This window comes from Polycladomyces subterraneus (assembly GCF_030433435.1).
In the GTDB taxonomy this organism is placed as follows: Bacteria; Bacillota; Bacilli; order Thermoactinomycetales; family JIR-001; genus Polycladomyces; species Polycladomyces subterraneus.
This window is the reverse complement of the sequence record NZ_JANRHH010000036.1, coordinates 57672-173014: the sequence shown is the minus strand read 5'-3', so window position 1 is coordinate 173014 and position 115343 is coordinate 57672. Positions and strand designations below refer to the sequence as shown.

General features: G+C 53.0%; 125 protein-coding genes, 5 tRNA genes, 1 pseudogene, 1 riboswitch and 1 other annotated feature (2 of these 133 cut by a window edge). Of the genes and pseudogenes, 20 read left to right on the top strand and 111 right to left on the bottom strand.

Translation table 11 applies throughout. The features are described 5' to 3' along the window. From NWF35_RS10055 to NWF35_RS09970, 18 genes are all read right to left on the bottom strand, one after another. Positions 1–423: the 5' portion of a DUF2487 family protein gene (locus tag NWF35_RS10055; RefSeq protein WP_301238919.1), read on the bottom strand. Its footprint begins 39 nt before the window's first position; only the first 423 of its 462 coding nucleotides appear in the window; the start codon lies at positions 421–423; the stop codon falls past the left edge of the window. Positions 424–477: 54 nt separating this feature from the next. Beyond that, positions 478–1029 carry a ReoY family proteolytic degradation factor gene (locus NWF35_RS10050; RefSeq protein ID WP_301238918.1) on the bottom strand — a complete coding sequence of 184 codons (552 nt, stop codon included), beginning with the start codon at positions 1027–1029 and terminating at the stop codon, positions 478–480. 95 nt (positions 1030–1124) lie between these two features. Beyond that, positions 1125–2255 carry a hypothetical protein gene (locus tag NWF35_RS10045; RefSeq protein WP_301238917.1) on the bottom strand — a complete coding sequence of 377 codons (1131 nt, stop codon included), beginning with the start codon at positions 2253–2255 and terminating at the stop codon, positions 1125–1127. A 1043-nt stretch (positions 2256–3298) separates the two neighbouring features. Then, the gene (locus NWF35_RS10040) at positions 3299–3823 is read right to left on the bottom strand and encodes a hypothetical protein (RefSeq protein WP_301238916.1); all 525 of its coding nucleotides are present in this window, start codon (positions 3821–3823) and stop codon (positions 3299–3301) included. 387 nt (positions 3824–4210) lie between these two features. Further along, a complete protein-coding gene (aroA, locus tag NWF35_RS10035) occupies positions 4211–5491 on the bottom strand; it encodes a 3-phosphoshikimate 1-carboxyvinyltransferase (protein WP_435873874.1) in 1281 nt (426 codons plus the stop codon). Positions 5492–5519: 28 nt separating this feature from the next. Next, positions 5520–6620, bottom strand: coding sequence for a prephenate dehydrogenase (locus NWF35_RS10030; protein ID WP_301238914.1), 1101 nt, complete (start codon positions 6618–6620; stop codon positions 5520–5522). Further along, positions 6617–7720: a histidinol-phosphate transaminase gene (hisC, locus tag NWF35_RS10025; RefSeq protein ID WP_301238913.1), complete on the bottom strand. Its 1104-nt coding sequence runs from the start codon at positions 7718–7720 to the stop codon at positions 6617–6619. Before hisC ends, NWF35_RS10030 begins: the two co-directional genes overlap by 4 nt. 35 nt (positions 7721–7755) lie before the next feature. Beyond that, the gene (gene trpA, locus NWF35_RS10020; RefSeq protein ID WP_301238912.1) at positions 7756–8556 is read right to left on the bottom strand and encodes a tryptophan synthase subunit alpha; all 801 of its coding nucleotides are present in this window, start codon (positions 8554–8556) and stop codon (positions 7756–7758) included. Beyond that, on the bottom strand, positions 8553–9764 hold the full coding sequence (gene trpB, locus NWF35_RS10015; RefSeq protein WP_301238911.1) for a tryptophan synthase subunit beta: 1212 nt from the start codon (positions 9762–9764) through the stop codon (positions 8553–8555). Before trpB ends, trpA begins: the two co-directional genes overlap by 4 nt. Continuing rightward, a complete protein-coding gene (locus tag NWF35_RS10010) occupies positions 9730–10392 on the bottom strand; it encodes a phosphoribosylanthranilate isomerase (RefSeq protein WP_301238910.1) in 663 nt (220 codons plus the stop codon). Before NWF35_RS10010 ends, trpB begins: the two co-directional genes overlap by 35 nt. Then, positions 10377–11174: an indole-3-glycerol phosphate synthase TrpC gene (gene trpC, locus NWF35_RS10005; protein WP_301238909.1), complete on the bottom strand. Its 798-nt coding sequence runs from the start codon at positions 11172–11174 to the stop codon at positions 10377–10379. Before trpC ends, NWF35_RS10010 begins: the two co-directional genes overlap by 16 nt. After that, a complete protein-coding gene (gene trpD, locus NWF35_RS10000) occupies positions 11164–12189 on the bottom strand; it encodes an anthranilate phosphoribosyltransferase (RefSeq protein ID WP_301238908.1) in 1026 nt (341 codons plus the stop codon). Before trpD ends, trpC begins: the two co-directional genes overlap by 11 nt. Before the next feature lie 187 nt (positions 12190–12376). Beyond that, positions 12377–12796, bottom strand: coding sequence for a chorismate mutase (gene aroH / locus NWF35_RS09995; RefSeq protein WP_301238907.1), 420 nt, complete (start codon positions 12794–12796; stop codon positions 12377–12379). 1 nt (position 12797) lies between these two features. Continuing rightward, positions 12798–13889: a 3-dehydroquinate synthase gene (gene aroB / locus NWF35_RS09990; RefSeq protein WP_301238906.1), complete on the bottom strand. Its 1092-nt coding sequence runs from the start codon at positions 13887–13889 to the stop codon at positions 12798–12800. Between the two features lie 2 nt (positions 13890–13891). Further along, positions 13892–15052: a chorismate synthase gene (gene aroC / locus NWF35_RS09985; protein ID WP_301238905.1), complete on the bottom strand. Its 1161-nt coding sequence runs from the start codon at positions 15050–15052 to the stop codon at positions 13892–13894. 339 nt (positions 15053–15391) lie between these two features. Beyond that, positions 15392–16102, bottom strand: coding sequence for a pirin family protein (locus tag NWF35_RS09980; protein WP_301238904.1), 711 nt, complete (start codon positions 16100–16102; stop codon positions 15392–15394). 11 nt (positions 16103–16113) lie between these two features. Next, positions 16114–16890: a DODA-type extradiol aromatic ring-opening family dioxygenase gene (locus NWF35_RS09975; RefSeq protein ID WP_301238903.1), complete on the bottom strand. Its 777-nt coding sequence runs from the start codon at positions 16888–16890 to the stop codon at positions 16114–16116. Positions 16891–16903: 13 nt separating this feature from the next. Continuing rightward, positions 16904–17293 carry a DoxX family protein gene (locus tag NWF35_RS09970; protein WP_301238902.1) on the bottom strand — a complete coding sequence of 130 codons (390 nt, stop codon included), beginning with the start codon at positions 17291–17293 and terminating at the stop codon, positions 16904–16906. 127 nt (positions 17294–17420) lie between these two features. Here NWF35_RS09970 and NWF35_RS09965 point away from each other — a divergent pair, with 127 nt between their 5' ends. Then, positions 17421–17747 (top strand): winged helix-turn-helix transcriptional regulator, encoded by a 327-nt coding sequence (locus NWF35_RS09965; protein WP_435873871.1) that lies wholly within the window; start codon positions 17421–17423, stop codon positions 17745–17747. 78 nt (positions 17748–17825) lie between these two features. On the opposite strand, the gene ndk is transcribed toward NWF35_RS09965, so the two are convergent. From ndk to NWF35_RS09885, 16 genes are all read right to left on the bottom strand, one after another. Then, complete coding sequence (ndk, locus tag NWF35_RS09960; RefSeq protein ID WP_301238900.1) at positions 17826–18272, bottom strand: nucleoside-diphosphate kinase; 447 nt, start codon at positions 18270–18272, stop codon at positions 17826–17828. A gap of 151 nt (positions 18273–18423) precedes the next feature. After that, positions 18424–19395 (bottom strand): polyprenyl synthetase family protein, encoded by a 972-nt coding sequence (locus tag NWF35_RS09955; RefSeq protein ID WP_301238899.1) that lies wholly within the window; start codon positions 19393–19395, stop codon positions 18424–18426. Between the two features lie 5 nt (positions 19396–19400). Further along, a complete protein-coding gene (locus NWF35_RS09950) occupies positions 19401–20255 on the bottom strand; it encodes a menaquinone biosynthetic enzyme MqnA/MqnD family protein (protein WP_301238898.1) in 855 nt (284 codons plus the stop codon). Beyond that, positions 20252–20851: a UbiX family flavin prenyltransferase gene (locus tag NWF35_RS09945; protein ID WP_301238897.1), complete on the bottom strand. Its 600-nt coding sequence runs from the start codon at positions 20849–20851 to the stop codon at positions 20252–20254. The genes NWF35_RS09950 and NWF35_RS09945 overlap by 4 nt, the downstream gene beginning before the upstream one ends. Further along, the gene (locus tag NWF35_RS09940) at positions 20848–21720 is read right to left on the bottom strand and encodes a UbiA-like polyprenyltransferase (RefSeq protein ID WP_301238896.1); all 873 of its coding nucleotides are present in this window, start codon (positions 21718–21720) and stop codon (positions 20848–20850) included. Before NWF35_RS09940 ends, NWF35_RS09945 begins: the two co-directional genes overlap by 4 nt. A gap of 22 nt (positions 21721–21742) precedes the next feature. After that, positions 21743–22480, bottom strand: a complete 738-nt coding sequence (locus NWF35_RS09935) for a demethylmenaquinone methyltransferase (RefSeq protein ID WP_301238895.1) — start codon at positions 22478–22480, stop codon at positions 21743–21745. A 4-nt stretch (positions 22481–22484) separates the two neighbouring features. Continuing rightward, complete coding sequence (locus NWF35_RS09930; protein WP_301238894.1) at positions 22485–23237, bottom strand: heptaprenyl diphosphate synthase component 1; 753 nt, start codon at positions 23235–23237, stop codon at positions 22485–22487. Between the two features lie 105 nt (positions 23238–23342). Beyond that, the gene (locus tag NWF35_RS09925) at positions 23343–23828 is read right to left on the bottom strand and encodes a hypothetical protein (protein WP_301238893.1); all 486 of its coding nucleotides are present in this window, start codon (positions 23826–23828) and stop codon (positions 23343–23345) included. Positions 23829–23898: 70 nt separating this feature from the next. Next, a complete protein-coding gene (mtrB, locus tag NWF35_RS09920; protein ID WP_301238892.1) occupies positions 23899–24120 on the bottom strand; it encodes a trp RNA-binding attenuation protein MtrB in 222 nt (73 codons plus the stop codon). A 115-nt stretch (positions 24121–24235) separates the two neighbouring features. Continuing rightward, positions 24236–24312, bottom strand: a tRNA-Pro gene (locus NWF35_RS09915). Positions 24313–24404: 92 nt separating this feature from the next. Then, positions 24405–24971 carry a GTP cyclohydrolase I FolE gene (gene folE / locus NWF35_RS09910; protein ID WP_301238891.1) on the bottom strand — a complete coding sequence of 189 codons (567 nt, stop codon included), beginning with the start codon at positions 24969–24971 and terminating at the stop codon, positions 24405–24407. 177 nt (positions 24972–25148) lie between these two features. Further along, a complete protein-coding gene (locus tag NWF35_RS09905) occupies positions 25149–25424 on the bottom strand; it encodes an HU family DNA-binding protein (RefSeq protein WP_205494954.1) in 276 nt (91 codons plus the stop codon). 211 nt (positions 25425–25635) lie between these two features. Beyond that, positions 25636–27114, bottom strand: coding sequence for a stage IV sporulation protein A (spoIVA, locus tag NWF35_RS09900; RefSeq protein ID WP_301238890.1), 1479 nt, complete (start codon positions 27112–27114; stop codon positions 25636–25638). Positions 27115–27635: 521 nt separating this feature from the next. Then, positions 27636–27782: a hypothetical protein gene (locus NWF35_RS09895; protein WP_301238889.1), complete on the bottom strand. Its 147-nt coding sequence runs from the start codon at positions 27780–27782 to the stop codon at positions 27636–27638. 167 nt (positions 27783–27949) lie between these two features. Then, positions 27950–28669, bottom strand: a complete 720-nt coding sequence (locus tag NWF35_RS09890) for a YphF family lipoprotein (RefSeq protein WP_301238888.1) — start codon at positions 28667–28669, stop codon at positions 27950–27952. 14 nt (positions 28670–28683) lie between these two features. Next, on the bottom strand, positions 28684–28842 hold the full coding sequence (locus NWF35_RS09885; protein ID WP_301238887.1) for a hypothetical protein: 159 nt from the start codon (positions 28840–28842) through the stop codon (positions 28684–28686). Between the two features lie 138 nt (positions 28843–28980). On the opposite strand from NWF35_RS09885, the gene NWF35_RS09880 reads away from it, so the two are divergent. Then, on the top strand, positions 28981–29532 hold the full coding sequence (locus NWF35_RS09880; protein WP_301238886.1) for a hypothetical protein: 552 nt from the start codon (positions 28981–28983) through the stop codon (positions 29530–29532). A 158-nt stretch (positions 29533–29690) separates the two neighbouring features. On the opposite strand, the gene NWF35_RS09875 is transcribed toward NWF35_RS09880, so the two are convergent. From NWF35_RS09875 to NWF35_RS09800, 16 genes and pseudogenes are all read right to left on the bottom strand, one after another. Beyond that, positions 29691–30719 carry an NAD(P)H-dependent glycerol-3-phosphate dehydrogenase gene (locus NWF35_RS09875; protein WP_301238885.1) on the bottom strand — a complete coding sequence of 343 codons (1029 nt, stop codon included), beginning with the start codon at positions 30717–30719 and terminating at the stop codon, positions 29691–29693. Positions 30720–30743: 24 nt separating this feature from the next. After that, the gene (gene plsY, locus NWF35_RS09870; RefSeq protein ID WP_301238884.1) at positions 30744–31337 is read right to left on the bottom strand and encodes a glycerol-3-phosphate 1-O-acyltransferase PlsY; all 594 of its coding nucleotides are present in this window, start codon (positions 31335–31337) and stop codon (positions 30744–30746) included. A 37-nt stretch (positions 31338–31374) separates the two neighbouring features. Next, a complete protein-coding gene (der, locus tag NWF35_RS09865) occupies positions 31375–32691 on the bottom strand; it encodes a ribosome biogenesis GTPase Der (RefSeq protein ID WP_301238883.1) in 1317 nt (438 codons plus the stop codon). A 205-nt stretch (positions 32692–32896) separates the two neighbouring features. Beyond that, positions 32897–33373: a DUF3189 family protein gene (locus NWF35_RS09860; RefSeq protein WP_301238882.1), complete on the bottom strand. Its 477-nt coding sequence runs from the start codon at positions 33371–33373 to the stop codon at positions 32897–32899. Further along, positions 33370–33759, bottom strand: a complete 390-nt coding sequence (locus NWF35_RS09855; RefSeq protein WP_301238881.1) for a hypothetical protein — start codon at positions 33757–33759, stop codon at positions 33370–33372. The genes NWF35_RS09860 and NWF35_RS09855 overlap by 4 nt, the downstream gene beginning before the upstream one ends. Further along, entirely contained in the window at positions 33756–33956 is a 201-nt protein-coding gene (locus NWF35_RS09850) for a capping complex subunit for YIEGIA (RefSeq protein ID WP_301238880.1), read from the bottom strand. The genes NWF35_RS09855 and NWF35_RS09850 overlap by 4 nt, the downstream gene beginning before the upstream one ends. Then, the gene (locus NWF35_RS09845; RefSeq protein ID WP_301238934.1) at positions 33953–34891 is read right to left on the bottom strand and encodes a YIEGIA family protein; all 939 of its coding nucleotides are present in this window, start codon (positions 34889–34891) and stop codon (positions 33953–33955) included. Before NWF35_RS09845 ends, NWF35_RS09850 begins: the two co-directional genes overlap by 4 nt. Positions 34892–34915: 24 nt before the next feature. Beyond that, positions 34916–35533, bottom strand: a complete 618-nt coding sequence (locus NWF35_RS09840; RefSeq protein ID WP_301238879.1) for a YphA family membrane protein — start codon at positions 35531–35533, stop codon at positions 34916–34918. A gap of 134 nt (positions 35534–35667) precedes the next feature. Then, entirely contained in the window at positions 35668–36822 is a 1155-nt protein-coding gene (gene rpsA, locus NWF35_RS09835; protein WP_301238878.1) for a 30S ribosomal protein S1, read from the bottom strand. A 253-nt stretch (positions 36823–37075) separates the two neighbouring features. Further along, positions 37076–37324 (bottom strand): hypothetical protein, encoded by a 249-nt coding sequence (locus tag NWF35_RS09830; protein ID WP_301238877.1) that lies wholly within the window; start codon positions 37322–37324, stop codon positions 37076–37078. Next, complete coding sequence (locus NWF35_RS09825) at positions 37321–37914, bottom strand: lysophospholipid acyltransferase family protein (protein WP_301238876.1); 594 nt, start codon at positions 37912–37914, stop codon at positions 37321–37323. The genes NWF35_RS09830 and NWF35_RS09825 overlap by 4 nt, the downstream gene beginning before the upstream one ends. A 1-nt stretch (position 37915) precedes the next feature. Continuing rightward, complete coding sequence (gene cmk / locus NWF35_RS09820) at positions 37916–38584, bottom strand: (d)CMP kinase (protein WP_301238875.1); 669 nt, start codon at positions 38582–38584, stop codon at positions 37916–37918. A 541-nt stretch (positions 38585–39125) separates the two neighbouring features. Further along, positions 39126–40475: a germination protein YpeB gene (gene ypeB / locus NWF35_RS09815; RefSeq protein ID WP_301238874.1), complete on the bottom strand. Its 1350-nt coding sequence runs from the start codon at positions 40473–40475 to the stop codon at positions 39126–39128. An 18-nt stretch (positions 40476–40493) separates the two neighbouring features. Then, a pseudogene (locus NWF35_RS09810) lies at positions 40494–40850 on the bottom strand (cell wall hydrolase); the annotation flags it as partial. Positions 40851–41344: 494 nt separating this feature from the next. Next, positions 41345–42325, bottom strand: coding sequence for a YpdA family putative bacillithiol disulfide reductase (locus NWF35_RS09805; protein WP_301238873.1), 981 nt, complete (start codon positions 42323–42325; stop codon positions 41345–41347). Positions 42326–42399: 74 nt separating this feature from the next. Continuing rightward, positions 42400–43683 carry a Glu/Leu/Phe/Val family dehydrogenase gene (locus tag NWF35_RS09800; RefSeq protein ID WP_301238872.1) on the bottom strand — a complete coding sequence of 428 codons (1284 nt, stop codon included), beginning with the start codon at positions 43681–43683 and terminating at the stop codon, positions 42400–42402. A 212-nt stretch (positions 43684–43895) separates the two neighbouring features. Between NWF35_RS09800 and NWF35_RS09795 the strand changes: the two genes are divergently transcribed. Further along, complete coding sequence (locus tag NWF35_RS09795) at positions 43896–44621, top strand: PIG-L deacetylase family protein (protein WP_301238871.1); 726 nt, start codon at positions 43896–43898, stop codon at positions 44619–44621. Between the two features lie 93 nt (positions 44622–44714). Here the strand turns inward: NWF35_RS09795 and NWF35_RS09790 are convergent, their stop codons facing one another. The 7 genes from NWF35_RS09790 to NWF35_RS09760 all read right to left on the bottom strand — a co-directional run bounded on the left by NWF35_RS09790 (position 44715) and on the right by NWF35_RS09760 (position 46954). Continuing rightward, complete coding sequence (locus NWF35_RS09790) at positions 44715–45302, bottom strand: genetic competence negative regulator (RefSeq protein ID WP_301238870.1); 588 nt, start codon at positions 45300–45302, stop codon at positions 44715–44717. 203 nt (positions 45303–45505) lie between these two features. Next, positions 45506–45579: transfer RNA gene (locus NWF35_RS09785), tRNA-Cys, on the bottom strand. 6 nt (positions 45580–45585) lie between these two features. Next, positions 45586–45659, bottom strand: a tRNA-Trp gene (locus NWF35_RS09780). 6 nt (positions 45660–45665) lie between these two features. Then, positions 45666–45742, bottom strand: a tRNA-Met gene (locus NWF35_RS09775). A 5-nt stretch (positions 45743–45747) separates the two neighbouring features. Further along, positions 45748–45840, bottom strand: a tRNA-Ser gene (locus tag NWF35_RS09770). A 49-nt stretch (positions 45841–45889) separates the two neighbouring features. Further along, a complete protein-coding gene (locus NWF35_RS09765) occupies positions 45890–46333 on the bottom strand; it encodes a hypothetical protein (RefSeq protein ID WP_301238869.1) in 444 nt (147 codons plus the stop codon). Between the two features lie 60 nt (positions 46334–46393). Then, positions 46394–46954: a CPBP family intramembrane glutamic endopeptidase gene (locus NWF35_RS09760; protein ID WP_301238868.1), complete on the bottom strand. Its 561-nt coding sequence runs from the start codon at positions 46952–46954 to the stop codon at positions 46394–46396. Between the two features lie 163 nt (positions 46955–47117). Between NWF35_RS09760 and NWF35_RS09755 the strand changes: the two genes are divergently transcribed. Further along, positions 47118–47327 carry a ferredoxin gene (locus NWF35_RS09755; protein ID WP_089968348.1) on the top strand — a complete coding sequence of 70 codons (210 nt, stop codon included), beginning with the start codon at positions 47118–47120 and terminating at the stop codon, positions 47325–47327. Between the two features lie 44 nt (positions 47328–47371). Here the strand turns inward: NWF35_RS09755 and NWF35_RS09750 are convergent, their stop codons facing one another. After that, positions 47372–47701: a rhodanese-like domain-containing protein gene (locus NWF35_RS09750; RefSeq protein WP_301238867.1), complete on the bottom strand. Its 330-nt coding sequence runs from the start codon at positions 47699–47701 to the stop codon at positions 47372–47374. A gap of 169 nt (positions 47702–47870) precedes the next feature. Between NWF35_RS09750 and NWF35_RS09745 the strand changes: the two genes are divergently transcribed. Beyond that, positions 47871–48368 carry an inorganic diphosphatase gene (locus tag NWF35_RS09745; RefSeq protein ID WP_301238866.1) on the top strand — a complete coding sequence of 166 codons (498 nt, stop codon included), beginning with the start codon at positions 47871–47873 and terminating at the stop codon, positions 48366–48368. A gap of 48 nt (positions 48369–48416) precedes the next feature. Here NWF35_RS09745 and moaA read toward each other — a convergent pair whose 3' ends face one another. From moaA to NWF35_RS09685, 12 genes are all read right to left on the bottom strand, one after another. Further along, positions 48417–49430, bottom strand: a complete 1014-nt coding sequence (gene moaA / locus NWF35_RS09740; protein WP_301238865.1) for a GTP 3',8-cyclase MoaA — start codon at positions 49428–49430, stop codon at positions 48417–48419. A 304-nt stretch (positions 49431–49734) separates the two neighbouring features. After that, positions 49735–50469: a nucleotidyltransferase family protein gene (locus tag NWF35_RS09735; protein ID WP_301238864.1), complete on the bottom strand. Its 735-nt coding sequence runs from the start codon at positions 50467–50469 to the stop codon at positions 49735–49737. Between the two features lie 51 nt (positions 50470–50520). Then, entirely contained in the window at positions 50521–51360 is an 840-nt protein-coding gene (locus NWF35_RS09730; protein WP_301238863.1) for an XdhC family protein, read from the bottom strand. After that, entirely contained in the window at positions 51357–51770 is a 414-nt protein-coding gene (locus NWF35_RS09725) for an XdhC family protein (protein ID WP_301238862.1), read from the bottom strand. The genes NWF35_RS09730 and NWF35_RS09725 overlap by 4 nt, the downstream gene beginning before the upstream one ends. Positions 51771–51905: 135 nt before the next feature. Then, complete coding sequence (locus NWF35_RS09720) at positions 51906–53069, bottom strand: vWA domain-containing protein (RefSeq protein ID WP_301238861.1); 1164 nt, start codon at positions 53067–53069, stop codon at positions 51906–51908. Next, positions 53057–53923 carry an AAA family ATPase gene (locus NWF35_RS09715; protein WP_338048336.1) on the bottom strand — a complete coding sequence of 289 codons (867 nt, stop codon included), beginning with the start codon at positions 53921–53923 and terminating at the stop codon, positions 53057–53059. Before NWF35_RS09715 ends, NWF35_RS09720 begins: the two co-directional genes overlap by 13 nt. 30 nt (positions 53924–53953) lie before the next feature. After that, on the bottom strand, positions 53954–54454 hold the full coding sequence (locus tag NWF35_RS09710; RefSeq protein WP_301238860.1) for an SRPBCC family protein: 501 nt from the start codon (positions 54452–54454) through the stop codon (positions 53954–53956). Between the two features lie 36 nt (positions 54455–54490). Beyond that, complete coding sequence (locus NWF35_RS09705; RefSeq protein ID WP_301238859.1) at positions 54491–55498, bottom strand: XdhC family protein; 1008 nt, start codon at positions 55496–55498, stop codon at positions 54491–54493. 193 nt (positions 55499–55691) lie between these two features. Continuing rightward, the gene (locus NWF35_RS09700) at positions 55692–58043 is read right to left on the bottom strand and encodes an aerobic carbon-monoxide dehydrogenase large subunit (protein WP_301238858.1); all 2352 of its coding nucleotides are present in this window, start codon (positions 58041–58043) and stop codon (positions 55692–55694) included. Continuing rightward, entirely contained in the window at positions 58024–58539 is a 516-nt protein-coding gene (locus tag NWF35_RS09695) for a (2Fe-2S)-binding protein (RefSeq protein WP_301238857.1), read from the bottom strand. The genes NWF35_RS09700 and NWF35_RS09695 overlap by 20 nt, the downstream gene beginning before the upstream one ends. Then, positions 58536–59420, bottom strand: coding sequence for an FAD binding domain-containing protein (locus NWF35_RS09690; RefSeq protein ID WP_301238856.1), 885 nt, complete (start codon positions 59418–59420; stop codon positions 58536–58538). Before NWF35_RS09690 ends, NWF35_RS09695 begins: the two co-directional genes overlap by 4 nt. 472 nt (positions 59421–59892) lie before the next feature. Further along, complete coding sequence (locus tag NWF35_RS09685) at positions 59893–61179, bottom strand: MFS transporter (protein ID WP_301238855.1); 1287 nt, start codon at positions 61177–61179, stop codon at positions 59893–59895. Positions 61180–61275: 96 nt separating this feature from the next. Here NWF35_RS09685 and NWF35_RS09680 point away from each other — a divergent pair, with 96 nt between their 5' ends. Continuing rightward, entirely contained in the window at positions 61276–61848 is a 573-nt protein-coding gene (locus NWF35_RS09680) for a CGNR zinc finger domain-containing protein (RefSeq protein ID WP_301238854.1), read from the top strand. Further along, positions 61841–62449 carry a GNAT family N-acetyltransferase gene (locus tag NWF35_RS09675; protein ID WP_301238853.1) on the top strand — a complete coding sequence of 203 codons (609 nt, stop codon included), beginning with the start codon at positions 61841–61843 and terminating at the stop codon, positions 62447–62449. The genes NWF35_RS09680 and NWF35_RS09675 overlap by 8 nt, the downstream gene beginning before the upstream one ends. Before the next feature lie 272 nt (positions 62450–62721). Here NWF35_RS09675 and NWF35_RS09670 read toward each other — a convergent pair whose 3' ends face one another. Next, positions 62722–64863: an ATP-dependent helicase gene (locus tag NWF35_RS09670; RefSeq protein WP_301238852.1), complete on the bottom strand. Its 2142-nt coding sequence runs from the start codon at positions 64861–64863 to the stop codon at positions 62722–62724. Between the two features lie 243 nt (positions 64864–65106). Further along, positions 65107–65345: a binding site (T-box leader), on the top strand. 70 nt (positions 65346–65415) lie between these two features. Here NWF35_RS09670 and NWF35_RS09665 point away from each other — a divergent pair. The 3 genes from NWF35_RS09665 (at position 65416) to NWF35_RS09655 (ending at position 69141) form a co-directional block, all read left to right on the top strand. Further along, positions 65416–66594: a pyridoxal-phosphate-dependent aminotransferase family protein gene (locus tag NWF35_RS09665; protein ID WP_301238851.1), complete on the top strand. Its 1179-nt coding sequence runs from the start codon at positions 65416–65418 to the stop codon at positions 66592–66594. Beyond that, the gene (gene serA / locus NWF35_RS09660; protein WP_301238850.1) at positions 66560–68140 is read left to right on the top strand and encodes a phosphoglycerate dehydrogenase; all 1581 of its coding nucleotides are present in this window, start codon (positions 66560–66562) and stop codon (positions 68138–68140) included. Before NWF35_RS09665 ends, serA begins: the two co-directional genes overlap by 35 nt. A gap of 299 nt (positions 68141–68439) precedes the next feature. Continuing rightward, complete coding sequence (locus tag NWF35_RS09655; RefSeq protein WP_301238849.1) at positions 68440–69141, top strand: SDR family oxidoreductase; 702 nt, start codon at positions 68440–68442, stop codon at positions 69139–69141. 14 nt (positions 69142–69155) lie between these two features. Here NWF35_RS09655 and NWF35_RS09650 read toward each other — a convergent pair whose 3' ends face one another. The 5 genes from NWF35_RS09650 to NWF35_RS09630 all read right to left on the bottom strand — a co-directional run bounded on the left by NWF35_RS09650 (position 69156) and on the right by NWF35_RS09630 (position 75367). Continuing rightward, positions 69156–70997, bottom strand: a complete 1842-nt coding sequence (locus NWF35_RS09650; protein ID WP_435873870.1) for an ATP-binding protein — start codon at positions 70995–70997, stop codon at positions 69156–69158. Further along, positions 70994–71710, bottom strand: a complete 717-nt coding sequence (locus NWF35_RS09645; RefSeq protein ID WP_301238848.1) for a response regulator transcription factor — start codon at positions 71708–71710, stop codon at positions 70994–70996. Before NWF35_RS09645 ends, NWF35_RS09650 begins: the two co-directional genes overlap by 4 nt. A gap of 40 nt (positions 71711–71750) precedes the next feature. Next, positions 71751–72962 (bottom strand): c-type cytochrome biogenesis protein CcsB, encoded by a 1212-nt coding sequence (gene ccsB, locus NWF35_RS09640; protein ID WP_301238847.1) that lies wholly within the window; start codon positions 72960–72962, stop codon positions 71751–71753. A 5-nt stretch (positions 72963–72967) separates the two neighbouring features. Continuing rightward, positions 72968–74554, bottom strand: coding sequence for a cytochrome c biogenesis ResB family protein (locus NWF35_RS09635; RefSeq protein ID WP_301238846.1), 1587 nt, complete (start codon positions 74552–74554; stop codon positions 72968–72970). 96 nt (positions 74555–74650) lie between these two features. Beyond that, the gene (locus NWF35_RS09630; RefSeq protein WP_301238845.1) at positions 74651–75367 is read right to left on the bottom strand and encodes a pseudouridine synthase; all 717 of its coding nucleotides are present in this window, start codon (positions 75365–75367) and stop codon (positions 74651–74653) included. A 347-nt stretch (positions 75368–75714) separates the two neighbouring features. On the opposite strand from NWF35_RS09630, the gene NWF35_RS09625 reads away from it, so the two are divergent. Genes NWF35_RS09625 through panD form a run of 3 tightly spaced genes read left to right on the top strand, consistent with a single transcriptional unit; the run spans position 75715 to position 77712 of the window. Next, positions 75715–76467 carry a YheC/YheD family protein gene (locus tag NWF35_RS09625; RefSeq protein WP_301238844.1) on the top strand — a complete coding sequence of 251 codons (753 nt, stop codon included), beginning with the start codon at positions 75715–75717 and terminating at the stop codon, positions 76465–76467. Between the two features lie 59 nt (positions 76468–76526). Continuing rightward, a complete protein-coding gene (locus tag NWF35_RS09620; protein WP_301238932.1) occupies positions 76527–77324 on the top strand; it encodes a YheC/YheD family protein in 798 nt (265 codons plus the stop codon). Between the two features lies 1 nt (position 77325). Continuing rightward, positions 77326–77712, top strand: a complete 387-nt coding sequence (gene panD / locus NWF35_RS09615; RefSeq protein ID WP_301238843.1) for an aspartate 1-decarboxylase — start codon at positions 77326–77328, stop codon at positions 77710–77712. Positions 77713–78105: 393 nt separating this feature from the next. Here panD and NWF35_RS09610 read toward each other — a convergent pair whose 3' ends face one another. From NWF35_RS09610 to NWF35_RS09580, 7 genes are all read right to left on the bottom strand, one after another. Next, positions 78106–78639, bottom strand: a complete 534-nt coding sequence (locus NWF35_RS09610) for a spore maturation protein (protein WP_301238842.1) — start codon at positions 78637–78639, stop codon at positions 78106–78108. Between the two features lie 36 nt (positions 78640–78675). Next, on the bottom strand, positions 78676–79269 hold the full coding sequence (locus NWF35_RS09605) for a nucleoside recognition domain-containing protein (RefSeq protein WP_301238841.1): 594 nt from the start codon (positions 79267–79269) through the stop codon (positions 78676–78678). Beyond that, positions 79262–80407, bottom strand: a complete 1146-nt coding sequence (locus tag NWF35_RS09600) for a D-alanyl-D-alanine carboxypeptidase family protein (RefSeq protein ID WP_301238840.1) — start codon at positions 80405–80407, stop codon at positions 79262–79264. Before NWF35_RS09600 ends, NWF35_RS09605 begins: the two co-directional genes overlap by 8 nt. A 112-nt stretch (positions 80408–80519) precedes the next feature. Then, on the bottom strand, positions 80520–80987 hold the full coding sequence (gene ytfJ, locus NWF35_RS09595) for a GerW family sporulation protein (RefSeq protein WP_301238839.1): 468 nt from the start codon (positions 80985–80987) through the stop codon (positions 80520–80522). Then, entirely contained in the window at positions 80980–81630 is a 651-nt protein-coding gene (locus NWF35_RS09590) for a DUF2953 domain-containing protein (RefSeq protein WP_301238838.1), read from the bottom strand. The genes ytfJ and NWF35_RS09590 overlap by 8 nt, the downstream gene beginning before the upstream one ends. 346 nt (positions 81631–81976) lie before the next feature. Continuing rightward, a complete protein-coding gene (locus NWF35_RS09585) occupies positions 81977–82600 on the bottom strand; it encodes a YheC/YheD family protein (protein ID WP_301238837.1) in 624 nt (207 codons plus the stop codon). 32 nt (positions 82601–82632) lie between these two features. Next, a complete protein-coding gene (locus tag NWF35_RS09580; RefSeq protein WP_301238836.1) occupies positions 82633–83433 on the bottom strand; it encodes a YheC/YheD family protein in 801 nt (266 codons plus the stop codon). Between the two features lie 234 nt (positions 83434–83667). On the opposite strand from NWF35_RS09580, the gene NWF35_RS09575 reads away from it, so the two are divergent. The 5 genes from NWF35_RS09575 to NWF35_RS09555 all read left to right on the top strand — a co-directional run bounded on the left by NWF35_RS09575 (position 83668) and on the right by NWF35_RS09555 (position 89568). After that, on the top strand, positions 83668–84939 hold the full coding sequence (locus NWF35_RS09575; RefSeq protein ID WP_363321598.1) for a CotS family spore coat protein: 1272 nt from the start codon (positions 83668–83670) through the stop codon (positions 84937–84939). Positions 84940–84996: 57 nt separating this feature from the next. Next, on the top strand, positions 84997–86079 hold the full coding sequence (locus NWF35_RS09570) for a glycosyltransferase family 4 protein (RefSeq protein WP_363321606.1): 1083 nt from the start codon (positions 84997–84999) through the stop codon (positions 86077–86079). Between the two features lie 203 nt (positions 86080–86282). Next, on the top strand, positions 86283–87326 hold the full coding sequence (locus NWF35_RS09565) for a glucose-1-phosphate thymidylyltransferase (protein ID WP_301238835.1): 1044 nt from the start codon (positions 86283–86285) through the stop codon (positions 87324–87326). After that, positions 87323–88276, top strand: a complete 954-nt coding sequence (locus NWF35_RS09560) for an NAD-dependent epimerase/dehydratase family protein (protein WP_301238834.1) — start codon at positions 87323–87325, stop codon at positions 88274–88276. Before NWF35_RS09565 ends, NWF35_RS09560 begins: the two co-directional genes overlap by 4 nt. Further along, positions 88273–89568: a UDP-glucose dehydrogenase family protein gene (locus tag NWF35_RS09555; protein ID WP_301238833.1), complete on the top strand. Its 1296-nt coding sequence runs from the start codon at positions 88273–88275 to the stop codon at positions 89566–89568. The genes NWF35_RS09560 and NWF35_RS09555 overlap by 4 nt, the downstream gene beginning before the upstream one ends. Before the next feature lie 326 nt (positions 89569–89894). Here NWF35_RS09555 and arsC read toward each other — a convergent pair whose 3' ends face one another. From arsC to NWF35_RS09505, 10 genes are all read right to left on the bottom strand, one after another. Further along, positions 89895–90326 (bottom strand): arsenate reductase (thioredoxin), encoded by a 432-nt coding sequence (gene arsC, locus NWF35_RS09550; RefSeq protein WP_301238832.1) that lies wholly within the window; start codon positions 90324–90326, stop codon positions 89895–89897. Next, on the bottom strand, positions 90316–90492 hold the full coding sequence (locus tag NWF35_RS09545; protein ID WP_301238831.1) for a hypothetical protein: 177 nt from the start codon (positions 90490–90492) through the stop codon (positions 90316–90318). Before NWF35_RS09545 ends, arsC begins: the two co-directional genes overlap by 11 nt. 16 nt (positions 90493–90508) lie before the next feature. After that, positions 90509–90835 carry an ArsR/SmtB family transcription factor gene (locus NWF35_RS09540; protein WP_301238830.1) on the bottom strand — a complete coding sequence of 109 codons (327 nt, stop codon included), beginning with the start codon at positions 90833–90835 and terminating at the stop codon, positions 90509–90511. Between the two features lie 88 nt (positions 90836–90923). Beyond that, on the bottom strand, positions 90924–91559 hold the full coding sequence (scpB, locus tag NWF35_RS09535; protein ID WP_301238829.1) for an SMC-Scp complex subunit ScpB: 636 nt from the start codon (positions 91557–91559) through the stop codon (positions 90924–90926). Beyond that, positions 91528–92319, bottom strand: a complete 792-nt coding sequence (locus NWF35_RS09530; protein ID WP_301238828.1) for a segregation and condensation protein A — start codon at positions 92317–92319, stop codon at positions 91528–91530. Before NWF35_RS09530 ends, scpB begins: the two co-directional genes overlap by 32 nt. A 27-nt stretch (positions 92320–92346) precedes the next feature. Continuing rightward, positions 92347–92817, bottom strand: a complete 471-nt coding sequence (gene ribH / locus NWF35_RS09525; protein ID WP_301238827.1) for a 6,7-dimethyl-8-ribityllumazine synthase — start codon at positions 92815–92817, stop codon at positions 92347–92349. 23 nt (positions 92818–92840) lie between these two features. Further along, a complete protein-coding gene (locus tag NWF35_RS09520) occupies positions 92841–94040 on the bottom strand; it encodes a bifunctional 3,4-dihydroxy-2-butanone-4-phosphate synthase/GTP cyclohydrolase II (protein ID WP_301238826.1) in 1200 nt (399 codons plus the stop codon). A 41-nt stretch (positions 94041–94081) separates the two neighbouring features. Beyond that, positions 94082–94723 carry a riboflavin synthase gene (gene ribE / locus NWF35_RS09515; protein WP_301238825.1) on the bottom strand — a complete coding sequence of 214 codons (642 nt, stop codon included), beginning with the start codon at positions 94721–94723 and terminating at the stop codon, positions 94082–94084. A 13-nt stretch (positions 94724–94736) separates the two neighbouring features. Further along, positions 94737–95834: a bifunctional diaminohydroxyphosphoribosylaminopyrimidine deaminase/5-amino-6-(5-phosphoribosylamino)uracil reductase RibD gene (gene ribD / locus NWF35_RS09510; RefSeq protein WP_301238824.1), complete on the bottom strand. Its 1098-nt coding sequence runs from the start codon at positions 95832–95834 to the stop codon at positions 94737–94739. Between the two features lie 176 nt (positions 95835–96010). Next, positions 96011–96150, bottom strand: a riboswitch (FMN riboswitch). A 71-nt stretch (positions 96151–96221) separates the two neighbouring features. Next, a complete protein-coding gene (locus NWF35_RS09505; RefSeq protein WP_301238823.1) occupies positions 96222–97154 on the bottom strand; it encodes a COX15/CtaA family protein in 933 nt (310 codons plus the stop codon). A 201-nt stretch (positions 97155–97355) separates the two neighbouring features. On the opposite strand from NWF35_RS09505, the gene NWF35_RS09500 reads away from it, so the two are divergent. Then, positions 97356–98954, top strand: a complete 1599-nt coding sequence (locus NWF35_RS09500; RefSeq protein WP_301238822.1) for a PucR family transcriptional regulator — start codon at positions 97356–97358, stop codon at positions 98952–98954. A 299-nt stretch (positions 98955–99253) separates the two neighbouring features. Here the strand turns inward: NWF35_RS09500 and ald (NWF35_RS09495) are convergent, their stop codons facing one another. Further along, complete coding sequence (ald, locus tag NWF35_RS09495; RefSeq protein WP_301238821.1) at positions 99254–100369, bottom strand: alanine dehydrogenase; 1116 nt, start codon at positions 100367–100369, stop codon at positions 99254–99256. A gap of 314 nt (positions 100370–100683) precedes the next feature. Here ald (NWF35_RS09495) and NWF35_RS09490 point away from each other — a divergent pair, with 314 nt between their 5' ends. Next, positions 100684–101193 carry a GNAT family N-acetyltransferase gene (locus NWF35_RS09490; RefSeq protein ID WP_301238820.1) on the top strand — a complete coding sequence of 170 codons (510 nt, stop codon included), beginning with the start codon at positions 100684–100686 and terminating at the stop codon, positions 101191–101193. A gap of 423 nt (positions 101194–101616) precedes the next feature. Here NWF35_RS09490 and NWF35_RS09485 read toward each other — a convergent pair whose 3' ends face one another. The 17 genes from NWF35_RS09485 to ald (NWF35_RS09405) all read right to left on the bottom strand — a co-directional run. Continuing rightward, positions 101617–101865: a hypothetical protein gene (locus tag NWF35_RS09485; protein WP_301238819.1), complete on the bottom strand. Its 249-nt coding sequence runs from the start codon at positions 101863–101865 to the stop codon at positions 101617–101619. A 216-nt stretch (positions 101866–102081) separates the two neighbouring features. After that, the gene (gene lysA / locus NWF35_RS09480) at positions 102082–103425 is read right to left on the bottom strand and encodes a diaminopimelate decarboxylase (protein ID WP_301238818.1); all 1344 of its coding nucleotides are present in this window, start codon (positions 103423–103425) and stop codon (positions 102082–102084) included. Between the two features lie 208 nt (positions 103426–103633). Then, positions 103634–104221 carry a stage V sporulation protein SpoVABEA gene (spoVAEA, locus tag NWF35_RS09475; RefSeq protein WP_301238817.1) on the bottom strand — a complete coding sequence of 196 codons (588 nt, stop codon included), beginning with the start codon at positions 104219–104221 and terminating at the stop codon, positions 103634–103636. Positions 104222–104226: 5 nt separating this feature from the next. After that, positions 104227–104580 carry a stage V sporulation protein AE gene (gene spoVAE, locus NWF35_RS09470; protein ID WP_301238816.1) on the bottom strand — a complete coding sequence of 118 codons (354 nt, stop codon included), beginning with the start codon at positions 104578–104580 and terminating at the stop codon, positions 104227–104229. A 15-nt stretch (positions 104581–104595) separates the two neighbouring features. Further along, a complete protein-coding gene (locus tag NWF35_RS09465; RefSeq protein ID WP_301238815.1) occupies positions 104596–105018 on the bottom strand; it encodes a stage V sporulation protein AB in 423 nt (140 codons plus the stop codon). After that, a complete protein-coding gene (locus NWF35_RS09460) occupies positions 105015–105614 on the bottom strand; it encodes a stage V sporulation protein AA (protein ID WP_301238931.1) in 600 nt (199 codons plus the stop codon). Before NWF35_RS09460 ends, NWF35_RS09465 begins: the two co-directional genes overlap by 4 nt. Before the next feature lie 331 nt (positions 105615–105945). Continuing rightward, positions 105946–106713, bottom strand: a complete 768-nt coding sequence (sigF, locus tag NWF35_RS09455; protein WP_301238814.1) for an RNA polymerase sporulation sigma factor SigF — start codon at positions 106711–106713, stop codon at positions 105946–105948. A 9-nt stretch (positions 106714–106722) separates the two neighbouring features. Further along, positions 106723–107178 (bottom strand): anti-sigma F factor, encoded by a 456-nt coding sequence (gene spoIIAB / locus NWF35_RS09450; RefSeq protein WP_301238813.1) that lies wholly within the window; start codon positions 107176–107178, stop codon positions 106723–106725. Continuing rightward, positions 107175–107528: an anti-sigma F factor antagonist gene (spoIIAA, locus tag NWF35_RS09445; protein ID WP_301238812.1), complete on the bottom strand. Its 354-nt coding sequence runs from the start codon at positions 107526–107528 to the stop codon at positions 107175–107177. Before spoIIAA ends, spoIIAB begins: the two co-directional genes overlap by 4 nt. Positions 107529–107652: 124 nt before the next feature. Next, the gene (locus NWF35_RS09440) at positions 107653–108837 is read right to left on the bottom strand and encodes a D-alanyl-D-alanine carboxypeptidase family protein (RefSeq protein WP_301238811.1); all 1185 of its coding nucleotides are present in this window, start codon (positions 108835–108837) and stop codon (positions 107653–107655) included. 74 nt (positions 108838–108911) lie between these two features. After that, positions 108912–109904 carry a phosphotransferase gene (locus tag NWF35_RS09435; RefSeq protein ID WP_301238810.1) on the bottom strand — a complete coding sequence of 331 codons (993 nt, stop codon included), beginning with the start codon at positions 109902–109904 and terminating at the stop codon, positions 108912–108914. A gap of 122 nt (positions 109905–110026) precedes the next feature. Next, positions 110027–111352 (bottom strand): pyrimidine-nucleoside phosphorylase, encoded by a 1326-nt coding sequence (locus NWF35_RS09430; RefSeq protein WP_301238809.1) that lies wholly within the window; start codon positions 111350–111352, stop codon positions 110027–110029. Next, the gene (locus NWF35_RS09425; RefSeq protein ID WP_301238808.1) at positions 111352–112179 is read right to left on the bottom strand and encodes a purine-nucleoside phosphorylase; all 828 of its coding nucleotides are present in this window, start codon (positions 112177–112179) and stop codon (positions 111352–111354) included. The genes NWF35_RS09430 and NWF35_RS09425 overlap by 1 nt, the downstream gene beginning before the upstream one ends. A gap of 19 nt (positions 112180–112198) precedes the next feature. Next, positions 112199–113011: a purine-nucleoside phosphorylase gene (locus NWF35_RS09420; protein ID WP_435873873.1), complete on the bottom strand. Its 813-nt coding sequence runs from the start codon at positions 113009–113011 to the stop codon at positions 112199–112201. Positions 113012–113039: 28 nt separating this feature from the next. Then, a complete protein-coding gene (gene deoB, locus NWF35_RS09415; protein ID WP_301238806.1) occupies positions 113040–114230 on the bottom strand; it encodes a phosphopentomutase in 1191 nt (396 codons plus the stop codon). A gap of 70 nt (positions 114231–114300) precedes the next feature. Continuing rightward, entirely contained in the window at positions 114301–114540 is a 240-nt protein-coding gene (locus NWF35_RS09410) for a DUF4227 family protein (RefSeq protein WP_301238805.1), read from the bottom strand. A gap of 61 nt (positions 114541–114601) precedes the next feature. Continuing rightward, positions 114602–115343 carry the 3' portion of an alanine dehydrogenase gene (gene ald / locus NWF35_RS09405; RefSeq protein ID WP_301238804.1) on the bottom strand. The gene runs 392 nt beyond the window's last position, so only the last 742 of its 1134 coding nucleotides appear in the window; its start codon lies beyond the right edge, outside the window — the gene reads right to left on this strand; it ends in the stop codon at positions 114602–114604.

Here is a 115343-nt window from a genome sequence, read left to right as displayed (position 1 = left end):
CTCCTGCAATCGTTCCGCTTCTGCTTGAATGTCTTGATCCGACACCAACTGGTGCACGGCTACTCCAGCCACCAACAGCGTGAGGAGATCAGGACTTTGAATCTCTTCCCATTCTTCAGCAAGATCATCCGGTACGAGCAGGATCAGATGGTGAAACAAGGAATCACCCAGCTGTGAAAGAACACTCTCCACATAAGCTTGGAATGCCTTAGGACTGGCGCCGCTGTACGGAATCGGCGGCAAAAGCAGCACCCGCCCCGTCAACGACTGCTCCAGACGATCCGCCACCACACCGATTCCTAGTGCCTCTTCCAGCTTTGGTTGTTTCTCCTCAAACCGAACCCGAAAGACCGGAAGGAGCAGCGTATCCAAAAAAGGAGCATACCGCCCCCATTCGGTCGCATCCAATTGACTCCACTTCATCGATTTCCCTCCAAATAAAAAATCGCTCGGCTTCCGCCGAGCATTATATCGAAGTTAGCGATTGAATTCCAGCAGGTTCTTCCATTCTTCTGTCAGCTGTAAAAACGCCGCTTTATTTCCTTCGGCCAACGCCTGATCAATTTGACGATAAAGGTGTTTCTTTTGAAATTCCTGTACCGCTTTATCGAGGATCATCTCCGCCATCAGACTCAACAAGGGTTCTTGAACCAAGTCTGGTTTTTCCATGGGATTTCCCTCCAATACAGCGGCATATTCGGGACAAGTCGCCCTGCCTTTGAAGCTCAGTCCGATGTAGATTTCTTCATCGGGACAGGAACGGATATCATAAAACGCCGTTTCGACGTCGGTATGCACCCTCCGATTCTTTTGGAACCGAAACGCGGGCATTTGGGAACATTTTGTGGAGATCAACAACGTCTTGGGCAAACCGCGCAAATTATCGACAAAATGAACCCGTTGGAGCAATCGCTCTTCCGAGGATAGATAGCAAAGCAACCAGGAAGCCTCCCGTTTTTGGAGCTCATAGTGGGTCAAAAACCACTCGATGAACTCCTTTTTCTCGGATGCCGTCACGCAGTCGCTCATCGTTCATCCCCCCATCCCGCGATTGAAAATTGAGATATCTTGTTATTTTATTTATTCCATGGGAACCGGTAAGTTTCCTTCCGGCCAAGCGAAAATTACCGAGTAGAAGAGGGACGAAAAAAATCCTTCTCAATCTCCTGTTCACCCAAGCTGGAACCTTGTTGCAAAAAGCGACGACCCAACGGTGTCGAACGAACCAGCCGACCACCACCGGAGGTTTCGCCCAAGCTCACCAGCCCCAAATGCAGCATCATTTTCAACAGACGGTGAAATAATTGTTCTCTCGTCTCATAGTAGTAATCGCGTACCCACCCTTCCAGAGCAACGAGCAGATCGGAAGATGACATCCAACGGTCGCCTGCCAGTAGATCGACCCACCGGATCAACACTGGCAAATAAGGTAACGGGTGTCGATACAAACGAATCCAAAAGCGGATCATCTCCGGTGCTTCATCAGTACATTCAGTAATTATTTTCCCTGCACCCGTTTCCGTTAAACGGAGGTAACCGTCCATTTCTTCGGCGATATATCCCTGATAATACGCATAATCGTAAATCAGGGAAAAACGGTCCGGATATTGATGATAGCGACGTCCGAAACCGAACCGGTACCCTTTTTTCATAATCGGTTCTTCGCAGACCGCAAATTGTGCCAGCAAATGTCGTTGCTGTTGCCGGTAAATCGCGCCGTCAGACGTCAATTGGACGATATGTTGGGAAACAAAGGACAAAAACCGGTTCAGATCTTGTTGGATCAATCCTTGTTCATCTCGGTAGACCGTCGGTTCCGGTTGATCGCTGGATAGCGACTGCCGTTTCAGTTCCGCCATTACGCGCATCACGCGCTGACGAAAATCGAGTGGCACCCGATATAAATGGCGGGAATCGGACGTAAATCCGGGAAACAACCAACCAGACCGCAACCCTTTGCCCACCAATTCACGCGGTTTCCCCTCAGTTTTTCCCCACGCCATCCTCTCTTTGCTCAACAGATCTTCCATGGTGTACACTTCTCGAGAATCCAGGCAGAGCAACTGCAAAAAACGCCGCTCCTCCTCTTCCATCCCGCGTACCAGCGTGTTCAAAACGGAAGAACGCCCCAAATAACGAAGTAATGAACTGATTAGATGATGTTTGGAATGAGCATCACCTTCCACCCCATAATGCTCCTGCATACGACGCAATTGTTCGATGTCCGCGTAAGTCAGCAAATCCGCCAGGTTCATCGCGACCCCCTCCATCCCAACTTTTTCCTATTGCTTATGATGGACGAAATCGGTGAAACTTACTCCTCCGATTCTTGTGAAGACGATGTTTCGTCACGCATGGACAGCGTGAGGATCTAGAGCGAGGCGGTTTGTAACGCAAACTTGTTTATAATATTGAAAATCAAAGAAATCGTACGAAGAAACATGCGCAATTTCGCAGTATGGACGCGAGGTATTTCCTAAAATCTAGTTTCAGCCGCCATCATTTAATAAAAAACCGATTCCCGTGACGATAAGACAGGAATCGGCATACTCCAAATCGGGCTCCTCCATTTTACTTTGAGTCAACCTAAAGCCTCCCTATCGACCTTTACATAAACTGATCCTTCCATCCATTTGATCATGGCCTAGCATCAATATATACTGACCACCGATACAGGAGGGGGCACACCATGTTTCCCGAAGATAACGCCGACAAGGTGGACTACTATCTGGACCATCAAGAACCGATGGTCATGGTTACGGATCTATGTGGACTTATTCAAGCACATGCAATTCGACATATAAGGTGCAGTAACCAGGATTACACCAGCCGCATTCGCCGTAGCCGGGAGAATTTTTTTTTGACCACACTGGGACTCATGTCTCGCTATTTTTCCAACTGACCAATTTTGCTGGTTTAGGGGTCTTGTCCATCTCCCGGATTGCAGGAAGCTCAGTTCTCAATACGACCGTAAGCCTTGTTGACACCGGTCAATGCGAATTTTTGTTCCTCGGGCTCCGATATCCTGTCTCCGTGTCCGGTTGACCAAGCATTATAGAGCCTCTATTCGAAAGCGAAGAAATTCGTTCGTGGGCCATTTCCTTTCAGCCGATACGTACTTTGCCTTCGTCCTACGCTCCAGGCCTAGGGGTCCTGATGAAGCGATCCGGGAAAGCGAACGGACCACTTATCAGATACTGCCTCGACCAGCTTGTCAACAACCCAGCCCTCAAAAAGAAAGGTGTTAACGGGATATACTTCACCGCTGATAACAGCTTCTCTGGTAATCCCCCTTCTGCTACATGCGCTTTGACCAGGAACGGTTTTCCTTATTCGCCGAGAAAGAGTTGATTGCCATCGGGAACCTCGCGGGTTTTGGTTCCACTTCCGTATCACGTACTCTCAAAACCCGCCCGATCGTCAACAAGCCAATACACACCAGCCACGTTTCCAGGGAGGAAAGGCGAATACTCGGCAGGAAGAGATGCACCCCGTCCCCCAATAAACCAGTCCAACTTTCGCGGAGGGGCGCTGTCCAAGGCAAAACAGGAACAAAAAAGACGGCATGCGACAATGTTCCCATCCCCCATACCGAAGCCAACGACAAACCGTATGCTTGGTTGGAAACGGAGCCCAACCCCACGTATACCATCGCGGTCACCACGGCAACGGCAATATGCGTACCGATCAGCATATTGGAGGCCGAATCGCCCGAACCGAACCACTGCCATATGAGAAAGGGAAACACCCATTTTTTCAACAAAAGCAGCATACCGATGACAAAGGCCGCTTCCATCACCCACATATGCGGTTTCTCTTTCATCCAACTCCCTCCCCTGCCACAGATGTATGAAAAATGGGACAAAAAAAGAACCGCCTTGCGGCGGCAGGCACAGAACGTGCACCAATGGATAGGAGTGGAGAGAAACCATACTGTACTTTCATTATAGCCATACCATATAGGCAGGTCAACAGGTAATTCCTAATTTTCTGTTTTCTAATACGAGTGAGTCAATAGTAATGAACCGCCAGCAACGGAGAGATTTGGGGAGAGAAATGATCTTACAAGGGAAGGATGCGCCCCCAGCCCGCTTCCGAATCGTCTCTCTCGTATTGGGGAAGAGAAGGGTGACCTTTTTCCCACAAGCGACCTTGAAAGGAAAAAAGGTACACCCGAATCTGCAAGTCCCCGGATCAATCCCTTTGCCCGTCACGCTCCCAATTGTTCCAGCAGTTCGGCAAAACCAGGGAAAGACACATCGATGGCCGCCGCATTTTGCACGGCCACTTCGTCGGATGCCGCCAGACCGGCAATCGCCATCGCCATACCAACGCGGTGATCACCGTGGCTGTCACAAACGCCGCCTTTTAAACGGGTCGGACCGTGGATGATCAGACCATCGTCCGTCTCCTCCACTTGGGCGCCCAATTTGCGCAACTCCGTCGCCGTGGTGGCGATACGGTTCGTTTCCTTCACCTTCAGTTCGGCTGCATCCTTGATGACCGTCGTCCCTTCCGCCTGGGTAGCCACTACAGCCAACACCGGGATTTCGTCAATCAAGCGCGGGATGAGATCTCCCCCCACTTCCACGGCACGCAGACCGTCCGCCGACACCGTCACATCCCCGACAGGTTCACCGCACCATTCCCCTTTCGGTTCCACCATCACTTCGGCGCCCATCATACGGAACACATCCAAGATACCGGTTCGGGTCGGATTGAGCCCCACATCCCGCACCGTCACACGACTGCCCGGCACCATCAGCGCTGCCGACCAAATGAACGCCGCTGACGAAACATCACCGGGTACACGGACGAATTGACCTGTCAACGATTGACCACCCTTGACAGCCACCCGACCGGACTCAGTTTCCAGTTCCACACCGAAAGCCTGGAGCATCCGCTCCGTATGATCCCTGGAGACAGCCGGTTCACGCACCACCGTCGTTCCTTCCGCCTGTAGACCAGCCAGCAGGAGACACGATTTTACCTGAGCACTGGCCACCTGGCTCACATGCTCTATTCCCATCAAGCGCCCCCCACGAACAGCGAGCGGTGTAAACGAACCACCCTCCCGGCCGTCGATGAACGCTCCCATCTCCCGCAACGGTTGCACCACGCGTCCCATCGGACGGCGTGCGATGGAATCATCCCCGGCCACGGCGGAAAAAAAGGGGCGTCCAGCCAAAATGCCGAGCATGAGGCGGATGGTCGTACCGGAATTACCCACATCCAACCACTGGGACGGTTCACGCAATCCTTCCCATCCCTTCCCTTTGATCAGTACCGTCGTGGGGGTCTCCCGTTCGATCTCTACGCCCAGCCGACGGAAACACGCGATGGTGCTGAGACAGTCTGCTCCCGGCAAAAAGCCTTCCACCCGCGTTATCCCCTGCGCGATGGCACCAAACATCACCCCGCGATGGCTGATCGACTTATCCCCAGGCACCCGGACCGATTGATGAAACGGCCGTTTAGGGGTGGATCGGATGATGTCCATGGTTCTCTCCCTCCCGCACTTATTCGATCACCGTATAATTGGCCTGTTTGAGCACCGCCACCGCTTGTGTCAAATCATCTTCGGTGCGGAACGACAATCGGAGTATGCCGGCTTCTTCCTCACGGTTTTCCATCACACCGATGTTACTCAAGTTGATGCCGTTTTTCCCCAGCAGTGTTGCCACTTCCCCGATCATTCCCGGACGGTCGGGGACGTTGACGTAGCATTCGTATGCTCGCAGCAGGATGCCTTTTTTCCTGTCGGGCAATTGCTCGCGCAGACGTCTCGCCCGGTCGAACAAGGCCTCCACTTCCTGCGCGTCACCCGCTTCAATCGCCCGGCGGAATCGCTGCATCTCCTCCAACCAGTCGTCCATCAACGAAAGTACCATACGGCGGTTGCTCATCAAAATATCCCGCCACATCACAGGGTGACTGGCGGCAATGCGCGTCAAATCCCGGAAACCGCCCGCCGCCAACCGGTGGAACCACTCGTTCTCCTCATTGTAACGCCCCACCTGGTTAACCAAACCGGCCGCGATCACATGCGGCAAATGGCTGATCGCCCCCACCACCCGGTCATGATGATCCGGATCCATGATGACCAACTGGGCGCGGGTGGCCACCTGCAACAAACGGCTCAACCGTTGCATATCCACCAATGACGTTTCCGGCGTTGGCGTCAATATGTAATACGCATTTTCAAATAGCAACGGATCGGCCGCTTCCACGCCGGAGCGGTGAGAACCCGCCATCGGATGCCCACCGATGAAAGTGACACCGATCCGGCTCAGCTCCTGACCGCGCCGGACGATCTCCCCTTTGGTACTGCCAACATCCGAAATGATGCATCCCGGTTTAAGCGGCATCTCCCGCAATTGTCCCATCAAACGGGAAATCAGCCCGACAGGAACCGCCAAAAACAGAAAATCGGCGTCTTTAACCGCTTCCGCCAAATCCGTGGTTCCTTCATCAATGACGCCGGAGGCGCAGGCCAATTCCAACGACCGTTCGGAAATGTCACAGCCGCAAACCGTGTACTCCGTCCGCTCCTTGATGCACAAAGCAAGGGACCCGCCGATCAGACCGATCCCGATGACTGTCACTTTCCCTTGATTCAACGGGCTTCGTTCCTTTGCCTGCCCAGACAGACGGCCAATGCGTCCAAAAAGCGGGCGTTTTGTTCAGGTGAACCGACTGTGACCCGGATGTGCGTCGGATAGCCGAGCGCCTGTCCGGAACGGACAATAATACCTTGTTTCAAAAGCGATTGAAACACTTCGTCAGCCGGCTTTCCCGTATCCAACAACACAAAATTGCCGTGGGAAGGGAAATGGGACAATCCCCATTCATGCAACTGGCGACTGATCGTCTCCACTCCTTCACGGTTAAGACGGCGACAGCGCTCCACGAACGCCTGGTCCGCCAATGCAGCACGGGCAGCCCGTTGCGCCAGACGATTGACATTGAACGGTTCGCGAACGCGGTTCAGCTCCGTCACGACATCCGGGTGACCGATGCCGTAACCGATGCGGAAAGCGGCCAACCCGTAGATCTTGGAAAACGTACGCAGAATAAACAACTGCGGATAGCGATCCAAAAGAGAAATTGTATCCGGGTAGGAAGGATCAGTCACATATTCGTAATAGGCCTCATCCACCACGACCAGCACATGATCCGGCATCCGGTCGAGAAAACGAACTAACGCGTCCTGATCTACAATCGTTCCCGTCGGATTGTTGGGATTGCAGATCCACACGATGCGCGTCCGTTCGTTCACAGCTGATGCCATCGCTTCAAAATCATGCGTACCGTCAACCAACGGTACTTCCACCGGTGTGGCGCCCTCCATCCGTGTCAATGTCTCGTAACGCGGAAACGTCCGATCCGCCATCACCGACTCACACCCCGGCTCCAGGTAAGCACGGGCCAACATCTGGACGACTTCGTCCGAACCGTTTCCGAAAATCAAGCGCGCTTCGTCAATGCCGAGATGATGGGCCAGCTCCTTACGCAAATCGGGAGCCGCCCCTTCGGGGTACATGGCAAAAAATTCCCGTTCGGCGGCCAGCGATTCCCACACCGCCGGCGAACAACCGAACGGATTTTCATTGGAAGCCAGCTTGATCACTTCTGTTAATCCCAGTTCCCGTTTTACTTCTTCAAGCGGTTTGCCTGGCTGGTACACAGGCAAACCGCGAATGGCTGCTTTCGGTTTCATCCCAAGGTTTCCTCCCCGCCGTTTTTCTCTCTATCTTACTCTGTTTTGAGCTCCCTGACAAATGCGCGGATCTCGGCGAGCGCTTGTTCCCGTTTGGCAGGATGTTGCAAGGCATCTCGACGTTCGCCGATCAAACGCACCAACGCGCTGCCCACCACGACGGCATCGGCATGGCGGGAGAAACGGCGGACGTGTTCCGGTCGCGAAATCCCGAACCCGATCACGGTGGGAACCGGACTAACTCGCCGGACTTCTTCCAAAAACGCGTCCACATCCCTGGAAAATCCGTCCCGCACCCCTGTCGTTCCCAGAGAAGAGACGCAATAGACGAATCCCTGCCCCTGCTCGGCGATCATACGGACCCGTTCCCGCGACGTCGGTGCCACCAGTGGGATCACATCCAATCCGTGATCGGCGCAGGCAGTACGCAATGCTTCGTTTTCCTCCACCGGCAGGTCAGGAACGATCACCCCATCGATCCCCGCCTCACGGGCCGCTTTCGCAAACCGTTCAAAACCCATCTGTATCAAGGGATTCACATACGAGAACAAAACCAATGGAACGCGCACGCCCGATTCGCGCGCCGTTTTGGCCAACGCCAGCACACGGGACAGATTCATCCCATGAGTCAACGCCCGAGTGGCCGCTTCCTGAATCACCGGACCATCGGCCAATGGATCGGAATACGGTACACCCAATTCAACCACAGCCACCCCTTCTTCGTCCAACAAGCGGAGCAAATCCAGGGTCGTGTCCGGGTCGGGATCTCCCGCTACCAAAAAAGGAATCAGTCTGACCTCCGACGGTTTCCGCAACGCTTGTTCGATGACCGTCATCGCCGTTTCGCCTCCTCCGCCCGAATCGTCTCCACATCCTTATCCCCGCGCCCCGACAGGCAGATCAACACCGTCTGCTCCCGCGGCAACGTACGAGCCAGGCGAACTGCCTCCGCCACCGCATGTGCCGACTCCAGCGCGGGCAGGATGCCTTCCGTCCGGCAGAGTAAGCGAACCGCGTCCAACGCTTCTTCGTCGGTGACTGAAGTGTAGCGAACCCGTCCGGTCTCTTTCAGATGGGCGTGCTCCGGTCCCACACCGGGATAATCCAGACCTGCGGAGATCGAGTGAGCCGGTATCACTTGACCATGTTCATCCTGCAACAAATAGCTGAACGAACCATGCAACACACCCGGTTTCCCCTGGGATAGCGTCGCCGCATGCTGACCGGTGGACAGGCCGTGACCGGCCGCTTCCACCCCGTGCAGTTGCACTTCCCGATCCGCCAAAAACGCTGCAAACATGCCGATCGCGTTGCTTCCGCCACCGACGCAGGCCACCACATGGTCGGGAAGGCGGTGTTCGCGATACAAAAACTGCGACCGCGCTTCATCACCGATCACCCGCTGGAAGGTGCGCACCATCTCCGGGTACGGATGCGGACCCACCACCGAACCGATCATGTAAAACGTGTCTTCCACGTGTGTCACCCAATGACGGATCGCCTCACTGGTGGCATCCTTGAGCGTCCGGGTCCCTGACCGGACCGGCACCACTTCCGCCCCCAACAACTCCATGCGGAACACGTTTAACTGTTGTCGGCGGACATCTTCTTCTCCCATGAATACCTTGCATTCCATCCCCAACAGGGCGGCTACCGTCGCTGATGCCACACCGTGTTGACCGGCTCCTGTCTCGGCAATCAATTTCTTTTTCCCCATCCGTTTTGCCAAGAGTGCTTGTCCCAAGGTGTTGTTGATCTTGTGCGCGCCAGTGTGGTTCAAATCCTCCCGTTTTAAAAACAGCCGAGCGCCGCCCACGTATTCCGTCAACCGCTGGGCGTACGTCAGCGGTGTGGGACGGCCTGAGTACTCTTCCAATAGCGTCCGCAACTCCTCGTGAAATGCGGGATCGGCGATCGCTTCCCGAAACGCCGTTTCCAGCTCGTTCAGCGCATACATCAACGTCTCAGGAACAAAACGACCGCCGAACCGGCCGTATCTGCCGTTTTGATCAACTTGGGTTGCCAATGGAAGTTCGGTTTTCAACGGCTCTCACCCTTTCCACAAACGCCTGGATTTTTTCGAGGTCTTTCCTACCGTTCGTTTCCACACCGCTGGATACGTCCACCCCGTCGGGTCGATATGCGGTAACCAATCGGCCGACATTTTCCGGCGTCAAACCACCCGCTACCCATACGGCACACGGTGCTTCCCGCCATCCGCTTCGGATTTCGGGAATCAGCTCCCAGGAAAACGGCCGTCCTGACCCGCCGCCAGCGGAATCAAACAGTGCCGTATCAATCCACTGTGCATAGGCATCCGGGTCGGGTAAGGGACCATCTGAATCAACGGAGAACGCCTTGATCACGTCCACACCGCATCTTTCCTTGATCTGGCGACAATATGCCGGAGATTCATCACCGTGCAACTGGACGGCAGAAAACGGATACCGCTTCAACCACCGTTCTGCTTCTGGAAGTGAAGCGTTTTGCAACACAGCCACCGCTTTGACGGACGGAGGAAGCGCAGCCAACAAACGGGGTAACCGAGATTCCGGTACAGTACGCCGACGCCCCGGAACCAGGATGACACCAGCCGCATCCACATCCAAGCCGTGAAGTGTCTCAGCATCTACTTCCGTTTGCAAGCCGCAAATTTTCACCGATATTCGCACGAGATCGCCCCCGTCAGCAATGCACGTACCGCCGATTCCGGATCATCCTGCCGCATCAGGGATTCCCCCACCAGCATGCCGTCTACACCGTAAGCCGCCGCCCTCACCACATCTTGCGGTGAAGCGATGCCGCTTTCGGTGATGACCGGGATCGAGTCGGGCAGCAAGGGACGTAACCGTTCCGTGGTCGTCAAGTCTGTCACAAACGTGTGCAGATCCCGGTTGTTGATCCCCAATACATCCGGCTTTGCTGCCAGCGCCCGGTCCAGTTCCTCTTCCCGGTGTACCTCTATCAACACTTCCAATCCCAGTTCGTGCGCTCTGCGGGACAACGAGACTATGCGCTCCTCATCCAATATGGCTGCGATCAGGAGAATGGCATCCGCCCCGATCAGCCTACTTTCCACCACTTGACTTTCATCCAGCAAAAAATCCTTCCGCAGCACCGGGAGGTTAACCGTTTGCTTAACCGCGGTCAGGTAATCCGCCCGGCCACGGAAGAACGTCTCATCGGTCAGCACAGAGATCGCGGACGCGCCGCCCCGTTCGTAACTCACTGCGATTTGAACGGGATCGACCGTTTCCCGGATCGTACCCTTCGACGGCGAAGCTGGCTTCACCTCCGCGATCAAAGCCGGGACACCTTCCGTCCGCTTCATTGCCTGCGCCAACGATCGAGCGGGCGGCATAGATCCGGCCCGTCTCGCATCTTCCGATGTCAGGCTGCTTTTCAACCGCTGTACTTCTTCCCGTTTCACTGATACGATTTTGTCAAGAAACACGCGAGCACACCTCCACCGAAAACCGAACCATCTCCTCCAACTGACGCAGCGCCGCTCCTTCGTCGATCGCCCGGGCAGCCATCCACACGCCTTCGGCCAGACTGTCCACCCGATCCGCCACCCACAACACCGCTCCGGCGTTGGCCAACACAATGTCCCGTGGCGCCCCCGGTTCGCCTGTGAACACCCGACGGATCAAAGCAGCACTGGTTTGTGCGTCTCCACCTGCCACCTCGGACAGCGGTGAAGGGGTCAGCCCCATCTCCTCGGGTGTGATGGTATACGTGCGTACACGGCCGTTTCGCAACTCGCTCACCCGTGTTGGGCTGGAGACGGAGATTTCGTCCAATCCGTCCGTCCCAGCCACCACCATGGCCCGTTCAATGCCCAACATCAGCAATACGTGGGCGACCGTTTCCGTCAAATCAGGGTCGTATACGCCGACCAACTGGCGACGAACCCCGGCCGGATTGGCCAGCGGGCCCAGCAGATTGAAACAAGTGCGAAATCCGAGGGCTTTTCTCGCCGGCATCACATGTTTCATCGCCTGATGATACAGCGGTGCGTACAGAAAACAGATCCCCGTCTGTTCCAACATGGCGCGTGCATCATCAGGTGTGGTGGAAATCTGTACGCCCAACGCTTCCAGCACATCGGCACTGCCGCTTTTGGATGAGAAGGCCCGGTTTCCGTGTTTGGCCACCTTCACCCCGCATGCGGATGCGAGAATCGCGGCGGCGGTGGAAATATTGAACGTACGGCCGCCATCGCCGCCCGTTCCGCATGTGTCCACGGCGTCGGTAGCAGGTTTCTCCCAGCGCAGGGCACGACTGCGAAGACTCTCCGCCATTCCGGCCAACTCTTCGGCCGTTTCCCCCTTCATGCGCAAAGCGGTCAGCAAACCGGCCACTTGCGCCGGCTCCCACAGACCGCTCATCAATTCATCCATCACATGACGAGCTTCGTCACGTGACAAATCATTTCCTTCCACAACGCGGGTCAACAAAGCAGGCATCGGTATCCCTCCGGTCGATGATGTGCGGACTGAAGAGACGACCGGCAGGAAGAGAACAGAGAAGCAACGGGAGGATCATTGAGGAAAGAAAAACGACCAAAGCAGAGGCGCTTTGGTCGGAGTAGTCCGTTTCGTTTTCACTCCGCTCCGCTCTGCTATGCTCTTCCCGTCTCGTCTCCATCTCGGCTCAACTCGGCTTACTCATCACTGTATCGGAGAATCCGTCAGGTGTCAATGACTCATTTTTCGTCAAATCCGGCCGCAGCGATTGGGCATCGCGCAAATATACGTGTTCGATCTCCTCTTGGTCCCGATTCGTGTTGATCAGCATCAACAGACGGATGCAGCGTGGCAGGCTTCCCGGTACTGGAATCTCGTTGGCGCACAGCAAGGGGACCATCTCCCATCCCGGCATGGACCGGATCGCCTGTGCTGGAAACGTCGCATTCAAATCAGTCGTCACTGTGAAGAACACGCAAGCAATATCCTCCGGCGTCGCCTGATTGCGCCGGATCATCTCCCGCAACAGTTCTTCCGTCGCGGACAATATCGATTCCGCTTCATTTTTTTCCACCGTGGTTGCGCCGCGAATGCCTCGCACCTTCATCTTATTCCTCCTTCAATCGCCGCAACGCTTCGCGAATCACACGCTCCTCGACTCCTTTTTTCACTTCCACCGTGCCAATACCCTTGGGCAGAACAAACACATATTCCCCTTGCCGCGCTTTTTTGTCCCTGCGCATCAGGGTGAGCAATTCCTCATCGGAGAGCGGCTCATCCAATGTGACGGGCAGACCGTACAGCGCGAGCAAACGTCGGGTGAACCCGGACACGTCACGTGCCGTCCCCAACAGCTCTCCCAAGATTGCTTCTCCCACCATTCCGATCGCCACCGCCTCGCCATGCGTCCAACGGCGGTAACCTGTCGCCGCCTCCAACGCATGACCGATAGTATGACCGTAGTTCAAAATGGCGCGCAGACCAGATTCGCGTTCGTCCCGGGCCACCACTTGCGCTTTGATGGCGCATCCGCGCACGATCGCTTCCGTCAACAGCGACGGGTCCCTCCGCATGAGTGTTTCATGATGTTGCTCCAGCCACATCGCGAAATCTGTGTCGGCGATCAATGCGTGTTTGATCACCTCGGCAAAGCCGGACACCAGCTCCCGTCCAGGCAAAGTGGCGAGCGTATCCACGTCGAACAACACCAATTCGGGCTGATGAAACGCACCGATCATATTTTTTCCCAGCGGATGGTTGACCCCCGTTTTCCCGCCCACACTGCTGTCGTGAGCCAACAGCGTCGTGGGGAGTTGTACGAACCGGATGCCGCGCATGTAAACGGCCGCCAAAAAGCCAGCCAAATCCCCGATCACCCCGCCGCCGAGCGCCAACACGACGCTGTCACGATCCATGCCGAAGCGAATCGCATCTTCCACGAGACGGGACAATTGATCCAAGCTTTTGGAAGCCTCACCAGCCGGTACCACGCTCATCCGAACCTGATAACCGGCTGACTCCAACGGTGTCAGCACGCGTTTGCCGTAATGCGGCGCCACACTGGAATCAGTCACGACCAACAGTGAATGTGCGGGCGTGATGTGACGCTGTTGAAGCCAACGGGGTAAATCCGCATACAAACCGGAACCGACCACGATGGGATAGGACCGATCGCCCAACGCCACTTCCAACGTGCGCATGATCAGAATTTCGCCGCCCTTTCCTTGTACCGCTTCAGATCATCCAGCAATTCATCCATCGTATCGCTTGAAAATTTCTCAGTCAATGCCCGGGCCACTTCCCATGCCACGACATTTTCTGCCACGACACAGGCGGCAGGCACAGCACAGCTGTCGGAACGCTCGATACTAGCCAAAAAGGCTTCCTTGGTATCGATGTCCACGCTCCTGAGCGGTTTGTACAGCGTCGGGATCGGTTTCATCACGCCACGTACCACGATCGGCTCACCCGTCGTCATTCCGCCCTCGAATCCACCAAGGCGATTGGTGCGGCGGTAATATCCGCGGGATTCATCCCACATGATCTCGTCATGAACTTGAGAGCCTTTCAACCGGGCCGCTTCAAACCCGATTCCGATCTCCACGCCCTTGAACGCCTGGATGCTGACAATCGCCTGAGCGATCCGCGCATCCAGCTTCCGATCCCAATGCACGTGCGATCCCAAACCGACCGGCACGCCCTCGACGACCACTTCCACGATACCGCCCAGGGTATCCCCTTCCTTTTTCGCTTCATCAATCAGGCGCATCATTTCCTTTTCCGCCTCCGGGTCAAGACAGCGAACGGGGGAAGCCTCGGCACGCGCTGCACATTCTTCCAGCGGCAAGTCCACCGGTCGAGCCGTCACTCCGCCGATGCTCACCACATGACCGGCGATGCGAATGCCGCACGTCTCCAACAGCTGGCGGGCCACCGCTCCCGCGGCCACCCGGGCTGCCGTTTCCCTCGCACTGGAACGTTCCAACACATCACGAATATCCCGATGATTGTATTTGATCGCGCCGTTGAGATCTGCATGACCGGGGCGCGGCCGGGAGATTCGTCGTTTTTCCGCCTCTTCCGGCACGGGATCAAAGCTCATGATTTTACGCCAATGCTGGAAGTCCTTATTTTCGATCACCAGCGTGACCGGCGCTCCGGTCGTTTGTCCGAACCGCACACCCGAGAGAACCTGGACTTGGTCGGACTCGATTTGCATCCGGCGTCCGCGTCCGTATCCTTTTTGGCGCCGGGCCAGCTGTTCGTCCACCTTTTCTTTGGAGAACGGCATGCGGCTCGGCAATCCTTCGATAATCACCGTCAATTGGGGACCGTGCGATTCCCCCGCCGTCAAATACCTCATCGCGATCTTCCTCTCCACTTTCGCGCTTTTTAGCTTCTAATTGCTAAAGGATATTGGTTGCTTGTTATGATACCATACGATGAACCACCTGAAAACGTCTTACCTGTTCCCATCATTGTACAAGAGAAGACGGAAGCTCTCAATGCATAAAAAAATCGGTGTCTCTTGACACCGGAGAGATAATGGACAATCCTTCTACGAAAATGCTTTATTTTCATTCAGACGGAAAATTCGGTCCTTTACCTGAAAAAGTGGCCGTTTTCCCTTTCGCACCGCCGGAAAACGACCACCCACTTTTTAAGGGAGCGGGTCCGTATTCCCCGTCTTTTCTCCGTACTCTTAATCCAAGGGCGCCAAATCCATCAGCATGAAATGCGCATCTTCCTCAGCCTCGATCTCGATGCGGGAGAGATCGGTGATACGGGCAGTATCTCCCGCTTTCAATGTATGTTTGCTGCTCAACTTTACGCGTCCTTTTATCAGAAACAGATACATGAAGCGTCCGTCTTCCTGTTCATGCCTTAATGAACGCCCCGCATCCAACTGCGACAGATACACCGTGACATCCTGATGAATCGACAGTGCGCCATCCCGAGGCGTACCGGAGACAACCGGAAGCAACCGGTTATGTTGCGCTTCTCTGGGGAATGATGTTTGTTCCCAGGAAGGGGTCAGACCCCTGCGTTCAGGATAAAACCAGATTTGCAGAAAATGGACCGGTCGTTCTTGGGAGTGATTGTACTCCGAATGGAAAATGCCGGTTCCCGCTGTCATCCGTTGTATCTCACCGGCTCGGAGCAACCCTTGGTTACCCATACTGTCTCGGTGCTCCAACACTCCGTCGATCACATAGCTGATGATTTCCATGTCCGCGTGGGGATGCATACCGAAACCTTTTCCCGGCTGCACGATGTCGTCGTTAAACACACGAAGCGGTCCGAAATTGAGATGGTTAGGGTCGTAATACTCAGCAAACGAGAAACTGTGCCGTGTCTTTAACCAACCGTGGTCGGCCGTATATCTTTCTTCAGATGGAATAATACGAATCATGGCCCCTCACCTCAATTAAACTGTAGAATCAAATGGCTCAATGAACCGTACTGATAACTTTGATGGTACACCCGAGCCGTACGGCTGTCATCGCCGGCCCCCATCGCTATAAACAGCGGCAAAAAGTGTTCGGCATCAGGTGTGGCCCGGAGGGCATACGGTGCCAAGCGTTGGTAATCGAAAAGCGAAACAGTGTCCCATTCCAGGATACGGTCGATCAGCCAATCATCGAATTCCTTTGCCCATTCATCAGTATGATCTTGCTCATAAAAGTTCATATAACGGAAATTGTGAACCGTTGCGCCACTGGCGATGATCAGGATGTTGCGCTTTTTCAGGGAGGAAAGGGCCGCCCCGATCCGGTACTGCTCCTCAGGGGATAGAGAAGGATTGACGGAAGCCGCAATCACCGGGATGTCCGCTGCCGGGTACATATGGCGCAAAATCACCCACACCCCGTGATCCAGCCCCCGATGTGCATTCAGCACTGCCTCAATCCCGTGGTCCCGTAGCAGCTTCTGCACCTCTTGGGCGACGTTGACCGATCCTTTAGCCGGATAGGTGATCTCATACAGTTCTCTTGGAAAACCGCCAAAATCGTGGATGGTATCCTGGACCTCATCCGTGGCCGTGAATGTCAGCGTCCCGCTCACCCAATGGGCGGAAAATACGAGGATCGCCTCAGGTTGATCCAGTTGTTCCCCTAGCCGTCGCAAGTCCCGGGTGTATGAGATGTCCTGCACGGCGAGGAGCGGCGATCCGTGAGCGATGAACATAGAAGGGGTCAATCTTCTCTCCCCCTTAACCGATCAAAACGTAGGAACCGGGACCGATCAGGGCCACTCCAATTGCCACCGCAATCAAGACCACATTGTACTCGATTCCACCGTCGGTGATCCAGTAACCATTTTTCCCGTGCACTTTGAAGATGGCTACCAACATGGTCAGCACGATCAGCGCTGCTCCCAAGGCAGTTCCTACTCCAGCCGCAAACAGTGCCCCGCCGATCAACTCAGAAAGACCGGCCAGCAACGCCATCCACCAACCGGGACGCAACCCGATCGATTCCATCCAACCGGCCGTTCCTTTCAACCCATGGCCGCCGAACCAACCGAACAATTTTTGCACACCATGACCCATAAACGTCAAGCCTACCACCAATCGAATGATCAACAGTCCCAGATTGATCATACCCCATCACTCTCCTTTTGTTTATTGCTATATTTTTATCAGTTATTTACTTTGCATCTGTATCATACGATGATAACTTACTTTTGTCAAGTAACTATGATAAAATAAAATCCAGGAGGTGATGGCGATGCATCCACATCCTCTTTGTCCCAAATTCGAAGCCGCATTTGAACTACTGGGAAAACGGTGGACCGGATTGATCATTCGAGTACTGATGGACGGTCCCCGACGGTTTCGGGATATCTCCGACAGCATTCCTCAAATGAGCGATAAAATGCTGTCCGAACGTTTCAAGGAATTGGAAGCCGCTGGGGTGTTAAAACGCAATATTTATCCAGAAAAACCCGTGCGGATCGAATATGCGCTTACCGAAAAGGGAAAAGCACTGCGACCGGTGATGGATGCTGTCCAAGCATGGGCCGAAGAATGGGTGGATTCGGAAGGGGAAAATTGAGGATCCGAAGAGGTCAACGATCGGAGAGGCGAGCGGCCGGATAACCATTTCAGCCCGGAGTGAACTCCGGGCTGTTGTTTATCCGATCCATTTATTGATGGTTTTATCGTAGTTGATCAGTTCCTGTTCACCAAACCAGAGATTAATTTCCCGTTCCGCGCTCTCCGGGGAATCAGAACCGTGGATGATGTTCATCCCCACACTGATGCCGAAATCACCGCGAATGGTACCGGGCGCAGCGTCGGCTGGATTGGTTTTGCCCATCATTTGCCGGGCTCCTGCGATCACGTTTTGTCCTTGCCACACCATGGCGAACACCGGACCGGACGTGATGAAATCCACCAATTCACCGAAGAACGGCTTTTCTTTGTGCTCGGCATAATGCTTTTCAGCCAGCTCCTGGGAAACCGTCATCAGTTTCGCCGCCACGAGCTGATACCCTTTTTTCTCGAATCGCGACACAATTTCGCCGATGAGTCCACGTTGCACCCCATCCGGCTTGACCATCACAAACGTTTTTTCCATGGTTTCGCCTCCATGCTATGTAAATCGCCATTGAAAGGGCTACCACACGGTAGCCCAACGGAATTGTATCAGATTTGGACGGTCAAAAGCAAACATGTTATCAGAAACTTAACAGACAAGCGTTCCGGCATAGGAGAAGGGGAGACAGATCCTAATACGTGCGTGTACCGACAAACCTGGCAATCATACGCAACGATTCTCGCGCGCTGCACGGCGGCAAGACATCCACCATTGACAGCGCCTTCTCCAAATATCGTTCTGCTAGATTGAGCGAAAACGGGATCCCCTCAGCATGACGGACGCGGGCCAACACCTCGTCCAGCGACACCTCTTCGCCACGCGAACGCAAATACGCCAAAATCCGTTCACGGTCCTCCCTTTTTCCGAACTGCAACGTATGAATGACCGGCAACGTCACATTTCCCTGACGCAAATCGCTCCCTGCCGGCTTGCCGAGTTGCTGTTCGTTCCCGATCAAATCCAACACGTCGTCAGTAATCTGAAACGCCATGCCCACATAATATCCGTATCGGTATAACACCCGCACAATCTCCTCGGAGGCGTTGCTTGCCAGTGCCCCCAATTGGCAGCTGATCGCCATCAAGAGCGCCGTTTTCCGCTTGATTCGGTGCAGATAACGAAGCAAATGCTGACCGGGGTTGTAGAAATCACGGATCTGTTCGATCTCTCCCCGACACATCTGCACGATCGCACGGGACAAAATATGGTGAATCCTCGGCTGACCGATTTGGGAGACCACTTCCAATGCGCGGGCAAAAATGAAATCCCCGGTGTACATGGCTACACGATTGTCCCATTGAGCCTTCACCGTTTTTCTACCCCGCCGGGTCTCCGCATCGTCGATCACATCATCATGCACCAGTGTGGCCATGTGAATCAGCTCCAGAGGGACGGCGATTCTTTTCAAACGCTCCAGATCATACTGGCCGAACCGCCCTGACAACAATACAAAAACAGGTCGGAGCCGTTTCCCCCCTGCATGGAGCAAGTGGCCGGCCGACGCCGCCAGTTGGCTGTCCCGTGATGCGACCGTTGCAGACAGTTCCTGCTCAATCGATTCTAAATCACTTTTCAGGTCCTCATATATATCCTGGAGTCTCATGACATTCACCTTGGTTCGCCCGTACTTGTGCCCGCAGGCAAATCCAACACCTCAATCCGCACATTCGGTGATAACAGCCCGATCTCGTCGGCACGGCGATAATATGCTTCCAGCCCTTCCAGTTGAGGCTGGCGCAAATCATAACACAATCCGTTGTAATAGTTCCGCCAGAACGCCTCATCGCCACCCAATTGACGCTGCGCCTCGCGGATGACCGGTGTGGGATCGAGGCGGCTCCGTTCTTTGCTGGCAAAGAAACGTTCATATACCGCATACAACTCATCGGGCCGCTCTTCCACCACTTCTCTGCGCACCGCCCAAACTGCAAACACCATGTCCAATCCGGTCCGCTGGTACCATTCCCAACCCAGATCCAACACACGGTATCCCGGATTTTCCCACTGTGCCCGAATGGCATCGTCACCGATCAACAGGGCCGCATCCGCTTGTTCCATCATATCGCTGAGCGAAGGCGGCAAGGTGACGTATTCGGGATTTCCCCGCTCAAATCCATTGAGCAGTACCTTGAGCAACGCCACTGACGAAGCCGACGTGTTGGTAAGCGCGATTTTGGCCGAACGCAGATCGGACAAAGCCGCATCACGCGTAAACAAAAAAATGGAACCGACCCGTCCCCTGGCACTGACTGATAAATCCGGCAAAAGGACGTAGTTCGGATACTGATCGGCATAAGCGAAAGAAGAAATGGGCCCCATATCGATCTCCCCGGCGGCCATGAGCCGGTTCAGTTGGGACGGCACCATGGGCACAAGCTCCACAGGTAGCCCATCCGCATCAAAATAATGATAAAGTGGTAAAACGTTCGTAAACGCGATTCGACCGATCCGCAGAGGTCTCATCGCCTACCCTCCCATCGTCGATACAATTGGTGCGGAACCGACATCTGATCCAGCGCCTTACCGGCCACAAACCGCACGATGTCGTCCAATGTTTCGGGACGGTGGTAGAAAGCCGGCATCGCCGGAACGATTTTGACGCCGATTCTGGAGAGACGTAACATATTTTCCAAGTGAATAGGAGACAACGGGGTCTCGCGTGGTACCAATACAAGCGGACGCCCTTCCTTGATCATCACATCCGCCGCCCGCTCCAGGAGGTTGGTGGACAATCCGGCAGCCAGCTTCGCCAGGGTCCCCATCGAACAGGGGATCACTACCATCGCGTCCACCGGATAGGAACCCGAGGCGATCGAAGCCCCGATATCCTTGATCGGATGATGGACTAGCCTTCCGGGCAAGTTCCGCCACCTATCACGAAAAACCCCCTCCCGGGCGGACACGTCCCAATCGTGCTCTTCCTTCAGTACCCGCCAGGCGGCTTCCGTCACCACCAGATGGACTTCGTGTCCTTGGCGAAGCAATTCTTCCAACAAACACAATGCATAGGGGGCGCCGCTCGCCCCCGTCATGCCCACCACAAAACGTTTGGCACTCATCTAAGTATCACATCCACAATCGCAAAGAGAAACACAATCACGCTCAATACGCCATTCATCGTGAAAAAGGCCGTGTTCAGACGGGATAAATCGTCGGGTGACACAATGCGGTGCTCATAATACAGAATCGCCAATGCGATCAATACCCCGACTCCGTACCACGCACTGAGCGGTGTGATCTGGATCAGCAGAATGAGGCCGATGGCGGTTCCAATGTGCATCCATGCCGAATAGCGGAGTGCACGGGCCAAACCGAATCGTGCCGGGATGGAAAATAACCCTTCCTGACGATCGAAATCGATGTCCTGACACGCATAGATGACATCAAACCCTGCTGTCCACAACGCTACCGTCGCAAACAACAACCAGGCCGTCCCGTCCAGTTGCCCGGTGGCAGCCACCCATCCGCCCATGGGTGCCAAACCGAGCGCCGCACCCAGCACCAAATGACACGCCCAGGTAAACCGCTTGGTGTAGGAGTAAACGGTCAACACCAACACGGCGATTGGCATCAGCTTGACGGCCAATGGGTTCAATTGCCAGGCAGCCACAAACAGCAAGAGGAATGAGACGAGTACAAACACCCACACTGCCGGGACTGAAATTTTACCTGATGGAATTTCCCGCTGTGCCGTCCGTGGGTTTTTCGCGTCGATATGGCGGTCGATCAATCGGTTGAGCGCCATCGCTGCACTGCGCGCACCTACCATGGCTAAGGTGATCCAACCGACCTCACGCCAGGTGGGCAAACTGCCCTCCACCATCACATTACCCAATAAGGCACCCAGATAGGCGAATGGCAAAGCGAACACGGTATGTTCAAACTTGATCATATTAAGGATGATCCTGATCTTTTGCCACCATTGCATCCTACATCGACCTTTCTATCTCTCATGCGTCCCGTTTCTTGATACCGATGTGCACCGCCGCAATCCCGCCAGTCAACGGATAGACGCGCACCGATTCAAATACACCTTCTTCTTCCATGATGCGTGCCAATTCCTTGTAATCGGGAAATTGAACCAATGATTCCGGCAACCAGCGGTATTGCTCGTACCGTCCTGCCAACCATTTGCCCAGCCAGGGTAGAATCCGTCGAAAGTAGAGATAGTACACCGCGCGAAACGGTGCCCAGGTCGGCTTGGATAATTCCAGTGAAACCACCTGACCACCCGGTTTGACCACACGGGCCATTTCACGCAACACATGACGGTAATCCGGCACGTTGCGCAAGGCAAAGCCGATCGTCGCGTGGTCGAAGGTGTTGTCCGCAAACGGCAATGCCATCGCGTTGCCGTGAATCAAGCGGATTTGCCGGTCAAGTCCCCTTTCGCCAATTTTTCTTTCCGCCACTTTCAGCATATTTTGGCTGAAATCCAGCCCCACGATCTCTCCCGTCCCCGACGCCTCCGCGAGCGCGATTGCCCAGTCGCATGTCCCGCAACAGACGTCGATGGCGGTATCGCCCGGCTTGACTGCCATCATCTTCATGGTGAATTTGCGCCAAGCCTTGTGACGCCTGAAACTGAGGATCGTGTTCATCTGATCATAGCGATGGGCAATACTTTCAAAGACACTGTGGACAAACTGCTCTTTCGACCGAAACATTTGGTCCTGATCCACCGTCATGATTTCACCCTTCCCGGAGTAGCGGCTCTCCCAATACCGAAGCAAATCTGCGCTGGATCGCCTCCGCCCATTCTTGGTGCGCTACCGACTGCTTTGCTCCCTCCAACCAGGATTGGATCTCCTCCAACAGGACGGTCGGAACCGATTCGTCAACCGACCACGGAAATGTCTCTTTCACGCGGGGCGAGACGAGATAATCGAGCGCCATCAACCGCTCCGCCAGTGGGCGCCATGGATGGCCCCATCTGTTTTCTACATGAAAAAAATCGGCCAACGCCGCAAGCAATTCGCCCCGGATTCGCCGAATCAAAGGAAGCCACACCGAGGATGACGTTCGTGTATCACCGCGCAACGCATACAAACGCATTTTCGCTTCGTTGATGCGGCAGGTTGCCTGGGCTAAACATGCTACGGCTTCCACTTCTCCCTGCTCGCTCAATAAACGGTAAAACTGACTGGAATAATAATCACCCGCCAACACTGTGAGTTGACGTATGCGCATTTGCTCTTCCGTTTGCGGCTTGTCCAGAGAGACCGTTTCGTGAATGTCCAAGGCCATCTGCAACAAAGCAGTCGCCGTACACAGCCGGCGAATCCGCGATATGGGCAGTTCATGCGACTTCAACATCATATAAAGTACCTGCACAAAAAAAGATGGCACATGAGGTCGGCCAAGACAGCGCTTGACAAACGGGTTTTCTGCATATTGAGCGACTTCTTCCACGATGAATTCCCATTCGGTATGTACGGACGTCATGTCGCGCCCCCCACCTACAGACAGATCAATGACACGTGATGCTTCTCGTCCAGTATACCATAATTTTGGCGAAGCGACACGAATCTCCTCTTCCTGAACGGTTTATCAGTATCGTTTCACCTCAAAAAAACGTTCCAGATATTGCAGGTACGACCGTCCGGACTCCTGATGCACCACGGGGCTCTCACGCAGATCCACCCGTGTTGCCCGTACCGTCATCAGCAGTTCTGGCGTGGCCGGAGATGCATTATATACCGTCAGACGCACCGATGCCACATTGTCCGTCTGCGTGAGTGTACGCTGAATCAAGAGATATATCTCCCGGTACCGCTCATTTGTCAAACGGGTGGTCGACAAATCCAGCGATAAATTGTTGCGCTCCCACTCCACGTGGTGAAGCCGCATCTCCATCGGTTGACGGGATAAAAAATCGACCAACGTTCCTTCCGTCAAATGAATCGGCTGTTCCACCTGAAATACGGGAAGCGAACCGCTACCACGCTTTGACATCACCGGCGCCAATGACAACAATACGGCCAGCATCACGGACAAAAACACCGACGCAAGCAACGCCCGGGCCAATCGCTTCATGGCCCTTCCCCCTTTCCCCGTCCTAAAGACCATTGTATCGGAACGGTGGGGAAATCATGCCTTCCTGTGTTCACTCATCCGTGTCGATCGTTCCATATCGCGTCAAAATCGTCGCCTTGCCGCGAACCTTGATTGCCGAAGTGTGTTCCGTAAATTGCGCGATCATCACTTCTCCTTTGTCCAGCTTTTCCGAGTGATGAAACCGTGTATCCTTGCCCCTTGTCAACCCGATTACATTGACCCCGTTTTCTCTCGCCTTGATCACGATATAATCGCTTGTAATCGGTTCCATCCCCATCGCCTCCTCTATTGATCAATCACACTATGCCTCATTCGCCGACGCCCTGTCAATGGAGAATCGAGAATAAAAGAAAAAGACCCTCCGACCGTTTACGGAGAGTCTGGTTTGGTCGGGCTAGCCGGATTTGAACCGACGACCTCTTGCGCCCCATGCAAGCGCGCTACCAAGCTGCGCCATAGCCCGACATCGTTCCAAGATATATCCTGACGCAGAAGCGACAGTTATAAATATATCTCGGAACTGTGTTTCTGTCAAGGGTTGTCGGGCAAATTTTTTTATCGAATCCCGATCAGACTCAGCGCCTCCGCACGGGCCGCAGCATTTTCGGCGAATATACCGCGAACGGCCGATGTGACGGTTTTGGAGCCTGGCTTTTTCACGCCCCGCATCGTCATGCACATGTGTTCGGCCTCCAACACGACAATCACTCCGTGAGGATCCAGTTTATCCATGATCGCATCTGCTACGGTAGCGGTAATGCGCTCCTGCAATTGCGGACGCCGCGCAACAGCCTCCACCGCCCGCGCCAATTTGCTGAGACCGGTCACACGTCCGCCACGGGGAATGTATCCGACATGTGCTTTTCCGTAAAAGGGAACCAAATGGTGTTCGCACATAGAGAAAAACGGAATATCCTTCACCAAAACCAACTCTTCATGCTCTTCGCTAAATATGACTGAAAAATATTCGCCAGGATCCTGATCCAATCCAGCAAACACTTCCTCATACATTCGAGCCACACGAGCCGGTGTATCCCTCAGACCTTCCCGATCCGGATCCTCTCCGATCGCCTCCAGGATCATCCGCACCGCGGTCTGAATCTTTTCGTGATCCACTCGCATATTTCATTTCGCCTCCACATAGTCTGTCCGTTTGACACTGATTCCTATCCCGACTGTCACTGGAGCAAATCATCAAAACGTCCTCGCCATTATACCATATAATAAAAAGGCCCGGGATACGGGCCTTGACGTTCATATGTACCCCCACAGGCCGTGACCTGTGATTAGTACTTTTCATTACTTGTTCACTTCGTCCTTAAGCGCTTTGCCCGGTTTGAAAGCCGGAACCTTGCTGGCCGGAATCGTGATTTCTTTTCCGGTTTGCGGGTTGCGCCCTTTGCGGGCAGCGCGTTCGCGTACTTCGAAGTTGCCAAACCCGATCAGTTGCACTTTCTCACCGTTTTTCAGCGCTTCGGTGATGGCTTCCAACACGGCTTCAACGGATTGGGTGGCATCTTTCTTCGTCATTTGGGTTTTTTCCGCCACTTTGGCGATCAATTCCGTTTTGTTCACAACCCTCACCTCCTCTCTCAAGACCCCCTTCGCTTCACCGCCTACCGCACCTTCCAATGCTGGAAAGTAGGCGATCCTAAGGCGGTCGTGAGGGACAAACCTATAGTAATACAGACAGTGGGGAGAATTCAAGGGGATTCGCGTGTATCTTTGCGAAAAACAAAGCAAAAAAAGCACTCCGAATGAGCGCTTTTTCAAAATGAATCCATTTTTATAAGATGATGGCGATCAGTCCGCCCGAACCTTCGTTGATGATCCGCTCCAATGTCTCTTGTAGTTTGTACCGGGCGTTTTCCGGCATCATCGACAATTTGGCTTGAATCCCTTCCCGCACGATCGAATTGAGCGATCGGCCGAAAATGTCCGATTCCCAAATTCTCAGGGGATCCTGCTCAAAGTCACGCATCAGGTAGTTGACCAGTTCTTCGCTTTGCCTTTCCGATCCGATGATCGGGGCAAACTCGGAATGCACGTTCACCTTGATCATATGAATGGACGGTGCTGTTGCCTTGAGCCGGACCCCGAACCGAGAACCCTGTTTGATCAGCTCCGGCTCATCCAACGTCATTTCGTCCAGCGTCGGCGCAGCTACCCCGTAACCGGTCGTCCGGACCATCTTCAGCGCTTCAGCTACCTTGTCATATTCCTTTTTGGCCCGCGTGAACTCCACCATCAACTCCAACAGGTGATCCTTGCCACGGATTTCGACCCCGACCACCTCGGTCAGGATTTGATCGTATAATTCATCGGGCGCGTACAGATCGATCTCAGCAATTCCTTGACCCATGTCCATACCGGAGAGAGCGGCCCGGTCGATGAAGTCGTACTCTGCAAATTGGTCCACCACAGCATCGACATCGCGCAGACGACGGATATCCTTCACCGTTTCACGGACAGAATTCTCAAATTCTTGGCGCAACCAGTGGTCCTCATCCAGCACCATCACCCAGCTCGGCAGGTTGACATTTACCTCATGAACCGGAAACTCGAAGAGCACTTCTTTCATCACTAGCAGAATCTCTTCTTCACCCATGTTGGCCACCGACAGCGCCATTACGGGAATGTCGTATTTCTCGCTCAGCTGCTGTCGGAGCGCCTGCGTTTGTTCCGAGTAGGGGCGGTTCGAATTGAGCACCATGATGAACGGCTTGCCGACTTCTTTCAGCTCTTCGACCACCCTCTCCTCCACTTCTTCATACGCATAGCGGGGGATGTCGGTAATGCTGCCGTCCGTCGTCACCACCACGCCCAACGTGGAATGCTCTTGGATCACCTTGCGCGTGCCGACTTCGGCCGCTTCCTGGAAAGGAACGGGATCGTCAAACCAAGGGGTGTTGATCATGCGTGGACCGTTTTCATCCTCATATCCCTTGGCCCCTTCGATCGCGTAGCCGACGCAGTCCACTAAACGGACATTGATGTCTAATCCTTCGCTGACATGAATGTTGACCGCCTGATTGGGCACGAACTTTGGCTCGATCGTCGTAATTGTCTTGCCCGCCCCGCTGTGCGGCAGCTCATCTGTCGCCCGTATGCGGTCGGATTCTTCGCTGATGTTAGGTATCACCACTTGCTCCATAAACCGTTTGATAAACGTCGACTTCCCGGTGCGCACCGCACCGACCACCCCGAGGTAAATATCCCCTCCCGTTCGTTCCGCAATATCTTTGAAGATATCGATTTTTTTCACGAGAACCCCTCCTTCAATGGTTCCGTTACCATGATCAACGGATTGTCGCCGGTGCGAAAAGGGCGCTCCCCTCCCCTCCGCTGTTCCCGTACGATTTTTGGACACTATAAATATATGAGGTCATTTTCCCTTTATGATATCGGTCAAAAAAAAAGAGCCGCTTTTTGCGGCTGAGATCGCTTACAAGTGGTTGAACTTCCATGATTTCGAGCGCGTGTCTGGTAAATCCGTGAGGGAGCTAATGCTTTCCAGGTGAGCGAAGACCCGAAAAGTTCAGAAATGAAATCGCGGGTAACTTCCTCTAAAGAGAAGCGTACTTTTGACCGCGTCATGCGCTCCGGATCGGGGCGGCCATGACTTTCTCCTTGAGGGCACAGCGATGCGGGAAAGCATTTGGACCATCATCACCAGACACGCTCTAGAGAGAGGGTCCGAGTTTCCCATTGTTGTGTGGAGCTTCAGACGGGAAATCGGAGCCCTCGGACATTGCCATCAACCTGAACCGTATTTTGCGGCTGTGATCACCAACGGAACGGCGTTTGGGGAGTACGGTCGTCGTCTTTATCTTGTAGTTTGGTGCGAAACCCAACCACTTTCACCGACGCTGACAGCCTTCCCAGCAGAAAAGCGGCCAACACCAATACCACGGTCAACGCATTTGTCTCCATCCGCCTCAGTCCTTTGCAATTAAAATCAGATCTGTTTGCTTTCACATGTATGAATACCGAGGGACAAATATGCTTACCGTGACCACCCCAGGCCATAACCAGGAACGTCTACATCGGAAAACGTTACCGCCTGATAGATTGGGTTAGACACACCTTAGCCAACGAATTTACCGGACACGCTCCAAGACCGGCTCCCCTTTTTCCAACCGCATCGGTGGTGTATGTGCCGGAAGGAACAACGACTGTTTTTCCAACCAGCCTACCATGTCGGTCCCTTCGGGGAGACGCTTTGTAGACCGCTGCAGGTATTGCATCACATCCATTCGGTAATCCACGTACAGCCGCCCTTTGTCGTCAATCAGCAATGGAAGCTGCAATTGGGGATGGTATGGACTGGGAATCATCACCGGGTCCGTCTTCAACACCCGGTAATCGATCGTATAGAATCCGTTGCCTACCGAGGAGGCGAATGGCCATTTCCCGTTTTTCTCATGATAAACCTGTATGGCTGGCTGAAACTCCCGCAGCTTCTCCGTCACCCGCAAATCATACAGACGGATCGCCAACTTCTTGTCCACCACCGTCAGCACATAAAGGAAATCTCCACCCTGCTCAAACGCACTGGGCGGAATTTGGCTGATATAGCCTTGCAGTTTGGAAAAATCGATGATGTATTTCCCATACAGAAATGGTTCTTGCGGTGCGCTTTCCTTGATGGGCAACCGATTCCCCTCGTTTTTTCGATATGCATCCACCGCCGCCTGCACCGTCGCCACATGCTGAGGTATATGTGCGACATCCTGACGCAGATTCTGCGGATACATGCACCCCGTCATCATGAACAGGAAGATGATTAATACACCGATCCACCCGATCTGCCGTTTCATCGTCCATCCTCCTCTTACAAAAACGAACGAAACCCGAACAAAATAGCCAACATGAAGGCCAAAAAGGCGAAAATTTTCCAGAACCCCTGCCAGATTCGCCTCCGGCTTAATCTGGACAGCGCGATCAAAAAATTGGCCAACACCAGCAGAAACAGCGCCATCATCACATCCACGATATGGTTCCCTCCTCGTTTCTCCTACAGTATAGCAAATCCACGGATGCCTACCAACGAAACGGGCGATTGTCCTTACTCTTCTCTGGTGCAAACGCATAGGATAGGGTGACAAAAGCCCGAGTGGAGGAAATTTCGTTGAAACCGACAAATACGCGTAACAAAAAAGCGAAACCGAGTCCCCATCGTCGCGCGCAAACCCGCAAGCCCCGACAATCCACGAACAAACCGGTTCAAGCCGAACCGCTCTCTTCACTCAATCTCGCCAGCATCATCTCCGGGTTTGCCAATGTCCGTTCGACTCTCCAGGACTTGAGTCAATCAATCCAGCGAATCGAACGCATCATGGACTCGGCGTATCAGATGTTTGAACTGGCTCAACACTTCATTGCCAACAGACGTGGGCCACGCCGCCCCCTGTTTCCCTTCGGCCCGCCCAGTGGCTTCCGAAACCGTCCACCGTCTCTGCCGTTTTTTGGCGGCAACCCTGGCAACCCCGGCAACCCCGGCAACCCCGGCAACCCCGATAGCCCCGGTCCTCCTTCGCCTTTGGGATCATTGGGCAATCTCGATATGAGTCAACTGTGGAACCTGCTGCAATCCCCTCTATTGCAAGCCTTTCTGAGATCGTTTGCCAGAGTGAGCGAATTGCCCGAACACAAAGACAAACAACAGCAAAAACAGGGGTAACGCCAGTTGCGTTACCCCTTTTATCTGCCCATTACCGCTTCAGCAAACTGAGTCTGGTCCCTAACCCGAATTCTAAGAGCTGATATTGATCGGTAATGGTGCTGTACTTACAGGATATGACGTTCTCCACAGAACTGGCACCCAACAATCGCCCAATCCTACCAGCCTTGGACAATTTCCTCCATCTCGTTGGTCCTGCCGCGGCACATCAGATCTTCCACTGCTTGGCGCGGATCTTTCCGGTCGAACAGCACCGCGTGCAATTCGTTGGTGATGGGCATCTCCACCTGATATTGCCGAGCCAAACGGTAAGCGGCTCGGGTCGTTTTCACACCCTCGACCACCATCCCCATACGTTCGAGTACCTCATCCAAGCTCATACCCTGGCTGAGCATGTGCCCCGCGCGCCAGTTGCGGCTGTGACGACTGGTGCACGTGACCACCAGGTCCCCCACACCGGCCAGTCCGGCAAATGTAATCGGACGGGCTCCCATCGCCATGCCCAATCGGGTTATCTCCGCCAATCCGCGTGTGACCAAGGCGGCTTTCGCATTGTCTCCGAAGCCCAGTCCGTCGGATAAACCCGCACCCAATGCGATGATGTTTTTGAGTGATCCTCCGATCTCCACTCCCACCATATCGGGATTGGTGTAGACGCGGAAATACGGATTGATCAGGTAGGACTGCGCCATCTCTGCCGTTTGTTGCCACTCGGATGAAACCACTACAGTCGTGGGTGATTTTTTCGCCACTTCTTCCGCATGGCTCGGTCCCGACAATACCGCGATTTTCTCCCGAAGCGCGTTCGGCAGTTCCTCCTTCAACACTTCCGACATCCGTTTAAGTGAATCCAGCTCAAATCCTTTCGACGCATGGACAATCAATGCGTCCTTCCGCACATGGGATGCCGCTGCACGCGCAACTTGACGCATCGACTGCGACGGAACCACGAAAAGCACCAACTCCCGGTCACGTATCGCTTCTTCTATCGATGTCGTGGCACGGATTGACCGGGGCAAATGGACATCGGGTATGTATCGGGAATTGCGGTGATGCTCATTGATTTCCCGCACCGTAGATTCCCGTCGGGCCCACATGATCACTTCAAAACCATTGTCCACCAATACCGTCGCCAGGACAGTTCCCCAACTGCCCGCTCCCAGCACGGCGGCCATTTTCTTCCGCATGGACTTCCCTCCATCCGATCATTCCTATTGTCGGTCCTTCGATCCCAACCGGCGTTCGGTTCCATTCAGCAACGCGCGAATGTTGCGGGAATGACGGATGATGGCCAGCAGTGCGATCACCAGACTCACCGTAAAATAAGGAGAAGGATATCCGATCCAGCCAATCATGATCGGCAAACCGACAACGAAGATCAAGGAGCCGAGCGAAACGTAACGTGTCAAGGCGATGGAGGCGATTGCGAAAATCCCGGAAATCAGTGCTGCTTGAAAAGTCAGAACCGCCATCACCCCGATGGTGGTCGCAATGCCCTTTCCTCCGCGAAAACCAAGGAATATTGGCCAATTATGTCCTACAATCGCCGCCAAGCCAGACAAGATCATGGCAGCATGGGAGCCGTCTAACCAGTATCCCAATCCGACAGCCAACATTCCCTTAACGCCGTCCAGTAGAAAAACCAAGGCGGCCGGCCCTTTCCCCACAACGCGCAAAGTATTGGTGGCTCCCGCATTACCGCTGCCATATTGCCGGATATCGATCCCCTTGGCCAACCGTACGATTACATAGCTGAAACTGATGGAACCGATGAGATAAGACAACAATACTGCTAGGCCAATCATGATCGTCTCCCCTCAAACCTCGAGTTTCGTCTCGTTTCTATTCGTTTCGTTTACGCAACAACAATCGTATGGGCGTTCCGTGGAAACCGAACGCTTCGCGCAAACGATTTTCCAGATACCGTTGATAGCTGAAATGAGCGAGCTCGGGATCATTGACAAACAACACGATTGTCGGCGGTTTCACGGAAACTTGGGTGCCGTACAAAATCCGCAGACGTCTCCCTTTGTCCGACGGCGGTGGTGTCGTCAGTACCGCATCGGTCAACACTTCATTTAGCACCGAAGTGGACACGCGCATCGCATGTTGTTCGGCTACCTCATTCACCATCGGCAAAATCGTGTGCACCCGCCGCTTTGTTTTGGCGGATACAAACAGACTGGGCGCATAATCCATGAAGTGGAACTCGTCCCGAATCTCCCGGCGAAAACGGTCCATCGTCTTGTCATCTTTTTCGACCGCGTCCCACTTATTCACCACAAAAATGGACGCCCGCCCCGCCTCATGCGCATAACCGGCAATCCGCTTGTCCTGCTCAGCAATTCCGCGCTCCCCGTCCAACACCACCAGGACAACATCGGAGCGTTCGATTGCTTTGAGCGCGCGTAAAACGCTATACTTCTCGGTGGTTTCGTACACCCGTCCTTTTTTGCGCATACCGGCTGTATCGATCAGCACATACTTTTGTCCGTCCCGCTCAAATGGCGTGTCGATCGCGTCCCGGGTTGTACCTGCCACCGGGCTGACAATCACCCGTTCTTCCCCCAAGATCGCATTGACCAACGACGATTTGCCGACGTTGGGTCGGCCGATCAAACAGACACGGATCGTATCTTCGTCGTACACTTCCTCTTCCAGATTGGGGAACAACTCGACGATGCGGTCCAGCAAATCCCCCGTCCCCGTACCATGCAGGGCAGAGATTGGAAACACATCTCCAAAACCCATTTGGTAAAAATCATAGATCACTTCCCGATGGTTGGGATGATCCACCTTGTTCACTCCAACGACCACCGGTTTGTTGGAACGATGAAGCAGACGCGCCACTTCCTCGTCGGTTGCGGTCATCCCTGCCTGACCGTCGACGAGAAACAGAATGACGTGCGCCTCTTCGATCGCTAACTCGGCCTGGTGTCGGATATGCTCCAACATCTCGTCATCGCCGCCAAACTCCAATCCACCGGTGTCAATTAGATGGAAGGAGCGCCCGTTCCATTCTCCGCGGCAATAGATCCGATCTCGGGTGATCCCTGGTTTATCTTCCACGATCGCGATTCTTTCCCCTGCTATCCGGTTAAAAATGGTCGATTTTCCCACATTGGGCCGACCCACAATCGCTACTACTGGCAAACTCATCTGCTACCTCTCCTCAAATCGTACAAATCCGAACCTGACAGTCAGACATACCTTATCTTATCCGTAATAACACGATTAATCAACCAGAAAAGCGGCCTGAACCGCTTTCTCCAACTATGTGGGATGTATTCCGGTCCGGGATACCATGCGTGGAAACCCGTCCAACTCCGTTTACTCAGATCGCGAATAACTGGACACACCCCTGTCAAATCCCGACTTCTCCCGCTCCATGTAACTGCTGTTTAACCTGTTTCACCAAAGAGACCAACATCGGGTAACTGCGTGTGACACCCCAAGCAGCGATTGGCCGGCCGATGAAACGGAGGCCATAACGCCTTGACAATGCTCCTCCCACTTTAGTCATAAATGTGATACAATTCAACGCGCCCACAAAGTGAAAGGACTCGGGTTCGGCCCCCGCCAACGCCAACATGGACTTGATCGTTTGAAGCGCTTCCGCGGACTGGCCACCCAAGCCCAATGTATATACGCAAAACCCTTTTTCGTCCTTTCCTTTGTAGAAAAGAGACCCGAGATATCGGTCGTCGGATCGGTCGAAATCGGGTAATGTCATAATCTCGCGCACGCCGGGAACCCGTGAATCCGGCAGTTTCCCCAAATGAATCGCGGCGGCGATAACGGAAGAATGTGCACTGCCGTAACAATGATAGATGATGTTCACCGTTTCAGCTCCTTTGCCACTTGCGGGAACAGGCGCGGTAATTGCTTTTCTAGTTCATCCCATGATTGCACCTTTGGACTGCGGGATGTTAAAAGGATCATTTCCCAGTCAAGCGGAGAAGCCCCGACCAGCGGCAGGAAATGATGGATGGCCATCTCCACAATCTTTCCGTTTTTCCTGACACCACCGAAAAACAACGAATGACCATCCTCACTCGAACCTCCCGGCCACAACCGGCCCACTTGAGCCCAATCCATTCCAGTTTTTCGTCCCCATGTCACGACGTCTGCCGAAACCCAATCTATCTGCCAGCGATGGTTTTCCCCATAAGCCGCCACCAGCGCAGCGGCTCCGTCATCCTCACTGAGATATATTCTCCTCTTCATGAATGCCTCACGACGATGATAGTCTCCGGCTCTAATTCATGTACCATACCGTCCAATATTTGACCCAGAGTCGCACCCAGCTTCTGCACCTCTTCTATTGATTGCGCCAAAAATACGGGAACCGCGCCATTGCCTACACGGTCAGGTTTACAGGAAACAACGGCCAATATGGATTGTGCAATGGTGATATCGATCATGACCATCCCCGCCTGTCTGACGAATTGATGTGATGGAGGGTCTCCGTCGGCATACGGACAGCACTTTCCAGCACCGGTACACGACCCACGGCGTCGATGATTTTATGCTCATCCTTTTCTTGCGGCAGCACCAGAATTCCCAATCGACCGTCCTCCAACTTCCTTTTGGCGATCGGCACCAGCCCAGCCTCCCCGGTATCTCGGTAAACCCCCAGCGTGGCCGAAACATCGTGTAAAATGGCCTGACGTTGTCCCATATTGGCCAATGTAATCACACTATCAGCACTCAACGGCTGAACCACCACACCCACTCCGTGTTGACCAATCCGCTCCCGGTCCTTTTTCAGCCCCACGTTCATCAAATGAATGTCATCCACAAACAAGTTAGCCCCCTCCCAACGAAGGGTTCCGAGACGGATTTCGGCAATTTCCCGTAGGAATCTCCCGGTTCGCAAGCGAGATGCTACAAAGATCATGACCAATCCCGCGATCACACCACCGTACCAGTGATGAATGATCACCACAGCAAGGGATGTGATAAACGACGAAAAAATAACCAGATAGTTTCGCCCCTCAAATACCATGGCGATTCCCTCGATATAGGAAGCGCCGCGCGGCACCAGTTCCATATGATCCAATTTGGACATCGTTTCCCGTTCCATGTTGCGCACTTCGCGAAATTGTTGTGCTGCCAGGGCCAAAAACGTGATCGCCGTATAGTTGCGGTCCAACAATGCGGGAACAGCGACAGCACCCATGCCAGCTGCGATCAGCCCCAACGACAAATGGATTACGTGCCCGTGCGGATATGTGGGGTACTGCCGATAATCCGTCCGCAACAAGAGCATCCGTGTCGCAAAACCGGCCAACACTCCGATGATCACCGCCCATGTGTATAGATCCAAGTGCATTAGGTGCATCAGCCCTTTTATCATTCGATCCAAACCTCCCCATCCTGATCAACGCGTTGTTCGAAACAGCCGCACACGAACCCAATCAACCGCTGCTTTCCCACACACATGCACGATCAACCATCCCGTCAAAAAGATCACCACCGTATCCATCCATGCCCCGTCCCCGATATGAAGCGGCCGAAACATCTGCCGATGAAGCGTCAACCATATTCCATCTGCGATCAACAGCCCACCCAGAACAGCGACTGTTCGATCAATCCAGTATTTATGCCCCGTCCACAGAAGTAACCATAGCAAGCCCAACATGCCCCCATGAACCCAGATGCCCGTAAATGCCGGACGTGTCCAGGACCATTCCCTGATCAGGAAGAAAACCACAGCGGTCATTGCCATACTTACCAACAACTTTCCCCATTCGTGACGGTCGCTTTTGGTCAACAACACCAAAAACCCCGACGCCAACCACAACCAAGACAATTGAATATGCACGTCCGGCGTGATTTGCACTTCCAACGGAAATACCAATCCCCATGACAATAACCATCTTTGGAATCGTTTTGCATCTTCCACATGGAATGCTTGATGGATCTGCGGCAACCAACCGGTGACTGATAAAATCCATACGGTCCAGACGCAAAGTTGCGCCGGAATACCCGGTGCCAATGTCAAAACGCTCCTTTGAATGAAAAATGATTCCATCTCACCGTATCATGTAGTATGCGCCTTGATCTGTTTTTTAGCATGAAAAAACCGGCGAACTGAAAAGCTCGCCGGTTTTCGGCATATGGCCGGAAAACTTATTTCAAACGACGGAGTTGGTCACCGAACACATCGCCCAACGTGACATTCAATCCGCCATTATTGTTGTTGCGATCAATGTTTTGCAATTCTTTGCGCGCTTCTTCCTGTTCGGCATCCTTGATGCTGAGGCTGATCCGTTTTTGTTCCGGCATCATATCCAGCACCTTGACGCGCACTTCTTGCCCTTCTTCCAATACCTCCGCCGGTGTGGCAATATGCTTGCGGGAAATTTGCGAGATGTGAACCAATCCTTCCACGCCCGGATACACCTCGACAAAGGCGCCAAAGGAAACCAGACGTTTCACGGTTCCGGTAACCACATCGCCGGCTTTGATCTCATCCCCTACTTTTTCCCACGGACCCGGTTGCGTCTCTTTGATGCTCAAGCTGATCCGCTCGTTGTCGCGATCCACTTTGAGCACTTTCACCTGTACTTTGTCACCTTCGGCCAACACATCGGACGGATGTTCCACCCGGTTCCAAGCCAACTCGGACACATGAACCAGGCCATCCACGCCCCCGATATCCACGAACGCGCCGAAGTCAGTAATCCGTTGAACCGTCCCCTCGATCACTTGGCCTTCCTGCAAGCTTTCAAGGGTGGCCCGTTTCTTCTTCTCGGCTTCCTCTTCCAAAACCGCTTTATGGGATAGGATCAACTTGTTTTTGGAAGGATCGATTTCGATGACTTTCAGCGGCAAGGTGCGTCCTTTGTATTCGGAGAAATCTTCCACAAAGTGACGCTCCACCAAGGAGGCCGGGATAAAGCCGCGAACGCCGACGTCTACGACCAGACCGCCTTTGACGATATCAGCCACGGTCGCTTCCAGCGTTTCACCGGATTCAAAATTTCGTTGCAGTTCTGCCCAAGCACGTTCGGCATCCACCGCACGTTTGGACAGGATCAATTTATCTTCCTCGTCGTTGACGCGCAGCACTTTGACCTCCACTTCCTGTCCTTCCTGCAAAACGTCGGACACTCGATCCACATGGAGGCTGGACAACTCGGAAATCGGGATCACACCGTCAAATTTGTATCCGACGTCCACCAATGCCTGGTTGTCCTCCACCTTGGTCACTTTGCCCTTGACCACATCCCCACGCTTCAACGGAGCCACTTCTGCCATCTCGGATTTCATTTCTTCCACCATGACGACACAACCTCCTCATTTCCCTGCAAGCTGATCAGTCAATCTATCCTCTCCAAAAAATAGAGAGCGAATGAAAACGAACGACCCGCCCGCCAGCTGACACTCCGACGAGCTGATCCCGATGACAGGGATCGTTTTACGTGATGGCTGTTCCTTCCCCATCACAACCCCTTACGATCCGGCATTTGCACGAAACAAACGGGTGATTCCCACTAATTCGCAAGAATGGGGAAATGCCCACTCCTGGATTTTTTCAAGAAGAAATATGCTTTCTCCTTTTCAGAATGCCCAAGAACAACGGTAACAATATGACCAGTCCGCCGATCATCCCGACGGCTGCACCTAGTTTCCCCAATCGCCAAGCCACAGAGAGCAGTAAGAAACCGACCAAAACAAGGAGTATCATTCGTGAAAGCTGTTTAGCGACCATCAGCGGTGGCTGCCGCAAACGGAGCGACAATAGGAGCCATACAACCAGGACAGCCCCAATCATCACCTTCATCGTCCGCTACCTTCCTCAATCAAACGGCGGATTTCCTGCATGATCCGTTTGGTCGCTTCCTTGGTCGTCTCTGTGCTTACCTTGGTCTCCAACCATGGTGTCAGATCAACGGGGGGACCGAAACGAACGCGGATGGGACGAAACAATCGGTAAGGGCCGATGATGGCTGCCGGTACGACGGTCGCATTGCTTTTCAACGCGAGGAATGCCGCACCAGGTCGGCCTTCTCCCAACTCCCCGGTTTTCGATCGCGTCCCTTCTGGAAAAATGACCAAAACCCGATTCTGTTCCAACAGTGCCAGGGCATGCTTGATCGCGCGTTTATCGGATGCTCCCCGTTTGACGGGAAACGCTCCCAAAGCTTGAATCAACTGTCTGAGCAGCGGTACGCGAAACAACTCCTCTTTGGCCATGAAATGCACCTTGCGCTGAAGTGCTGAACCAACCAATGGAGGGTCCAGATTTCCAATATGATTGCAACAGACGATAACCGGGCCGTCAGCAGGGATGTGATGCGCCCCATCAACTTTCCAACGGTACACCAAGGCGAAAAAACATCGGCATACCCAACGCGCAAAAGGATATAACATCTTACTCTCCACCGCCCACTTTGGTTCGACAGAGTTCCAAGATTCGTTCCACCACATCGTTGATGGAATGGGACGTGGTGTCGATTTCCACTGCGTCATCCGCTTTGCGCAAAGGGGCGTGTTCGCGAGTGGTGTCCGCTTCGTCCCGTCGTCGAATCGCCTCTTTCAATTCCTCCAAATCCGCGGAAAAACCGCGACGCATCATTTCCAAATGACGCCGACGGGCACGCTCCTCGATGGAAGCGGTCAAAAACACTTTCACATCTGCATCGGGCAACACATAGGTGCCAATGTCCCGGCCATCCATGACGACACCGGTCGTTTGTGCAATCGCCCGTTGTTTCTCCACCAATGCCTCCCGGACACCGGGGATTCGGGCCACTGCCGACACCCGAGCTGTCACCTCGGGGGAGCGGATCTCTTCGGTTACACGGACACCATCCACCCAAATGTCTGTCGGATGAATATCGATTTTGGCCTGCTGCGCCAAACGCGTCACAGCCACTTCATCCGACGGATCCACCTGCTCTCGCAGGACTTTCCAAGTGATCGCCCGATACATGGCACCAGTATCGACGTACGTGAGTCCCAGCCGTTCCGCCACTTTTCGGGCGACCGTACTCTTCCCGGCACCTGCCGGGCCGTCGATCGCGACTGAAAAAGACTTCATGCACATGATTCCTCCCGTGACTTGCTCCACACGGTTAAAGTAACAGAGGCACTTCCTTTTGTCGCTGTGGGCTTCTCGCTTCATCTGGCGTGGCGATCCACATCCATCCACGATGGCTTCGTCCAAGCCTGGATAAGCGGGATGAAATGAAAACGAGCAGGTCGAGCCTGCTCGATTGTGGATAACTTTATTCGATTCAACTCGATTTCAAGTGATCCCCTATCGAAAAACTCCGACCGTGAGACAGACAGCGATTTCGCAATCCGCTATGTATTCCATTGTAGTCAACTCTGATTTTAGGTTACCACAAAACCCTGTCCCGCGCAATGACCTTCTCCATTTTTTTCTGTCATTTCCCATGAGGGAGCAATATCTTCGTCCTGTCAATTGGAGAGCAAAGGATAGGGACCGTATCCCCGGAGAATTCCTCGGATCAACGGCCCCATTTAAAATTTCGCGTACAACCGAGACATTCTGTTTTAACTCACTCTACCCGCATCCTACAAAGGCAGACATCCACCGCGAGCCACTCCAGCTGTCATCACAACTTGCTCGTATCCGCCTTTTTCACCTTATCCACGAATTCTTCCCGTCCGTTGTCCGCATTGATGAAAATGCGGTACTGGTCGTCTCCCAACCATCCGACAAACTCATAGCACAGGACGGGATTGCCGTCTTCACCGTAGATGACCGCCAGATTACTCTTCTCCAAATTAAGCCGGGGGTTGACCGCCTTTTCCGCCTGCTTCGCAGACAGACGAGGACGGTGAAGTTGTTTCATCACAGGATGATTGAATACATAATCATTGGCCTGCAGCGCCATGATCTCTCCATTGTCCAACGCTACCTTCACCGTGACGGATTCCGGGTAGATTAACGCTCCCCGTTCTTGATGGACATACGTAAAGGTGGCCGTCTGTTGCGAGGAATCATACGAAATGGCCCGCATCGTCGGATAGCCCAGCCGGTTTAAAAACCGCGCTGCTCGATTCTGTGCTTCCCCGATTGACAACCGTTGCCGCTCCACCGGTCTGTCGAACATCAACCACACCAAATATCCACCTTTTTTGGTGAAGTCCGCATATACCATGTAACCGTCCTCCCGCTTCAAACGGGCGGAGTACGTTTGAAAATCCCCTTTGCGGTTTTCAGTCACCACAATTCCCCTCGTGGTCGGCCGACCCAATACAAACGCCAGCTTGTTTTTCACTTCCTGCACCGTTGCCGGTTTTCCGGAAAGCCGCACATATTGTTGTTTTTCCCTGGCTTCCTGGTTGTTGATGGTGGGACCCCAATCCACTTCAGAATAACCCTCCATCGTTTTGTCCACTTTGCGGAAACCGTCAATGATGGTCGTGTCCATCTTCTTCCCTTCCGTGGCCAGCGCCAGTTCCACGTCCATCCAACGTAAATTGCGCGACAACACTTGGGACTGCACTTTTTGCAAATCCGTCTGCACCTGACTGGCTCGTTCATACAATGCCCTAAGGGTTCCCCACTCTTTATCCGTCAACGGCTCTTTTTCAAGATCTCTCAATCCGATGTGAAAAGTGAAATTGCCCACCTTGGACAAAAAATCTTCTGTCTTGTTAAATGGCATCAAGGTCAGAGGCAGTTGTGCAAGATCGCTCTGTGCGGCATAAGTGAGCCGCCAGACATTGGTTAAGCGGTTGACCATGGACGGTCGCGTGTGCAGAACCAACGTTTTGCCCAATTCATCCTGCAATTGATCCATGTGGAAGTTAAGCTCGTGAAACGCCCGCTGATACTGGTTTTCCGCTTTGATGAGTACCGAATTCTTATCCTGATTCTCTTGATAACCCCACACCACCGTACCGATCAGCGCGATCACGGCAATGGGAAACAATATCGCGGCTATGCGTCTGTACACGTCATGATTCCTCCCTCTTCAACGGCAGAAAATATGTTTGCCGATCCGTTTGACCTGCGGACGATTCCAGATCCATCCGGATGTGGCTGTAGCCGGATTGAAATAGTACAAACATCCTGGCACGGGATCCCAACCGTTGATCGCGTCCATCGCCGCTTTTTTGGCGGTGGCGTTGGGCGTCAACCAAATTTGACCGTCCGATACCGCTGTAAACGCTCCTGGTTCAAAGATGACACCCGGGATACTGTTAGGAAACCTGGGTGACGCCACTCGATTCAGAATGACGGCGCCGATGGCGACCTGACCGATATACGGCTCTCCTCTTGCTTCTCCGTAAATGGCATTGGCGAGTAACTGGATATCGTTCGCAGAATACTTTCCGCTGTATTTGCCTACACGGGCGGCGGAAGTGTCAAGTGAACCGGTGAGACAGAAAACGAGGGTGAAACAACTGACCAAGAGTAAAACGCGCACCGGAAACTTCCGCTTCATGATTTCCCCCTCCATACCGACTGAAATTGCCTTTGGAGGTAGTCTGAACCTATGATTCCCCCTTTATGCAACAAAAAAAGCCGGTTAAAACCGGCTGTAACTGGCTGACAGTGACTTACGAGACACTGTCTCTCGGACACGTTCAAGCGAGCAGTCACTTTGTCAGCATCGTTCGGTGTGGATATCAAAATCAGTTTGATTATCGCACAAACATTGCTTAAAACCCGTTTCGATTTGACCCTTTCGCATGCGACCTTTGAGTACGAAACGCTCTCCACAGCGCTTGCAACGAATCCGTACCCAGTATTTGTCTTTGCTCATATTCCGTTCACCCTGCTCCGTTGCCGTGTATCATCATTATTACCCAAATCCATAACCTACGATACAGATACTTTACCCGATATGTGTTCGGCAATTTTTGCCCCATGGAAGCGTCCGTTTTCGATGAAGATCTTGTTGGCGTCATGTCCGGCAGCGATTACCCCCGCGATATAAAGTCCCTGTACGTTGGTCTCCATCGTGTCGGGATTATGGGTCGGTTCTCCCGTTTCCGGATCAAACGTCACACCCAATCTTTCCATCAGGGAACGGTCTGGTCGGTATCCGGTCATCGCAAATACCACGTCGTTGGCAATTTCCAATCGCCGCCCCTCCTGTTCAAGAACGACAGAATCCGGTTTGATTTCACGAATTTCGCTGTTCCAATACATATTGATCCATCCTTTGCGGATCGCACTTTCGATTACCGGCTTCAGCCACGCTTTAACACTATCGGTAAACGCCGAGCGGCGATAGGACATCGTCACCTTGGCCCCGACTCGATGGAGCTCCAACGCGGCGATAACCGCCGAGTTTTTCCCTCCAACTACCAGCACTTCCAATCCGGAAAACGGATGTCCCTCTTCAAAATAATGGTGCACTTTGGGCAGATCTTCTCCGGGTACGCCCATCAGATTAGGGTTGTCGTAATAACCGGTAGCAACGACGACGTGACGTGTTCGATATCGGAGCGATCGGCCATTTTTCTCCGTCTGCACATCAAAAATGCCGTCGTTGCCTTTTTCCACGCGCACCACTTTTTCGTACGTATGGATGCGTAAATCAAATTTCTCCGCTACCGTGCGATAATAGACCAACGCCTCGTGACGGGTCGGCTTTTCACGTGCAGTCACGAACGGCACATCCCCGATCTCCAGCAATTCCGGGGTACTGAAAAACGTCATATGTGTAGGAAAATGATAAATCGAATTGACCAAGCATCCTTTTTCGATCACCAACGGGGAAAGTCCCCGGTTTTTCGCTTCCACCGCAACAGACAATCCGCATGGTCCCGCTCCGATGATGATCATGTCTTCCATTGTTTCACCACCCCTTGATGATGAAAACACCCTGAGCCAGGGTGTTTTCTGTTCAGTGATTCTTTATTATTTTATTATACCCAACCGCGGAAACGGGAAGCTTCGGCCATTTTTCGAACACCCACCATATATGCGGCAAGGCGCATGTCCACGTTGCGGGATTGCGCTGTATGGTAGACGTTTTCAAACGCTTTGACCATGATTTCTTCCAGTTTCCGCTCCACTTCTTCCTCGGACCAATAATAGCCCTGATTGTTCTGTACCCATTCGAAATACGAAACCGTCACACCGCCAGCACTGGCCAACACGTCAGGTACGAGCAAAATTCCCCGCTCATGCAGGATACGCGTCGCTTCCAAGGTGGTCGGTCCGTTGGCCGCTTCAACGACAATATCGGCACGGATACGATGCGCATTGGATGCGGTGATTTGGTTTTCCACCGCTGCCGGTACCAAGATGTCACAGTCCAACTCCAGCAATTCCTGGTTGGTGATTGTATCTTTGAACAGCTTGGTTACCGTGCCGAACGAGTCCCGACGATCGAGGAGATAATCGATATCCAAACCGTTTTCATCATACAACCCGCCGTAGGCATCAGAAATACCGATAATCTTAGCCCCGGCATCACTCATAAACTTCGCGAGGAAGCTACCAGCATTGCCGAATCCTTGGATCACGACCCTGGCGTTTTTGAGGTCCAGGTTGCGCCTCTTGGCCGCTTCACGAATCATGATCGTCACGCCTTTGGCCGTCGCTGTCTCCCTGCCTCGAGATCCACCCAGCACGAGCGGTTTGCCGGTAATGAATCCTGGGGAGTCAAATTCACGGATTCGGCTGTATTCATCCATCATCCACGCCATGATCTGCGAGTTGGTAAACACATCCGGCGCGGGAATATCTTTTGTCGGACCTACAATTTGGCTGATCGCCCGCACATAGCCGCGTGAAAGCCGTTCCAATTCACGGAAGGACATCTGCCGCGGATCGCAGACTATACCACCTTTCCCACCACCATACGGCAGATCGACAATCCCTGCTTTCAGACTCATCCAAATCGAAAGCGCTTTCACTTCATTTTCCGTTACATCCGGGTGAAAGCGCACACCTCCCTTGGTTGGACCGACCGCGTCGTTGTGCTGTGCGCGATAGCCGGTAAACACCTTGACGGAACCATCGTCCATCCGTACCGGAATCCGGACCGTCAACACGCGCAAGGGCTCCTTCAACAGTTCGTAAACATGCTCCGGATAACCCAACTTTTCCAGCGCCTGTTTGATCACGATCTGCGTGGATGCGAGTACGTCGAGGTTTTCTTTCGATTCCACAGATTCGTTGGTCCTTTCAGACTGTTGTCCCATCCCTAACCACCTCAAAAAAAAAGTTCCCATCAGTCCAATGCTCAGTATACACTATTTTTCAATAAAACATGGGCGTCCTTACACAGTATACAACACATCCCACATGGAAGGAACACCATTTGTCTTGACGAATCCATGAAAGGAGTCAAAATCGATTTTAGGGAACGCTTACTGGAAACAGGGGAAAATCGTAGAAGAAAGGATCAAACTTCATGAAGCGAACAGCTTTACTTCTATTTGCCCATCCCGATGACGAAACATTTACATGTGGCGGTACGATCGCTAAATATGCCAAAGACCCTGGTGTGCAAATCGTGCTATATTGTGCCACGAGAGGCGAAGCTGGCAAGGTGGGAGATCCTCCCTTATGCCGTCCCGAAGAGCTAGGGGATGTGCGCGAAATCGAATTGGCACGCGCAGCGGAAATTCTCGGCATCGATACAGTCATCCAACGGAATTTCGGCGACGGGAAGCTGTCTCACTTACCTGGGGAAGTGTTGGTCAAGGATATTTTGCAGGTAGTGGAGAAAGTCCGCCCTGACGTCATCGTCACTTTCCCGCCTGAAGGCATCTCGGGCCATGCCGACCACCGCGCATTGCACCAAGCTGTCGTGCAAGCCTGTGATCATGTGAAAAACCGCCTGAATTTCAAATTGTACTATGTGGTCATCCCCCAATCAGCAGTACATGAAGGGGGACCCATTTACACCACACCTGACGATGAAATCACCACATCGATCGATGTGACGGCCAACCGACAGGCGATAATGGAAGCATTGCGCCAACACCGTACCCAGCACTTATCCATCGAACGCGTGTTTCCAGGCGTGTTGGCCGGAGACTGGCAACGACTGCGCACGACGGAATATTATCAACTGGCAATGCAAAACGGTCGTTGGCTGTTACGACCGGATTGGAAGGAAACAGGTTGGTGGTGAAAAGTGCAGGAGCCGACTCCCTATATAAAAGGGGAGTCGGCTCCTTTTGTGTATGAACATCAAACATACGCACCTGACCGATGCGTACGCCTATTAACCAAAATAGCGGATCAATTGCTCGATCGCATGTTGCGTCATCACCGGTTTTCCGTATTCAGCCAACATATGTTCGGTCACCGTGGAAGGTTCTCCGAATTCGGTCAGAATGGCGATGACGGCTTGCAAATTATCCGTTTGGATTTCTTCGTCAAATACGAGGAAGTATTGATTCTGGTAAGCATACACTTTGCCGCCCTCGCGGATCAAAGACTGCAAGCGGATCGCCGCCTGAATGAGGTCTTCGAAATCGGAAAAGCGGAAAATGATCTGCTCACTTTCCTCCAGCGTTACTTCTAACTCATACATGTCGTCCACATCGAGATCGTCATCGGTCTCAGGGGTACGACCGCGGGTGACGACAACCACCATCCCCTGCGTCGGAAGGGCAAACACTTCTACCGCCACAGGCCCCGCAATCTCGAACCCCAGCTCCTGATACGCCTGTTCCATCATGTCGTTGAACAGTTCGTGCACCTTGGGGATATCTCGCCACATGTCCTCCTTGTTGATCCCACGATCTAGTAGATCGTCCATGGATAAGTAGAAGCGGACCTTGTCACGCCCTAAACGCTCGACGCGCATGGGTTTACCCTCCCTCGCTGGAGACCTGCTCTATACAGCGTATGAGGGTGAATACCGTTTCGTTACGCAATCAGGTCTCCATTTTTCTCTCTTTAATTCCATAATACATCATATGTACGGGAAATGCACCCAAACATCCTCCTGTTGCATATAAAAAAAGAACCCCTTGGACGGGTTTTGGTCGAATCCGCATTTCAATGATATGGAGGGGGCACCCGGAATCGAACCGGGGATAAGGGATTTGCAGTCCCGTGCCTTACCACTTGGCTATGCCCCCATGTTTTGGCAGGGGCGGTAGGAATCGAACCCACACTAGAGGTTTTGGAGACCTCCGTTCTACCATTAAACTACGCCCCTGCGTGATGGTAGCGGCGGAGGGCCTCGAACCCCCGACCTCACGGGTATGAACCGTACGCTCTAGCCAACTGAGCTACGCCGCCACACATGGCGGAGAGAGCGGGATTCGAACCCGCGCGGGGTCATTCGACCCCCTAACGGTTTAGCAAACCGTCCCCTTCGACCACTTGGGTATCTCTCCGCTTCAAACGATGTGACAATTTTTATCTTAGTATGATTGTCACACTGTGTCAAGGGGGATTTGGGGAGGTATCGGAGAGCCCTTTCGCCGCGTCCTGTGTAGAGGTAGCCGTATATTTCCCCCACCCGAGCGCTCGCCACTTTCGATAGAGGAGCCACCCTTCCCGCCCCCCGAACAGCACCAATACCGTTACGGCGTATTCACCCAGTTGCGAGATCCCGTACCATCCCAATCCAACCCCGGCCGCACAGCGAATCAACTCACGCCGGCGGAGGGGGTGACTCCATGAAAAAGGCAATTCCCACATTCGGACAAAAGAACGAATGCCCAATCGAGCCACCATAAACGAACAAGGCAGAAAACTGGCCATAAAAACCCAATACGGCCAAGATAAATATCGTCGCCATCCCTGCCAATCATCCGGAAACAACCATACCGTTACCCACCACCACCCGGCTATAGCGCCCAACTCCAGCCATCCCCGCGAGCGCATCCGTTTCCCCCTCTCCGTCTTTTTCCATGTATATCGCAAATGGGTTTGCGGAATAACACTTCATTGAAGCCCTTCCGAATCTAAATGGATTCGAATGCCGGTGATACAATCGATGACAAAATGAGCGATAATTGCGGGAACCAATGATCCGCTCCATTCGACCAGCACGCCAAAGCCCAGACTGACTGCAAACACCAACAGCAACAGGGGAATTCGCTTCCAATAACGAAAATGTACCAGCGTGAACAACAGACTGGAACCCCACAGCCCGATCAAAGATTGTAAAGCACCGCGAAACAAGAGCTCTTCCGCCACCGCTACCAGACAAGCGATCCACACGATGTGTACGAGAGAGCGCTCTTGAAACAACAACCGGTTGATCCCACCGTCATCCCACCAATGAGCTGGAGCCTTTCTCGTCAACACCATGTCCACCGCTACCACCAACAGGCCGAAGGCCAGTCCGCTCCCCCACAGAACGGGATCTTGCCAGTAAAACAGGCGATGCCATCCTCCATCCACCCACTGTAGGAGGAGAAAGCCTGTCAGCATCAATACCGCTTGCGACGCATACAGATGGATCAACAGCCGGCGGGAGTCGTCTTTTTGATTGGTCTGCAACACGTTTCACCCCTTGTTGTCCTACATTCCCAACAATCGGCAAAATTCATGGTTGTTCGCCTGTTTTCGTTCATCGACTTGCAATTCTATACAACTCGTTCTAAAATGGGGTGTGAAACAGATTAGGTTCTATTGGGGACTATATGGGAGGAGATTTTTTCACATGCGTACTTGGGTAGACAAAGACACTTGCATCGCTTGTGGTGCTTGCGGCGCAACCGCTCCTGACGTGTATGACTACGACGAAGACGGCATTGCTTACGTGATCCTGGACGACAACACCGGTACGGCCGACGTGCCAGAAGAACTGTGGGACGATGTGCGCGATGCACAGGAAGGTTGCCCCACAGACTCCATCAAAGTGGAAGAATAAACCGACCGACGAAAAGCTGCTCGATCAGAGCAGCTTTTTTCATATCAATCAGCGTCAGCATCCAGATAAAGGCGTACCGCCGCCATCCCGTCATCCACGTTGACAACACGACGAAATCCCTGGCTGAGCAGGAAATTGGCGGCATATATGCTGCGGATGCCATGGGCACAAAGCACATACACCTTTTGGTCCCGTTCCAGCTCGTGCAACCGATGAGGAAGATGCTGCAGAGGGATCAAGACCGCACCGTCCAGATGATCCACTTCCCATTCTTCTGGTTCACGCACGTCCAGGATGATCCCGTCCAGTTCTCCTTTTCGGTATCGACGGGCGAACATTTCCGGCGAAATATGGTACTGCTCCTGAGAATCCATCCCAACGCCTCTTTCCTTTCAGTCTCCCATCCATTGTACCACAAGATTTCAACCAAAACGGATTTGCTTCCGAACGCCAATGCGAATACAATGGTGGGTAGAGCGAGACTGACAATTCCGATGGTCCCGTTCGGTGGAAACATCAATACATAAGGAGGATAAACGAGACATGGCACATCAAGAATTAATCGTGGATGCCTTTATCGAAATTCCGACCGGAAGTCAAAACAAATACGAATACGACAAGGAAAAAGGTGTGTTCCGCCTGGACCGTGTGTTGTACTCTCCGATGCACTACCCGACCGAATACGGTTATCTGGAATCCACCTTGGCCGAAGACGGCGATCCGTTGGACATCCTGGTATTGACCACCTTCCCCACCTTCCCAGGATGCGTCATCCGCTCGCGCGTGATCGGCGTTCTGCTGATGTCCGACGATAAAGGTCAAGATGAAAAGTTGTTGGCGGTACCTGCTGACGACCCGCGCTGGAATCACGTGAAATCGTTGGATGACGTTGCTCCGCACGTGTTGAAAGAAATCGAGCACTTTTTCCAAGTGTATAAGGATCTGGAGAACAAAGAGACCAAAATCGAAGGCTGGAAGGATGCCCAATTTGCAGCAGACCTGTACCAAGCCTGCCTCAAACGTTATCAAGAGCAGAAGTAACGCAAAGCCCCGGCAAAAGCCGGGGTTTCTTCATGCCAAACCATCCTTTTATCCGCCTATATAGGACATTTCCACCTTTTTGCGCTCGCGGACCCGGGTGTTTTTTAATCGCTCATCGGAATAGCGGTCCCGTCGATGGTTCCAGACGTCGCGGATGCGTGCCTCCAGTTCGTCGTCGCTCTCTCCCGAGCGCAACGGGCCGCGGAGGTCGTATCCCTCCGAAGCGAACAGACAGGTGTACAGCCATCCGTCGGCGGACAATCGCGCCCGAGTGCAAGTGGAACAAAAGGATTCCGTCACCGAGGAGATCACCCCGACCTCCTCATCTGTTCCTCGATAACGGTAACGGGAAGCGACTTCGCCGTAATAATTGGGTTCCACCGGTTCCAAGGGCATTTCCCTGTGAATCCGCTCGATGATCTCCCGTTTGGACACCACCTGATCCAGGTTCCACCCGTTGCTGTTGCCCACGTCCATGAATTCGATGAAGCGCAGGATATGCCCCGTTCCGCGAAAATGGCGGGCCATGGGGATGATCTGCCCGTCATTGACACCCTTTTGGACAACCATGTTGACCTTCACCTTCAGTCCGGCCTGACTGGCCGCCTCGATACCCTCCAACACTGGTCGGACAGCAGACCGCCCCCCGTTTATTTTGGCAAAGATTTCGTCATCCAGTGCATCCAAACTGACGTTGACCCGCTGCAGTCCGGCTTCTTTGAGAGCACGGGCGTGCTTGGCGAGTAAGGAGCCGTTGGTCGTCAGGGCAATATCTCGAATCCCTTTCACGTTGGACAGCATCCGGATAAGATCGGGCAGCCCTTTTCTGAGCAGGGGTTCTCCTCCGGTGATTCGGATCTTTTCTACTCCCAGCTTGACAAAGATCCGCACCAATCGGGTGATTTCCTCAAATCGGAGAAGCGCCTTCCGCGAGAGAAACTTGTAATCGGGACCAAACACTTCTTCAGGCATGCAGTACCGGCAACGAAAATTGCAACGGTCCGTCACGGAAATGCGTAAATCCCGAAGCGGACGGCCCAATGCGTCTTTGATTTCAGTCATCTTCTCACGCTGCTCTTACTTCGTAGCAGCCTTGTCACCTCTCATTCTCTTCATTTTGCCGAGACAACACACGTTGAGAACGTTCAGTTTACGTGTTTCTCGGTCGTTATATGGCGGACGGGATTCCGATTCCTTTAGTGAGATGTTAGGAGGTTGTGGTGACGAAGACTCCCACTATGTAAAATTATGAGAGCGAGAGGTGAAACGAGTGTACCGATAACCGGAATACGCTCATGCGGATAAATATATGCAAGAGCAGAAGGAAAACACGCGTGGGGTGATGACACACCTTGGATATTTGAGTTCATTCTGTTCCCAAGCGATCCCCGTGTCTCTCACGAATCATGTTCGAACTGCTGTCACGCGGACGGAAGGCAAGTCTCCTGGCACTTTCATAAGCCTGTGGGGTGTCAATGTCCAGTATGACACCCGGATCTTCCACCGACAGAATCGTCCGGTGCCGCAGAGTACGAAGTACCTCCTTCGCTCCCCTATCCCCCTTCAGTTCTTCCAAATTCATCGAACGGATATTGCCCAAAAAAACGGGGTGACCGGGAATACCCCGGAAGCACGGCCGAACGACAAAAGGCTCGGGTTCTCGAAGGGTGCGAAGCTGTTTGAGGCCGCTTTCAAAGATCCGCCGGATCGTTTCTACCGCAACCAGCGGTTGATCACCCAAAAACACCATCGCCGAATGGTATCGGCCTTCTCCGATTGCCAAGCCGCACAAAAGGGACGTACTCTGTCCGGCGGCGTAATCCCGGTTGACCACCCAGCGAAAGCGATCGTCCTCTATCCGGATCAAGCGCCGGATCTCCTTCGCCCGGTGACCGATCACGGCAACCACCTCCGGGAAGGGGAGTGTAAGCGTCTTCCGGATTATCTGCTCCAACAACGGCATTTCTCCCCAGTCGAGGAGTTGTTTCGGTGTCCCCATTCTCGAAGATGTCCCCGCAGCGAGGATCAGAGCAAACACGCCGCTCTCCATGGTCAACACCTTTCGGCATCGGTTTTCAAAATTGCCACGGCACCCAGCCATCTCCTCACCTCAATCACGAACCCATCACAACCAGAGGTACACCGGCCGCGATCATTTTCGGACGGGTTGGTGAATGCTGTCCCTCCCCCGCAGAAACCCGCCCGAACAACCCTTTCTAAACGCCAGGATCTCCGACAATATGCTGATTGCCACCTCCTCCGGGGTCTCGGCGCCAATATCTAAGCCGACGGGGTTATACATCCGGGCCAGCTTCTCTTCCCCGAAGGTTACCCCTTCCTTTTCCAATGCCTCCAACATCCGTTGACAGCGGGATCGTGGCCCGAGCACGCCCACATAAGGAGCGGGTGAGTTCAAGGCAAGACGGATGGCGACCCGGTCACGCTCCAGATGATGGTTCATCACAACAACATACGTACGTTTTCCGATAATCACCCGCTCTTCCCACAAACCCGCATCGGCCAGAATGATCCGGGCTCCCGGAAAGCGATCCTCCGTGGCGTAGGCCGGGCGCGGATCGACCACCGTCGTTTTGAACCCCGACTGGACGGCTAATTTCACCAGAGGGATCGCGTCATGGCCAGCTCCAAAAATCATCAGTTCCGACGGAGGGAGGTTGACGTCGACGAAAACCTCCGCTTGCCTGCCTCCGGGCAAGGAAAATATGCAGGTCTCCGATTGGGGATGCAAGGTGTCCAGTTTTTTCCGTGCCCATTCAACAGCCAACCTGTTCAAGGCCTCATCTCCCAGGTCTCCCAGGGGTTCGCCGTTCTCTGGAATGAAGAGACGGACCCCGGAAGGAAGACCCGGAGAAGGAGAAAACGCCAGCAACGTGCACAGCACGGCCGCCTGCTCCTCCTTGAGACATTCAGTCCACGCGGCAAAGGGGTCTTTCCCCGGGTTACGCCGACCATTTTCATTCCGTACGTTCATGAGGATGCCTCCTTTCCCGCGAACCCCCGCTCCTCCACACCCTTTCCATCGGATGATCGGGAAACATCCGCTTCGCTTGTCGTCTCGTTCCACGAAACGGGCTCAATCAAGACATCGACGGTACCCGGACACCCCAGCCCCAATCCCCACACGAGATCCTCATCCAAATCGTAACGTTTCATCACAGGGTGACCGTCGGCCATCACTTGTTTGGCCACTTCTGCTACGTCCGGTTCCAGGCAGCCGCCGGAGATCACACCGGTCATTTTTCCTTCCTCGTCGATCAGCAATTTTGCACCTTCCCGGCGATAGGCGGATCCCTTCACGCGGACAACGGTGGCCAACGCCATCTTTCTGCCCGCCCGTCTCCCCTCTTCCATTGCCAGAGCGATTTCCCGATTCTCTTTCACGTCCGTTATCACCTCCGGTAATGGATGTATGAGGCTAATTGCTGGGAGGAGGCCGGATAAGGCCCCGAAATGCTCCCTAGATGATCGGATCAGCTATTACTTCCTGTAAAAGTCAATACCGGTTTCATTGAAGAACTAGACATCCTGTGTATGCACGGTCAATGGGGTCACTGGCGCAAAGACAGGTCGGAAAACCTGACCTTCAACCGCCTCTCGCCAGCTGTCCAAGTCGTGTACATCGACGAACCGATGGATGTATGGCATCGCCGCGGACATACCGCTCGAGATCGGCTCATAGCCCGGGTCGCCGAGCAGGGGATTGAGCCAAACCACATGCCGCACACGTTCGGCAAGCGTCTTCATAGCGACGCGCAGGCGGTCGGGATGACCGGCGTCAAACCCGTCCGACGCGATGATCACAGAAGCGTGTTGCCGCAACAGACCGCCGTATCTGTGCAGCAGCTCCTCAAGCGCTTCTCCGATGCGCGTCCCGCCCTTCAATTCTGCCAGTTCCGAGATTGGAATTCCCTGCACTGCTTTGCGCGCTACCAGATGTGTGACGCGCTTGAGCCGAGTCGAGAAGACGAACACCTCGCAGCGCAGGCGCAGGCGCGTAAACGACCACGCGAGAGCAGTCATGAACGGGGCGTGCTCCTTCATCGACCCGGAAATGTCGATCAAAAGCACAACCGACGGCCGATCCGGTCGGTACTGTTGCCAATGCAGACGGAGCGGTTCTCCCGTGTAACGGACGCTCTCGCGCATCGTCGCGCGCAGATTCACCCGATCGCGCCCGCCACGGCGAAACCGTCGTCCCGGCGGGCGGTCGAATTGCCGTACAGCCCGCTTGGAGACGGCCAACACCGCACGCAACTGAGACGGATCGACCTGCAGGGCGTAGCGTTCTCCCTGACTTGGACTGGATCCCGGCTGCATAGAGAAACTCACGGTGGGCGGGCGATCCTGCGTCTCAATCAAACCACGCGAATGTCCAGACCGCTCATCCGCCTGAATCCGTTTCTTTTCTTCCAGCCTCGTACCCGGGTTCAAAAAGTGACGATTGAACAGATGTGGAAACGATCCCCACTCAGCCGGCGAACGGGCGTATACAGAGCGCAGCGCAAACAAAAGTTCCTCCGGCACTGACAGGTCCGCCTCCGCCAAGCACCTGAGCGCGGTCAATGTCTCCGGCGTGCCAACGCGAAACCCGTGTTTTCGCAAAAAAGGGGTAAAATCCTGAACCTGACGAATCACCGCTGCGGTCATCCCCGTCAGTCCGTTCAGGTCTATGCGTTCCACAACAAGGCCAGTCCTTTCTCCCGTACCAGTTCCAGGTCTTCCTGTGTCTTCAACAAGCATCCGAGCGTGAGACGGGTGACTGATTCGTCCAGCTCTCCTGCCGCCAGATCGGCAACCGCACGCGCCCAATCGATCGACTCTGCCAATCCGGGCGGTTTGAGGAGCGACCACTTTCGCAACCGGCGCACTGCGCGCGCAATCTGACGGGCGACGGTCGGAGCCACGTCGGGTACATGAAGGGCAATGATAGCCGCTTCCTGCTCTACACTCGGATAATCTAACCAATAGTAGAGACAGCGCCTCCGCAATGCATCCGATAAATCGCGCGTGCGATTGGACGTCAGAATCACCGTCGGTGGCACTTCAGCCCGAAACGAACCCCGTTCCGGAATGGTGATCTGAAACTCTGACAAAAACTCCAGCAATAGAGCTTCAAATTCCTCGTCCGCCCGATCCACCTCATCGATCAACAGAACGGGGGCAGGCTTTGTCTTCAAAGCACGCAGCAATGGCCGTTCAATCAAGAAGTGGTCGGTATAGATGTCAGGCGCCGCGCCCCCGGCCTCACCGGAAAACGTGGCCCTGGTCAGCAACAGCTGTTTTGGGTAATCCCAATCGTACAGAGCATGTGCAGCATCCAAACCCTCGTAGCATTGCAGTCGAATCAACTCCACACCGCGAACCACCGATACTGCCTTGGCCAGCTCGGTTTTGCCGACACCGGCCGGCCCCTCCAACAGCAGTGGTCGGTTCAAACGCTGTGCCAGGTAAAGAACCATAGCCAGTCCTTCGTCAGCCACGTACTTGGCATTCTGCAAACATTTCCGCAACTTCTCCACACGATCGTCCACCATTCCGTCCCTCCGCACGGCATCCCCGGATTGTCAATCAGTCGACTCGGGTTCCGCCGTCTCCGTCGACGTCGCTGCCACCTGTTCCGAAACGGACGAGAGCGCTTCACGCAAATTGGCGAACAGCTTTTCCGTGATCTTTCTGGCTTCATTGTCAATCATCCGACCGCCGAGACTGGCGATCGGCCCGCTGATCGCAGCGTCACACCGCCAATCCAGTTTCGTTCCACCACTTTCCGTATCACTGAGGTTCAGTTTCGCCTTCATATCGACACGGCTGCCCATTCCCCCGCCTCGAACGGAGAGTTCAGCAGACTCTTCCGGCTCGGTCACGGCCACTTCAACCGTCAAGTTGAACTTGCCGCGAACGGGCCCGACACCGACACGGACAAGCGTGTGAAAACGGGTCTCGCTCTCCACATCCAACTTCAAAAGATCTGGAACACACGGCCCCACCCGCTGCGGATCCATGACGAACTCCCACACAGTCTGACGCGGCAAATCGATGACAAAGTCTCCTTGATACGTGCGCACCTGTATCCCTCCTTGTCGGAATCGAACGGCTTCACTTTATCGGGTAATCGCGTACGTTTGCGGTTCTTGTTGAAATTTCCGTAAACAGTGAGGACAACAGAATCCGTACGTCTTTCCTTCATGCATCGTACGATAAGGCGTGCTGTCTAGATCGACACGCATTCCGCAGACCGGATCGACACCCGTCCCCAGCCGCTGCGCCGTGGACACGTGCGCATCCTCTTCGGTAGACGTCTCAGAGATACTCACATCGGACGGTGGGTGGTAGCGGACCTCCACCTGACGGCGCCGCCTCTCGATCATCTGTGCGAAGATGCTGAGTGCGATCTCCTGCGCTCCCACAGCGCCGATGTCGTAACCGGCAGGCGCGGCAATGAAATCGCAAAACTCTGCCGACGCTCCCGCGCTGAGCAGCGCTTCCCGCAATGAGCGCCAGCGCTTCGGACTGATGACCACACCAGCGTAAGCCAGCGAGAACTCCCGAAGCGCCAGCAGTCCATCGTCGTCGTATTGCCCCATCGTCGCCACCACCGCGTACATTTCGGGCTCATACACCTGTGACAAGTTTCGTTTCAACCGTTCCGCCGGATCATCTCCATTTTCTCCCATTTGCTCCAAGGCCAGACGCCGAGAAAACCACCCAAACTTCGGGGCCAGTTCCTCTAGCGCCAAGGCAACGGGAGAATCTCCGATCACGACCAGGAGCGGATCCGGGAGCTTCGGTTCGATAAACAATTCCACCTCGCCCTCTGATTGGCAGGTCATCGGCAAAACCGTTACCCCCTCCTCCACCTCGGCGGGTGGATTGGCGGTAATGAGCAGTAATTGGCTTTGACCCGTTTTGAGACACTGCTGAGCTTGATCCGTCACCAATCCACGTGTACATTGACCTCCGACAAATCCGAACATCCGGCCGTCGGAAGTAACAACAGCCTTGTCACCCACGTTGGCCGAACTGGGTCGGACACGACGAACCACGGTCACCACAGCGTAAGGTTCCCGTCGCTCCTCCAACAAGCGAATCTCGTCCGGTATCGTGTGCATCCGCGTGATCCGGCAGAGGAACCCCCTGCCGGAACCACCTCCTTACCCATCTTTTTCTGTGAATCCTGCGCCTGGCCCATACCGGATCATCCGCGCCTGCGCTGATCAACGCAAAAACAAGCCGGGGGCGTCTGGCCCTCACGCGGTCGGGAGAAGCCGTCTTTCGCCCCGTCCGTCCTCTGTTCAAGTTGTGTCACTCGGTCACTCCGTGCTCGCGCAGGATTTTCCACACCTTCCACGGGTATATGGGCATGTCAATATGTTCGACCCCCAGCGGTGCCAGGGCGTCTACCACCGCGTTTACAAACGCCGCCGGCGAGCCAACGTTCGGTGACTCACCCACACCCTTCGCCCCGATGGGATGGTGCGGTGAGGGCGTCACGGTCCGGTCGGTCTCCCATTTCGGGGTGTCCAACGCGGTCGGGACCAAGTAATCCATCCAGTTCGTCGCCAGACAGTTTCCGTCCTCGTCGAAGGGAATATCCTGCATGAACGCAATCGCAAAGCCTTCCGTCAATCCCCCGTGCACCTGTCCCTCAACGATCATCGGGTTGATCACGGTGCCACAATCGTCGACAGCGAGAAAACGGCGAACTTTGACTGCGCCCGTTCCCTTGTCGATGTCGACGACCGCGATATATGCTCCGTGAGGAAAAGTGAGATTGGGTGGATCATAATAGTACGTAGCTTCCAGCCCTGGCTCCATCCCCTCCGGCACATTGGTGTACGCCGCAAATGCGATGTCTTTCATCGTGACCGTCCTGCTGGCAAGGCCTTTGGCGGAAAATGCTACGCCATCAAAAACCACATCCTCTTCCCCCACTTCCAGCAGGTGTGCCGCAATTTTCTTTGCCTTTTCGCGGATCCGACGGGCGCAGAGCGCAGCGGCACCACCGGCAGTTGGGGTGGATCGGCTGGCGTAGGTTCCCAGTCCGTAAGGGGCGGTATCGGTATCTCCCTCTTCGACGATGACATCGTCCGTACTTAGCCCCAACTCCTGTGCGATAATCTGGGCAAACGTCGTCTCATGCCCCTGACCCTGGTGGCGTACCCCCAACCGGGCAATCACTTTTCCCGTCGGATGGACGCGAATTTGGGCGCTGTCGAACATCTTGATCCCCATGATGTCGAAGGTGTGGCTCGGCCCTGCACCGACAACCTCGGTGAAGGTGGAAATACCGATGCCCATCAATTCCCCGCGGGCCCGCTTTTCCGCCTGTTCCTTGCGTAACTCTTCGTAACCGATTTTCTCCAACGCCAGAGCCAGCGTTTTCTCATAGTCGCCGCTGTCATAGGTCCAGCCCGTTGGCGACTTATACGGGAACTGTTCTTTACGGATGAAGTTGCGTTTCCGCAACTCAGCTGGATCGACACCCACACGGCGGGCGAGTACATCCATCACGCGCTCGATCAAATACGCAGCCTCGGTCACACGGAACGAACAACGGTAGGCTACTCCGCCTGGAGCCTTGTTCGTATACACGCCGTCGACCTCGACGAACGCCTCCTTGAAGTCGTAGGAGCCCGTAACGATGCTGAACAATCCAGCCGGGAATTTGGACGGATCGGCCGCTGCGTCAAAGGCTCCGTGATCGGCAATCGTTTTTACCCGCAGCGCCAACACCCGCCCGTCTTCCTCAGCGGCGATCTCGGCAGTCATGTGGTAATCACGCGCAAAGCCAGTACTGGTGGTGTTTTCGGTGCGCGTTTCGATCCACTTGACGGGTCTGCCCAGCTTGAGCGAGGCCACGACTGCGCAAACATATCCGGGATAAACGGGGACCTTGTTGCCGAAACCGCCCCCGACGTCCGGCGAAATCACGCGAATCTGGTGCTCCGGCAGGCCGCTGACCAACGACAAGACTGTGCGGTGGGCATGCGGAGCCTGGGACGTCACGTACCATGTCAGCTTGCCGGTCGCCGTATTGTAGTCGGCGATACAGCCGCACGGTTCGAGCGGCGAAGGATGGACGCGGGGAAAGCGCACATCCTGCTTGACCACCACCGGGGCGTTCCGGAACAGTTCTTCTGTCGCTTCTTTGTCGCCCGCCTCCCAGTGAAAAATGAGGTTGGACTTCTGCTCCCTGTCCTCACGCAAAATCGGAGCGTCCGGCTCAAGCGCCTTGAACGGATCGACGACAACGGGAAGCGGCTCGTAATCGACATAGACAAGCTGTGCGGCATCTACAGCCTGCTCGCGCGTCTCGGCGATAACCGCAGCCACCTCCTGATACTGATACAGCACCTTCCCGGTCGCAAGCACCATCTGTTGGTCATTGGCCATGGTAGGCATCCAAGCCAAGTTCATGGCCGCCAGATCTTCACCGGTGATCACCAGCTTGACGCCCGGCGCTTGCATCGCCTCCGAAGTATCTATGCTCTTGATCCGAGCATGCGCGTACGGACTGCGAACCAAACACATGTACAGCATACCGGGCAACACGATATCATCGATATAACGACCCTTGCCGCGGATGAAACGCGGGTCCTCCTTACGCCCGACGGACTTCCCCAATGGGCGCAACTCAGTCTGACGAACTGCCACTGGCTGCCACCTCCTTGGAAGGTTCAGCAGATGCATCGGCCAATTTTGACGCAGCCGATCGGATGGCTTTCACGATGTTCATATATCCCGTGCAACGGCAGAGGTTTCCAGAAATCCCCTTCCGGATCTCCTCTTCCGACGGGTCCGGATTAGATTGCAACAGAGCGTAACCGGACATCAGCATACCAGGAGTACAGTAGCCGCATTGCAGACCATGCTCCTCCCAAAAAGCCGTTTGCAACGGATGTAACTCGCCATCCTGTTCCAACCCTTCGACGGTCGTCACATCGCGTCCATCTGCCTGAACAGCCAACACCGTACACGATTTGACCGCCTTGCCATCAAGTAGTACCGTGCAGGCACCGCAGCTGGTCGTATCGCATCCAACGTGTGTACCGGTAAGCCCCAGGTCATCCCGCAAATAGTAGACCAGCAGCTTCCGCGGCTCCACATCGGATTCATATGTCTGCCCGTTGACGCGAACCCGGATCTTCATCGGAGTACCACCTCTCCCTGCAGTTCTTTGGCGATATCGGACAATCCCCGCTTGGCGAACACGCGCAGGACGTCTCTTTTGTACTCCGCGCTGCCGCGCAGATCGTCCGTTGGATCGGAATCTTCCGGAACCAAGCGGGAGACAGCCTCAATCGTCTCCGGAGTCAGTTTCTTGCCCAGCAAATACTCCTCCGCACGCTTCCCGCGCAACGGAACCGGACCGCAGGCGCAAATGCCAAATCCCGCCACGGTTACGATCCCATCGGAATCCAACTCCACGTGGATGGCGAGTCCCGCAATCGCAAAGTCGCCGGCTTTCCGTTCAATCTTCAGATACCGTCCGGCGGTCCTACCCTTCGGCGTCGGAACGAGTACCGCCGAGGCAATCTCGTTCTCCTCCAGTGCCGGGGTAAACGTGTCCACGAAAAAGTCGTCGATGGGAATCTGCCGTTTCCCACCGGGACCTACCGCCTCCACCTGGGCATGCAATGCCAACATGGCAGCTCCCCAGTCAGAGGCTGGATCGGCGTGCGCCAGCGACCCGCAGACCGTGCCCAAGTTGCGCACCAGAGGATCGGCAATCCAGACGGCTGTTTCGGCCAACAACGGATACCGATCCCTCAACTCAGCCGCATGCTCCAGCTCCGAGTGTCTGGTCAACGCTCCGATCCGAAGGAAACCGTTTTCTTCTCGCCACCCTTTTAACTCATCAATACCGTTGATGTCGATCAGGATCGGTGGCGCGGCCACGCGCAGTTTCATCATCGGCAGCAGACTTTGTCCACCTGCGAGTAACTTCGCGTCGTAGCCATACCGCTGCAACAGTTCGACCGCTTCCCCCAGTGTGGTAGGGGCAATATACTCAAAAGAGTTCGGAAACAACGCAGAACCTCCTTTACTTGTAGTTGCGTTGCGGCAGCGGACGAATGGACGTTGTCAATCCCGAACATTTTACAGATCGGCCTGACTTGATTGTCTGCAACAACGAGAGTCACGATGATCATCCTAGAATTCGCGAAAACCCCGACGTGGTACTCAGTAGAAATGCAAACGCTTTCGTAGAAAGGTGAGTTGGGGAAAGTAATTTGGATCCGGATCAACTTCAGACGCAGCGCATTTCGCGACCGATCCTGAGTCGTCTTAACGCCGGACGCCCACAACGCTTTTGGATGAGGGTTCTCCTATTTTTATAATAAGGAGAATAAACAATATAGTCAATTATTTTTACCTGTTTATAATTATGTCAAGTATAAGACAGAAAGATCACCGACCGCTTCAATTTTCAAGTCGATCGTTAGTACCCGTCGTCAAGCAACACAGCTTCCACTTCAGCCAGAGCATCTCTAATGCTGTTTCAAACGAGCCTCGTGCCCGTTTCCCCACATCTCTCCATCTCCCTGGGCATCTCTCGCAGCCGGGAAACAGGAGAAAACAAAATCCAACCCATGGCTGAAAGCGTGCCCAATGCACCGATCACCAACGTAATCCGCAAACTGAAATACGAGCCCAGCACCCCGCCCAGCAAAGCACCGAATGGAGCGGCGGCCGTCACGATGAAACGATAGCAGGCATTGACCCGCCCCAGTATGTGTTGCGGTATGATCGCCTGCCGCAAACTGATCACATGCACATTGGAAACCACGAGACCCACTCCGCTGAGAAAGAAGGAGAGCATCAGCACCGTCACCGTCACATACCACGGTCCACCCACTGCCGGCACCAACAATGGGGCGACACATGCAACCCACATTGCACCAGTGATCGAACGGCCGACGGACCACCGACGCCCAATCCAACCGGCAAGTAACGAGCCTGCCAACGCTCCCATGCTGGAAGCCGCCATAATCCAACCCAACCAGTCCGGCCCAAGGTGCAACTCCCGTGTCATGAACAATACGTACACAGCCCAACAAACCTGACTGAAAAAGTTGTAGGTGGCCGCCTCCCCTGCGATGGCGCGGAGATACGGATCGGATAATACGATGTGAATCCCCTCCCCGATACCGGAAAATAACGGCGGAACAGACGTACGGGACGGTATCGGCTCTTTTTTTCGGATCGCTGCAAGGAAGCAGGCGGAAAGCAGATAAGATACCGCATCCAACAGGATGACGATCGGGGCGGTCATCATGCCGATCAACACACCGGCCAAACCGGGACCACCAATTTGCGCGATCGAAGCGCTGACTTGCAGTTTGCTGTTTCCTTCCACCAACCTTTCCCTGTCCACCAAGGAAGGCAAATACGACTGATACGCCATGTCGAAGCACACGGTCAGTACCCCTGTCGACAACGCAATGATATACAAGTGCTCGATCCGGAGGATGCCGAGCAGGGCACTGACCGGGATGAACCCGAGCAGCACCGCCCGTCCGATATTGGCGATGATCAAGATCGGTCGGCGCTTGACACGGTCCACCCAAACGCCGACCCACAGCGTCAGCAGCAGATACGGCAGTAAGGGAGCAGCATTGAGCATTCCCATCTGAGCCGGAGTCGCCCCAAGCGTGTCCGCAGCCGCCAGAGGTAGTGCCAACGCGGTGATTTGTGTGCCGAACAGCGAGATCGTTTCCCCTGTCCAAAACTTCAGGAAGTCCGCCTCTCTCCACAATCCGCTCATCCGCCCGTTTGATTTGCACATGTGCTTCCCCACCTTGTTTGTAATCATCTAAATTATTTATACTTATTACAACAAATGAGGATTCCCATCCTTTCGATGACAAAGGGGAAGTGTTTCATGCGATTTTTGTTCATGGATTTTCTCAACAGCGAATGGCGAGACGGGATTCGAGACGACTTCCTGGAAGACCGACTGGACAAGCCCGGCTGGTGGGAAAACGTGATGGCTTATTGGGGGATGACAGTGGACCGACCGATCACAGAGACGGAACGAAAAGAGATAAAAGCGCTCCGTTCTCGGCTACGCGTTTGGGTGGAGAAATTGGCCGAGGGAAAACAATTAAATGAAGAGGATTTACATCAAATCAACACATACTTGCACCAAGTCCCCGTTCACAGAGTATTGGTCCCGAAAAATGCCGGATATGGTTGGAGACTGCTTCCCGACCAAGCGGACTGGCGATGGGTGGCTTCGGAAATCGTCGCCTCCTTGGCCGAATTGCTCGTCCGGCATGATCCGGGACGCATCCGCATTTGTGAAAACCGCCAATGTTTATGGGTGTTTTATGACGAAAGCAGAAACCGAAGCCGCCGCTGGTGCGATCACCGCACATGCGGAAACCGGATGAACGTGCGCAAACATCGCCAGCGGAAACGGCACAGCAAAGGGGGACAACCGGAAAATGAATGAACCGCACCATAACATCGTTTGTTTTCCATTGACACCCGACCGGTGGGAGGATTTGGTTCGATTGTTTGGTCCGAGGGGCGCTTACGGTGGGTGTTGGTGCATGTATTGGCGCTTGAAACGAACGGAATGGTCGCGTCAGTGCGGGAAAGAGAACAAACGTGCACTCCAGTCGTTGGTGGACGCAGGAAATGTGCCAGGCATGATCGCTTATGCCGATGGCAAGCCGGTTGGCTGGTGCTCCGTGGCACCGCGCGAGCAGTTTGTCTCGCTGGAGCGATCACGGAAATACAAACGGATCGATCCCAAACGCGTCTGGGCCATCGTCTGCTTTTACGTAGCACAATCACACCGCCGAACCGGTGTAACTGTGGCCCTGATCCGGGCGGCGTGCGAATATGTCCGCTCCCGCGGTGGACGCATTGTTGAGGGATATCCCGTCCATCCGCAAGGGAAGATACGCGACGTCTCGGCCTACATGGGAACAAAATCCGCCTTTGTCCGAGCTGGATTTATCGAAGCGGCTCGGATCGACGACCAACGTGCCGTCATGCGTATGTATTTAGACGATGAGGAGACAATGTTTTCCGAGATGAGCGACTGACCATTCCCAGCCGAGCGATGAACCGGAAAGGCAGGAATAAAATCGCGGGCAATTTCCGCGAAACGAAGCGTACTTTGCCCGCGTCCCGCGCTCCGGGTCTGAAGCGGCCCTATCAGTATCAGCTCCCTTGCAGGTCACAAGCGATGCGATCAGGGGAAGCAATTGGACCGTGACGAGTTTTCGTGAATCACCCTCTCCGCTGAAAGACGGTTTCTTCGCTTCAAGCGCGAAAAAACAGGACACCGTCAAAAACGATGTCCGCTGAACCCACATCACTCTTCCGGCTGCAACAACCCCAGCTGACGTGACAACTCGTAATGTAAGGATTGGACACCCGTGGAAAAGCGGATGACAACCTTGCGTCCGGGGGCCACCCCGCCAATCGGCGCCACTTCGATGACCTCTCCTTCTCCCCATTTGACGTGCCGGATCCGATCGCCCACGCGAACGGGCTCACCGTGAAACTTCTGCTGCGGCTGAGGACGTCGCGATGAAGAGACCGATACAGACACGGATGGCCTCCGTTGCTCTTCCTCGGCCGCTCCCTCCTTCCGATCCGATCCGCCTGCAAATCCCATCTCCCGCAAAAACGGAGACGGTGCCACCCGTTTGCCTTGACGTGTCCGACTGACCGACAGAAACAGCTCCCTTCTCGCCCGCGTGATACCCACATACAACAATCTCCGTTCCTCTTCCCACGCTTCCGCTTTTTTGTGTTCAGGCACCTGCAAACTGCGTCGGTGCGGAAGTACCATACTATGTAGGCCAATCAGGAATACACGGTCAAATTCCAGCCCTTTCGCCCGGTGAAACGTCATCAAGTGCACACGGGGTTGTTCCGGTCGATAGGACACAACTTCATTCACTTTGGTAACATGGTGCAACAGCTCGTCCCGACCGGAAAACTGAGTCGCCGCTACCGCCAGCTCCTCCACCGGTTCCTTTACTGTGGATTCGTCATTGCCGGTATCTTGGGCAAACGATGAGAGAAACGCATCGTAACCGATTTGTTCCCGGATATAGGCAACTGCCTGTGAGGCATTCATCCCTCGCAACGCCGCTACATCCGCAGCCAACTTCTGCAACAGCCGCCGCTGGTAGGGTTCCAAACCGGGGAGATCCGCCAATACTTGTAACAACGATTGACCCGTCTTTTTGAAGAGTGTCCACACTTGATCCATCCAATCCTCCCCGAACAGATACCGCTTCGGTTTGTTGATGATCCGTACCAGTGCATCCAAATCGTTCGGATTATCGGCCAACCGCAGATAAGCCATGACGTCGAGCACTTGCCAACGACGGTAAAAAGACGCATCCCCCTCCGCCACCGCAAACGGCACATCCGCCCGCACCAACGCGTCGATCATCGCGCGGGCCTGAGTTGATGTCCGATACAGTACCGCCGTTTCCACCCCGTCGTCCAATCGGGCGAGAATCTGCCGCGCCTCTTCTTCCTCGTCGGCCGGCTCCATCCACACCGGGTCGGGTCCCTGTTTGCCCGTACCGTTCAATGTTTTCTCTTGTCTGCGACGATTATGGCGAATCAGTCGTTGTCCCAGTGCAATTACCGATTCGGTGGAGCGGTAATTGGTGGACAGTACAATGGTACGGCAAGGAGAAAACCATGTGCGAACCTCCTGCATCAGCCGCGGGTCACTGCCACGAAAGGAGTAGATCGCCTGATCGTCATCCCCGACGACAAACAAATTGCCACTGGGCGGAGCAAGCATACGCAATGTCTCGAACTGCACCCGGTTGATGTCCTGAAATTCGTCTACCAGGACATGTTCCCAATAACCACACCACACAGATTGTTGCCGGGGGTTCTGAAGCAATCGATATGTTTCGACGAGGATATCGTCGTAATCCCACACCCCGCTCATTTGTTTGCGTGATTCATACGCTTGGTACATGTCGCGAAACAGGATGTTCTTCTCCTTTTTCACTTTCAACTGCTCAGGCAGGATCAAATTCCCTTTGCACAAACCGATCTGGTTGAGCAATGTGGATACCGCCTCATCATCGGCCGGCTGTTCCCGCTCGATCAACAGTTGCCGCATCCACTGCGTCTGCTCGGTTTCCTTCAGCAAACGCGGAACGGTACGTCCCGACCGACGCAGTAGGGATAAAAAAAGGGAATGGAATGTGCCGATCCACAATCCACTGAGCGATCTTCCCGCCGCTTGCGCCAAACGGTTTTTCATTTCACTTGCGGCGGCACGTGTGAAGGTGACCACCATCAGCCGTTCGGGTGGCACCCCTTGTTCCAACAAATACAGTACACGGCGCGTCAACACCGTCGTTTTACCGCTTCCAGGGCCTGCAAACACAACAGCAGCCCCTTCCCCGTGCGTTACTGCGGCCTTTTGACTGTCGTTGAGATCCGCCGTCAAAAAGGTCCCGGTTCCCTGCATGCTCCCCCCTCCTTTATCTCCAATTTCCGAGACAGGTCCGATATGCGCCTTTTATCGTATCACAAAGAAAATTGGGCTGAACAGAGAGTAAAGACAATCCGGCCACATTTCACGCCTAAGACAAGTAAATAACGAACGTTCCATTCATCGACTACAATAAACGTTCACATTTTAAGCAGTTGACACCTCTTTACGTCCATGGTAAAGTAAATGCCAAACTTTCCGATAAGCTTGAATCCCACGTCAACAGCGAGGAAGGAGCCAAACGGTAAAACGGAACCCTCAGAGAGCCGGTGGTTGCTGCGAACCGGTGGTCCGTTGCCGTGGAGCACTCCGGAGCTGTCCGGCTGAACCCTTGTGCAGGCAGTAGGTCGGAACGGCGGAGCCGTTATCCCAGGGTCGCCTTTCGGGCAGACCCGCTGAGGCTGCAAGTGCAAACTTGCGGCGAATGAGGGTGGCACCACGAGCCTCTCGTCCCTCACCTGCCATAGGAGTAGGTGTGCAGACGAGAGGCTTTTTGATTATGTTCAAATTTTGGGAGGAGGAAACACTATGTCGCTCTCTTACAAAACGCATTTGCGCATCCCTGGTCCCACACCGATCCCCCCTCGGGTGCAATGGGCCATGAACCAACCGATGATCGGACATCGCAGCGGGGAATGTTCCCGTTTGGTGGAAGAAAACAGCCGACGGTTGCAACCCGTGTTCGGAACAGACCAACCGATACTGCTCGTCACCGGCAGCGGAACATCCGCACTGGAAGCGGCCGTCGTTAACACTGTCGCCCCAGGTGAGGAAGCGGCCGTCGTCGTCACGGGCGCATTCGGCGATCGATTCGCCAAGATCGTCACTCGCTACGGGATCACATTGCGCCGTTTGGATATTCCCTGGGGTGAAGCCTGTCAACCGGATGTGCTGGCTGAATACCTCCAGCAGCATCCGCAGGTCAAAGCGGTGTTTCTCACCTATTGCGAAACGTCCACCGGTGTGCTCAATCCGATCCGTGAACTGACCCGCACTGTCCGTCAACATTCCGACGCGCTGGTGATCGTCGACGGCGTCAGCTGTTTGGGTGCAGTGGACTGCCGGATGGACGAATGGGGTGTCGATATCATGGTGACCGGTTCACAAAAAGCGCTGATGTTGCCACCGGGTCTCTCCTTCATCGCCGTCAGCGAACGGGCTTGGGAAGTGATTGAGCATAATCCGCGGTCGCGGTTTTACCTGGACCTCGTCGCCTATCGCGACAACTTGGCCAAACAAACCACCCCTTACACACCGGCCGTTTCATTGCTGTTCGGCTTGAAAGAAGTGCTCAACATGATTGAAGAAGAAGGACTTTCCGCCATCGTGGCGCGCCACCGCCTGATGATGGAGATGTCACGCGCCGGGATTCGCGCATTGGGATTGGAACTGTTGGCACCGGATGCGTTCGCTTCTCCTACCGTGACCGCGGTCAAAGGCGGGGGGCAACTGGATGTGGAAGCATTCCGGAAAGAATTGCGCCAGATCGGCGTCGTCGTCGCCGGTGGTCAGCAACACCTGAAAGGGAAGATTTTCCGCATCGGTCACATGGGGTATTGCGACCCGCTGGACGTATTGACTGTTTTCAACGCCATCGAGCTGGCATTATTCCACATGGGCGTGCCGGTTGAACTAGGTTCCGCCGTAAAAGCTTGCGAGGAGGTATGGGCAAATGTATCGCGTACTTATCACGGATCCGCTCAGTGATCAAGGCATTGAGCGCTTGCACGAGGCAGAGGATGTAGAGGTCGTGAAAAAGACGGGCCTGAGCCCGGAGGAATTGTTGATCGAGATCGAAAATGCTGACGCTTTGCTCGTCCGCAGCCAGACCAAAGTCACCGCCGAAGTGATCAAAGCCGGCAAAAAACTGAAAGCCATCGGTCGCGCTGGGGTGGGTGTAGACAACATCGATGTCGCCGCTGCCACCAGCCGCGGAGTGGTGGTGGTGAACGCACCGGACGGTAACACGATCTCCACCGCGGAACACGCCTTTGCCATGTTGATCGCACTGGCACGCAATATTCCGCAAGCGTACCGATCCACCATCAACGGCGAATGGAAACGGAAGCAGTTCGTCGGCGTGGAACTGCACAAGAAAACCCTCGGGATTGTAGGTCTGGGCCGTATAGGGACAGAGGTGGCCAAACGGGCGCACGCATTCGGTATGAAAGTGGTCGCTTTCGACCCGTATCTGACTGCGGAACGTGCCAAAAAAATCGGCGTCACCCAGGCCACCTTGGACGATTTGTTCGCCCAAGCGGACTTCATTACCGTTCATACGCCATTGACGAAAGAAACCCGCCACCTGATCAACCGGGAGGCGTTTGAAAAAATGAAGACCGGCGTGCGCATCGTCAACTGCGCCCGGGGCGGCATCATTGACGAGCGTGCGCTGTTGGAAGCGATCCAGACCGGGAAAGTGGCTGGTGCCGCGCTGGACGTGTTTGAACAAGAACCGCCCGGCAATCACCCGTTATTCGGCTTGCCGCAAGTGATCGTCACTCCGCATTTAGGTGCCTCCACTGTAGAAGCACAAGAAAACGTGGCGATCGACGTATCGGAAGAGATCCTTCATATCTTACGGGGTGAACCGTTTAAAAATGCCGTCAACCTGCCGTCCATTCCGGTGGAGTTGCAGGAAAAACTGGCGCCGTATCAAACCTTGGCCGAAAGTCTCGGTCAGTTTATTGCCCAGGCTGCACCGGGTGCGTTGCATTCGGTGACCGTTACGTATTCAGGCGAATTGACGGAGCTGGACACCGCACCGCTCACCCGGATGATCATCAAGGGAGTCCTGTCCTATCACCTGTCTGACGTCAACTATGTCAATGCACCATTTCTGGCGCAACAGCGTGGCGTAAATATCACTGAACAAAAAACGTCGCAAACGCGCGGGTTCACCAATCTGATCAGCGTGGAGATCACCACCGATCAAGAACAACGGAAAGTGTCAGGCACGCTGCTCAACGGTTTCGGACCTCGCATCGTCAAAGTGGATGAGTATCCGATCGACGTGGTGCCGGAAGGGCATCTGCTACTCATCCAGCACCAAGATCAACCTGGTGTAATCGGTCGGGTGGGTACCCTTCTCGGAACCCGCAACGTCAACATCGCCTCGATGCAGGTGGGACGAAAACAAATCGGAGGACAAGCCATCATGATGCTGACCATCGACAAACCGGTCTCCCCCGACATCCTGGCGCAGTTGGCCCAATTAGACGACATTCGCTCGGTCAGGGAAATCGATCTTTAAATCTCCACCTACTCCAGCCCGTTTCGCACCTGATGCGGATATGATTTTTTCTTCAGACGATTGACTCCTTTGCTTCGGCGAAGGAGTTTTGTTTGATGTTCATCGCTTGCCACTCGCCTTGTCTCCTTCTCTTCGCACGTGTTAACATGATGAGTGCCTATCTGGTAATTCGATCAGCAGCAAAGATTTCGCAAGTGAGCGGCCTTGCTCACCTTCCTTCAGGGCGCAAGTAAGCGAACCGGGTAAACGATTCCGAAGATATTGATCCATTTACCAAAAAACCTAAGGAGGGAGTTTACGTGAGCGAACAACGCGTTGCCGTCGTCACGGGTGCCAGCAAAGGATTGGGCAAAGCGATCACTTTACGGCTGGCGGAAGGCGGTATCACCGTCGTGGCATGCGCACGCAGTGAAGGATTGTTACAGGAGTTGGCCAAAGCGCAACCGGATCGGATCCTTCCTTTTGTCTGTGATGTAACCAAAGAAACGGAAGTGCGGGATGCGATCGCCTACACCGTGGAAACATGCGGTCGATTGGACATCTTGGTTAACAACGCTGGATTGGGTCGATTCGCTCCCGTTCACGAATTGTCCGTGGAAGATTGGGATGCGATGATGAACGTCAATCTCAAAGGCGCCTTTCTCTTCTCGAAACATGCGATCCCGCACCTGATCCGGCATAAGGGGCATATCGTCAACATCTCCAGCGTTGCCGGTACGGTCACCTTTGCAGGAGGCGGCGCCTACTGCGCTTCCAAATTCGGCCTGATGGCATTGAACGACGTGCTGACACAGGAATTGAAACCGCATGAAGTAAAAGTGACGGCGATTTGCCCTGGTTCGATTAAAACCGAGTTTTTTGGGGGTTCTGTCAAACCGTACTACCTCGAACCGGAACACGTCGCGGAAACCGTTTGGCATGTTGTGACTGCACCGCCCGGTGTCATTTATAATCAGGTGATCATGCGCCCGCAGGTACCTCCGACAGAGCAAAAGAAATAAAAAAAGGACGCGGATCAACCGCGTCCTTTATCACGCTCTCTTGTTGTGTCGGTGGGAGTGCCGATCGGAAGCTGCACCACAAACGTCGTGCCTTCGCCCACCTTGCTGGTAACGGTCACATTGCCGCCATGGGCATTGACGATATGCTTGACGATCGCCAGACCCAATCCTGTTCCCGCCTGCCCGCGGGTCCGGGCTTTGTCCGCCTTATAAAAACGTTCGAAGATGAACGGCAAATCCTCCTCCGGGATACCGGAGCCCGTATCCTGAACGATGAGGCGAACGGAACCATTGGTCCGCATCGCCTGCAGGGACACTCTGCCGCCCCGGGACGTATGGCGGATCGCGTTGTCCACCAAATTGGTCAACACTTGCTCCATTTTGTCTTCATCCCAATAGACGGTTGGTAGATCCGGCTCCACTTCGCCCTCGAGCTGCACACCTTGTTCCCGTGCGATCGTGTGGAACTTGCGCAACAGACGTTCCATCAATTCCGACACCCGCAAGCTGGAGCGCACGATTTCGATATGTCCCGCTTCCATCCGCGCCAAATCCAGCAGCTCCCGTACCAAACGTCCCATGCGTAACGATTCGTCGTGAATCACCTGTACCAATTCACGCCGTTCTTCCGGTGACTGGGCGATATCGTCCAACAGTGCCTCGCTATACCCCTGAAGCATGGCCAACGGTGTGCGCAATTCATGAGAAACGTTGGCGACGAAATCCTTGCGCAACTTGTCCAAACGACGCTCATCCGTCACATCGCGCAACACGGCCACCACGCCACGTACCTGTTCATTGGCATACAGCGGGGCCATCACCACCGCCCATGTCCGTCCGTGCGCTTCGATATCGCCAAAGTGTTCCTGTTCGTCCTCGACGACCGTCTCAAAGATCTCCCGCAAGGGCAATGGTAAGCGTTCTTTTGGGTCGTCCGAAAGGGTTTCCGCCATTTCGTCCGCCCAGGCGGACAGGAATCGTTCGGCCGGTGGGTTGGTGAGAACAACGCGCCCATCGGCATCCAGCGTGATCACACCGTCGGCCATACTCCGCAAAATACTGGCCAACTGTTCTTTTTCATGGGAGAGAGCGTGGACCAGCTCCTCCAATTGCTCCGCCATACGATTGAATGTAGCCGCCAAATCCCCGATTTCATCCCGTTCATGTTGTCGAACGGGAACACGAATGTTAAATTCCCCTTTTGCCATGCGTTCGGCCGCTTTTTTCATCTGCTTCAGCGGTTGTGTGATCCGGGTCGAGAGAAAGAAAGCGAAAATGGTCGTCAGAAAAAATCCGATAATAGCGGAGTAATAGATCCACTTTTTGATATCCGTTTCGCTTTGCAGTTGGTTTTGCGTCCGGTAGAGCACCACCGCCCCCTCAATTTGGGACCCTTTTTTCAGCGGTACGGCCACCATCAGAATGTCCTCTTTAAAAAGAGGGAACGGCATCCCTTCGTCTTCCTCCACAAACACCCTGTCTTTCATGACCACCGTCTTACCGCGCAACACACGATCGATGTCCGTTTTCTCCAATAGCTGTTGCCACGGAACGTTGGCGATGGTGGGCGAAACGCCGATCGGCTCGGCAGCCCCGTCCGGTCCGAGTACAATCATGTACGTATCGAACAGCTCCGAGATCCGCAGCATGTCTCGTAAGTATGTCCCGCGTTTCGCCCCTTTTTTCTCCAGATCGTGCTGAATCTTATGCGCCAAAGCCAACAGGCTTTCCTGTTGGCTGCGTTGGTGGGTCTTTTCCACCTGGTCACTCAGGAACGCACTCAGCATCACCAAGAGCAGTGTGACCAAACCGATGATGGTCAGCCACAGTTTGCCGACAACACTTCTCCAGATCAATCCTTCGGCACCTCGAGCTTATAGCCCACGCCCCACACGGTTGTGATCATCTTAGCCGCTTTGGAGGAGGCGCGGTTCAGTTTTTCCCGCAATCGTTTGATGTGCGTGTCAACAGTGCGCAAGTCACCGAAAAACTCATACTGCCACACATCGCGCAGCAATTCTTCCCGCGTGAACACCTTGTCCGGTGAACGGGCAAGATAGTGGAGCAGCTCATATTCCTTTGGCGTCAACTGCACCGTTTTGCCACCCGCTCGCACTTCGTGTGCATCATGATCGATCGTCAGATCGGGGAAGACGATCACGTTGTGGGTCTCGGTGTCGGTTTTCAGATACGCAGTGGCAGACGAACGGCGCAACACCGCTTTGACCCGGTGCACCAACTCACGTGGAGAGAACGGCTTCACCACATAATCGTCCGCCCCGGCCTCAAACCCCTCCACCCGGTTCCCCTCTTCTCCCCGGGCGGTCAGCATGATGATCGGGGTCGCTTTTTTCTTGCGAATGCCGCGACAGACATCCACTCCGTCCACCCCCGGCAGCATCAGATCCAGCACGATGAGATCGTAATCGGTTTCCAACGCTTTGGCCAAGGCGGTTTCCCCGTCCTCGGCCTCCTCGATTTCGTACCCCTCCCGCTCCAGGTACATGGTGAGCAACCGGCGAATGCGGTCCTCATCATCCACGATTAAAATACGTTCCCGCTTTTCCATTACCCTTCACCTCACTGGCACAACCTCGGTCTTTCACGGTTTATGCATAAGAATGGAGGCCGGCGATCACCAGGTTAATCACAATCAGATTCAACATGATGATGACAAATCCGATCACCGCCATCCAGGAGGACTTCAGCCCGTGCCAACCACGGGAAAGGCGCAAATGCAGATAGGCGCTATAAAACAGCCAGGTGATGAGCGCCCATACTTCTTTGGGGTCCCATCCCCAAAAACGCCCCCATGCTTCCTGGGCCCAGATCATGGCGAAAATCAGGCCACCCAGCGTGAAGATGGGGAATCCGATGGCGATGGCACGATAGCTAATCTCATCGGCCATCTCCAGCGAGACGTTTTTCACCATGGGATGAAGCAGCTCACTGATCCGTTTGCGGGCCGCCAATCGGATCAAACCGTAAAGAACCGATCCGGACAACACCGACCAAATCACCGAGTTGAACTTGCGCGCCGCTTCCTGCCCTTGCATCCAAGATGGCGCTTCAAACAACGGATGCGTCATCCCCAAAAATGGCTGCATCCGTAGTACTTCTCCGCCATCTGGTCCAACAATCGGCGGCATATCGTACGCCTGCACCAATTGTTGTCCTTCAAAGGTGTGTTGGATCTCCGCATGATAGCCGGCCACCGAAAACGCAAAACTGGTGAGGATAAAGCCGATCAGCATCACCAACACAAGGAGGGTTCCCTCCAACACGGCGGCACCGGTGGTTCCCCTTTCGTGACCGACAGCACGAATCAAATAAATCAGACCGGCCACGAATCCGACGACGAACGCACCTTCTCCCAGCGCGGTGGTGGTGACGTGGATGTACAGCCAATAGCTTTGCAGCGCCGGGATCAATGGCTCCACATCCCGCGGAAACACGGAAGCGTACGCCAACATGATTACGGCGATCGGCATGGCGAACGCCCCGAGAACGACCGTCCGATAAATGTAGAAAATGACAATGAACGCGAGCACGATCGTAAACGATAGGAATGATGCAAATTCAAACATGTTGCTGGTGGGAAAATGACCACCGATGATGATCCGCGTGATGATGAACATCACTTGAAACAACACGCCCACGAAGGTGAGAATGATGCCCAACCGGGACCAGCGCCGTACGTGTACCTCTTCACCTGTGCTCCACTTTTTCCCCACAATGGCGATGACAAACACGACCGACGCCAACACGTACAAAAAAAACGTACACAGCAGCAGATTTTCCATTACTTTTTCCCAATCCATTTCTATCACTCCTGCCCATACTGGGTCAAAGACATCTTCAGGCCTGCACGTTCAGCGATCTGTTCCACCTCGCGTTTCAGTCCGAACCAGTTCTTGTTGGTATGAGCTCCTAAATACAGTCTGCCCTCGTGCCAGCGTAGCCAGACCCGTCGATGTTGCCAGTAGAAGCCCATCACCAGACCGATCATACAGACCGCCGCGCCGAAAAAGATGACAGGTAAGCTTTTGTCCACGCGTACCATCAGTCCGGACTGGTCAACCACTTGCAAACCGGTCATGCTGATGTCATATCGATTGTTTCGGTTGATATCGTCCAGATTGGTCTGTGCGATCATCCAGGATTTCTCGCCCTTCTTCAGTTCCGGCGTGATCACCTCAAATACGAATGCCGGACGGTTGGGAAACTCCGACTTGGTCGCCGGTCGATCCCCTTCCATCGTAAAGTCGGGGAAATAGTTCAAAATCCGCACGGTTCCCCCGTTTTGAAGCGGATAGGATTCTTTGGGGTGATACAGATTGACGGTAAACGTGCCGACACTTTTTTTCGTCTTCTTGTCCGTTACCGTCATCTGTAGCGATAAGGGCTGGTTGGGCTGGAATCCCGACTGGAACAGCATCAAACCCTTGTATTCCATCGGATGGTTCACCATGATCACCTTACGTGATACCGGTTCCAATCGCCCGGTCCGCGGATCTTGCCGCATCAGCGTGATGTCTGATTTATACTGTTTCACAGTCGGTTGAGCATTCTCCTTTTTGCCCGGCAGCTCTTTCGGATCGTAGAACTCCACTTCCGCCTTATTATTCTTCACATAATAGGGCAACTCCGGCACCTTGGCTATTTCGCCCTCACGCACCCATACAAATTGGTCCAGGTACCAACCGGGTACCAAGCGCAACAATGCACCAAACAAAAAGAGAATCAACCCGATATGATTGATATAGGGGCCCCAACGGCTGATCCGTCCTTTCTCGGCCAAAAGGGCATGTCCTTCCCTGCGCACGTGAAAGCGCCGGTTTTGCAATTGGGTTGCCAACCGGTCGAGTAATGCATCCCGCTCCTCTTCAGTTACCTTGAGCGTATGGCTCACTTTTTGGCGGGAAATGAACGAGAGGTCCTTGGTCACTTGCTGGTTTTTCAACGCTTTGTACAACGGGATCACGCGATCCAGACTGCACACTACCAACGAGATGCCGATCATGGCCAGTAACGTGACATACCACCATGAATCATACATGTTGGACAGACCCAGCTTGTAGAACCACTCACCCCAAACTCCGTAGTGCTCCACGTAAAATTGAGCGGGATCAGGCGATGGAATATATCGCTCCTGCGGCAAAATCGTGCCAATCGCCGAGGCGATCAACGTGATGAGGATCAGCACTATCGCCACTTTCACAGATGAAAAAAAGTTCCACACCCGGTCAAACCACGTCGTTTGATAGGTTTGGGACCGCCGAGCCTTCCCCTCATATCTCATCTCCAGCGGACGATTCGCCTCTTGGTCCTCTTCTAGCGGCTTTCCGCAGTACTCGCACAATATGGTACCGACGGGGTTGTTGTGTCCGCATACGCATTTGGTGTTTTCCATCTGATCGCCCCCCGTTACGGCATGGAATCCCTTCCTATATTATAATCGTGACCATTTTTTGCACCCTTTGCCCAATTTGAAGATTGTTTGAAAGATCTAGAGATCCAACAACCGCTTGAGCCGTTCCAGTTCACGGGGCTTCAGCTCGCGATAGGTCCCAGGTTTCATCGATCCCAGTGTCAAAAAGGCAATCCGTGTCCGAATCAGATGTACCACCGGATGCCCGATTGCCTCACACATACGACGGACCTGACGGTTGCGCCCTTCGTGGATGACGATCTCCAATACGGTGGTGTTGCGGCGCTCCTTCACCCGACGTACTTGGGCCGGGGCGGTCCGGCCGTCCTCGAGCCGGATACCGCGGCGCAAGCGATCCAACTGTTCCTCTGACGGATGTCCTTTTACCGTGGCCAAGTAACACTTATCCGCCTCGTATTTGGGATGCGTCAGCCGATTGGCCAGCTCCCCGTCATTGGTCATCAATAACAATCCTTCGGTATCATAATCCAATCGTCCCACCGGATATACCCGTTCGTCAATCTCACGAAAATAATCGGCCACCGTTGGACGTCCCTGCGGATCGGACATGCTGGTAATCACACGAAGTGGTTTATAGAATAGAAAAGTCCGCTTCCGTTCTGTCATGATCGGTTTGCCGTCCACTTCGATCCGATCCAGCATCCGATCTACCTTTCTCCCCAACTCCGTGACCGTTTCACCATTGACACGAACCCGTCCTTCCAAAATCATGTCTTCGCATTTCCGGCGCGAGGCCACCCCCGCATGTGCCAAGACCTTTTGCAATCGCTCCATCATTTCACCTCATTCACATCTTATCCATCTGATGAGAGATTCACAAGGCGAGCGGAAATGTGTCACCAAAAAGACCAAAAAAAAACGCCGTTGAGGCTAGATCAGACAGCTCCCATCGAAACAGCGGAAACCTTTTATACACTTGTTTCCCTTTCCGTGATATCCGTCGTGATAGGAGAGAGTGATTTATGGAGTTTATCATATCCCGGCATCATAGGCCAACTGTCGATCCACATATCCTTCAGGTGTCATCACCTATCTTTTGAAATATAGCCAGATGTGTATACGTAAGAATAGAATGCTCCATATAAATAAATTAGATAATAATCAATTAGGAGTGAATTGATTTGGCAGTACAAAGGATCGTAGCAAGCAAAATGAAGAAAAACAACCTCCTCCTAAAAGACCCAGAGATTGCTCCCCACATTCCGAAAACAGTCTGGTTTACCGTTGGAGCGCTGAAGGAAATGCTAAATACCTATTCCACTGTTTTTGTAAAGCCTGATACGGGATATTGTGGTAACGGGATTATTCGGATAAAAAAAGTGAACGAGTTGCAGTATGAAATTTGCTACAGCTATACAGATGTAGTGAATACAGCCGATTTAGAGAACACCTGCAATGAAGTGGCAAACCGGATCAAGTCTGGGACATCGTATATTATTCAACAAGGGATTGATCTTGCCAACTATAATGGAAAAGCTTTTGATGTCCGAATCACCATGCACAGACCATTGGATAAATGGCAACTTACCGGATGGTTTGCAAGAGTATCCACATCCAACAAAGCAGTTACAAACTGGTCGAAGGGCGGAAAATTGGTTCCGTTGGAACAGGTTCTGGCAGCCAACAAACTGAATGCTACCGAAATAAGCAGAGAATTGGCCGACTTGGCACACCAAATCTCCCACACATTTGGATCCGTTTACGGTATGCGGGTTTTGGGTGTGGATATGGCTGTCGACAAGAAAGGTAAAGTATGGTTCATTGAAGTGAATACAACTCCGATAGTACGGAAGTTGTTTAAGGATTTTGGGAACAAACAAATGTATGATAAAGCCCTTAAAGTCCAGGCATTTATTGAAAAGATGTATCAGTAAAGTTCGGCAGCATTAGCCGGGGTATCATTTCACTAAAAAGGGGGATCTCAATTTTGGCTGTGCAACGGTATGTCTCCAATAAAATGAAATACAACGAAATACTCCTGAAAGACCCCTGGCTCTCCTCTTATGTTCCGAAAACGGTTTGGTTTTCCATCACAGCATTGGAGGATATGCTAAAAACTTATCCTATAGTATTCATTAAACCGAATTCGAACCACAGAGGGAACGGAATCATCCGGGTCAAAAACTTATCGCAACAATGGGGTCTGTTTGGGGAAAAGCCATCCTACGAGCTACGCTACAGCTACAAAGATGAGGTGAAAACCTGCAACTTGAATGAAGTATTTAATGAAGTAGTAAATGAATTAAACCCGGATAAAAAATATATTGTTCAACAAGGAATTGACTTGGCTACTTTTGATGGGCTGCCTTTTGATCTCCGAATTTTAATGCATAAACCCGGGAACCGATGGCAGATTTCCGGATGGCTGGCCAGAGTGGCACAAAAGGAGCAAATTGTAACCAATCACATTAGAGGAGCAAAAGTCCTTACGTTAGACCAAGTGCTGAATAAAAATACACATCTGAATGCTGTTGATCTGACGATGAAGTTAGGGGATCTGGCTCAGCAAATTTCTCAAGTGCTTGGATCATATTTTGAATTGCGGATTTTGGCTCTGGATATGGCGGTCGATAAAAAAGGAGACTTGTGGTTTATAGAGATGAATGCCGATCCTATGTTCAGAAAGATGTTTAAAGAAATAGATAAAAAAGAAATGTATGACAATATTATAAGTACAAGAAAATACATTATCAAGAAATATAAACATCGCCGCCCAAGGAGGGTCTTGTAGCATGCTCTTGACGGTGATGAAATCAAAAATCCACCGAGCGATAGTGACAGAATCGAACCTGAACTATGTGGGAAGTGTCACTATTGACGAGGAGATCATGGAAAAGGTAAATATTCTCCCTAACGAAAAGGTGCAAATCGTGAACAACAATAACGGGGCTCGTTTGGAAACTTATGTAATCCCCGGGCCTCGAGGCAGCAGGATCATCTGCTTAAATGGAGCTGCTGCACGTCTGGTTCAACCCGGCGATATTGTGATTATCATTTCCTATGTCATGCTGGACGAAGCCGAGGCAAAGTCTTACCGACCACGCGTGGCCTTCATGGGAGAAGGAAACGTGATTAAGGAAATGCTGGTGGAAGAAGTTCATGGTACGGAGAAATATTAAAACATTAACAACCGATAAACACCTCTATGTGGCACCGGTTTTATCGGTAAACAACAGTAAGACTTTAGATGTTGTAATAGACCGCCGTTTGTAAACCTGAGGAAGTCCCACGACACAGTCGCCATAGGTATCTTTGTTCGTTCACGACCACAGTCCGTTTCCGTTTTGGACAAAGCCCAAGTTCAGGATTGTATCATCCCCGTCCAATGCGAGGGATTTGTTCCCTCGTTGAGGAGATAACGGGCAAATCCGTCGTCTAAAAGCACATGATTAATCCGTGGGCTTTTAGACGACGGATTTTGTTGTATCCATTTGTCTCTTCTACAGGAAAAAAGTGCATTTCTGGCACCTCCTTCCCTTCTTAAACGTTCTCTTTCACCCCTCCAGCGTGACTCAACCATACACCATCACCACTATGAACCAAGACGCCAGCATCCCCACCAAGTCCGCCCACAATCCCACCTTGACGGCATACAGCGTTCGCCGGATACCCACGGCACCGAAGTAAACAGTCAGGACATACAGCGTCGTGTCCGTACTCCCCTGCATCGTGGAAGCCAGTCGTCCGAGAAATGAATCCGGACCGTATGTACGAAAGATACTTTCGACAAACGCCAATGAACCGGCACCGGTAATCGGGCGCAATATCGCGAGCGGGATGACTTCCCTCGGGAAATGAATACCATCCACCAAGGGTGACAAGAGGCGGAGATAAAAATGAAGCGCTCCGGTTTCCCGGAAAATGGAGACGGCCACCATCATCCCGACCAAGTGGGGAATGAGTTGGATCGCGGTGGGAAAGCCTTCCTTAGCCCCTTCTGTAAAGCTTTCGTATACCGGCACTTTCCGAAAGGTGGCGTATAGGGGAATGAACGCCAAAATGGCGGGCAAGATCAGCTTGGACAAAAAAGAGACGATTTCGACCAATTTTTCATCCCCCCCGTGCATTTGATCAGATACGTCCTAGCGCCTTGCCCGATTCTCCCATCGTCTACGGTACAGACGGTCCACCAAGATCGCCGACAGTGTTGCGCATCCGGTTGCAAACAAGGTCGTTCCGATAATTTCTGCTGGATCGACGGATCCATATTTCATGCGAATACCGATGATGGTCGCCGGAATCAGCGTGAAACCAGAGGTATTCAAGGCGAGCAGGGTGCACATCGCCGGGGAAGCCGTTTTCGGGTCTGGGTTGAGCTTCTGCAATTCTTCCATCGCTTTGATCCCCATGGGGGTGGCCGCATTTCCGAGACCGAACAGGTTGGCCGTCATATTGGACAAAATGTACCCCATCGCCGGGTGATCCGGGGGAACTGACGGAAACAACACGCGTACCAGCGGCCGGAGCAATCGGGCCAGTTTCTCCAACAGTCCGGCATCCTGTGCGATCCGTATCATTCCCATCCAAAATACCAAAATGCTGATCAGGCCGATACAGACGGCCACCCCTTCCTTGGCTCCCTTTAAGGCGGCAGACGTGACCAGATCTAACCGACCCTGTAGAGCGGCAGCCACCACTCCGCTGGCGATCATAAACACCCATATGTAATTAACCACCGCCCCCCGCCCCCATTCCCAGCAAGTCCCGAAACACGTCCATCCATTCGGAAAAGGCGGAAGGCTCATCTTGATACTGTGTCACAAGCGGAACCGTACCAACCGGCTGACCGTTCAACAGCACGCTCGCCGTCCCCACGCGCAACCCCTCGCGATCCATTTTTTCCAGCGGATAGGAAAGCACCGGTTCTATGGAGACTTGGTGCCGTTCCTCCTCCGTCAAAGGATAGATGAACGGCCGCTCGGCCACCACTCGCAACACCAGCTCACCTTTTTTCTCCCCTCTAACCGTCTGGAAGGCTTGCCCCTTCTTCACCACATTGACAGGATGGAAATGCTGAAATCCATACTCCAGCAATTGCATCGAATCATTCCAGTCATCGGGTGCGTTCAACGTGACCGTTACCAACTGCCTGCCATTCCGCGTGGCGGAAGAAACCAACGTTCGACGCGCTTTCTTGGTGTAACCTGTCTTGACTCCGTCCGCGCCTTTGTAAAATCGGAGCATCTTGTTTTTGTTGTACCATTTGCGATGCCACTCTTCTCCCGGCCACGGGACGGTTTTTACCTGTGTCTTGACAATTTCCCGAAAAGTGGGGTTTTTTAATGCATAGGCCGTCAACCGCGCCAAATCTGCAGCAGAGGAATAATGCTCCGGTGCATCCAGTCCGTGCGGATTGGCGAAATGCGTGTTTTCCAATCCGAGATAGGCCGCCTTCTCATTCATCATGTAGACGAACCCTTCCACCGACCCGCCTACATGCCGGGCGATCGCCACCGCTGCATCATTGCCGGATCGGAGCATCAGGCCGTACAACAGATCCTTTAATGGTATCCGTTCCGCCGCTTTCAGATATATCGACGAACCTTCCACGCCGACCGCCTCGGGAGGAACGGTTACCATGTCGGTGAGGCGGCTGTTTTCAATGGCCACTATGGCCGTCATGATTTTGGTCAAACTGGCGATCGGCAAACGCTCATCCGCATGTTTGGCATATAAAATGCGCCCGGACTGCACATCGATCATCGCCGCCGCATGCGCACTTACCTGTGGCTCAGACGTGCCCCACCCCCAGCCCAGCGAGCTGATCAGGCCGATGATTAAAAGGATAATCGCCCCACCTTTACAATGACGCATAACCCTCCCACCCCAAACATGGTTTGTACACATTTATATGCCAGTGGGACAGGGATATGAAAATGAGCAACAAAAAACACCGCCCGCTTTGTCGGAAACGGTGTTTCTACCTTCATATATCCGTACGGGGAAGTTCACATCCCCCTTGTTTATCCTTTTTTCTCAACGTGTTTTGTACACGTTCCATCAATCCGGGTGCAAAATCGATCAAACGATCAATCAGGTGCGTGTTGCCGTCCATGTTCAATAAACGCACCCCTTTCTCCCCCACCACGAGGAATGCCACTGGCGTGATCGAAACCCCGCCGCCACTGCCTCCTCCGAAGGGTAATTTGCCCGATGATTGACCTTTTCCGTCTTCCAGTTGTTGTTTTTTGTCCCCTTGGGAACCGTCGTCGGCATAGGCTGCGTCGAATTCGCTTCCACCTGCAGCAAACCCGAAACCGACGCGTGAGACGGGAATAATCACACTGCCATCCGGTGTTTCCACCGGATCACCCACGATGGTATTGACATCCACCATTTCTTTCAGGTTTTCCATGGCGGTGGACATCAGTCCTTGAATGGGATGTTCAGCCACCTTTCGCTCCCCCCCTTACCCGGAAATTAAGCAATAATCGTATTCCAGCAAGGATAGCGTGCCCGATCCGAAATCGCACTATGCATTGGAAATCGGTCTCTAAATGCGGCTCGTGAAACACCGGGTTCACCTGAATCTGCGGAGGTCGGTCCCATCGCACGTAAGCACCGGCCACCCCGACGACCGTGGATTTCAATCCCCAAGCAAGGCCTGTCAGCACGCCGGTTTCCGCAGCATCCCCCGTTCCAATTGCCGAGCGCCAACTCAATCTCTCTACATGAAATCGACTCAGCAGGCCACGAAACCATTGATGCAAATGATGAACGTGTTCCCGTAGCCAAACAAATTGCTGGTGCATGCGCCGGAGTACTCCCCACGACAAACGTTCCTGCCAGCGATGCCTCCTGCTTTGACGAACAGTTGCCTGCAGATGTGGTAGCCATATTCCGTCTTCCGTCATACCAGACAGCTGGAGTGATGGCACTGTCCATCGCAGACGGAACCATTTACACCACTGGAAAGTGATGTTGATCCGATCGTCCGCATCTACACGCTTGTATTGAATGTGACAGCGCACCGTTGTCAAACAGAGTAAAACGACTATCGCGCCTAACCCAAGCAAGATCCACAACAGCGTTTTCATTCTTCGATCCTCCTGCCATCAATCTTAGCTTGGGCATTTTTTCCTGTTCGCATACAAATCTGTCCACTTGTTCATATTTCCATTATGTCCCTAATCTGATTGGATCGAAAGCCGGACATGCTAAATTCGACTAGCGATTCCCCGATATTGAGATATAAAAAAACCGCAGCTCCCTGCGGTTTTTTCTCTAAAGAAGAATGCGATTTTTCAATCGGTTTAAAAAAACAATCCCTGGCTTCAAGAAGCTAGAAGCCATTCATCTGGGGGGCGTTTCTGTAAGGAAGATCATTATGTTCACCTTTCAGCTTCTTGATCAAATCTATATTGGCAAAGCGATCATAGGCAATTAGGTCACTTTGAACACCCAGAGATGCCCTTTCTCAATACCGAGATCAATCCTCATTCCTTTGCGTGGAGATTTGTTAGAGATCACCGAAGCAATGGCATACGATTTTTGGTTGATGTACAGTTTCATTAAACCTCTGGTTTTTTTATCCCATTTTAAATCATCCTTCATCAGATTATTGAAGGAGACCGATTTTTTCGTCCAATGTCCTTTTTTGTTAGATGTATGGCTTTTGATACTGGTAACTCTCCACACGTTTTTGTCCTGTTTTAGATGCACTCGGATGACAAAATGACGTTGATCCCGCGTCAGGCTCCAGATTCCCTGCTGAATAATATAATGCTTACGTTTTTTCTGATCCATGATCGGATGCAGATTTTCGATCAAGTCTTCATATGTCGGACAAGGAATATTTTTTTTGCCATCATAGACGAGAAATTCACCCGAACCAAGAGCGTCTACTCTAAAAGTATGTTTACCCTTTATGTTGTTAGCCGGTTTAATGTAAATAAACGAATGCTTTTGGAGCATGTCTTGCAAAGCTGCAGAACTCAACGGCTCTGTCTGGGGTATATGGGGAGCCGTCTTCACATTCCCTTTGAGTTTATTCCACCACTGACTCATCTCATCGATCTCTCCTGTGGCGCAATTTATTCTCATTTTTCTAAGTTAAAGGCAGTAACCTGACTGGTGGACGCTGCGACCACCTCTTTATATTTGGCATGAATGTAGTGGTGAGTTGTAATAATCCGATGGAACATCACCTGATCTCCGAGATCCCGAAACAGGTTGTATCCCGGCCTTGTATTCGCCTCAATGAACCAGACTTTTCCCTTTTTGTCGAGCGCGGCGTCAATCCCCAGAATCCGCAAATCAGAGAAGGATTTGTCCAACACATGGGAAGTACGGTGAGCGATCTTGCCGAGAGTTTGAAGGATCTTCTCGATATTTTTGAACCCCGCATCTTTAAGCACTTTCTCCAGAGCGAATGCCTTTCCTCCCTTGGCATAATTAGTGACAAATTGATTCGGTCCGGCGACCTTGGCCACCCATCCGCACAGATTCCACCGATTTTCGGGTTTATGCATGATGATGCGGATATCGAATGGCCTTCCATTATACACGGTAGCCAAGTTGATTCCCTCTTGGACGAAGTATTGCATATCCGGCTCAATTAACTGAGTAACCTCAGTTATCAGATCAGATTGGGGCACCTTTTTGACCTTATCATCAAATCGGACTTCGAACATTTTGCTTTTTAATCGTTGGACACGGATGATACCCGATCCACGCAAACCGGTATTTGGTTTAATAAAAACGGTAGGATATATGCCGAGCATCATCCAAAAGGTTTTGGGTGAATACCAATGCGTCTCCGGAATATGAGGTTGCAAGATTGGATCGGTCAGTAGCACTTCTGACTTTTCCATCTTGTTATTGATTTTTCTAATAGCCATCGTATCACCTCTCTATTTATCTGTATGCTCGTTTTGTCATGTTTTTCTGGTCGCTCACCCGCAGTTATAAAAAGGGGCTTCTATCCGGCAGTCATAAAAAGGGGCTATTATATGTGGATACTTGTCTGTATCGGTAGGATTTTATAAGGAATACACTGTAGCGAGTTAACCCCAATACAGATAGGAACGATCTGTAAATCTCTAATAGACACACATTTCGAAGGGAGTAACGGTATGGCAGGGAGTAAAGGTATGGCGAATTATCGAATTGAACCCTGGAATCACGTAAGAACAGTAAACCCTGACACGTATATACCTCCCGAAGTGGATAAGATCGCCAAACAGGTCATGGCCCAATATAATATGAAAGTTCGGAAAAAGGTCCTGATTACTTCAAAACCCGATAAAGGTGGAGCAATTTGGAAAATAGATACAGACAAAGGGCCCCGCAGTTTGAAACTTTTACACCGTGAACCTGTCAGAAGTCTATTTAGTGTAGCAGCTCAAGATTATTTAGTGAAGAAAGGGGCACGGGTCCCGGCACTGGTTCGTACCAAAGATAAAAAACTTTACGTAGAGGCAGGCGGGAAAATCTGGATTGTCACCGACTGGATCCAACTGAGACCAGCATCCAAGATCGATCTGAAAGGTGCCATGCAGCTTTGTTACGGACTAGGGGAATTTCACAAACATTCCAGAGGATACAAACCACCCTCTAATGCCGCCAAATCCTCACGATTGTTTAAATGGCCGGATTACTATCAAAAAATACAGACAAAAATCGGTTGGATCCGGGAAGTAGCTAAGGTTTACAAAGAATTTCCGGCCAGCAAAAGGCTGCTAACTTTGACGGATAAGTTTGAACAACAAGCCCGTGATGCCCTGGTCCGTCTCAATAAATCCGCTTATTCAAAAATGGTGGCCAAGGGAGAACCTCATTGGGGATTGGTCCATCAAGATTACGGCTGGTCCAATGGTCAGCTCGGTCCCCGCGGTTTGTGGGTCATTGATCTGGACGGCGTCTCCTACGATCTGCCGATACGGGATTTACGCAAATTGATCACCAGCACCATGGAGGACTTTGGCCGGTGGGATTTAAAATGGGCGCGCGGTATGATCAATGCTTATCACAAAGCAAACCCCATTGATGCTGAAACGTATGAGATCCTGTTGATCGATCTGTCCTTACCCAACGAGTTTTACAAGCATATGAAAGAAATGCTCTATCACCCCAAGATTTTCCTTGCGACGGAAGCAAATATGATCCTGAATCAAGTGTTGAAATGTGAACGATCAAAGTGGAAAGCTCTGAAAGAGCTCCAAAAGGATATAAAGAAATTCAAGAGCGGTAACTACAGCAGCACCAAAAAAACCACGCGCAAATCAACAAAAAGTACGGGAAGCAAAAAGAAAAAGGTAAAGGAACCACTACAAAAAAAATCATCTTCCCGACCTTTAAAAAAGAGGAAAAAAAACACTTCGTTCAGCGGAGGTAATATTGAGTGAAAATTTTAATGATTTGCACAGAAAAACTCCCGTTTCCTCCCATTCGGGGGGGGTGCTATTCAGACGTATATCGCGGGTATTGTCCCTCATATCACACTCAAACATGACCTGACCATCCTGGGAAGAACCGATCCCGAGCTTAAAAAAAAGGAAATCAAAAACAAGATTCGTTATGTGCGTGTAGAAGGCAGATACTTTGAAATTTACATGAAAGGCGTTATCAAATACCTGCAAAAGAACGGCAATAAATTTGACATTATCCACATTTTCAACCGTCCTCGTCTCGTCCTCCCTGTTCGGCAGGCGGCCCCTAAAGCACGAATTTTTCTCAGTATGCACAATGATATGTTTGAGCCAAAAAAAATTGATTCAAAAGAAGCACAAGAAGTCATCAAAGAAGTGGAGAAAATCGTCACAGTCAGCGATTATGTAGGTCAAAGAATTAGTACACTCTATCCTTCAGCTTCTTCCAAGCTACGCACGATTTATTCTGGAGTAGATCTCAATCGATTTATACCCTATGAGCAGTCGCAAAAAGCACGTCAAGTTCGTAAAAAGTTACGGAGGCAATTTAAGCTGGGGTCCAAAAAGGTGATTTTATACGTCGGTCGTATTTCTCCCAAAAAAGGAGTCGATGTATTAGTTCGAGCAATGAGCGAGCTAAAAAAACGCCACCCAAATATCGCTCTTGTCGTGGTGGGAAGTAGATGGTTCAGCGATCAGAAAATCAGCGATTACATGGCTTATGTACGTTCATTGGCCTCACGCTCATCTGTCCCCATTATTACCACCGGTTATGTGCCTGCAGACAAAATTCACGAGTGGTTCTGGGCTAGTGATATTTTTGTCTGTGCTTCCCAGTGGGAAGAGCCATTGGCTCGAGTTCATTATGAAGCCATGGCCAGCGGGGTTCCATTCGTGACCACAAAGAGAGGTGGCAATGCGGAGATTGTACAAAACAACAATGGTTTGTTGGTGGATAAACCGGAAGACACCAAATCATTTGTAAAACAGCTCAGCAAACTCTTGGGAAGTAAAACCCTTCGCCAACAAATGGGACGAAACGGTCGTGCTTTGGCATTAAAAAAATATGGTTGGAAGCGAGTGGCCAATGAAGTATTAAATGTTTGGGAAGGTTAACCTTTATGGGCTACTGTCTGTAATCCCCCTGACATTCTCATCACTATTATCTTTTAAGCCCCTACCCGGGTGTAACGATCCAACCCAAGGGGTTTTTTCTATGTCTATTTATTGCTTCCGCCGTGACTCCGCTTGTACCGGCAACATAATTTATTTGTACCATCTCTCAAAGTCGTCAGTCCGGTAAACAGGAGCGTGAAAACATGAAGGGACTGATTCTTTGCGCAGGAAAAGGATCGCGACTGAGGCCGTTAACGTTTTCTCAACCCAAAACATTACTTCCTGTTGCCAACAAACCTGTATTAATGTACGCCATAGAACAGCTTGTACATTCTGGAATTGACGATATCGGGATCGTTATAAACCCTTTTCAAGAAAAAATGATCCGTGAGCAGATCCGCTTGATGAAACCATCTAAACTTTCGATTACATGGATTCACCAGAAGAACCCGCAAGGGATTGCGGATGCCGTACGTCAGGCGGAGCAATTTATAGGCAAGGAACCCTTCCTGTTATTATTAGGGGATAATTTAATTCAGCAGTCATTAGTGGGGATCAAGCGCCAAGTCGTAAGTTTCAAGAGAAATGGTGCCATCATGTTGGCCCGAGTAGAGAATCCCCGTGAATATGGAATCGCTCAAATCGAAGGAGACCGAATTGTCCATGTGGAGGAAAAACCCTCCTCACCGAAATCCAATCTTGCCATTATCGGTGCTTATGCCTTTGATCACAATATATTCACAGCAGTTCGTATGATTACTCCGTCTGTTCGCGGTGAATATGAAATTACGGATGCCATCCAGTGGCTCATTGATCATGGATTTTCCATTTCGTTTTCCATTACCGATCAACATTATTCCGATGTAGGAACGGTCAGTCGATGGTTGGAAGCGAATCATTGGAAAATGGACGAACTCACAGCCGGGCGAAGCCATATTTCCCCTAAATCCACAGTGGATCAGTGCACCATCATTGATCCCGTTTTCGTCGGAGAAGGTTGTACGCTTAAAAACGCCATTATCGGACCTTATGTATCGATACAAGCAGGAGTAACAATCGAGGAGTGTCAGATGGAAAGCAGCATCATTTTGGAAGGGGCTCACCTTAAACGCATCCCGTTCAAAATCAAAAAAAGCGTGTTTGGACGCTATGTTCAATTTAGTAACTACCTGAAGGTTGGGGATTCTGGACAATTGATACTGGGAGACAGATCCTCCATGTACCTGGGAGAGGGAGAAGAGCAGTGAAAAAGGTATTGGTCACAGGATGTGCCGGATTTATCGGCTCTTCTTTGACGGAAGTATTGCTTGCACGTGGATACCATGTGACAGGGATCGACTGCTTCACAGACAATTACGCCCATTGGATGAAACAAAAAAATATCCTTTCTTTCGTTCACCATCCACGCTTTCGCTTCATTCGATCCGATTTACAATCGATAGATTTAAACGTTCTGCTCCAAGACATACACTACATCTTCCATGAAGCGGCCTTGCCGGGGGTTCGTTCAAGCTGGGGGAAAAATTTTTCCCTATATGTACACCATAATATCGCTTGTGTTCAAAAATTGCTGGAAGCCATAAAAGAGAGTCCGGTAGAAAAGATGGTGTATGCCTCATCCTCCTCAGTTTACGGATCCATGGACGGACCGACGGACGAAACCCGATTGCCCGCTCCCTATTCTCCCTATGGTGTATCCAAATTGGCCGGGGAGTATCTGTGCCGGCTTTATCACCATAATTTCGGTGTTCCGGTGGTCTCGTTACGCTATTTTACAGTTTATGGGCCCAAACAACGTCCGGACATGGCTTTTCATCGTTTCATCCGAAATATCTGGAAAGGAAAACCGATCAAGCTATATGGCGACGGCAGACAAACACGGGACTTTACGTATATTCAAGACGCCGTAACAGCAAACCTGCTGGCTGCTGAAAAAGGGCGGCCTGGTGAAATCTACAATATTGGAGGAAGTTCGAAAATTGAATTGATCCAAGTGATTCAATTGCTGGAATCAATCATGAACCGAAAAGCAAAGGTCAGTTTTGAACCAGTGCAACCGGGCGATCCGAAGCATACATGGGCTGATATAAGCAAAGCACGTTCGGAGTTGGGATATTTGCCTTCTTTCCCGATTGAGAAAGGCCTGCAACAACAAGTATCCCACCTGATCGAAATGTTGGAGGAGGATAAACGATGAACATCGCCGTCATCGGAATGGGTTATGTGGGGATCACAACCGCTCTCCTCTTTTGTAAATTAAAGTACAAAGTCGTCGGCGTGGATACCAATGCTTCCAAACTGGAACAGCTGCAAAAAGGCCGTCTCCCTTTGTATGAACCGGGATTGGAAGAACTCCTGAACAGACATCTTACCCAACACACCATTGCATTTACTTCAGACATCGAGCAGGCAGTAAAAACATGCGATATCATTTTCATTACAGTAGGTACACCATCCAAAGCGGACGGCTTCACAGATTTAAGATATATAAAAGAAGTTGCCGGATCGATTGGCCGTTATCAAAACGCCTACAAAATTGTGGTTATGAAAAGTACAGTACCGGTCGGGACCAGCGAAAAAGTGCGTGAATGGGTCATCGAGAATCAATCACAACCTTTTTCCGTAGATGTAGTGTGCAACCCGGAATTTTTGCGAGAAGGAATGGCTCTTTACGATGCCCTGCATCCGGATCGAATTATCATCGGAGCCGAACGTGCAGAAGCTGCTGAGAAAATAAAATATTTATATACGTCCATTGCATCTCCCAAATTGATCACTCGTCTGCGAACAGCTGAGTTGATAAAATACACCGCCAATGCCTTTTTGGCATTGAAAATATCATACATTAACGAAATCGGCCGTTTATGTGATGCCCACGGTGTGGATGTAGGAGATGTGGCTGATGGCATTGGAATGGATCAAAGAATTGGTCGAGCATTTTTAAATGCCGGGATTGGCTGGGGAGGCTCCTGTTTCCCCAAAGACATTGCCTCTTTGATGCATATGTTTGAGCAAAAAAACATCAAACCTGATATTCTCCCTGCTGTCCAACGGGTAAATGAAACACAGGTCACATATTACATCCAGCGATTGGAGAAATTATTGGGCGGTGTCCAGGGAAAAAACATTTCTGTTTTGGGTATTGCATTCAAACCCAATACGGATGACATTCGGGAAGCTCCTGCAATGAAAGTCATTCAGAAACTGCACCAAAAAGGAGCGTATCTGAAAGTATACGATCCCGTGGTATTTAAACACCGGCAGCTTCAGTTACCCGCAATGGTATGTACGAAGGTTGAAGAAGCCTTTGAAGAGAGCGATTGTATCTTCCTGCTGACAGAGTGGGATTCATTTGTGCAAATGAATTGGGAACAATATCTTCCCCTCATGAAAACCCCTATGATCATGGATGGAAGGAACGCTCTTGACGGTCACGCTCTGCGGCAGATTGGATACATGTATTACGGGATCGGAAAAAACGAGAAATGAATCCCTTCGGTCCCTGAGCAATCGTACATCCAACGTCATCGGACCATCCGTAATGGACTGGATCAGCGTAAGTCCTTCTACTTCCCGCTTTCACGCTGCCGGCAAGGGCAATAACCGGTACCCCGAAATGCTACGCAATCTCAGCTCTGCGATGAATTCAATTCCACTTTTCATGGTGTTGATTGTTCAATAAGGTGGGTACGAAAACACTGCTCCCTTAGATTGCAGGTGCACCTTTTTCCCTCTCGCCGCCAGAATTGCTGATGAAAGACTGTCACAGTATGGAGATCACTCTTCACACGAATGGACAAGTGACACCATGAGTCTTATTCCGCCCGTTCCTCTCGTGCAAACCGTTGGATACGGGCTTCAATCTCATCACGTACTCGCCGGAACACTGCCCATTTTTCCTCCTCAGTCCCCGTTGCTTTGGCCGGGTCGTCAAATCCCCAATGTTCCCTTTTGACACGAGGCGGGGTCATGGGGCACTTGTCGTTGGCATCTCCACACAATGTGATCACATAATCCGCCCGGTTCAACAATTCGGGGTCGATCACATCCGAGGTCTGACCGGAGATGTCGATGCCTTTCTCTGCCATCACCTTGACCGCATTGGGATTCAGACCGTGTGCCTCGATCCCCGCACTGTACACTTCAAACCGATCACCCAAGTATTTCTTGGCGAACCCTTCTGCCATCTGACTGCGGCAGGAATTTCCCGTGCACAGAAAGTAGATGATTTGCTTATCATTTTTCATTCTCATTTCCTCCTTCATGAATCATCCAATACACCCAAGCGCCAGTGATCACCCCCAAAGTGGTCACCACCAGATAGAGCCAGATGCTGTTCGGCAACTGATCGATGACAATCGCACCTGCCCCTGCAAATAACAAAAAATATGTACCATGGATTCTACCATCCATTTTCTGTGTATCCACGTCATGATCCGCACTGCACCTTTAACCCTTTTTCCTTTAAGTGGTCAATCTCCCCGCGCATGTCGGGTAAACAGGACAACACACTTTGCATGAAAGGAAACTGGGTCCCGTCCAAGGAGTAAAACACCCACTGTCCCTGACGACGTTCCTTGACCAGACCGGCGTGTTTCAATCGACGCATATGCTGGGACACAGCGGGTTGACTCATTTTCAGGATCTCGACCAACTCGCAAACACACAACTCTTCTTCCTTCAACAGTGCCAAGATCTTCAGACGTGTCGGATCTCCCAATGCTTTGTGACATTCGGCGAGCAGATGAATTTCCATGATCATCACCCCATTCCTATATAAGCATATGGTTATATATTTGTCAAAAAACAATCCCCGCCACATCGGATGATGTGCGGGGATTGTTTCATCTTTCTTCCTCCATCTGATCCTCTTCGGTCGAGATTGCCGTCTCCGACACAGCATCACGGTCCACACCCAAGCGTCTGTACAATTCCTTTCGTTCGGCTTCCCATTCGGCCCAGTCAAAAATCGTATCGGGCATGGGCAGTTCGTCCAAACTCTTCAATCCGAAGTAGTCCAAAAACTCTCGCGTTGTTCCGTACAGAATGGGACGACCCAATCCTTCGGCACGTCCCACTTCCTTCACCAATCCTTTGCGCAGAAGGGATTGGATGGTACGTTCGCTTTTGACGCCCCGCACTTCCTCTACTTCCATGCGCGTAATCGGCTGACGGTAGGCGATGATCGCCAACGTTTCTAATGCTGCACGGGACAGAACAGACCGATTGGGCGCCTGAGCCAGTTTTTCGAAATACGGGCTGTGTTCCGGCAAGGTGGTCATCTGGTATACCTGCGCCACTTCGACAATCTGCACACCACGGCCCGCCTGCCGCCATTCCTCTTGCATCTCGCGAATCGTTTCCCGAACAGTGCGGACATCGGTTTCCAGATACTCGGCAATCTCTTTGGGATGCAAACCCTCCTCACCGGCGGCAAACAACAATCCTTCAATGATCGCCTTCCTCTCCCGCGGTTCCAAGCGACTGATCCCCCCTCACATCTGCCGCAATAATCCACAAATCATCAAACAGCCGTTCCTGTCGGCAAATGATCCGTTTGGCCTTCATCAGCTCCAAAATCGCCAAAAATGTAGTGACGATCCATTCCCGGGTGATACGGCCGCGTTCCACCAGACGTGAAAAGCGGACAGCCCCGCCCTCAGTGCGTAAACGTTCGAGGATCTCGCTGATTCGGTCGCCGATGGAAATCTCCTCCCGTGAAACCCGGGCCACTTGTTGTGATTCTTTCTGCTGACGGAGTACGTCCACAAAAAACTGCAACAAATCGTCCGGCCGGATCCCTTCCAGGGGATTCCGTTCCCGTGCATACGGCGTCAGATCCATCGGGGGACGGGAATAGACCAAACTGCGGCTGGATTCGTGTTCGCGCAACACGTCAGCCAGCTTTTTGTACTTTTTGTACTCCAACAGCCGTTCGATCAGCGCTTCACGCGGGTCGTCCTCTTCCTCCCACTCGGTGTACTCGTCCATTTCCATCTCCGCCGGTTCTTGCCGCGGCAACAACATCTTGCTCTTGATGGCCAGCAATGTGGCCGCCATCACCAGGAACTCGCTTGCGATCTCCATCTCCCATTCCTGCATCGCAGATAAGTATTCCATGTACTGATCGGTAATCCGTGCGATCGGTACCTCGTAGATGTCCACCTCGGCCCGTTCGATCAGATGAAGCAATAGATCCAACGGCCCCTCGAACGTATCCAGTTTGATTTTGACGTCCACATGTCCTTCCTCCCGGACGTCCGTTGATCAGCCTCGGAGTTCCCGTTGCAGATTGGCCATTTCGATCGCCGCAGTCGCCGCTTCCCATCCTTTGTTTCCGGCTTTGGTACCAGCCCGCTCGATCGCCTGCTCGATGGTTTCCACAGTGATGACGCCGAAAATCACCGGCAAACCATTTTTCAAAGCAGCTTGAGAAACACCCTTGGCTACCTCATTGCACACGTAATCAAAGTGGGGTGTCGCCCCGCGAATCACCGTTCCCAACGCAATCACCGCATCGTATTTGCCCGAAGCCGCCATTTGATCGGCAATCAGGGGGATTTCAAACGCTCCCGGCACCCAGGCCACTTCGATGTCCTCCTCATTCGCCCCGTGCCGAATGAGCGCGTCCTGCGCACCGCCCAAAAGCTTGCTGGTGATAAACTCATTAAACCGGCTCACCACGATGCCGAAACGAAGACCTTGTGCCACCAATTTTCCTTCGTACACTTTTGCCACGATGCGATCTCCTTTCTTTTCCATTACAGATTGAGCATGTGTCCCATTTTGTTTTTCTTGGTCAACAGATACCGTTTGTTGGACTCGTTGGGCGGGATCTGGATCGGCACCACTTCGACCACTTCCAGCCCGTACCCTTTCAAGCCGGTGATTTTGCGAGGGTTGTTGGTCATCAGGCGCATCTTGCGCACACCCAGGTCCCGCAAAATTTGTGCACCGATCCCGTAATCACGCAGATCGGGGCGGAATCCGAGCTTCAAGTTAGCTTCCACCGTATCCAGTCCCTGTTCCTGCAATTTGTAGGCTTTTAACTTGTTCAACAACCCGATGCCCCGCCCCTCTTGCCGCATGTAGAGCAATACGCCTGCTCCCTCATCGTTGATCCGCTTCAGCGCAGCATGCAGCTGGGGACCGCAGTCACACCGGTGCGAACCGAACACGTCACCGGTCAGACATTCGGAGTGCACCCGGACCAGCACCGGTTTATCCGGGTCAATCTCCCCTTTGACCAATGCGACGTGTTCCCGGTCGTCCACTTCATTGGTGTAGCCGATGGCCGTGAATTCCCCGAACTCCGTCGGCATTTTTGTCGCGACGACACGTTCGACTAGTTTGTCTTTGCGGTTACGGTACTGAATCAAATCCTGAATCGTGATGATCTTCAAATCGTGTTGCTTGGCGATCTCCATCAGATCAGGAACGCGGGCCATCGAACCGTCTTCCTTGATCACTTCACAGATGACGCCTGCCGGATACGCCCCGCACATCCGCGCCAGATCGACAGCTGCTTCGGTGTGGCCAGCCCGACGCAACACCCCGCCCTTTTTGGCAATCAGCGGAAAGATGTGGCCCGGACGACGGAAATCTTCAGGGCGTGTCTTCGGATCGATCAAGGCCCGGATAGTGGCCGACCGCTCATAAGCGGAAATGCCGGTCGTGCAGCTCACGTGATCGACGGACACCGTAAACGCCGTCCCATGCGTATCGGTGTTGTGGTGCACCATCGGCGGCAGATCCAACTCCTGCGCCCGTTCCTCAGTGATGGGCACACACACCAACCCGCGCCCATACTTGATCATGAAATTGATCACATCCGGCGTGGCCTTTTCCGCCAACGCCACGAAATCACCTTCGTTTTCGCGGTCCTCGTCGTCCACCACAATGATGACGTTTCCTTGCATCAGTTCGTATATGGCTTCTTCAATCGGGTCGAAGGAATACATCTCCCCCGCCTCCTTTCGCGCATGTTCACCTCAGCCACAGATCATGCGAATCCGTTTTTTCGGAGCGTCTCCAGGGTCAACCCGCCGTTCTCTTTGGTTTTACCCATCATTTTGGCAATATATTTGCCGATCATATCACACTCAATATTGACCGGATCTCCCACTTTGGCAGCATGAAGTTGGGTATGTGCCAAGGTGTGTGGTATCACCGATACAGTGAAGAAGTCCTTGCCTACATCCACCAGTGTCAAACTGATCCCGTTGACCGCGACAGACCCCTTTTCCACCATAAACTGAGTCAGTTCCTGCGGAACCGAAATCCGGAACAGCACCGCATTTTCATACGGCGTCCGATCTGCGATCGTACCGACGCCGTCCACGTGTCCTTGGACGAAATGGCCACCCAACCGTTGACCGGCAGCCAATGCGCGTTCCAGATTCACCGGTGAACCAACCGACAGGGAACCCAAGTTGGTTCGTTTCATCGTTTCCGGCATCACGTCGGCGGTGAAATCATCCTCCCCAAAACGGGTCACAGTGAGACACACACCATTGACGGCGATGCTGTCCCCCAATTGCACCCCTTCCAACACCTTGCGGCAGGCAATGGTGAGTTCCATCGCCATCCCCTGCCGGGCCATTTTCCGGATCGAACCCACTTCTTCGACAATCCCCGTAAACAACCGGATCCCTCCTTTACGACGGAAATACGGGATATCCGATCACGCACAAATCCTCGCCGAAGCGTTGCACCTCGAGATCCCGGAGGTGAATCGCCTCTGCCATCGTCTCCCGCTCTTGCCCTTCAACGGAAGTGGGACTGTTTTGCCCGCCCAACAACTTGGGGGCGACAAATGCGATCACTTTGTCCACCAACTGTTCCCGTAACAATGCAGCGTTCAGCGTGCCGCCACCTTCCACCAAAACTGACAGCACACCGTGTTCACCCAATACTTGCATTACGCGGTTCAAATCGACGCGTGGACCGGGCCCGGTAGGTACGATTTTGACCCCTTTGGCACGCAATTGTTCCTCTTGGTTCAGGTCCCGCTCATCAGTGCAAAATACCCACGTCGGTGCTTCCGTCACGTCCGCCACCGGCGTGTCCAACGGAAGACGCAGTCGACTGTCGATCACCACCCGGATCGGATTGCGGCCCCCTCCCGGCAATCGCGTGGTCAATCGCGGCTTATCAGCCAATACGGTGCCAACTCCCACCATGATCGCATCATGAATGTGACGTAGTCTGTGCACTTCCGCCCGGGCGGCTTCTCCCGTTACCCACCGGCTGTGCCCGGTGTGCGTCGCGATTTTGCCATCCAGCGTCGAAGCTGTTTTTAATGTGATAAATGGTCTGCCCGTCCGTCGGTGATGAAAATACGCTTCATTCAGCCGGAGACATTCTGTCTCCAGTACGCCCATCACCACCTCGACGCCCGCTTCTTGCAAGCGTCGAATGCCGCTACCCGCCACACGCGGATCAGGGTCTTTCGAACCAATCACGACTGTTTTCACACCAGAGGCGATTACTTTTTCCGTACATGGAGGCGTGCGTCCATAGTGATTGCACGGTTCCAGCGTGACATACAACGTGCTGCCGGCAGCTTCCGGGCCGGCCATATCCAGCGCGTGCACTTCCGCATGCGGTGTTCCCGCACGCAAATGCGCCCCCATCCCGATCAACCGGCCATTCTTGACCGCCACCGCCCCCACCAGCGGATTGGGCGAGGTTTGCCCCTCGGCCGATCGCGCCAAATGCAACGCCAACCGCATCCATTTTTCATGGTGCTCCATATCCTGTCTCCTTTTCTGTCGGGGATCGCGACGGGTACAGAAAAAGCCCCGGAGATCCGGGGCTTGTGAAAACGTGAACAAGGATGGCGCATAATACTCGAGTGCATAGTAAAATAAACCTTCCACACGAGATTGGTTTATTTTACCAATCCCACAAAAAGGATACACGCATCCCGTTCATCCTTCTCCCATCCAGACTCTCACTGTCGGCCCCGGAGTTTCACCGGATCCACCGCGAATTCGCGGGTCACGGGCTGAGGCGGAACCGTCCGCCATCACCGCCGGTCGGGAATTTCACCCTGCCCCGAAGGATTTTACGGATGTTGACTATACGGTTGTACTTCAAAGTATAACGGAAGTCGAAACAAAAGTCTACGTGAACAACCCTCATTTAATGGCTTCTTCTCTGACAGCTGGATCGTGACGCCAAGGCAGGCCCACTCGCATGCACAAATAACACATCACCGAGAAAAAGATGGAGATGATCGTCGTGTGCAACAGCGCAAGGATCAGCTGGATGCCTGACAGCACACTGGCAATGCCGGTCGCCGCCTGCAGTGTGACAAACACCCATGCGAACCAAGCGGCACGCACCAGCTCACGACGTTGGCGGTAATATCGGACGGTGACCCACACCAGAGCCGCCACCAACAACCACAGAGAATATGCCGCGCTTCGATGCAACAGATGGATGCCCGCCGAACTGGTCCAATCAGGCAGCCAATGTCCGCCACAACCGGGGAAGTTTTCTCCGCAACCCAGGCTGGAGCCGGTATGACGCAAGTATGCGCCTGTGTACACGACGAGATACGTGTATACGGTTATCCCCCATACGCCGTATTTGTATCGAGTGGACACAGCGCGGTCGGGGGACGCGTCTCCTTTGTCTTTTTGCTCCAAATACAAGACCAACAATACACAAGCAGCCAGCGACATCAGAGAAAATCCGAAATGGAGAGCCAATACGGCGTCTGATTGTCCCCACACCACAGCCGCCGCTCCCATCAATCCCTGCAACACCACAAAAAAGACACTGGCGATGGCCAACCACAACATCACGCGATCCTGGCGAAACGCCTTCCATGCCCAAACTGCCAAAATCACGACGAACAAACCGACCAGCCCAGAGACGACGCGGTGGCTGTACTCCACCCATGTCTGAAACGTGGCATAGGTCGGAAACACTTTTCCGTTACAAAACGGCCACGTATTGCCGCAGCCTTTTCCCGAACCCGTTTTGGTCACCAGCGCTCCCATGAGCAAAATAAGATAAAGCCCGAACGCGGTGGTCCATGCAAACCATTTCAATCCTCGACTCACTAGGGTCCCTCCTCTGACGCACCACCTTCGTTCCTATCATAACACAGCACGCAAAAATTAGACCTGTTGCCATAAAAAGCGGCACAAACTTGCCACAGACCCTTTGTTCCCTGCGTTCCACTGGCAAAAAACTTTACTTTCTCACTTCCCAGCCTTGAAGTATCATGATCATGAAACCGCCATATCGTGGGAGGAAGTGCCATGAAGATCCAATCGCCACTGACTGTCTCCGATATCCTGAAACGCCCACTGTTTCGACACGCCAAAGTGGCGGCCGGCTCCCGCGGCCTGCACCGTGAGGTGAAATGGGTTCACATTCTGGAGATCATGGACGGCTCATCTTATGTACGGGGGAACGAATTGATTCTCATGACCGGGGTGGGGCTGGGAGAGGAAAAAGAGTTGAAGGTGCAGTTTGTTCGCGAACTGTGGGAAAGCGGTGTGTCCGCCCTGGCCATCGAATTGGTCCATCGATTCGTTCACCTGTCAGAGGAAACCAAAGCCTTTGCCGACCAGCACGCCTTCCCGATCATCGTGTTTGAAGAACCGGTTTCCTTCATTGAAATCACACAGGATATTCACGTCGATCTGATCCATCGTCATCACCGGCAGTTGTTGGCGTTGGAACGGCTCTCCCATCAATTTCACCAGCTGGCACTGAAGCCGCAGGGAGCGACAAACATCCTTCGACTGCTTCATCAGGAAACGGGGTATGTGGTCCGTTTGGTCGATTATCTTGGCGAAGACCTGGTATATCCCGATTTTCGAGAATTCCCGGAACATCCGCATGTCTTTTCTCATCCGATCGTCGTCCTGGACGTTCAAGTGGGTGAGCTGCAAATGAGTGGTTCCACCGCACCGACTGACTACGCGCGATTGGTCATAGAACGCGCGGCTACTGCACTCGCCCAGGAACTGTTGCGAAGCATTTCGTTGGAAGAACGCCAGTTACGTGTGACTCAGCAGTGGATCGATCACCTGATTGAATCGGGTTCGACCCGGCCTCCCAAGGAGCTTTCCGAAGCTGTCGATCAAGGTGGACATCTCGCGATTTGTGCGGTTGAGCCGCACCGTGGAACCGACCCGGATGACAACCGTGTGGAAACCATGCAAAACATCGCCTTGCTGAAGTGGACGCACACCATACGAAATGAATTAGCCTTACTAGGCGTCAGTGTATGGAGCGCTCCGCGCGAAGGACTCTGGATCCTGGTTCTCGCTGACCGGACTCCCGCCGCCAATCTGTCGTTTCAGGACCGATTGCGCCGTGGATTCGACCGTGTGTGTGTCCAGTCCCCCAGCTGGTCTCATCTCGTTCCCTTTGAATGGAAAGCGGGAGTCAGTTTGGCCTTTAACCGCTGGGAACAAGCGCCTCAAGCGTGGCGGCAAGCCGTTGCGGCCTTGTCCCTCGTCAAGTTCGCCGCCGATGACCCGGCCAACGACGAGGAAAGCACTGCGTCGGCTCCTGTCGTCTACTGCGAGGGTCTCCATGCGTGGCAGTTGTTTTTGCAGGTATCTCCCTCCGTTTTGGAGCAATACGTGGAAGCCCAGATCGGGCCGCTTTTAACGTACGACCGGGAACATGGAACCAAACTGACCAACACACTGGAAGTGTATCTGTCTGAAAACCTGTCCAAACAACAGACGGCCAACGCCTTGTACATACATCGCCAAACACTGTACTATCGGTTGGAACAGATCGGGCAATTGTTGGGAAAAGATTGGGATTCCCCGGTTCGACGCCTCGCGCTGGAGACCGCTTTGTCGGCACATCGGTTTCTCCAAGTGCAACGGAGATAAACATGCTGGGGCTTTTTTGTCATTCCTTATGGGAACAATGTTTTCCCAGGTGAGAGACTGAACAAGCCCTTCCGAGTGTAGACCCGGAGAGCGCAGGGAATTAATTTCATCGCGGGTAATTTTCTCTAAGCGGAGCGTACTTCGCCTACGTCCCACGCTCGTTTGGTGCGGAGTGGCCATGATGTGCCGAGCCGAGAAAGCAATGTGGGCAATATTAAGAACCCCATTAATAAAAAACCCCACACAGCCAAAGCCGTGTGGGGATCATTTAGGGAAATGAGGGTATTCATCAAAAGTGATTATACTGTCAGCTTGCTGCCCAAAGCTTCCTCGGGCGAGACGTAGTCCAGGTTGAACGATTCGGCTACACCACGGTGTGTGATGCGACCTGCGGCCACGTTGACACCGCGCAACAGAGCGGGATCTTCATGCAGTTTTCCCTCGGCGAGCCGCAATACATAAGGCAACGTGGCATTGGCCAGGGCCAACGTTGAGGTTCGCGGCACCGCACCAGGCATGTTGGCCACGGAATAATGGACGACGCCATACACCGTATAGGTGGGTTGTTCATGTGTTGTAACCCGGTCCGCCGTTTCGACGCAACCCCCTTGGTCCACGGCCACATCGACGATCACCGATCCAGGTTTCATCTTGGCCACCATTTCCCGCGTCACCAATTTCGGTGCGCGTTTACCTGGGATCAAAACCGACCCGATCACCAAATCCGCTTGCTGCACCGCTTCTTCGATGTTGTAGCGGTTCGACATCAACGTGCGGATGCGTCCGCCGAAAAGGTCGTCCAGTTGGCGCAGACGCTGCCCGTTCACGTCCAAAATGGTCACCTGGGCACCCAGACCAACCGCCATTTTCGCGGCATTGGTTCCTACCACGCCACCGCCCACGATCACCACATTGGCCGGAGGAACGCCAGGTACACCACCCAAGAGGACACCCAATCCCCCTTTCGGTTTCTCCAACGATTGCGCACCCACTTGAACGGACATTCGTCCCGCCACTTCACTCATCGGTGCCAACAGCGGCAGCGCGCCGTTATCGAGCTGTACCGTTTCATACGCAACCGCCGTGACACCCGATTGCACCAACGCATCTGTCAACGCCCGGTCGGCTGCCAGATGAAGATACGTGAACAGCAACAAATCGCTCCGGAAATAGCGATACTCTTCCGGCAGCGGCTCTTTTACCTTCAATACCATATCCGCCGACCAAGCTTCTTCTGCGGACACCATTTGCGCTCCGGCCTTTATGTATTCCTCATCAGCAAAACCGCTTCCCTCTCCGGCTCCCTGTTGGACCCACACTTCATGTCCCGCGTCCTTGAGCGCCTGGACACCCGCAGGGGTGATGGCCACGCGATATTCTCTGTTTTTGATCTCTTTCGGTACACCGATCCTCATCAACCGTTCCTCCTGTTTCAGATCTTGCAAACGCTTTCTGTTCTTAACCTTATCAAAGGAGGAACAAGGTGAAATCAGACAAATTGTAAGAAAAAAGAGGAGTGGCTTTAGACATTCTCAGTTGCAGACAACTTCTCTGGTATTCCCAGGTGAGCGAAGACCCGGAAAGCGCAGGAATGAAGTCGTGGGCACTTCCTCTAAAAGAACCAGGATAATGAGTAGTGATAAAAGAATATAAAAAAATTGTTGTTGTGAGAAAACTGTTCTTTGCGTTTAAATGAAGAAAGCTAGCATACACATTAGAGGTGATTGTGTTGGTTAGTGATGTGAAAATCGAACAATTAAAATCAATTGGAGAACATATTAATGAGCTTTCGGAACTCCTGATACAGGTAGTAGAAGATGGTGCGTCGATTGGCTTTTTGCCACCATTGAGGTTTTCAGATGCTAAAAAATATTGGGAAAACACATTAAACCCTGAAGTGATACTGTTTGTCGCTAAAATAAACAATCAGATAGTCGGAAGTGTACAATTGCATTTATGTACGAAGCAGAACGGTGGTCATAGAGCCGAAATTGCAAAATTAATGACACACCCTCATTATCGACGTAATGGTATCGGTCGTTCACTAATGCAAAAGGCTGAAGAAAGAGCAAAGCATGAGGGTAGGTCGTTATTAGTTCTCGATACAAGAGAAGGAGACCCTTCTAATCACCTTTATACTTCAATGGGTTATATTCGGGCTGGACGAATTCCTCATTATGCGAAATCTGCAAGTGGCGAATTACATGCAACTATTTTCTATTATAAACAGTTAATCTGATGAAGCTACTGATCGGGATCGAGGAAGGAAGCGACAACCGGCCCAGCGCCATAAAACAAAGCAACCCAGGAGCAGCAACTACCTAACCGGAGCAACTGGTTGCTTCTGGTACGTCATGAACGGGGAACTTTCAACGCGCGTTTTTTATCGATACATATGCAATTTCCACACTTCGGTGCGTGTCCTTCCCCGATAGGACAAATTCTCCGTTAAAAGGGGATTGTGTATCAACCAAGTGATTAGTGAAGGTAAGTTTTTAATGTTCCATTTTTCGTGCTTCTTCTGATTTGTGTGTTCCGATTTGGTGCAGCCGAAGGACTTCCGCAGATGGAGTACATAAAAAACGAGCACGCAACGGTCTACCTTGCACCACCATGAATCGCTTCATATCCAGCCATGATCTTTCGACCCTGACCAAACATTTCACAACCCATGATGATGGTTCGTTCGATCATACAGGATCCCTTCATAACCCCATACAACCGAGCGGCTGTATGGGATCATTTCGGCACCCTGCACGATCTTCGCTCGACGCCGTACGATCGGTTGGGACCCCGCTGCAATCAGGTTGATACCCGACTGCAACGGAGCCTTTCCCAACCGTACGGCATCTTCCCTCCAACTGCATACAAGCCAATAGCATGACCTGCATGCAGTCTTTGGTCGATCCATCTGTACCCCCATTCACGGGAGCACAGATGGATCTGAGCTCAACCGTTGCGTACTCGCATCGTTATCATGACTCCGTGATGAGACATTTATCCCTGCGACGGGAAGGAAATTACAGGAAATTCAGCGAGTAGCGGTATGGTGTTCGGCGTCAAAGCCACTCAGTGGAGGAATCGACACCCCTCAACTGCAAAACGCTATTTTACAAGTGCGTATGGTTCATCCCACCGGTTCTTCCTCTTCCCGTTTGACCTTCACCGGCTCAGGAGAGAGGCAATCGTTGTGGATCAGATCGTCCAACGTCTCCCGGCGGACGACGACTTTCGCTTGACCGTCCCGGACGAAAATCACCGCAGGTCGACGGATGCGGTTATAATTGTTGGCCATGCTGTAGTTGTATGCCCCCGTACAACTGACCGCCAGAATATCTCCCGTTCGCGGTGACGGCAGAGACAGATCCCAGATCAACATATCCCCACTCTCGCAACATTTGCCGGCGATCGAAACCACTTCCGTCGGTTCTTCCGCAGCACGGTTCGCAAGTAGTGCCTCATATTTGGCTTGGTACAACGCCGGACGGAGGTTGTCGGTCATTCCCCCATCCACGGCGACATATTTGCGCACACCGGGTACCTCTTTCATCGTCCCAACCGTATAGAGCGTGGTCCCCGCCTCACCGACGATGCTGCGGCCTGGTTCCAGCCAGACTTCCGGAATCGCCGGTTCACCGGCGAACGCTGTTTTCACAGCATCGGCGATGGCTTGAACATAATGGCGGATCGGCAAAGGATGATCCTCCTCCTGATAACGAATGCCGAATCCGCCGCCCAGATTCAAAATGCGGGTTTCCACCTCGAGTGTTTCTCTGCATTTACGGGCGAAGGCGGCCATCTTATCCACCACCAGACGGAATCCGTCCGTTTCGAAAATTTGCGAGCCGATATGGCAGTGGAATCCTTCCAAAGACAGATGTGCCGCATCCCGAGCCATTTTGGCGGCCTCGATCGCTTGTCCGCTGGCCAGATCGAAACCAAACTTGGAATCTTCTTGGCCGGTTTGGATGTATTCGTGCGTGTAAGCTTCGATTCCAGGTGTCACCCGGAGCAATATGCGGGCGTTCATCCCTTTTTCTCCTGCCAGATCGTTTAACATGGACAACTCCACAAAATTGTCCACAATAAACAGCCCGATTCCGGCTTCCAATGCCATCTTCAATTCAAACGGCGTTTTGTTATTGCCGTGAAAATGAATGTGTTCAGGCGGAAATCCTGCCTGAAGCGCCGTATGCAACTCCCCGTCCGAGACGACATCCAGATGAAGACCCTCTTCGGCGACAAGACGGCACATGGCCAAGGTACAAAACGCTTTGCTGGCATAAGCCACCTGATGCGGCAGTCCCGTCTCAGCCATCGCAGACCGGAATTCCCTCATCCGTTTCCGGATCAAATCTTCGTCCATCACATACAGAGGCGTGCCGAAACGGCGCGCCAATTCCACTGTATCGCATCCCCCGATTTCGAGGTGGCCGTATTCGTTGATGCGGCTGGTTCCATGTAAATGCACCGTTGTCTCCTCCCATAAACCAGTAGACAGTCCGTGCTTTCACACAGTGTCGTATTATTTTATTGATATTCATTATATATCAGATGGATTGGGGTTCAACAAGAAATCGGTTCCCATGCATATTTGGATACAAACAAAAAAGGCGAATCGGTCAGCGAATCGCCAACAAGGTGAAAGTTCCATTTCGGGAGAAGACCAACCTTCAGCACTAAACCGTCCCCTCCCCTTCCAATTCCCCACTCGCATATTTCAAAATCAGCTCCACTGCTTTAGTGGTCACCGGTGCCCCCCAGTCCGCACGGTCGTGATTTTCCATCTTACCGATGTCGCCGATCCCAACGACAAACGGGGCTTCGATCTGATTCAACACATCAACTGTATCTCCATAGATGCGAAGCGGCTCTCGGTGCAACTCATGTCCATCCTTGTCCACCCGGTGATGGACGATATTGCCGTCTTGGTCCAACGCTACATCCACCGGTGTTCCGGACACTCTCCGACTGTCGGATGCCACGGCGATCACCCCCAGCACCTCGATGTCGGGATGATTGGCCACATACTCCAGTGCGCGTTCTCCCCGCCCTTTTTGATTCCACCCACAATCATCGAACATAACCAATACCGGATCGTGCTTGGCAGAACGGATCATCTCCACGATTTCCTCCCCGCTCAGTGGTGTCGGATTTCCCGCCGAGGAAGAGATACACCGTCCTCCCACCTGACGGGCCACTTCCTCGACGGTCGCTTGTGCCACACGATCGCCGTCCGTGATCAGAATCACCTTCCGTTTGGCCATGTTGCTCATCCTTTCGGCTTAAAGATCACCGCCGTCAAGAAACCGAAAATGATCGCTGCGGAAATCCCCGCACTGGTGATCTGGAAAATCCCCGACAACACCCCGATCGGTCCGTGATCCTTTGCCTCCTGTAATGCGCCGTGAACCAATGCGTTGCCGAAACTGGTGATGGGAACAGTCGCACCCGCTCCGGCAAATTTGATAAGAGGTTCGTACAAGCCGATCCCATCGAGAATCGCCCCCGCCACGACCAATATGCTTAACACGTGGGCCGGCGTGAGTGGTGTCAAATCCATCAACAATTGCCCGATCACGCAGATCAATCCACCGATCAAAAAAGCAGTCCAAATCGTACCCACACTTCTTCCTCCTTTTTACAGATGAAACACCAGCCACTGAAATAGCGATCCCGCCACTTTTCCCAGTGCCATGGCCATCAAAAGATGGAGCAAGGCATCCTGCATCGCCAGCCGCTTGGCCAAAATGGGCAACACATTGATCACTTCGGTCAACGCCGCGGCCAACAAACCAATAAAACAACCCGCCAACAGTCCGACTACTGCCGTCAGCCAGATGGGACCGTCAAATGACCATCCTCGCAAATCCAACCACGTTGCCGTTACGGCACCCGCGACGATGGCATATTCGTATGCGTGAATCCGATGAGGGGTCTTGGACCATTGAGCCAGACGCGGTACGATGTCCAACACCGTTATAAAAGCAACAAACCCGCTTCCGACCGCAATCCCGCCTGCAAACCCGATCCCGATTAACGCCGCGTATTGCCAGATGATCATGATTGGGTCCGCTCTTTTTGTTTTTCGTGTTCGATGATATATTGATCCAGGTTTTCCTGATACAAATACATCTCCAACTCCAACGGACTGGGTTCGTCATTTAACCGTCGTTTGAACAGATGGTTGAAAAAGACGATCATCCCGATCCCGATACCCAATGAATACGGAATTTGCAACACCAGCGGTTCGTGTACGCGTTGTCCCGTCATCAGGTAATAGATGCGTTCGTGTACTTCACGCATACTGACATCGGTGTGAAAATTCATAATGGCCAAAGCCGAACCCACGAATAACAACAACCAGACCCCCGCCACCCACCACAGTCGCGGTGTGATACGAACAGTTTGCAATTCGATGATGACTTGCGCCGGACCGATGCTGCGCACGTCAAGACCTGGGAACGCCGATCGGATTCGACGCACTACGTCGATCAGATCCAACACGGCCAGATTTCCGTCTTTGAAGTCTGGCTCAAATACCGGGATCTCCCTGACTGCGGCATAAGGATCATCCACGATGACTTGTGCCACATCACTAAGCCGCAGGATCTGTCCCGGACGCGCGGTCACTTTTTTGCGGAGGCGTACATAGACCATGGAAGACACCCGGGACAACTCCTTTCCTGTCCTAAGTCTTCTGTTTGGAGTTAGTATGGAACGGAACCACTTGGAACATGCAAAGAAAAAAGCACCTCTCGGTGCTCAGATGGTTGACAATCCCGTGGCCCAAATTTCCCGTCCCCATATCTGATCAATCGATCCGAACGCAACGTTTTCCCAGGAGAGCGTCCGAACCCGGCAGTTTCAAAATCCGCTAAGTGAACTTACTTTGCCCGCGCCCTGCGCTCCCCGGTTCGGAACGGCCAAGACTCCTTCCTTGCAAACGGCCTCGACCACTGTGTCAACAGTCCATGACCTCCCGCTATTTTCAATCGTCCATGTTGGTGTCCATTTCTTCTCTCATTTTGCGGATGATCTTCTTTTCCAAACGGGACACCTGGACTTGCGAGATACCCAACCGCTCTGCCACTTCCGACTGTGTCTGGTCCTTGTAATAACGCAGGTACACGATCAGCCGTTCCCGCTCATTCAAACGATCGATCGCTTCCCGCAGCGCCATGGTGTCGAACCATGCATGTTCCGCCTCATCGGAAATCTGATCCATCAACGTAATAGGGTCTCCATCGTTTTCATACACCGTTTCGTGAATGGAAGCGGGAGACCGATTGGCTTCCTGCGCGAAAACGATCTCTTCTGGCGGCACCTGCAATATATCAGCGATTTCCTGAACGGTCGGTGCCCGTCCCAATTCTTTAGCCAAATCATCCTTCACTTTTCGAATGCGGTTGGCCAGCTCCTTGAGGGATCGGCTCACTTTGACCATCCCGTCGTCACGAAGAAAACGTTGGATCTCGCCGATGATCATCGGTACCGCATACGTTGAAAATTTCACCTCATATGACAGGTCAAATTTGTCAATCGCTTTGAGCAGCCCGATCGAACCGATTTGAAACAGGTCCTCCGCTTCATATCCCCTGTTCATGAACCGCTGAACCACCGACCACACGAGGCGGATGTTGTGCCGAACCAACCGGTTGCGCGCTTCTTCATCTCCATCTTGGCTCATCTGAATCAACCTTTTGACCTCTTCATCCGACAGGTGGGGGTGCTTGGCGTTGCGTACGTCCGCATCCATGGGCAACCCTCAATTGCTCATCGTTTGATGATGGGTTTTGAGCTGCTTGACCAACCGTACCGTCGTACCGTAACCGGGGCGTGAGAGGATTTCTACTTCGTCCATAAAATTTTCCATGATGGTAAATCCCATACCGGACCGCTCCAGCTCCGGTTTGGATGTATAAAGCGGTTGGCGTGCCTGATGGATGTCCGGGATCCCCACCCCGCGATCCTCGATCACGATGCTGACCTTGGAACCTTCGATTTCGGTCCGGATGGTGATGATGCCGTCCTCCCGTTCCTCATATCCGTGGATGATGGCATTGGTGACCGCCTCGGACACCACGGTTTTGATATCTGTCAACTCCTCCATCGTCGGGTCCAGTTGCGAGATGAAGGAAGCGACCGCCACCCGAGCAAAAGACTCGTTTTCCGACCGGCTGGCAAACCGCAATTCCATGAAGTTATTATGTATGCGGTTCATGATGCCACCTCACAAGCCGAAATCGCCGCCTGTTCACTGTCATATCGTTCTAATATTTTAAATAATCCAGACAACTCGAATAAGCGGGTGATCGACGGATGGACGGCACACAACACCATCTTCCCTCCGAGTTGAGAAATCCGTTTGATCCGTCCCAGAATGACACCCAAACCGGAACTGTCCATGAAGGTCAGTTGGGACAAGTTCAATACCAAATCCGTATATAATCCGGTTAACAGCTCCTCTTCAATCCGGGTTCTTACTTGTTCAGCAGTATGATGGTCTAATTCTCCCGACAACCGCACGACCAATATATGACGGTGCCGCACCACTTCAACGGCGAAGCTCAATAATCCTCACTCCCCTCTTTTTTCCACCCACTATTTCTACAGCCTGGTGATTCTTTCCTTCCCGCTGACAAAAGAACAAAAAAATCGGGGACATTTGTCACCCGATCGAATGAAATGTGCCCCGTCAGGAAGTGGACGGGGAGCTTGCCTTTTCCGGAATCCACAACACCGATTTGCTCACCCGTTTCCACGTCGCCCACAAACCGGCACGCGAGATCGGCAGCGGGCTGTTCAATGCCATTCTACTGACAATCCGCCCGTCCTTGACGATTTGAATCTCACCGATCTTTTGCCCTTTGGCCACCGGGGCATTCAACTCTTCCCACACAATGCGGCGTTGGTATTGTTGCGGTTTGTCTCCCTTTTTCATCAGGATACTCAGCGGATACGGCGCTTTGACACGAATCTTTCCGGGATCCCCTTTCTCCACCCGGAGTTCGGCGATCGAATCACCTTTGCGGTAGATCAACCGGTTGGTGTATTGCGAATAAGCAAAATCCAACATACGGGACACTTCATGGTTGCGCGCCTTGGCATTCGGTTCCCCCATCACGACGGCAATGACGCGGAAGGTGCCTTTTTTGGCGGATGCGGACAAGCAGAATTTCGCCTCCGAGGTATACCCGGTTTTCAGTCCGTCCACACCGGGATAAAATTTGACCAATCGATTGGTATTGACCAACCAGAAAGGCTTCGAAGTACCCTGCCGGAGATAATCTTCGTAAATCCGTGTGAAATTGGTGATCTCCGGATGTTTCAGCAACTCCCTGGACATGATGGCAATATCATGTGCGGTGGTGACATGCCCTTCCTCCGGAAGACCGTTCACGTTGCGAAAATGTGTATCCCTCATCCCCAAGGCTTGTGCGCGTTGATTCATCTCGTTGACAAATGCTTCTTCAGTACCACTGATATGTTCCGCCAGGGCAACGGATGCATCGTTGGCCGACGCCACTGCAACCGCCTTCAACATATCCCTCACCGTCATACGTTCACCGGGCTCCAAATAAATTTGCGAACCGCCCATTTGCGCCGCATGTTCGCTGACGCGGACGAGGTCGCCATACTTGATCTTTCCCTGATCCAGCGCCTCCAGCACCAACAGCATCGTCATGATTTTGGTAATCGACGCAGGCGGCAGTTTTTCGCGCCCGTTTTTTTCATACAGAATGGTACCCGTATCCGCGTCCATCAGGATGGCGGAACGAGCTTGGGGTGCCAAATCGCGCTCTTCCGCAAACGCGCGCGGCATCATTCCCGATAACAACAAAGCAAACATCAAAACGGACAACATGATTCGAGATCGCATGGATCTTCCCTCCTATCCTGACTAGCTTTAGTGTGAGCGGCGGATAGGAGGATTATTCCAACGATCTGCCACTTTTAACCACGATGATATAAATAGGTAAGATACGGGTCTTTTCGTTTCTCAGTCCGGACTGTGTCGTCCCATCGCCGTTGGATCGATGTGTAACGACCGGAGGAGGACCATACTTTACGAGCCATCCGGAAAAATTTGGGTGGCGCGGCCAGCCGGGAGCATAATGCTACATATTCCGATGGCCGGAGCGGATATTCTTTGTGATAGCCGTCCAAAAAACGCGACATCTCCTGCTCTGGCCATCCGTGTCGCGGAAAATGATACTGCATCAATTGAGCCAAATCCCGAACCCGGTCATCCCAAGCCATGCGCTCGTAGTCAATCAACCACACCTGCTTTTTCTCATCCGTGAGGATGTTTTCATGATGAAGACTGCCGTGACACAATACGCTGACCGGCCCGTTCCCCGATCGTCGCCATTCCTCTGCACGTTTCCACGACTGCCAGGCAAGTTGCAGACGATATTCCAAAAAAGAGAGGTGCTTCATCCCATCAACAGGGGTAGCCCAACCAGTACGTACGTTGCTGAGCCAACGCCACTGCGCCATCAAATATTTCGGCCACAAACCGTGTTCCTGTCGCCGCGAAGGGCATCGGTGATGGCGATAACGCTTGAAACAGGCATGATATTGTGCCAACGCACAAGCGGCCGATCTCAACCAATCGTGTTGCCGGGGCGACACCTCTTCTACGTTTTGCAACCACTCTTCCATGTAATAGGGTTGATCTCGATGTATCACCAACCACTGACCACCCTTAGTCGGAATCGGTGCAGGCAGACGGGTGAACCCCCTTTTCTTCACATGCTCCACTACATGGGCAATAAAGTCGAGGTCTTTCATCTTGCGGGCATTTTTAAACGCATACACACCTTGATCAGTTTCCACCCGATAGGCTGCGCGTACCTTTTCCAAGCGGGTAACACGAATGGAATAATGATTCTCGATCAACATCCGCACTTCCAACGGCTCTATGGTGACATCCGCGCGTAGCATTAGGCCCCTCCTCCACACATCGGACATTATTATTTATGTGTATGTTCCGAGAGGAGATGGGTTCATGACCCCGTTTGAGCAAAGATAAAAAAAGGGAACCCAACGGTTCCCCGAACAATATCTCATATATTTACGATTCCGTTTCGATCCACGATGTGGCGGACCAACTTCGGCGCCATCACCGATTGCTTTGATATTTCGTATGCCGCCAATACCTGCGCCTTCACTTCGTCAATGCGCGACAAATCATTGGCATGGAGCGTAGCGAGCGGTGTTCCCTTTTGTACCGCATCCCCGATTTTTTTGTGGAGAACGATGCCCACCGCGTGATCGATCCGGTCTTCCTTGGTGGCACGTCCCGCTCCCAGCTTCATCGCCGCCAAGCCGATCTCTTCCGCTTGCAGAGCGGATACCGCCCCTTCAACCGGGGAGACTACCTCGATCCGATGTTGCGCTTGCGGTAGCCGTTCCGGATGGTCCACAACGTCGGCATCTCCCTGTTGTGCCCGAATAAACGCACGAAACTTCTCCAATGCAGCGCCGTCTTCCAATTTGGATGCCAACAGGGCACGCGCTTTCGTATACGTAGACACCACCCCGGCCAGTAACACCATCTGCGCTCCCAGCGTCAAACTCAGCTCAGTGAGATCCGCCGGTCCCTCACCGCGCAGGGTGTCGATCGCCTCCTTCACTTCCAACGCGTTGCCCACAGCAAACCCGAGCGGCTGGTTCATATCGCTGATGACGGCCACCGTTTCCCGACCTACTTGGGTGCCGATGGACACCATCGCCTTGGCGAGTCGGATGGCATCCTCTTCTTTTTTCATGAAAGCGCCGTGACCCGTTTTCACATCCAATACAATCGCATCGGCACCACCTGCGATTTTTTTGCTCATGATGGAGCTGGCGATCAAGGGGATGGAATCGACCGTCGCCGTCACATCACGCAGCGCGTACAGTTGTTTGTCCGCCGGTGTCAGGTCGGCCGTCTGACCGGTTACGGCGATGCCAATCTCATTCACTTGACGAACAAACGCTTCTCGCGTCAGCGAGGTGGCGAAACCGGCGATGGATTCCAGCTTGTCGATCGTTCCCCCGGTGTGCCCCAAGCCGCGTCCAGACAATTTGGCTACAGGAACCCCGGCGGCGGCTACCAACGGCCCCACAACCAGGGTCGTTTTGTCCCCTACGCCTCCCGTGCTGTGTTTATCCACTTTTTTGCCGCGAATCGAGGTAAGATCCACTTGCTCCCCGGAGAGAACCATCGCCATGGTCAGATCAGCCGTCTCCCGATCGGTCATGCCATTGAAGTAGACCGCCATCGCCCAAGCGGACACCTGATAGTCTGGAATCTCCCCTTTGGCATATCCCCGGATAAGGAATTCGATCTCTTCCGTCGTCAATGCTTGTCCATCCCGCTTTTTGCGAATGAGGTCCACTGTGCGCATCAAACGGTCACCTCTTCGATGATGCCCTTCACCAACCGGATAAATCGGGGCCGCGTTCGGTTGGCCACCTCCACCACCTGTTCATGCGTCAGCGGTTCCAGTTCCTCACCGATGGCCATATCGGTGATGCAAGAGATGCCCAACACGCGCAGACCGGCATGGTTGGCCGCGATCACTTCCGGTACGGTGGACATACCGACGGCGGAACCGCCCAGATTGCGCAGCATGATCAGCTCGGCCGGTGTCAGGTAGGTAGGGCCGCTCACACCCGCATACACGCCTTTTTGTACGCGTACATCCAGCCGTTCGGCTACCTTTTCGGCCAACTGCACCAATTCCGGATCATATGCACGCGACATATCCGGGAAACGCGGACCCAACTCCGGTATATTGGGGCCGATCAGCGGGTTGTCTCCGGTCATGTTCAGGTGGTCGGTGATGATCATCAGATCTCCGGGTTCAAACGACGGATTCATCCCGCCTGCGGCATTGGTGGCAATCAGCGTGGTGACACCGAGGAATTTCATCACGTATACGGGAAACACCACTTCCTGCTGGGTGTAGCCTTCGTAATAATGAAAACGGCCTTGCATAGCAACCACGTTTTTGCCTGATAGCTTGCCGATCACCAATTGTCCCGCATGCCCTTCCACCGTCGACACCGGGAAGTGCGGGATGGTTTCATACGGGATCTTGACCGCGTCTTCGATCTCGTCGGCCAACACGCCCAGGCCGGAACCCAGAATCAACCCGATTTCTGGGCGGACAGCGGTTTGTTTTTCGATGTATGCTTGGGCTTCGTGGATTTGTTGCAATCGGTTCGTCATCTCGGTTCCCCCTCTGCATTCACATCTGGTTCAAAATGCCTTTGACCAACCGAATAAACTTCTCTTTTACCCGTTCCGCTGTTTCCATCACTTCTTCATGGCTGAGCGGTTGGGGCAAAATGCCGGCGGCCATGTTGGAGATGCACGAGATGCCCAGTACCTCGATGCCCGCGTGACGGGCCACAATCACTTCCGGAACGGTGGACATGCCGACCGCGTCCGCTCCCAGCTTGCGCAGCATGCGAATTTCGGCCGGCGTCTCATAAGAAGGTCCGAGCAATCCGGCATACACTCCCTCACGCAGGCGCAATCCTTGTTCCTTCGCGACCGTTTGTGCCAATTCGCGCAGAGATGCCGCATATGCCTCCGACATGTCCGGAAAGCGGACGCCCAGTTCGGGATGGTTGGGACCGATCAGTGGATTGCGCCCTGTCAGGTTGAGATGATCACGGATCAGCATCAGATCACCGGGTTCAAACGATTCATTCACTCCACCAGCCGCATTGGTGACGATCATGCGGCGTACACCCAGCGCTTTCATCACCCGGATCGGGAATGTTACTGCTGTCAGAGGATACCCTTCATACAGGTGGAAACGGCCTTGCATCGTGATGACCGATTTGCCTTCCAGCTTGCCGATCACCAGTTGTCCTGCATGCCCTTCCACCGTCGACACCGGGAAATGCGGGATGGTTTCATACGGGATCTTGACCGCGTCTTCGATCTCATCGGCCAGCACGCCCAGGCCGGAACCCAGGATCAATCCAATTTCCGGGCGGACCGTCAAACGCTCTTCGATGAACTCAGCCGCTTCTTTGATTTTTTTCAGCATCTCTTCCATGTCTTTCTCTCCTCTCCCATCACAATTGGAAACGCAATTCACCCAGAAAACTGCGGCCGTGTTTCGGCATCTTCACACCGAAGTTGTCGGCGATGGTCGCTCCCACATCGGAGAATGTTTCGCGAATGCCCAACGATTTCCCTTCTTGTACAAGTGTCGGGCTCCACACCAACAGCGGTACATATTCACGTGTGTGATCGGTGCCGGTGTGTGTGGGATCGTTCCCGTGATCAGCCGTGATGATCAATAGATCGTCTTCTCCGCATGCGGACAAAATCTCCAGCACCCGCGCGTCAAACTCCTCCAAGGCTTGGGCATATCCTTCAGGATCGCGACGGTGACCGTATTTGGCGTCAAAATCAACCAGGTTGACAAACGCCAAGCCGCGGAATTCTTCATTCAACACATCCAGCAACCGGTCAACGCCGTCCATATTGGATTTCGTTTTGATCGCCTGCGTCACACCTTCTCCGTCGTAGATGTCGGAGATTTTGCCGATCGCAATGGAGTCCCATCCTGCTTCGGCCAGATGGTTCATCACCGTCGCGTGCGGCGGTTTGATCGAATAGTCCCGCCGGTTGGCCGTACGAGTAAAATGCCCCGGCTCACCCACGAACGGTCTCGCGATCACACGGGTAACCGAGAACCGCTCGTCCAATGTCAGCTCACGCGCGATCTCGCAAATTCGATACAACTCCTCCAGTGGGATCACTTCCTCGTGTGCCGCCACTTGGAACACACTGTCAGCCGACGTGTAGACGATGACATCCCCGGTTTTCATGTGTTGCTCGCCCAACTCTTCGATAATGGCCGTGCCGGATGCCGGTTTGTTGCCCAGCACCTTGCGGCCGATCCGCTTTTCAAAAGCGGTGATCAATTCTTTCGGGAACCCGTTTGGATAGGTTTTGAACGGAACGGTAGTATGAATACCCATGATTTCCCAATGGCCGGTCGTCGTATCTTTTCCCGCGGAGACTTCCATCATCTTGCCGTAATGCGCCCGGGGTTGTTTCACTGGCGGAATCCCCTGTACCGGCTCGATGTTACCCAATCCCAGCTCCTTCATGTTCGGCATATGCAAACCGTTGCGATACTCGGCGATATGTCCGAGGGTATTCACCCCCTCATCCCCATAGTCCGCCGCATCCGGCAGGGCGCCGATGCCCACGCTGTCCAAAACAATCAACGCTACGCGTTTGAACCGTTTCATCTCCGATTCACCATCCCATCCACATTTCTGAACAAAAAAGCCCGCTCGGGCAAACCGACCCTTGCGGCTTTCATTCCCCCAACCAGTAAAACAGAAGGAGGCGCTCTTTCATCCCCATCTCATCAGATGGACGGGGAACCATTTGCTGAGCGAACACTTTCACGGCCCGCCCATTCGGTTCTCGGTAGCGCGGCTTGGGTTCCAGCAATAGGCCGAAAAACGTGATCACCTGATAAAACAACAGCGTGAGTAGGAAGAACAGAAGAAAAAACTTGCCCCACTCCACCCAGCGTCTAAGCGAGATGATCATGGAACCTCGTCCCTTCCGGCAGTTTCCTTACATCGTATGGAACCCCAGCCGCGTTTATGCCTTATCTCGTCAAAGCCTGTCCCATCACGTCATCCAATGGCGTATACGGGAGATTGAGGCTTTCAGCCACCGCTTGGTAGGTAACGTGACCTTGAATCACGTTGACGCCTTTGGCCAACGGACGACTGTCTCGAAGCGCTTGTTCCAACCCTTTGTTGGCGATTTGCACCGCGTACGGAATCGTGACGTTGGTCAGCGCGATCGTCGATGTCCTCGGTACGGCCCCCGGGATGTTGGGCACCGCGTAATGCACCACGCCGTGTTTCACATAAATCGGATCGCTGTGCGTCGTGACCCGGTCGATCGTTTCGATGGACCCGCCCTGGTCGATGGCGACATCCACGATCACCGATCCCGGCGTCATCGTTTTCACCATTTCTTCGGTGACCAGCCGGGGAGCACGCCGACCCGGGATTAGCACCGCACCGATCAGCAGATCCGCTTTTTTCACGGCTTGGGCGATGTTGTAGCTGTTAGACATCAAGGTGCGCAATTGGCCGTGGAAAATGTCGTCCAACTGACGGAGCCGATCCGGATTGATATCGAGCAACGTCACATTCGCCCCGAGTCCCAATGCCATTTTCGCCGCGTTGGTACCCACGACACCACCGCCGATGATCACCACTTCCCCTGGTAAAACACCCGGGACACCACCCAACAGAACACCTTTGCCACCTTTGGGTTTTTCCAGGAACTGTGCACCGATCTGTACCGACATGCGACCGGCCACTTCACTCATCGGT

Bases quoted from the DNA above. Each gene is read 5' to 3' on its own strand.
- NWF35_RS10050 (WP_301238918.1), bottom strand. From the start codon at position 1,029: ATGAGCGACTGCGTGACGGCATCCGAGAAAAAGGAGTTCATCGAGTGG.
- NWF35_RS10045 (WP_301238917.1), bottom strand. From the start codon at position 2,255: ATGAACCTGGCGGATTTGCTGACTTACGCGGACATCGAACAATTGCGT.
- NWF35_RS10040 (WP_301238916.1), bottom strand. From the start codon at position 3,823: ATGAAAGAGAAACCGCATATGTGGGTGATGGAAGCGGCCTTTGTCATC.
- hisC (WP_301238913.1), bottom strand. From the start codon at position 7,720: ATGAAACCGAAAGCAGCCATTCGCGGTTTGCCTGTGTACCAGCCAGGC.
- trpA (WP_301238912.1), bottom strand. From the start codon at position 8,556: ATGACGGTCATCGAACAAGCGTTGCGGAAACCGTCGGAGGTCAGACTG.
- trpD (WP_301238908.1), bottom strand. From the start codon at position 12,189: ATGCCTGCTTTGTTGACCCGCGTTGTGGAAGGAAATGATTTGTCACGT.
- aroH (WP_301238907.1), bottom strand. From the start codon at position 12,796: ATGAAGGTGCGAGGCATTCGCGGCGCAACCACGGTGGAAAAAAATGAA.
- aroB (WP_301238906.1), bottom strand. From the start codon at position 13,889: ATGCGCACGTTGGAAGTGGCGTTGGGCGATCGGTCCTATCCCATCGTG.
- aroC (WP_301238905.1), bottom strand. From the start codon at position 15,052: ATGAGGTATTTGACGGCGGGGGAATCGCACGGTCCCCAATTGACGGTG.
- NWF35_RS09980 (WP_301238904.1), bottom strand. From the start codon at position 16,102: ATGATTCGTATTATTCCATCTGAAGAAAGATATACGGCCGACCACGGT.
- NWF35_RS09970 (WP_301238902.1), bottom strand. From the start codon at position 17,293: ATGATCAATCTGGGACTGTTGATCATTCGATTGGTGGTAGGCTTGACG.
- NWF35_RS09965 (WP_435873871.1), top strand. From the start codon at position 17,421: ATGCATCCACATCCTCTTTGTCCCAAATTCGAAGCCGCATTTGAACTA.
- ndk (WP_301238900.1), bottom strand. From the start codon at position 18,272: ATGGAAAAAACGTTTGTGATGGTCAAGCCGGATGGGGTGCAACGTGGA.
- NWF35_RS09955 (WP_301238899.1), bottom strand. From the start codon at position 19,395: ATGAGACTCCAGGATATATATGAGGACCTGAAAAGTGATTTAGAATCG.
- NWF35_RS09950 (WP_301238898.1), bottom strand. From the start codon at position 20,255: ATGAGACCTCTGCGGATCGGTCGAATCGCGTTTACGAACGTTTTACCA.
- NWF35_RS09945 (WP_301238897.1), bottom strand. From the start codon at position 20,851: ATGAGTGCCAAACGTTTTGTGGTGGGCATGACGGGGGCGAGCGGCGCC.
- NWF35_RS09940 (WP_301238896.1), bottom strand. From the start codon at position 21,720: ATGCAATGGTGGCAAAAGATCAGGATCATCCTTAATATGATCAAGTTT.
- NWF35_RS09935 (WP_301238895.1), bottom strand. From the start codon at position 22,480: ATGACGGTGGATCAGGACCAAATGTTTCGGTCGAAAGAGCAGTTTGTC.
- NWF35_RS09930 (WP_301238894.1), bottom strand. From the start codon at position 23,237: ATGACGTCCGTACATACCGAATGGGAATTCATCGTGGAAGAAGTCGCT.
- NWF35_RS09925 (WP_301238893.1), bottom strand. From the start codon at position 23,828: ATGAAGCGATTGGCCCGGGCGTTGCTTGCGTCGGTGTTTTTGTCCGTG.
- mtrB (WP_301238892.1), bottom strand. From the start codon at position 24,120: ATGGAACCGATTACAAGCGATTATATCGTGATCAAGGCGAGAGAAAAC.
- folE (WP_301238891.1), bottom strand. From the start codon at position 24,971: ATGCGAGTGGATCACGAAAAGATTCAGACCGCGGTGCGGATGATCCTG.
- NWF35_RS09895 (WP_301238889.1), bottom strand. From the start codon at position 27,782: ATGGAGACAAATGCGTTGACCGTGGTATTGGTGTTGGCCGCTTTTCTG.
- NWF35_RS09890 (WP_301238888.1), bottom strand. From the start codon at position 28,669: ATGAAACGGCAGATCGGGTGGATCGGTGTATTAATCATCTTCCTGTTC.
- NWF35_RS09875 (WP_301238885.1), bottom strand. From the start codon at position 30,719: ATGCGGAAGAAAATGGCCGCCGTGCTGGGAGCGGGCAGTTGGGGAACT.
- plsY (WP_301238884.1), bottom strand. From the start codon at position 31,337: ATGATTGGCCTAGCAGTATTGTTGTCTTATCTCATCGGTTCCATCAGT.
- der (WP_301238883.1), bottom strand. From the start codon at position 32,691: ATGAGTTTGCCAGTAGTAGCGATTGTGGGTCGGCCCAATGTGGGAAAA.
- NWF35_RS09855 (WP_301238881.1), bottom strand. From the start codon at position 33,759: ATGAAGAGGAGAATATATCTCAGTGAGGATGACGGAGCCGCTGCGCTG.
- NWF35_RS09850 (WP_301238880.1), bottom strand. From the start codon at position 33,956: ATGATCGATATCACCATTGCACAATCCATATTGGCCGTTGTTTCCTGT.
- NWF35_RS09845 (WP_301238934.1), bottom strand. From the start codon at position 34,891: ATGATAAAAGGGCTGATGCACCTAATGCACTTGGATCTATACACATGG.
- rpsA (WP_301238878.1), bottom strand. From the start codon at position 36,822: ATGGTGGAAGAAATGAAATCCGAGATGGCAGAAGTGGCTCCGTTGAAG.
- NWF35_RS09830 (WP_301238877.1), bottom strand. From the start codon at position 37,324: ATGAAGGTGATGATTGGGGCTGTCCTGGTTGTATGGCTCCTATTGTCG.
- NWF35_RS09825 (WP_301238876.1), bottom strand. From the start codon at position 37,914: ATGTTATATCCTTTTGCGCGTTGGGTATGCCGATGTTTTTTCGCCTTG.
- cmk (WP_301238875.1), bottom strand. From the start codon at position 38,584: ATGAAGTCTTTTTCAGTCGCGATCGACGGCCCGGCAGGTGCCGGGAAG.
- NWF35_RS09805 (WP_301238873.1), bottom strand. From the start codon at position 42,325: ATGGAAGACATGATCATCATCGGAGCGGGACCATGCGGATTGTCTGTT.
- NWF35_RS09800 (WP_301238872.1), bottom strand. From the start codon at position 43,683: ATGGGACAACAGTCTGAAAGGACCAACGAATCTGTGGAATCGAAAGAA.
- NWF35_RS09795 (WP_301238871.1), top strand. From the start codon at position 43,896: ATGAAGCGAACAGCTTTACTTCTATTTGCCCATCCCGATGACGAAACA.
- NWF35_RS09790 (WP_301238870.1), bottom strand. From the start codon at position 45,302: ATGCGCGTCGAGCGTTTAGGGCGTGACAAGGTCCGCTTCTACTTATCC.
- NWF35_RS09765 (WP_301238869.1), bottom strand. From the start codon at position 46,333: ATGCGCTCGCGGGGATGGCTGGAGTTGGGCGCTATAGCCGGGTGGTGG.
- NWF35_RS09755 (WP_089968348.1), top strand. From the start codon at position 47,118: ATGCGTACTTGGGTAGACAAAGACACTTGCATCGCTTGTGGTGCTTGC.
- NWF35_RS09750 (WP_301238867.1), bottom strand. From the start codon at position 47,701: ATGGATTCTCAGGAGCAGTACCATATTTCGCCGGAAATGTTCGCCCGT.
- NWF35_RS09745 (WP_301238866.1), top strand. From the start codon at position 47,871: ATGGCACATCAAGAATTAATCGTGGATGCCTTTATCGAAATTCCGACC.
- moaA (WP_301238865.1), bottom strand. From the start codon at position 49,430: ATGACTGAAATCAAAGACGCATTGGGCCGTCCGCTTCGGGATTTACGC.
- NWF35_RS09735 (WP_301238864.1), bottom strand. From the start codon at position 50,469: ATGGCTGGGTGCCGTGGCAATTTTGAAAACCGATGCCGAAAGGTGTTG.
- NWF35_RS09730 (WP_301238863.1), bottom strand. From the start codon at position 51,360: ATGAACGTACGGAATGAAAATGGTCGGCGTAACCCGGGGAAAGACCCC.
- NWF35_RS09715 (WP_338048336.1), bottom strand. From the start codon at position 53,923: ATGGTGGACGATCGTGTGGAGAAGTTGCGGAAATGTTTGCAGAATGCC.
- NWF35_RS09705 (WP_301238859.1), bottom strand. From the start codon at position 55,498: ATGCACACGATACCGGACGAGATTCGCTTGTTGGAGGAGCGACGGGAA.
- NWF35_RS09695 (WP_301238857.1), bottom strand. From the start codon at position 58,539: ATGAAGATCCGGGTTCGCGTCAACGGGCAGACATATGAATCCGATGTG.
- NWF35_RS09685 (WP_301238855.1), bottom strand. From the start codon at position 61,179: ATGTGCAAATCAAACGGGCGGATGAGCGGATTGTGGAGAGAGGCGGAC.
- NWF35_RS09680 (WP_301238854.1), top strand. From the start codon at position 61,276: ATGCGATTTTTGTTCATGGATTTTCTCAACAGCGAATGGCGAGACGGG.
- NWF35_RS09675 (WP_301238853.1), top strand. From the start codon at position 61,841: ATGAATGAACCGCACCATAACATCGTTTGTTTTCCATTGACACCCGAC.
- NWF35_RS09670 (WP_301238852.1), bottom strand. From the start codon at position 64,863: ATGCAGGGAACCGGGACCTTTTTGACGGCGGATCTCAACGACAGTCAA.
- NWF35_RS09665 (WP_301238851.1), top strand. From the start codon at position 65,416: ATGTCGCTCTCTTACAAAACGCATTTGCGCATCCCTGGTCCCACACCG.
- serA (WP_301238850.1), top strand. From the start codon at position 66,560: ATGTATCGCGTACTTATCACGGATCCGCTCAGTGATCAAGGCATTGAG.
- NWF35_RS09645 (WP_301238848.1), bottom strand. From the start codon at position 71,710: ATGGAAAAGCGGGAACGTATTTTAATCGTGGATGATGAGGACCGCATT.
- ccsB (WP_301238847.1), bottom strand. From the start codon at position 72,962: ATGGATTGGGAAAAAGTAATGGAAAATCTGCTGCTGTGTACGTTTTTT.
- NWF35_RS09635 (WP_301238846.1), bottom strand. From the start codon at position 74,554: ATGGAAAACACCAAATGCGTATGCGGACACAACAACCCCGTCGGTACC.
- NWF35_RS09630 (WP_301238845.1), bottom strand. From the start codon at position 75,367: ATGGAGCGATTGCAAAAGGTCTTGGCACATGCGGGGGTGGCCTCGCGC.
- panD (WP_301238843.1), top strand. From the start codon at position 77,326: ATGCTCTTGACGGTGATGAAATCAAAAATCCACCGAGCGATAGTGACA.
- NWF35_RS09600 (WP_301238840.1), bottom strand. From the start codon at position 80,407: ATGCGTCATTGTAAAGGTGGGGCGATTATCCTTTTAATCATCGGCCTG.
- NWF35_RS09590 (WP_301238838.1), bottom strand. From the start codon at position 81,630: ATGAAAACGCTGTTGTGGATCTTGCTTGGGTTAGGCGCGATAGTCGTT.
- NWF35_RS09585 (WP_301238837.1), bottom strand. From the start codon at position 82,600: ATGAGTCAGTGGTGGAATAAACTCAAAGGGAATGTGAAGACGGCTCCC.
- NWF35_RS09580 (WP_301238836.1), bottom strand. From the start codon at position 83,433: ATGGCTATTAGAAAAATCAATAACAAGATGGAAAAGTCAGAAGTGCTA.
- NWF35_RS09575 (WP_363321598.1), top strand. From the start codon at position 83,668: ATGGCAGGGAGTAAAGGTATGGCGAATTATCGAATTGAACCCTGGAAT.
- NWF35_RS09565 (WP_301238835.1), top strand. From the start codon at position 86,283: ATGAAGGGACTGATTCTTTGCGCAGGAAAAGGATCGCGACTGAGGCCG.
- NWF35_RS09555 (WP_301238833.1), top strand. From the start codon at position 88,273: ATGAACATCGCCGTCATCGGAATGGGTTATGTGGGGATCACAACCGCT.
- arsC (WP_301238832.1), bottom strand. From the start codon at position 90,326: ATGAAAAATGATAAGCAAATCATCTACTTTCTGTGCACGGGAAATTCC.
- NWF35_RS09545 (WP_301238831.1), bottom strand. From the start codon at position 90,492: ATGGATGGTAGAATCCATGGTACATATTTTTTGTTATTTGCAGGGGCA.
- NWF35_RS09540 (WP_301238830.1), bottom strand. From the start codon at position 90,835: ATGGAAATTCATCTGCTCGCCGAATGTCACAAAGCATTGGGAGATCCG.
- NWF35_RS09520 (WP_301238826.1), bottom strand. From the start codon at position 94,040: ATGTATTCCTTCGACCCGATTGAAGAAGCCATATACGAACTGATGCAA.
- ribD (WP_301238824.1), bottom strand. From the start codon at position 95,834: ATGGAGCACCATGAAAAATGGATGCGGTTGGCGTTGCATTTGGCGCGA.
- NWF35_RS09500 (WP_301238822.1), top strand. From the start codon at position 97,356: ATGAAGATCCAATCGCCACTGACTGTCTCCGATATCCTGAAACGCCCA.
- ald (WP_301238821.1), bottom strand. From the start codon at position 100,369: ATGAGGATCGGTGTACCGAAAGAGATCAAAAACAGAGAATATCGCGTG.
- NWF35_RS09485 (WP_301238819.1), bottom strand. From the start codon at position 101,865: ATGGATCGACCAAAGACTGCATGCAGGTCATGCTATTGGCTTGTATGC.
- spoVAEA (WP_301238817.1), bottom strand. From the start codon at position 104,221: ATGGCCAAACGGAAGGTGATTCTGATCACGGACGGCGATCGTGTGGCA.
- NWF35_RS09465 (WP_301238815.1), bottom strand. From the start codon at position 105,018: ATGATCATCTGGCAATACGCGGCGTTAATCGGGATCGGGTTTGCAGGC.
- NWF35_RS09460 (WP_301238931.1), bottom strand. From the start codon at position 105,614: ATGGTCTATGTACGCCTCCGCAAAAAAGTGACCGCGCGTCCGGGACAG.
- sigF (WP_301238814.1), bottom strand. From the start codon at position 106,713: ATGGATGCGGACGTACGCAACGCCAAGCACCCCCACCTGTCGGATGAA.
- spoIIAB (WP_301238813.1), bottom strand. From the start codon at position 107,178: ATGAACCGCATACATAATAACTTCATGGAATTGCGGTTTGCCAGCCGG.
- NWF35_RS09440 (WP_301238811.1), bottom strand. From the start codon at position 108,837: ATGCGATCTCGAATCATGTTGTCCGTTTTGATGTTTGCTTTGTTGTTA.
- NWF35_RS09435 (WP_301238810.1), bottom strand. From the start codon at position 109,904: ATGCTACGCGCGGATGTCACCATAGAGCCGTTGGAAGTGCGGATGTTG.
- NWF35_RS09430 (WP_301238809.1), bottom strand. From the start codon at position 111,352: ATGCGCACAGTGGACCTCATTCGCAAAAAGCGGGATGGACAAGCATTG.
- NWF35_RS09425 (WP_301238808.1), bottom strand. From the start codon at position 112,179: ATGACGAACCGATTGCAACAAATCCACGAAGCCCAAGCATACATCGAA.
- NWF35_RS09420 (WP_435873873.1), bottom strand. From the start codon at position 113,011: ATGCTGAAAAAAATCAAAGAAGCGGCTGAGTTCATCGAAGAGCGTTTG.
- deoB (WP_301238806.1), bottom strand. From the start codon at position 114,230: ATGAAACGGTTCAAACGCGTAGCGTTGATTGTTTTGGACAGCGTGGGC.
- NWF35_RS09410 (WP_301238805.1), bottom strand. From the start codon at position 114,540: ATGATCATCTCGCTTAGACGCTGGGTGGAGTGGGGCAAGTTTTTTCTT.